The 95,826-nt window shown below is 46.5% G+C and carries 73 protein-coding genes and 1 pseudogene; 33 read left to right on the plus strand and 41 right to left on the minus strand.

The genetic code is table 11. The annotated features are described in order from the left end of the window. The first annotated feature begins 97 nt into the window (after positions 1-97). The 4 genes from QUB16_RS12030 to QUB16_RS12045 all read left to right on the plus strand — a co-directional run bounded on the left by QUB16_RS12030 (position 98) and on the right by QUB16_RS12045 (position 8,569). Positions 98-4,507 carry an adenylate/guanylate cyclase domain-containing protein gene (locus QUB16_RS12030; RefSeq protein WP_333316247.1) on the plus strand — a complete coding sequence of 1,470 codons (4,410 nt, stop codon included), beginning with the start codon at positions 98-100 and terminating at the stop codon, positions 4,505-4,507. A 461-nt stretch (positions 4,508-4,968) separates the two neighbouring features. Continuing rightward, on the plus strand, positions 4,969-5,601 hold the full coding sequence (locus tag QUB16_RS12035) for an alpha-ketoglutarate-dependent dioxygenase AlkB (protein ID WP_333316249.1): 633 nt from the start codon (positions 4,969-4,971) through the stop codon (positions 5,599-5,601). A gap of 603 nt (positions 5,602-6,204) precedes the next feature. After that, positions 6,205-7,098, plus strand: coding sequence for an isoaspartyl peptidase/L-asparaginase family protein (locus tag QUB16_RS12040; RefSeq protein WP_333316250.1), 894 nt, complete (start codon positions 6,205-6,207; stop codon positions 7,096-7,098). A 202-nt stretch (positions 7,099-7,300) separates the two neighbouring features. Next, positions 7,301-8,569, plus strand: a complete 1,269-nt coding sequence (locus tag QUB16_RS12045) for a carbamoylphosphate synthase large subunit (protein ID WP_333316252.1) — start codon at positions 7,301-7,303, stop codon at positions 8,567-8,569. Between the two features lie 180 nt (positions 8,570-8,749). Here QUB16_RS12045 and QUB16_RS12050 read toward each other — a convergent pair whose 3' ends face one another. The 3 genes from QUB16_RS12050 to hisD form a co-directional block, all read right to left on the minus strand. Further along, positions 8,750-10,873: an ATP-binding protein gene (locus QUB16_RS12050; RefSeq protein WP_333316254.1), complete on the minus strand. Its 2,124-nt coding sequence runs from the start codon at positions 10,871-10,873 to the stop codon at positions 8,750-8,752. Between the two features lie 1,103 nt (positions 10,874-11,976). Then, complete coding sequence (locus tag QUB16_RS12055; RefSeq protein WP_333316256.1) at positions 11,977-12,405, minus strand: universal stress protein; 429 nt, start codon at positions 12,403-12,405, stop codon at positions 11,977-11,979. Positions 12,406-12,728: 323 nt separating this feature from the next. Then, positions 12,729-14,042 carry a histidinol dehydrogenase gene (gene hisD, locus QUB16_RS12060; protein WP_333316257.1) on the minus strand — a complete coding sequence of 438 codons (1,314 nt, stop codon included), beginning with the start codon at positions 14,040-14,042 and terminating at the stop codon, positions 12,729-12,731. Positions 14,043-14,934: 892 nt separating this feature from the next. On the opposite strand from hisD, the gene rpsT reads away from it, so the two are divergent. Continuing rightward, positions 14,935-15,237: a 30S ribosomal protein S20 gene (rpsT, locus tag QUB16_RS12065; protein WP_333066838.1), complete on the plus strand. Its 303-nt coding sequence runs from the start codon at positions 14,935-14,937 to the stop codon at positions 15,235-15,237. 225 nt (positions 15,238-15,462) lie between these two features. Continuing rightward, positions 15,463-16,242 (plus strand): TatD family hydrolase, encoded by a 780-nt coding sequence (locus QUB16_RS12070; protein ID WP_333244503.1) that lies wholly within the window; start codon positions 15,463-15,465, stop codon positions 16,240-16,242. A 370-nt stretch (positions 16,243-16,612) separates the two neighbouring features. On the opposite strand, the gene QUB16_RS12075 is transcribed toward QUB16_RS12070, so the two are convergent. Continuing rightward, on the minus strand, positions 16,613-16,756 hold the full coding sequence (locus QUB16_RS12075) for a hypothetical protein (protein WP_333316259.1): 144 nt from the start codon (positions 16,754-16,756) through the stop codon (positions 16,613-16,615). Positions 16,757-16,858: 102 nt separating this feature from the next. On the opposite strand from QUB16_RS12075, the gene rpoB reads away from it, so the two are divergent. From rpoB to QUB16_RS12095, 4 genes are all read left to right on the plus strand, one after another. Beyond that, positions 16,859-20,245, plus strand: coding sequence for a DNA-directed RNA polymerase subunit beta (rpoB, locus tag QUB16_RS12080; RefSeq protein ID WP_333316261.1), 3,387 nt, complete (start codon positions 16,859-16,861; stop codon positions 20,243-20,245). A gap of 149 nt (positions 20,246-20,394) precedes the next feature. Then, the gene (locus QUB16_RS12085; protein ID WP_333316262.1) at positions 20,395-21,489 is read left to right on the plus strand and encodes an HNH endonuclease; all 1,095 of its coding nucleotides are present in this window, start codon (positions 20,395-20,397) and stop codon (positions 21,487-21,489) included. A 77-nt stretch (positions 21,490-21,566) separates the two neighbouring features. Then, a complete protein-coding gene (locus QUB16_RS12090; protein WP_333316264.1) occupies positions 21,567-23,441 on the plus strand; it encodes a DNA-directed RNA polymerase subunit gamma in 1,875 nt (624 codons plus the stop codon). Positions 23,442-23,809: 368 nt separating this feature from the next. Beyond that, positions 23,810-28,024, plus strand: a complete 4,215-nt coding sequence (locus tag QUB16_RS12095) for a DNA-directed RNA polymerase subunit beta'' (RefSeq protein ID WP_333316358.1) — start codon at positions 23,810-23,812, stop codon at positions 28,022-28,024. A gap of 426 nt (positions 28,025-28,450) precedes the next feature. Here QUB16_RS12095 and QUB16_RS12100 read toward each other — a convergent pair whose 3' ends face one another. Then, positions 28,451-28,846, minus strand: a complete 396-nt coding sequence (locus QUB16_RS12100) for a response regulator (protein ID WP_333316266.1) — start codon at positions 28,844-28,846, stop codon at positions 28,451-28,453. A gap of 1,938 nt (positions 28,847-30,784) precedes the next feature. On the opposite strand from QUB16_RS12100, the gene QUB16_RS12105 reads away from it, so the two are divergent. The 3 genes from QUB16_RS12105 (at position 30,785) to QUB16_RS12115 (ending at position 35,215) form a co-directional block, all read left to right on the plus strand. Next, complete coding sequence (locus tag QUB16_RS12105) at positions 30,785-33,337, plus strand: DNA topoisomerase (ATP-hydrolyzing) (protein WP_333316268.1); 2,553 nt, start codon at positions 30,785-30,787, stop codon at positions 33,335-33,337. Positions 33,338-33,524: 187 nt separating this feature from the next. Then, positions 33,525-34,937 (plus strand): ATP-binding cassette domain-containing protein, encoded by a 1,413-nt coding sequence (locus QUB16_RS12110; protein ID WP_333316270.1) that lies wholly within the window; start codon positions 33,525-33,527, stop codon positions 34,935-34,937. A 125-nt stretch (positions 34,938-35,062) separates the two neighbouring features. Then, positions 35,063-35,215 (plus strand): high light inducible protein, encoded by a 153-nt coding sequence (locus QUB16_RS12115; protein WP_015179166.1) that lies wholly within the window; start codon positions 35,063-35,065, stop codon positions 35,213-35,215. 213 nt (positions 35,216-35,428) lie between these two features. Here QUB16_RS12115 and rpoD read toward each other — a convergent pair whose 3' ends face one another. The 8 genes from rpoD to trxB form a co-directional block, all read right to left on the minus strand. Then, positions 35,429-36,595: an RNA polymerase sigma factor RpoD gene (gene rpoD / locus QUB16_RS12120; protein WP_333316272.1), complete on the minus strand. Its 1,167-nt coding sequence runs from the start codon at positions 36,593-36,595 to the stop codon at positions 35,429-35,431. A 684-nt stretch (positions 36,596-37,279) separates the two neighbouring features. Beyond that, entirely contained in the window at positions 37,280-37,444 is a 165-nt protein-coding gene (locus QUB16_RS12125) for a hypothetical protein (RefSeq protein WP_333054806.1), read from the minus strand. 255 nt (positions 37,445-37,699) lie between these two features. Continuing rightward, complete coding sequence (locus QUB16_RS12130) at positions 37,700-37,900, minus strand: hypothetical protein (protein WP_333316274.1); 201 nt, start codon at positions 37,898-37,900, stop codon at positions 37,700-37,702. 342 nt (positions 37,901-38,242) lie between these two features. Next, positions 38,243-38,623 (minus strand): DUF4276 family protein, encoded by a 381-nt coding sequence (locus tag QUB16_RS33565; protein WP_445251116.1) that lies wholly within the window; start codon positions 38,621-38,623, stop codon positions 38,243-38,245. Next, positions 38,624-38,848 (minus strand): hypothetical protein, encoded by a 225-nt coding sequence (locus QUB16_RS12135; RefSeq protein ID WP_333316276.1) that lies wholly within the window; start codon positions 38,846-38,848, stop codon positions 38,624-38,626. 51 nt (positions 38,849-38,899) lie between these two features. Next, a complete protein-coding gene (locus tag QUB16_RS12140) occupies positions 38,900-40,108 on the minus strand; it encodes an AAA family ATPase (protein WP_333316278.1) in 1,209 nt (402 codons plus the stop codon). 169 nt (positions 40,109-40,277) lie between these two features. Beyond that, positions 40,278-41,162 carry an ABC transporter permease gene (locus QUB16_RS12145; protein ID WP_333316280.1) on the minus strand — a complete coding sequence of 295 codons (885 nt, stop codon included), beginning with the start codon at positions 41,160-41,162 and terminating at the stop codon, positions 40,278-40,280. A 397-nt stretch (positions 41,163-41,559) separates the two neighbouring features. After that, positions 41,560-42,930, minus strand: a complete 1,371-nt coding sequence (gene trxB / locus QUB16_RS12150) for a thioredoxin-disulfide reductase (RefSeq protein WP_333316282.1) — start codon at positions 42,928-42,930, stop codon at positions 41,560-41,562. Positions 42,931-43,360: 430 nt separating this feature from the next. Between trxB and QUB16_RS12155 the strand changes: the two genes are divergently transcribed. The 3 genes from QUB16_RS12155 (at position 43,361) to QUB16_RS12165 (ending at position 45,944) form a co-directional block, all read left to right on the plus strand. Further along, positions 43,361-44,191 carry a transposase gene (locus QUB16_RS12155; RefSeq protein WP_333316284.1) on the plus strand — a complete coding sequence of 277 codons (831 nt, stop codon included), beginning with the start codon at positions 43,361-43,363 and terminating at the stop codon, positions 44,189-44,191. Next, positions 44,184-44,543 (plus strand): RNA-guided endonuclease TnpB family protein, encoded by a 360-nt coding sequence (locus tag QUB16_RS12160; RefSeq protein ID WP_333316360.1) that lies wholly within the window; start codon positions 44,184-44,186, stop codon positions 44,541-44,543. The genes QUB16_RS12155 and QUB16_RS12160 overlap by 8 nt, the downstream gene beginning before the upstream one ends. A gap of 384 nt (positions 44,544-44,927) precedes the next feature. Then, positions 44,928-45,944, plus strand: a complete 1,017-nt coding sequence (locus QUB16_RS12165) for a methyltransferase domain-containing protein (protein WP_333316286.1) — start codon at positions 44,928-44,930, stop codon at positions 45,942-45,944. 63 nt (positions 45,945-46,007) lie between these two features. Here the strand turns inward: QUB16_RS12165 and QUB16_RS12170 are convergent, their stop codons facing one another. The 3 genes from QUB16_RS12170 to QUB16_RS12180 all read right to left on the minus strand — a co-directional run bounded on the left by QUB16_RS12170 (position 46,008) and on the right by QUB16_RS12180 (position 48,954). Then, a complete protein-coding gene (locus tag QUB16_RS12170; RefSeq protein ID WP_333316287.1) occupies positions 46,008-46,931 on the minus strand; it encodes a hypothetical protein in 924 nt (307 codons plus the stop codon). A gap of 29 nt (positions 46,932-46,960) precedes the next feature. Continuing rightward, complete coding sequence (locus tag QUB16_RS12175) at positions 46,961-48,079, minus strand: diguanylate cyclase domain-containing protein (protein WP_333316289.1); 1,119 nt, start codon at positions 48,077-48,079, stop codon at positions 46,961-46,963. Between the two features lie 380 nt (positions 48,080-48,459). Then, positions 48,460-48,954, minus strand: coding sequence for a DUF427 domain-containing protein (locus QUB16_RS12180; protein WP_333316291.1), 495 nt, complete (start codon positions 48,952-48,954; stop codon positions 48,460-48,462). A gap of 110 nt (positions 48,955-49,064) precedes the next feature. On the opposite strand from QUB16_RS12180, the gene QUB16_RS12185 reads away from it, so the two are divergent. The 4 genes from QUB16_RS12185 (at position 49,065) to QUB16_RS12200 (ending at position 54,609) form a co-directional block, all read left to right on the plus strand. Beyond that, on the plus strand, positions 49,065-50,357 hold the full coding sequence (locus QUB16_RS12185) for a GH25 family lysozyme (RefSeq protein ID WP_333316293.1): 1,293 nt from the start codon (positions 49,065-49,067) through the stop codon (positions 50,355-50,357). An 806-nt stretch (positions 50,358-51,163) separates the two neighbouring features. Then, a complete protein-coding gene (locus QUB16_RS12190; RefSeq protein ID WP_333316295.1) occupies positions 51,164-53,122 on the plus strand; it encodes a cation:proton antiporter domain-containing protein in 1,959 nt (652 codons plus the stop codon). Positions 53,123-53,135: 13 nt separating this feature from the next. Further along, complete coding sequence (locus tag QUB16_RS12195; RefSeq protein ID WP_333316297.1) at positions 53,136-53,954, plus strand: methyltransferase domain-containing protein; 819 nt, start codon at positions 53,136-53,138, stop codon at positions 53,952-53,954. A 55-nt stretch (positions 53,955-54,009) separates the two neighbouring features. Continuing rightward, positions 54,010-54,609: a hypothetical protein gene (locus QUB16_RS12200; RefSeq protein ID WP_333316299.1), complete on the plus strand. Its 600-nt coding sequence runs from the start codon at positions 54,010-54,012 to the stop codon at positions 54,607-54,609. Between the two features lie 684 nt (positions 54,610-55,293). Here QUB16_RS12200 and QUB16_RS12205 read toward each other — a convergent pair. From QUB16_RS12205 to QUB16_RS12235, 7 genes are all read right to left on the minus strand, one after another. Continuing rightward, positions 55,294-55,893, minus strand: coding sequence for a Uma2 family endonuclease (locus tag QUB16_RS12205; protein ID WP_333316301.1), 600 nt, complete (start codon positions 55,891-55,893; stop codon positions 55,294-55,296). A gap of 79 nt (positions 55,894-55,972) precedes the next feature. Beyond that, entirely contained in the window at positions 55,973-58,213 is a 2,241-nt protein-coding gene (locus tag QUB16_RS12210) for a phosphoketolase (protein ID WP_333316304.1), read from the minus strand. A gap of 331 nt (positions 58,214-58,544) precedes the next feature. Further along, positions 58,545-59,768: a COP23 domain-containing protein gene (locus tag QUB16_RS12215; RefSeq protein WP_333316306.1), complete on the minus strand. Its 1,224-nt coding sequence runs from the start codon at positions 59,766-59,768 to the stop codon at positions 58,545-58,547. Beyond that, positions 59,765-60,007 carry a hypothetical protein gene (locus tag QUB16_RS12220; protein ID WP_333316308.1) on the minus strand — a complete coding sequence of 81 codons (243 nt, stop codon included), beginning with the start codon at positions 60,005-60,007 and terminating at the stop codon, positions 59,765-59,767. Before QUB16_RS12220 ends, QUB16_RS12215 begins: the two co-directional genes overlap by 4 nt. A gap of 69 nt (positions 60,008-60,076) precedes the next feature. Then, on the minus strand, positions 60,077-60,409 hold the full coding sequence (locus QUB16_RS12225) for a hypothetical protein (RefSeq protein WP_333316310.1): 333 nt from the start codon (positions 60,407-60,409) through the stop codon (positions 60,077-60,079). Between the two features lie 6 nt (positions 60,410-60,415). Further along, on the minus strand, positions 60,416-60,559 hold the full coding sequence (locus QUB16_RS12230; protein ID WP_333316312.1) for a hypothetical protein: 144 nt from the start codon (positions 60,557-60,559) through the stop codon (positions 60,416-60,418). 152 nt (positions 60,560-60,711) lie between these two features. Next, the gene (locus tag QUB16_RS12235; protein WP_333316314.1) at positions 60,712-61,278 is read right to left on the minus strand and encodes a COP23 domain-containing protein; all 567 of its coding nucleotides are present in this window, start codon (positions 61,276-61,278) and stop codon (positions 60,712-60,714) included. A 665-nt stretch (positions 61,279-61,943) separates the two neighbouring features. Here QUB16_RS12235 and QUB16_RS12240 point away from each other — a divergent pair. The 4 genes from QUB16_RS12240 to QUB16_RS12255 all read left to right on the plus strand — a co-directional run bounded on the left by QUB16_RS12240 (position 61,944) and on the right by QUB16_RS12255 (position 65,667). After that, on the plus strand, positions 61,944-62,549 hold the full coding sequence (locus QUB16_RS12240; RefSeq protein ID WP_333316316.1) for a hypothetical protein: 606 nt from the start codon (positions 61,944-61,946) through the stop codon (positions 62,547-62,549). 138 nt (positions 62,550-62,687) lie between these two features. Continuing rightward, the gene (locus QUB16_RS12245) at positions 62,688-64,064 is read left to right on the plus strand and encodes a cytochrome P450 (protein ID WP_333316318.1); all 1,377 of its coding nucleotides are present in this window, start codon (positions 62,688-62,690) and stop codon (positions 64,062-64,064) included. 507 nt (positions 64,065-64,571) lie between these two features. Then, the gene (locus QUB16_RS12250; protein WP_333316320.1) at positions 64,572-65,435 is read left to right on the plus strand and encodes an RNA-guided endonuclease TnpB family protein; all 864 of its coding nucleotides are present in this window, start codon (positions 64,572-64,574) and stop codon (positions 65,433-65,435) included. Next, the gene (locus QUB16_RS12255; protein ID WP_333316362.1) at positions 65,428-65,667 is read left to right on the plus strand and encodes a transposase; all 240 of its coding nucleotides are present in this window, start codon (positions 65,428-65,430) and stop codon (positions 65,665-65,667) included. Before QUB16_RS12250 ends, QUB16_RS12255 begins: the two co-directional genes overlap by 8 nt. 209 nt (positions 65,668-65,876) lie before the next feature. Here QUB16_RS12255 and QUB16_RS12260 read toward each other — a convergent pair whose 3' ends face one another. Next, positions 65,877-66,164, minus strand: coding sequence for a hypothetical protein (locus tag QUB16_RS12260; RefSeq protein ID WP_333316322.1), 288 nt, complete (start codon positions 66,162-66,164; stop codon positions 65,877-65,879). A 494-nt stretch (positions 66,165-66,658) separates the two neighbouring features. Here QUB16_RS12260 and QUB16_RS12265 point away from each other — a divergent pair, with 494 nt between their 5' ends. From QUB16_RS12265 to QUB16_RS12275, 3 genes are all read left to right on the plus strand, one after another. Then, positions 66,659-66,919: a MoaD/ThiS family protein gene (locus QUB16_RS12265; protein ID WP_015179186.1), complete on the plus strand. Its 261-nt coding sequence runs from the start codon at positions 66,659-66,661 to the stop codon at positions 66,917-66,919. A gap of 489 nt (positions 66,920-67,408) precedes the next feature. Continuing rightward, positions 67,409-68,707, plus strand: a complete 1,299-nt coding sequence (gene thrC / locus QUB16_RS12270; protein ID WP_333316324.1) for a threonine synthase — start codon at positions 67,409-67,411, stop codon at positions 68,705-68,707. A gap of 264 nt (positions 68,708-68,971) precedes the next feature. After that, positions 68,972-69,247 (plus strand): MoaD/ThiS family protein, encoded by a 276-nt coding sequence (locus tag QUB16_RS12275; protein WP_006632924.1) that lies wholly within the window; start codon positions 68,972-68,974, stop codon positions 69,245-69,247. A 185-nt stretch (positions 69,248-69,432) separates the two neighbouring features. Here QUB16_RS12275 and QUB16_RS12280 read toward each other — a convergent pair whose 3' ends face one another. The 4 genes from QUB16_RS12280 to QUB16_RS12295 all read right to left on the minus strand — a co-directional run bounded on the left by QUB16_RS12280 (position 69,433) and on the right by QUB16_RS12295 (position 73,969). Beyond that, positions 69,433-71,319 (minus strand): ribonuclease J, encoded by a 1,887-nt coding sequence (locus QUB16_RS12280; protein WP_333316326.1) that lies wholly within the window; start codon positions 71,317-71,319, stop codon positions 69,433-69,435. A 296-nt stretch (positions 71,320-71,615) separates the two neighbouring features. Then, positions 71,616-72,509: a 4-hydroxy-tetrahydrodipicolinate synthase gene (gene dapA / locus QUB16_RS12285; RefSeq protein WP_333316327.1), complete on the minus strand. Its 894-nt coding sequence runs from the start codon at positions 72,507-72,509 to the stop codon at positions 71,616-71,618. Positions 72,510-72,616: 107 nt separating this feature from the next. Further along, complete coding sequence (locus tag QUB16_RS12290; RefSeq protein WP_333316329.1) at positions 72,617-73,675, minus strand: aspartate-semialdehyde dehydrogenase; 1,059 nt, start codon at positions 73,673-73,675, stop codon at positions 72,617-72,619. Between the two features lie 81 nt (positions 73,676-73,756). After that, positions 73,757-73,969 carry a hypothetical protein gene (locus QUB16_RS12295; RefSeq protein ID WP_333316331.1) on the minus strand — a complete coding sequence of 71 codons (213 nt, stop codon included), beginning with the start codon at positions 73,967-73,969 and terminating at the stop codon, positions 73,757-73,759. Positions 73,970-74,675: 706 nt separating this feature from the next. Between QUB16_RS12295 and tig the strand changes: the two genes are divergently transcribed. From tig to clpX, 3 genes are all read left to right on the plus strand, one after another. Further along, positions 74,676-76,097 carry a trigger factor gene (gene tig / locus QUB16_RS12300; protein ID WP_333316334.1) on the plus strand — a complete coding sequence of 474 codons (1,422 nt, stop codon included), beginning with the start codon at positions 74,676-74,678 and terminating at the stop codon, positions 76,095-76,097. 520 nt (positions 76,098-76,617) lie between these two features. Beyond that, on the plus strand, positions 76,618-77,307 hold the full coding sequence (gene clpP / locus QUB16_RS12305; protein WP_333045253.1) for an ATP-dependent Clp endopeptidase proteolytic subunit ClpP: 690 nt from the start codon (positions 76,618-76,620) through the stop codon (positions 77,305-77,307). 9 nt (positions 77,308-77,316) lie between these two features. Then, the gene (gene clpX, locus QUB16_RS12310; protein WP_333103398.1) at positions 77,317-78,660 is read left to right on the plus strand and encodes an ATP-dependent protease ATP-binding subunit ClpX; all 1,344 of its coding nucleotides are present in this window, start codon (positions 77,317-77,319) and stop codon (positions 78,658-78,660) included. Positions 78,661-78,960: 300 nt separating this feature from the next. Here clpX and dnaX read toward each other — a convergent pair whose 3' ends face one another. Beyond that, positions 78,961-82,332, minus strand: coding sequence for a DNA polymerase III subunit gamma/tau (dnaX, locus tag QUB16_RS12315; protein WP_333316364.1), 3,372 nt, complete (start codon positions 82,330-82,332; stop codon positions 78,961-78,963). 124 nt (positions 82,333-82,456) lie between these two features. Here dnaX and QUB16_RS12320 point away from each other — a divergent pair. Together QUB16_RS12320 and QUB16_RS12325 are read left to right on the plus strand one after the other, a co-directional pair. After that, a pseudogene (locus tag QUB16_RS12320) lies at positions 82,457-83,726 on the plus strand (RNA-guided endonuclease InsQ/TnpB family protein). A 539-nt stretch (positions 83,727-84,265) separates the two neighbouring features. Further along, positions 84,266-85,177 carry a hypothetical protein gene (locus QUB16_RS12325; RefSeq protein ID WP_333316336.1) on the plus strand — a complete coding sequence of 304 codons (912 nt, stop codon included), beginning with the start codon at positions 84,266-84,268 and terminating at the stop codon, positions 85,175-85,177. Positions 85,178-85,194: 17 nt separating this feature from the next. Here QUB16_RS12325 and QUB16_RS12330 read toward each other — a convergent pair whose 3' ends face one another. The 7 genes from QUB16_RS12330 to QUB16_RS12360 all read right to left on the minus strand — a co-directional run bounded on the left by QUB16_RS12330 (position 85,195) and on the right by QUB16_RS12360 (position 92,183). Further along, on the minus strand, positions 85,195-85,917 hold the full coding sequence (locus tag QUB16_RS12330; protein ID WP_333316339.1) for a DevA family ABC transporter ATP-binding protein: 723 nt from the start codon (positions 85,915-85,917) through the stop codon (positions 85,195-85,197). A 37-nt stretch (positions 85,918-85,954) separates the two neighbouring features. After that, a complete protein-coding gene (locus QUB16_RS12335; RefSeq protein ID WP_333316340.1) occupies positions 85,955-86,794 on the minus strand; it encodes a Uma2 family endonuclease in 840 nt (279 codons plus the stop codon). 255 nt (positions 86,795-87,049) lie between these two features. Beyond that, a complete protein-coding gene (locus QUB16_RS12340) occupies positions 87,050-87,400 on the minus strand; it encodes a multidrug efflux SMR transporter (RefSeq protein WP_333138474.1) in 351 nt (116 codons plus the stop codon). Positions 87,401-87,456: 56 nt separating this feature from the next. Further along, a complete protein-coding gene (locus QUB16_RS12345; RefSeq protein ID WP_333316342.1) occupies positions 87,457-88,044 on the minus strand; it encodes a hypothetical protein in 588 nt (195 codons plus the stop codon). A gap of 336 nt (positions 88,045-88,380) precedes the next feature. Further along, positions 88,381-89,541 carry an ABC transporter permease DevC gene (gene devC / locus QUB16_RS12350; protein ID WP_333316344.1) on the minus strand — a complete coding sequence of 387 codons (1,161 nt, stop codon included), beginning with the start codon at positions 89,539-89,541 and terminating at the stop codon, positions 88,381-88,383. A gap of 189 nt (positions 89,542-89,730) precedes the next feature. Continuing rightward, positions 89,731-91,374, minus strand: coding sequence for an HlyD family efflux transporter periplasmic adaptor subunit (locus QUB16_RS12355; protein ID WP_333316346.1), 1,644 nt, complete (start codon positions 91,372-91,374; stop codon positions 89,731-89,733). Between the two features lie 71 nt (positions 91,375-91,445). Then, positions 91,446-92,183, minus strand: coding sequence for a phycocyanobilin:ferredoxin oxidoreductase (locus tag QUB16_RS12360; protein WP_333316348.1), 738 nt, complete (start codon positions 92,181-92,183; stop codon positions 91,446-91,448). 139 nt (positions 92,184-92,322) lie between these two features. On the opposite strand from QUB16_RS12360, the gene tatA reads away from it, so the two are divergent. Beyond that, entirely contained in the window at positions 92,323-92,514 is a 192-nt protein-coding gene (tatA, locus tag QUB16_RS12365; protein WP_333045245.1) for a twin-arginine translocase TatA/TatE family subunit, read from the plus strand. 165 nt (positions 92,515-92,679) lie between these two features. Here tatA and panB read toward each other — a convergent pair whose 3' ends face one another. The 5 genes from panB to QUB16_RS12390 form a co-directional block, all read right to left on the minus strand. Further along, entirely contained in the window at positions 92,680-93,456 is a 777-nt protein-coding gene (panB, locus tag QUB16_RS12370) for a 3-methyl-2-oxobutanoate hydroxymethyltransferase (RefSeq protein ID WP_333316350.1), read from the minus strand. Positions 93,457-93,476: 20 nt separating this feature from the next. Further along, positions 93,477-93,776, minus strand: a complete 300-nt coding sequence (locus QUB16_RS12375; protein ID WP_333316352.1) for a type II toxin-antitoxin system RelE/ParE family toxin — start codon at positions 93,774-93,776, stop codon at positions 93,477-93,479. Continuing rightward, positions 93,773-94,039 carry a type II toxin-antitoxin system ParD family antitoxin gene (locus QUB16_RS12380; RefSeq protein WP_333054747.1) on the minus strand — a complete coding sequence of 89 codons (267 nt, stop codon included), beginning with the start codon at positions 94,037-94,039 and terminating at the stop codon, positions 93,773-93,775. Before QUB16_RS12380 ends, QUB16_RS12375 begins: the two co-directional genes overlap by 4 nt. Before the next feature lie 148 nt (positions 94,040-94,187). Then, positions 94,188-94,604, minus strand: a complete 417-nt coding sequence (locus QUB16_RS12385; protein ID WP_333316354.1) for an aspartyl protease family protein — start codon at positions 94,602-94,604, stop codon at positions 94,188-94,190. 153 nt (positions 94,605-94,757) lie between these two features. Continuing rightward, positions 94,758-95,165: a hypothetical protein gene (locus tag QUB16_RS12390; RefSeq protein ID WP_333316356.1), complete on the minus strand. Its 408-nt coding sequence runs from the start codon at positions 95,163-95,165 to the stop codon at positions 94,758-94,760. Positions 95,166-95,826: the final 661 nt, after the last annotated feature.

The raw sequence follows: 95,826 nt of genomic DNA on the forward strand, positions 1-95,826 counted from the left end.
AACTAATTATGAAATGGAACCGAAAAATAAACAATAAAGGTAACTTAGTTAATGCAGTTTAGATGTCGAACAGCTTACTACTGCCGAACATCCCTTAGTGATGTTTTTGGACGATTTGCAATGGGCGGATTCGGCATCTTTGAAGTTATTACAACTGTTGATGGAAGATACAGCGCATCTATTGGTGTTGGGAGCTTATCGAGATAATGAGGTGTCCGCTGCTCATCCATTTATGCTGACGGTGGATGAGATTGTTAAGTCTGGCGCAGTGGTGAACACTATTACGCTGCAACCGTTGAGTTTAGCAGATATTAATCAGTTAGTGGCAGATACGCTGATTTGCGATTTATCCTTAGCCGGGCCCTTGACAGAATTGGTTTATCAAAAAATCAAAGGTAATCCCTTTTTCTCTACTCAATTCCTCAAGTTGCTGTATGAAGAGGGTCAAATTATCTTTGACCCCCCTGTGTCCCCCCTTACTAAGGGGGGAAGTAAAGGGGGGTGGCAGTGCGATATTGCTCAAGCTAGACTTACCCACGCCTCGGATGTGGTGGAGTTTATGGCGGTGCAATTGCAGAAGTTGCCGGCCATTACTCAGGAGGTTCTCAAACTTGCCGCCTGCATTGGGGCGCAGTTTGATTTAGAGACATTGGCAATAGTCAGCGAAAAATTACCAGAACCAACAGCATCAGCACTATGGAAAGCCTTGCAAGAAGGACTCATTTTACCCATTACAGAAGGCTATAAATGCTTCATTCCCACAGATGCTCAATCCCATACTGAGTCTATTACCAATCCAACTTATCGCTTCCTGCACGATCGCGTGCAACAAGCCGCTTACTCATTGATTCCTGACAACCAAAAACAAGCCACTCATCTGACAATCGGACAGTTACTCCTCCAAAATTATTCGGAGATAGAAAGAGAAGACAAACTCTTTGATATAGTGGGGCATTTGAATCAAGGAATTGAGTTAATCAATCAATTAAGTGAACGAGAAGCCTTAGCCAAACTCAACTTAGAAGCTGGACGTAAGGCTAGAAATTCTACCGCTTACGCAGCCGCAAATATCTATCTGCAAACAGGGATTGAGCTACTGAGAGCCAACTGCTGGCAAAGTCAGTATGAGTTGACCCTGAATCTCTATATTGCTGCTACCGAAGCTGCCTATTTGAATGGTGACATTGAGGGTATGGAACAGATGGCAGCACAGGTTTTACAAGAAGCTCAGACAATTTTAGAGAAAGTTAAAATTTACGAAATTAAAATCGTCGCCGGGACATCCCAAAACAAGATGTTAGAAGCCATTGCAGTCGGCAGAAATGCACTGTTGCAACTGGGGGTTGAACTCCCTGTCGAACCTGATGAAGCCAAGATTGGCAAAGCGCTACAAGCCCTTGCTGGCCTCCTCGGCGGCAGAAAGATTGAGGAATTAGTTGACCTACCTGTGATGACAAATCCACAGACTCAGGCAGCCATGCAATTGTTAGGAATCTTGCTTACACCCATTTTCCAGGGAATGCCTGGTTTGATACGCCTGATTAGCTCGACGATGGTGAGTTTATCGCTCGAATTTGGGAATGCACCCGCCTCGACTGTGGGGTATGCGATTCACGGCATGGTGTTGTGTGCCTTTTTACAAGAGGTGGAAACCGGCTATGGCTTTGGGCAATTGGCACTCTCATTGTTCGATCGGTTCAATGTGCCCGAATTCAAGTCTATAATTCTGCTTTTGTTTGGTTGTTGGATTCAGAATCGCCAAGAAGCTCTCTTGGGAACGATACCGACGCTGAAAGATGGTTATACGGCTGGCATGGAAACAGGCGACTTTGTATGCGCTGGCTACAGCATAGGTCATTACTTTAATAACAAATTTTTCAGTGGGATCGAACTGGATATTTGGGAACCTGAAATCGTCGGTTACAGGACTGTCTTGGCTCAGGTGAAGCAAGATCCGGCTCAGGATTTTTTGGATATAATCCAGCAGACGGTGTGGAATTTGAGGGAAACCCCTATTCTGTCGGGTTGTTTAATAGGAACTGCTTACGATGAAACGGTGATGATTCCTAAGCACCATCAGGACAATAACCTCACGGCGATCGCTGTTGTCTACATCTACAAACTGTTGCTTGCTTACTCATGCGGTAATTACACCGCTGCTCTTGACTGCGTTGGCCAAGGCAAACAGTATTTAATAGCAGTATCGGGATTAGCTTTTGTTCCCATTTTTCATTTCTATGCCGCCGTCACCCACCTGGCACTTTTTCCCACCCGCCCAGAAATTGAGCAAGCTGAAATTCTCGCTGAGGTGGAAATTCATCAAACTACTCTGCAACAGTGGGCGCAAAATGCTCCCATGAATTATCTGCATAAATGGTATTTAGTTGAGGCAGAACGGCAACGGGTGTTGGGTAACAAAGCTGAGGCTATTGAAATGTACGATCGCGCCATTTCTGGAGCCAAAGAAAATAAATTCCTCAACGAAGAAGCACTAGCTAACGAACTAGCAGCCAAATTCTACTGGGAATGGAGCAAAGAAAAACTTGCTCAAACCTACATGATTGAGGCATATTATTGTTATGTTCAATGGGGAGCCACTGCTAAGGTAACGGATTTAGAAACGCGATATCCGCAGTTATTGGCGCCAATCCAACCGGGAATAAAAACAACTACAACTACGGCCTCAGTGACGACCAAGGGTTCTGGTTCTAACTTAGATATCACCACAGTAATGAAAGCTTCTCAGGCCATTTCTGGCGAAATTCTGCTGGATAAATTACTGTCTAGCTTGATGAAAATTTTGATGGAAAGTGCAGGGGCGCAAAGAGGCTATTTAATTTTATCAAGCCAGGGAAAGCTATTAATTGAAGCTGAAGGCACAATAAATTCCCAACAAGTCACCGTGTTGCAGTCAATCTCAGTTGAAAATTGTCAGGAACTTTCCTCCGCAATTATCAATTATGTGGCTCGCACTCAAGAAAGCGTGGTACTCGATGATGCGGTTCGAGAGGGACAATTTACCAACGACCCCTACATCCAAAAGAATCAGCCAAAATCTATTTTATGTGTGCCGCTGATTAACCAATCTCAAATCGTCAGTATTGTTTACCTAGAAAACAATCTGACAGCGGGAGCTTTTACGCCAGAAAGAGTCGAACTCTTAAAAGTGTTATCGGGACAGGCGGCTATCTCGATCCAAAATTCTAAGCTTTATACAGAAGTCCGCGAAAGTGAGAACAGACTCGCTCAATTTTTAGAAGCAATTCCAGTGGGGGTGTCAGTGCTGGATGCTTCTGGCAAATTTTACTATAGTAATCGCGTTGCTATTCAATTATTAGGTAAAGGAGTTATCCCTGAAGTCGCCAGCGAGCAAATACCAGAGGTTTATCAAGTATATCAAGCGGGAACAGAGCAGGAATATCCCTATGGTGACTTGCCGATTGTGCGAGCGTTGAAGGGGGAAAGTGCCACCGCTGACGATATGGAAATCCACCAAGGCAACAAGATTATTCCGATCGAGGGTTGGGGTACGCCCATCTATGATGAAAAGGACAATATTTCTTATGCAATTGTAGCCTTTCAAGATATCACGGAACGCAAAAAAGCCGAAACAGAGCGAATCAGATTTACCAATGAACTGTTTCTACTCAACCAAGCTTACGAGCGCTTCGTTCCCAATCAGTTCCTCCAGTTTTTAGATAAATCAAGCATTATTGATGTTGAATTGGGCGACCAAGTGCAGTTGGAAATGTCGGTGTTGTTTTCCGATATTCGCGACTTCACCACGCTCTCGGAAAGCATGACGCCGGAGGATAATTTCAGATTTATCAATGCCTATCTTTCTCGCATGGAACCCGTCATTAATGAAAATAACGGGTTTATTGATAAATATATTGGCGATGCGATTATGGCGCTGTTTAGCGGCGAGGCGGATCATGCAGTGAAAGCGGGAATTGCTATGCTGCAGAGCCTCGTTGAATATAATCAACACCGCGCTAATTCTGGCTATGAGCCGATTCAGATTGGGATTGGAATTAATACTGGAACTTTGATGCTGGGAACGGTGGGAGGACAAAATCGTATGGAGGGCACAGTAATTTCCGATGCGGTGAATTTAGCTTCTCGCGTGGAAAGTTTGACGAAAAATTATGGGGTGTCGCTATTAATTACACAGTCAACTTACTCGCGCTTAGAAAATCTCTCCCAGTACGCAATCCGCACTCTCGATACGGTAAAAGTCAAGGGAAAATCTGAAGCGGTGACTGTTTATGAGGTGTTTGATTGCGATCCGCCAGAAATTAAAGAGGGCAAGTTAGCTACGCTGCAATTGTTTGCAGAAGGTAGGGCAAATTACTTGCAAGGGAAGTTAGCTGAGGCGGCAGGGCTTTTTTCCGAGTGTTGGCGTCAGAATCCGGGCGATCGCGTCTCTAAAATTTATTGGGAACGCTGTCAGTCTACTTTAAGAAATCGCACACAAATTAAAGACAGGCCACACAATTTCTATTAATCATAAAAGTCCAAATCTCGATCGCTACATTGTTGGAGGGGGAGATCATTTTCATTTGACGGGGTGACAACCCCCTCAACCTCGGATCGCTAGAATCTATGTTACATTCCTGCGATAGGTGAGAATATTCTTCTCGCAGGTATTCTAGTGCGTCATTAATTACCTAATGGTTTTTAGCTTCATCTCCTGGAATTTGGACATAAGCTTCATCAAGAACAGATTTAATTATTTGAAAGCAATTCATAGTACATAGCTAATTGACACCAGTCTCATCTTTAATGACGATTCAGGATTTGGTTGGTGAACACATAAAAACTTATGTAGGTTACAAAAAGTAATAATCCTTGTCTTGTTAAAATGCTAAAATTAGCTTTACATGATTAATAGTAAAGCTGGGCCGTGCTTGTGTCAACAACTGTATATTTATAAAGTTCAGTAAAAGGTAATCAGCGAGCAGATTTATGTATACTCAACTTTCATTGTGGGAAGAGCCAAAAGCAGAAAGCCAGAAGCATGGTCAGCAATTATCTCTGCCTGATGCCGACATAATCATGTACCGCGACTTCTTCAATAACAATGAGAGCAACCAGATATTTGCCCAATTGTACAGCACTATTAATTGGAAGCAAGAGGTGGCCCTGCTTTTTGGCAAGCAAGTCGCTATACCGCGACTTAGCGCATGGTACGGAGATGCAGGTAAATCATACACTTACTCCCAAATAAAAATGGATCCTAATCTATGGACACCTACACTCATAACAATCAAATCTAAAATAGAAGCAATAGCAGGTACATTGTTTAACAGCGTCTTGCTTAATCTATATCGCGACGGCAAAGATAGTGTAGCTTGGCACAGTGATGATGAATCAGAACTTGGTGAAAACCCAGCGATCGCTTCTGTAAGTTTTGGGGCTACTCGTCGTTTTATGCTCAGGCACAAATACCAAAAAGAAATGAAATTAGAAATTCAATTAACTCCTGGAAGCTTCCTGCTGATGAAAGGAGTAACCCAGCATTTTTGGCAACACCAAATCCCGAAATCAGCCAAAGTTACTGAACCAAGAATTAACCTTACTTTCAGGAAAGTAAGCTAACTGAATTAATGGTAATTTGCCTATGCTTTTATCTGCTTTTACTTGCGGTTTAAAAAAAAGATTGCAACTTTTATTAACAGTAAAAGTAGCGATTTTCGCACAGCAATAACAGTACCGCCGAATTAGCGATCGCACGGGAGTGCCGCTGCTACTGCTGAATTTGGGTCAAGCGGCTAGTTTGTTGCCGCTGCGAGGGTTTTTGGCGAGTAAGCAGAAAGGCTCAGAGTGGTGTGAAGCGCGATCGCACTTATTTTCTCTCAAAGTCTCATTCTTCAGGCTTACCCATTTTGCCTGTTAATGTGTAGTGCATCGTCTTAAATTTTACCCCCTCTTTACTCCCTAAATATTTCAATTTCCTTAACTAACTCGCAGCCAAATTGCCTCACACTATTGACAGAACTTTGGTCAGATGTCTATTAATAATTCGTAAAGAGCTAAGTCTGAAGGAACACAAACCTCGACACAAATAATTATCTCTGAAGATAGAAGAACCCCCAATTAAACACCGCTAATCTATAAAACTATGAGGGAGAAAAAACTACTTAAAACTTGATTAATGTAAGATTTTTTTAAGTAGATTTTAAGATAAAAAAAAGGCAACTTATGGTATTGAGTATTATTGTTCACGGTGGAGCAAAAACCATCACAGAAGAGAAGGTTGCAGCCAACAATGCAGGCTGTACCGCAGCAGCAGAAGCTGGTTGGGCAGTGCTCAAAAGCGGGGGTTCCGCAGCAGAAGCTGTTGAGGCAGCTATCCGGGTTTTGGAAACTGACCAGACATTTAACGCAGGTTTTGGAGCGGTTCTCAACAATCAGGGAGAAGTAGAGCTAGACGCAGCGATGATGGAAGGCGGTTCATTAGCTTGGGGAGCGCTCGCAAATGTTCAAGGCGTGCGCCATCCCATCTCTGTGGCGCGAAAGATTATGGATAAAAAACCCATGTTCTTAGTAGCGGATCATGCAGAAAAGTTTGCTGCAGAAAGTGGAGCCGAGATGTGTACAAAAGAAGACTTAATCGCTGATGAGCAACAGGAAGAGTGGGAGGAGGAAAAAGAAGTTATTGACCGCCCCAATACCGTTGGTTGTGTAGCTTTGGACAGTAGTGGCACCTTAGTTGCCGGTACCTCAACAGGGGGCACTATGAATAAGCCGGCCGGTCGCGTCGGCGACAGCGCCATTATCGGCTCAGGCTTGTTTGCTGACAGTAAACAGGGCGGTTGCTCGACCACAGGCGATGGCGAGTCGATTATACCAGTAGTTCTGGCTAAGACGGCGATCGACTTTCTAGCCTCCGGCAAGCACCCCGATGAAGCAGCGAAGATGGCAATTGAGACTCTAGCATCTAAGGTGGCAGGAGAAGCTGGGTGCATCCTCATAGACCCTCAAGGGCGGGTTGGCTGGGCGCATAATTCAACGGACATGGCTTGTGCTTATAGAACATCAGAAATGGACAAGGTGGCTGCGTTCACTAAGAAAAAACAACTCGTCCATCATTGAAATTATTGAGGCTGCATTCTCTCTAGTTGGAGAGAGTTAAAATTCCGCAACTAATATCTTGTTTCCTAGGTATTAAGTAGCTGGACATCAATAAACAGTTTTTCAATTTGTAGGGCGGGCATTGCCCACCCTACTTTTAATTATGTCGAGTTACTTATTTGCCCGGAAAACAGTTCAATTCAAACTCGACTTGGAGGTTTCTATGAACTCAACATACGACTTTCCTTACTTTCAGGGTAATTCTCTTTCCGATTTGTTTGCTCCCGACATCACAGATGGACGTTATGCGTTCATCCTAAATTATCCTGCAACTGCCAGTTGGGCTGCTTACCCCAACAGGAAAAAATACTTTATTCAAGACGGCAGCAGTGAAGCCACCAAAACTTCTTTCGACAAGATTGGTCAGAAGGAACCTTGGAAAAATCTGGCTGTGTTAGGCGATGCCATTCCAGGGATTGTAATTAATGAGCCGCCGAACTCGCTGATTGACTATTGGCGGGATCATTTGGGCTTCAGTAACAGCAGTATGGAGATGATAGACTGCTCAACTTATCTCGAAGATCTCAGCGTAAGCGATCGCTTTGACAAACTCCTGACTCTATTTCCCTTCGACAATCTCAAACCCGAAAAACACGCCGTCCATCCCGACATCCACTACCACTTGCTCAGCAAAGCAACCCTAGCAGAATTAGGCGTGCAATGTCCGAAATACGAAACCTACCATCTGCACGAAGTCAATCTCGAAAGCATTCAGTTACCAGAGCAATTCCCCTACTTAATTAAAACATCCCACGGACTTTCTGGAGAAGGCACTTATATTATCAAAAGCGCCAGCGATCTGAACTACTGCTTGCAGGAAGTGAGGAAATATCTCGATATTAAGTTGGTGGATACGATTATTGTCTCGGAATTCGTCAAGAATGAAGTGCAGAACTATTGCGTGCAGTTCTATGTAAGCAAAACGGGAAATATCACGCTTATCGGCACTACCGGCCAACTTGTCACTCCAGAGGGCAGCTATTTAGGGGGACTAATTCACTACCGCGAAACCGACATGAGTAGGTTTTTTGAGATGATTGCCGCTATTGGTAAATATGCTCACCAACAGGGTTATTTCGGCGTAATTGGCTTCGACGTGCTGGAAGACTCTGAGGGAGAGTTGTATGCTATTGATGCCAATTTCCGAGTTAATGGCTCGACTCCGCTTTGCTTACAGCGCCATACCTTACTGGGGCTGGGAAAGGAGGTGGCTAAATATTCCAGTGACTGGCGAATGGATGGGACTTTGGAATCGATTCTTGTCACCCTGAAACCCGAACTCGATCGCAAGGACTTGATAATCTTGTCGGCTTTAGAGAAGGTTAAATACGGAAAAATCTACACGGAAATTTACGGGATAGTTGCTGGTGAGGATATGAAGGATATGCAGGACATCGAGCAGAATTTGCACAGTAAGGGATTGCAGCAATAGGGTTAATATCTACTCTACCGATTGCAGCGGTTGTGCGGTTTTCCCCCTCATCTCGCGCCCAGGGTTCGGTGATATCGGCAAACGGGCCATCAAAAATCAAAATTGAAGATTCCACAGCTTTGAAGTGACCCGATTCATGGGGTTCGGCAAGATAATGCCACAGGTCGCGAATATCCTCAACTAAATAACACTTTGATTTAGGGGAATTTCGATCCAAAACTCTGTTGCTTGTCCGGGTTCTGATGTACACCAAAGTTTCCCTTTATGCTTTTTGCTCACAATTTGATAACTAATAGACATCCCCATTCCCGTACCTTTTCCTACGGGCTTGGTTGTAAAAAATGGGTCAAATAGCCGTTTTTGGACTTCCTCTGTGATGCCACACCCATTATCAGCAATACAAATTCTGACCAATTTTGAGTTATACAGACTCGTACTAATCCGAATTGTTTTTTTCTCCACCCGATCTCGCTCATCTAAAGCATCCAGAGCATTTGTCAGAATATTCATAAATACCTGGTTAAGTTGTCCTGCATAACATTCGATCTGCGGCAGAGTACCGTACTCTTTGATCACTTCAATCTCTGGATGTGTGTGTCTGGGCTTGAGACGATTTTGCAGAATCATCAGGGTGCTTTCAATGCCTTCATGGATATCGACAGCTTTGAAATCTGCTTCGTCCAATCGAGAAAAATTCCGTAGAGATTTAACAATATCGCGGATACGTTCAGAACCTACTTTCATAGACTTGAGCAGTTTTGCTAAGTCTTCGCTCAAAAATTCGATTTCAATATCTTCAGACTTGGCTTGAATCTCCGATACCGGCTGGGGATAATACTTTTGATAAAGCTGTAGTAGATCTAGTAAATCTTGGGTATATTGGCTAAGATGAGATAAATTACCGTGAATAAAATTCGCCGGATTATTCACTTCATGGGCAATCCCGGCTACCAGTTGCCCCAGAGATGACATTTTCTCACTTTGGATGAGTTGGGCTTGAGTTTCCCGTAGTTCTTGAGTGCGTTCTTCTACTTTTTGTTCAAGGGTGTGGTAAGAGTTCTTTAATTCGTGACTCATTTGATTAAAAGATACTGATAAAGTTACCAATTCCTCTACGAGAGTGTCGGGAACATTTTGCTCTAAATTTCCACTGGCGATCGCCTGACTGGCTTGACTCAATCGCCGAATAGGTTTAGCTATCCATTGTGAAGTGATAATTGCTAATCCTGTTGCGATTACCAGTGATAACAGACAAAGGATAATCGTCGTATTTCTATTATAATTTATTTGCTCCATAAAATCAGATTCAGGCACGACGACTACAATTAGCCAATCTATACCTCTACCATCATTCAGCGGTAGCAACTGAACAAACTGCCGTTCACTGTTGAGGGTAAATTCTAACTGTTCTGATTTATTAATTTTGTCAAATTTACCAAAATATTTCTGCAAATATTTAGCTGTCTCCCGCACAAATGGTTCGCTACTTTCCACGGCGTCAATCATCTTCTGAGCTTTACCTTGTCCTTTGATTAGTGGCTCTTTTGTGGAACTAGAAATCATTGAACCCGATCGCTCCATCACAAAAGCCCTACCTGTTTTACCAATAGACAAACTTCCCAGAAATTCCCTTAAATTTTCTGAGAGGACAACAAGAGTGGCACAGACACCCAAAAGTTTACCTTCTGAGTCATAGACAGGTTCGCTGGCAGTAATTGCAGGCTTGCCATTGTTGACAATATTCACAAAAATATTGCTCCAAGTAGGCCTCCCTGCTTTCACAGCAGAAAGATACCAGGGGCGTTGCCGAGGATCGTAAGAAGAGTTTACCTGTTCTAGGAATTTTTGCCGATCGCCCCTATTATCCATTTCATAAAAATAAAAATGATAGTTTGTTTCTTTATTACTCGCAGTCATCGCGATTTTTGACTCCCGACGAGTCGCACCTAGATAATATCCTTGAGCATCGCCACAATAGGATGAAAAAACAAAAGGGGAGATTTGCACTTGGGTTAAAAGTTGCTTAGCGTTGCGGCCATTCACCATGTCCATGTGGCCCAGTGCAAAAGCGACTGAATTCACACGATTGATATCATGAGGTTTGTTGATATATTGCTTGAGTTCTCCTTCAATGCGTGCTATTAGTTCCTGACGAAGTTGAGCCGCCACATCGTTAACCGCTTTTTGTCCGTTGCGTAAGGAAAGCCAACCTGTTAAGCTCACTGCTGTAAAGATTTGTAGAACAAATGGAACAACAAGAACACCGCGCAGAGGAATTTTTAGACCATTCGCAGTTGGAGGCATAGATGATAATGCTTAGCCATTGGTTCTTTGTCTATCATAATATCAATTCATCCAAGGAGCGTGAAGCGGAGCTATCCCAAGCGTGACTCGCCCTTTTTGTAGCCCCGTTAATCTGCGGTTAAAAGCGATCGCTTAGGGGAAGTTTTTTATTTTTCCGTTGGTCGGTAAATTGACAAAATAGCATATATTTGATAGGTAGTTAATTTTGGCATTCAACTAATACCAATTTAATGTGAAGTTGCATATATTTCGCTCCCCCTAAATCCCGCTTAATAAGGGGAGTAGGGGTTGACTTTGACGACCAAGCTCTTGTCCACCCCCTACTCCCCCTTAGTAGGGGCGGTGCCAAGAGTGCCCGCCCTCTTGGTTAGGGGGGATCAGATTCTACGGGGCCTCATATAAAATTGGTATAACAAATGATATTAATAAGCTGTTGGGCATCTAAATTGTATTTTGTGGGCGGGCGAGACGCCCACCCCCAAGACTTTTCTTAAATTTGACTATACAATTTAAATGCACTTCAGCTTAGCTATCTTGGTTTATTTGACACTCCCTGACCTGAAGGTGCAGGGATTCTTGGTTCTGCGACAGACCTTAAAATCATCTATCCTTTCGGCAATACTTAAACCAGATATCCGCTCAAAAGAGCCAAGTATGGAGCCTAACTTAGATAACCTCAGAGGGTTTGTCTCCCCAAGCTTTCGAGAATTTTTTCTCTTTTTTCTGTGTGTCCCACAGTAAGTTTTATATCTAATTATCTCGAAAAAGTTTAGTCTCTGATCTTAGCTTACGTTAGTTAGCCTAGCTATGTTTATTCGTGGTTTTCGCCACCCACTAGCCATTATTATTTTCCGACCAGTCGTTTGAGCGTGGTGTCTCATGTGTATCGGCGGTTATTCTACCTGTGACATAAGTCTTATTCTACCAGGTTTTGAATAAAATACAAAGTTTGGAATAAAATACAAAAAAACTTCAAATAAATATATTAATGAGACTAGAAAACTCAAACAAAAACTCAAGTTAATTAAAGCCGTCCTAAAAGGACGGGGCTTTAGACCCAGTTTTTCGGTAAATGCAATAGTCGATCGCATTTACCAGCCTACCTACCTAGCCCGCACCACCAACACCGAACAAGGAGCTTCAGCGACAACCTCCGCACTCACCGAACCCTCTAAAATCCGCTTTAAACCAGTTAAACCCCGACAGCCGATCGCAATTAAATCGGCCTTATAGATATGAGCCAAACGGACAATTTCTTCTGCTGGTTCTCCCGAAACAATCTCCAATTCGCTCTGGCAAGGCAACTTTTCCTGATAAGATTGCAGCAACTTCTCTACCTCTCGGTAAGCAATCTCATTTCCCTGAGCGTGAGGTCGATCGACAACCGCGTCAAAATCCGACCTACCAGAACTGACAACATGAACTAGAATCACCTTTGCCGTCGGTTCTAGCTGAAATTGTCCTACAACTTGCAATACCTGAGTCGCTAACTCTGAATTGTCGATCGCTACCAAAACAGTATTCAATACCATGCACCTTTAAATTTCCGATATTTAGACTTTAACTTTTCGCTGATTGTCGCCTACTTTCGACAATTTCGCGCTTCCCACCAACATCATTATTACCTACCCCGAAACCCGGTTTCTTAACATAATTGCGTCATTTAAGCAAGATTCTGGAAGAAACCGGGTTTCTTAAGCCCGCAGTGCGTAACTCGGTAGGTGCAAATAAACTGGGTCGCTTGTCACAGAATGTAAAGCTACCATAATCGCAAGATAATTGCTTCCTTTCATTGCAATTCACTCGCTTTTGACTACCTATGTATTTTGCCGATCGCCAATCTCAAATCTACCATCTAAAACTCACCCTTTCCCTCATTTTCAGTCCGCAGCCGCACCGAATCAGCGTGAGAAGGAAGCCCCTCGGCTTGGGCCAAAACATTAATCGCCCTACCCACCTTCTTAAGTGCTGCAGGTGAATATTGAATCAAACTCGAATGCTTCATAAAAGTTTCGACACCAAGCGGCGACGCATAGCGCGGAGCCCCAGAAGTCGGCAAAGTGTGATTCGGGCCAGCCAAATAATCCCCCACAGCTTCCGGCGTCGAGCAGCCCAAGAAAATCGCCCCAGCGTGGCGAATTTGATCGAGCAAAGCCCAGGGATCTGCAACTTGCAATTCCAAGTGTTCGGGCGCAAACTCATTAGAGAGTTCCGCCGCCGCTTTGATCGAGTCAACTACTACGACTAAACCATAGTTGGCGATCGCCTTTTCTGTTAAAGTTCGGCGCGGGTGATTTGCCAACTGTCTGTCTACCTCAGCTACCACCTTCCTAGCCAGCACCGAATCCGCCGTCAGCAAAATTGCCGACGCCATCGAATCGTGCTCAGCTTGAGCCAACATATCCGCAGCCACGTGCACAGGATTCGCCGAACCATCCGCAATAATCAGCACCTCCGACGGGCCAGCCAGAGAATCGATCCCCACAGTCCCGTAAACCAGTTTTTTAGCCAGGGTGACGTAAATATTCCCCGGCCCAGTAATTAAATCCACCTTCGGAATAGTTTCCGTACCGTAGGCCAAAGCCGCGATCGCCTGCGCCCCGCCTACTCGATAAATCTCATCAACTCCCGCTTCCTGAGCCGCTACCAGCACCGCAGGATTCATTTTCTTCTCCTGTCCGGGGGGAGTACACATCACCAGTCTCGGCACCTTGGCGACCTTCGCAGGAACCGCATTCATGATCACCGAGCTTGGATAGGACGCCTGACCGCCAGGAATGTAGATTCCTGCTCGATCGACCGGGGTGTAGCGCTTGCCCAAAACAATCTCGTCATCACCAAACTGCACCCAAGACTTGGGTACGCGCTGTCGGTGAAACGCCTCTACCTGTTTGCAAGCCAGCCGGATGGCATTTAATAATTCTTTCGACACCTGCTGGTAAGCAGCATCCAATTCGGCGCCTGTCACCCGTAAATCTTCCACATTTAGGGTCATGCGGTCAAATTCAGCAGTGTAGTGCAGCACAGCCTGATCGCCTCTGCGCCTTACAGCTTGCAGCACCTCCCGCACGGTGGCTTCTTTGTGAACGACAAGTTCGTCATGGGTGCGATCGCAGATCCGTCGCAGTTCAGCTTGTGCCTCAACCCACTGAGTAATGATTCGCAGCATGGAGATTAGGAATGCCGTCTATAACTTCACTAACATTTGCTTGACAATTGGGGATTTTTGTGGCTATCTCCTAGAGAAGTAGGCCACCACCAGTCCACAAGCTTAAACCGCGATAGTCGCGGCATTTTCCAAGGCTTCAGTGCAGCGTTTAAATCTCTGTCGAGGATTTTGCAACACTGAGGACAAGTCACCACATTCTCTAGGAATTGCCCGCCAGAGAACCGGTTGCGGAGGGAGAGGGTTGGAACGCAGAGGGGGAGAGTGTCCGACGCCGATAATATCCGAGAGGGAGAGTGTTCGATCGGGAGAATTTTGATTCTGCCTTCTACCTTCTACCTTCTGATCCGGCTGTCTTCTACCTTCTACCTTCTACCTTCAGCTTTTTACCTTCTACCTTCGGTAAGTGCTTCTTGCCGAAGCCCAAATAACCCGTATTCTTTGTTATAGCTTAACTTGGATTTTTCAGAGAATTGGATTTTAAGCAAAATAGGTGCTATATTAGTTTTTCCAACACCTGATAATTTTTTTATAAAAAAACGCCAAATTATTGTATACTTGAAAATTGCGCGCAAGAAACCGTGACTTTAACTCGTGACGGTGGAAACACCGCAAAACGCATCTGTAAAACCCGTGTCATACCTTTGGGTATTGTCAGGGGTAAACAACAGGCAGTTAAATGAGTCAATAAAAAATTATTGCGCGGGCGTCGCCAAAAAGTAGCCACAGACTCAGCTCAATCTGAGCGAATGGAAAGTGGCTGTCTCACTCCGCCATTAAAAATCAAGCTTTTTGCGGATCGATCCCGAAAAGGTTGTCCTTCAAAATCCCCGTGTCTTGGGACTGTCTTGAGACTAGGGTGTATCAATGAATACCTACTTCCAGCAACTGAACTATGGCAAATATTAAGTCCGCCGTCAAACGAGTCAAAATCGCCGAACGTAACCGCTTGTACAACAAATCTTACAAGTCAGCGGTCAAAACTTTGATGAAGAAGTATTTCGCTGCCGTAGACAAGTACGCCGCAGCTCCGAGCCCGGAATTAATGCAAGAAGTCCAGCAGCGAATGTCTGAGGCCTACAGCAAAATTGACAAAGCTGTCAAAAAAGGTGTACTCCACCGCAACAACGGCGCTCGCAAAAAGTCCCGCTTGGCAAGAACCCTCAAGCCACACGAAACATCCTCGGTAGCGTCTTAAGGAAGCAGAAAGTTCGGCAACGAAGCAGTGTACAAGATTGAAGGGATGGATGTTGAGGGAAGAAGTCAAGCGTGAAGAAGTCAAGCGTGAAGCAGGAAGAAGGAAGAAAGAAGACGGAAGATTTTTCCCGCACACTCTCTCCCACTCCAACTCCCAGACTCTCTCACTCCCCCCTCGCCCTATCCCACCAGGACTCTCCCGTATCACCTCTAATCTGCTTCCCCCATGCAGCTCATCGACACTCACGTTCATATCAACTTTGAAATCTACAAATCTGAGTTAGAAGCCATTCGAGAACGCTGGCGCGAAGCTGGTGTAGTTCGGCTGGTTCATTCTTGTGTAGAGCCAGAAGAGTTTGCCGGCATTCAAGCAATCGCCAACCAGTTTGCAGAAGTCTCGTTTGCGGTTGGACTCCACCCCCTAGATGCCGACAAGTGGAAAGACGAGACTGCAAGCCAGATTAGGGAATTAGCAAGTTCGGACTCTAGGGTAGTGGCGATCGGCGAAACCGGACTGGACTTTTATAAAGCTGACGATCGAGAACACCAGTTTAAAGTGTTTGAGGCACAGCTTGAAATCGCCCAGGAACTTGACAAACCAGTCATTATCCACTGTCGCGACGCCGCCGCCCCAATGGCCGAAATGCTGAGGAACTTTTGGCAAACACGCGGACCAGTGCGCGGGGTCATGCACTGCTGGGGAGGCACGCCCGAAGAAACCCAGTGGTTTTTAGACCTAGGTTTCTACATTAGTTTTAGCGGAACAGTCACCTTTAAAAAAGCCTTGCAAATACAAGAATCAGCTTGTATGGTAAATAGCGATCGCATCCTAGTCGAGACAGATTGCCCTTTTCTCGCCCCCGTACCCCAGCGGGGAAAACGCAACGAACCAGCCTACGTCTACTACGTAGCCGAGCAAGTTGCTAAATTGAGAGGAGTTTCTCTCTTAACTTTGTCCCAGCAGACAACCGAAAATGCCTGTCAGCTATTCGGCTTTTCTGTTTAGTTATAGCAGAACAGAGAAACGAGGAAAACAAGTTGATTTAAGAGCCAGCGATCGGGACAATCCCATTTCTATCCTGCCAGAAAAACCGGATTCATCCTTTATTGGAGATTCTTTTGGCGTTGCCTGTTGCGATCGGATTTGCGTCCTATAATAAAAAGAACCGACCGATCGGGCATTGGCTTAGTCTCCGCGACTGCGATGTCGCCCGGAAACTACCAACACAACGCGAGTACGCTAACCTTCGGGAGCGGTCAAAACTTCACGCAATACCTCAAACTTACACACTCAAACTTACACACTCAAACTTACACATCAGAAGAAACTTGGAACCTCAGCAATTTGGCAATAGCTGTCAAGTCAATTTTAGGAGTCAAAAGTGTAGGGAATTCACCCAGGGATACCACGAGATCAGAGCTAAAAGCATCTCGATCGAAACTAAAATCCGCACAAAAATACTGCGAGCCACCAGCAATAATAACCGTTGCAGCAGTTGGCAGGCGATCGAAAACATCATATAAATTCTCTCACACAATCCATCAAAAAAACGCAACAAGGTAAAAAAGCCCAGCCTTGGCGCCATGTAAAAAGCTAGAGCCACTGCGGAAAAAGGACACCCATGATCACTAAAGATTACACAGAATTCGCCTTCACCTTGCCCGATTTGATCGAAATCCAGCGGGCAAGTTTTCGCTGGTTCCTAGAAGCCGGACTGATCGAAGAACTCGACAGCTTCTCCCCGATTACAGACTACACGGGCAAGCTGGAACTCCACTTCATGGGCAAAGACTTCAAACTCAAGCGCCCCAAATATGATGTGGACGAAGCCAAGCGCCGGGACAGCACCTACTCGGTGCAAATGTACGTCCCCACCCGCCTGATTAACAAAGAAACAGGGGAAATCAAAGAACAAGAAGTCTTCATCGGCGATTTGCCATTGATGACCGAGCGCGGCACTTTCATTATCAACGGCGCAGAACGGGTCATCGTCAACCAAATCGTGCGTTCCCCCGGCGTGTACTACAAATCGGAAACCGACAAAAACGGTCGCCGTTCGTATAACGCCTCGCTCATTCCTAACCGCGGCGCTTGGCTGAAATTTGAAACAGACAAAAACGATTTAGTCTGGGTCAGAATCGACAAAACCCGCAAACTATCGGCTCAGGTGCTGCTCAAAGCCCTCGGACTCACAGACGGCGAAATCTACGACTCCCTGCGGCACCCGGAATACTTCCAAAAAACGATCGAGAAAGAAGGACAATTCGGCGAAGAAGAAGCTTTGATGGAGCTCTACCGCAAACTGCGTCCGGGTGAACCCCCCACCGTGGCGGGCGGCGAACAGCTCCTCCACTCGCGCTTTTTCGACCCCAAACGCTACGATTTGGGCAGAGTCGGCCGGTACAAACTCAACAAAAAATTGCGCTTGACAGTCCCCGATACAACGCGGGTGCTGACATCGCAAGATATCTTGACCGCGATCGACTACCTAATTAACCTCGAATTCGACATCGGCTCCACCGACGACATCGACCACTTAGGCAACCGTCGCGTCCGCAGTGTCGGAGAACTGCTGCAAAACCAAGTGCGCGTCGGACTCAACCGCTTAGAACGGATCATCCGCGAAAGAATGACCGTCTCGGATGCCGACTCCCTCAGCCCCGCTTCTCTGGTCAACCCCAAACCGCTGGTAGCAGCAATCAAGGAATTCTTCGGTTCCTCCCAGCTATCGCAGTTCATGGATCAAACCAACCCCCTGGCAGAACTGACTCACAAACGTCGGCTTTCCGCCTTGGGCCCTGGAGGTCTGACTCGCGAGCGCGCCGGGTTTGCAGTACGGGACATTCACCCGTCCCACTACGGCCGGATTTGCCCGATCGAAACACCAGAAGGCCCCAACGCCGGTCTGATCGGTTCCTTGGCAACCCACGCCCGCGTCAACCCCTACGGCTTCATTGAAACTCCTTTTTATCCAGTAGAAAAAGGACGGGTGCTGCGCGACAAAGCCCCCGTTTACATGACAGCCGATGAAGAAGACGATTTGCGCGTGGCGCCCGGAGACATCAGCCTCGACGAAAACAACAACCTCTTGGGCGAAACAGTAGCCGTCCGCTACCGCCAAGAGTTTACTACCACCACTCCGATGCAGGTGGACTACATGGCGATTTCGCCGGTGCAAATCGTCTCCGTAGCGACATCGCTGATTCCGTTCTTGGAACACGACGACGCCAACCGAGCTCTGATGGGCTCGAATATGCAGCGGCAAGCTGTGCCGCTACTGAAACCAGAACGGCCCCTCGTCGGTACGGGCTTGGAAGCTCAGGCCGCCCGAGATTCCGGGATGGTTGTGGTTTCCCGGATCGACGGCGAGGTGATTTACATCGACGCTACCCGGATTATTGTCAAACCCCTGGCTGTAGATGCCGAATCGAATTCCAGCGAAGAACATTTCCTGATTAAGGAATACGACGATCTCAAAGTCAAACAGCCCTCGGTTTGGAAGCAAAAATATGCTGGCTGCATCGAACACGAACTGCAAAAATATCAGCGCTCTAACCAGGATACTTGTTTAAACCAGCGTCCGCTGATTTATGAGGGCGATCGAGTCGTAGCAGGTCAAGTGCTCGCCGACGGTTCATCCACCGAAGGGGCAGAGCTCGCTCTGGGTCATAACATTCTCGTAGCTTATATGCCTTGGGAAGGCTACAACTACGAAGACGCCATGCTAATTAGCGAGCGTTTGGTGTACGAAGATGTCTACACTTCGATCCACATTGAAAAATACGAAATCGAAGCCCGCCAAACCAAACTCGGCCCCGAAGAAATCACCCGCGAAATTCCTAACGTCGGCGAAGACGCGCTGCGCCAGCTAGACGAACAAGGAATTATCCGCAAAGGTGCTTGGGTAGAAGCCAGCGACATCCTAGTCGGCAAAGTCACCCCCAAGGGCGAATCCGACCAACCGCCGGAAGAAAAACTGCTGAGGGCAATCTTCGGCGAAAAAGCCCGCGACGTGCGCGACAATTCCCTCCGCGTCCCTAACGGCGAAAAAGGCCGCGTGGTGGACGTGCGGGTGTTTACCCGCGAACAGGGCGACGAACTGCCCCCCGGCGCCAACATGGTCGTCCGCGTCTACGTGGCTCAAAAGCGGAAGATTCAAGTCGGCGACAAAATGGCCGGCCGCCACGGAAATAAGGGTATTGTGTCCCGGATTCTGCCGATGGAGGATATGCCTTATTTGCCCGACGGGACTCCCGTTGACATAGTGCTCAATCCCTTGGGCGTACCGTCGCGGATGAACGTGGGTCAGATTTTTGAGTGCTTGCTGGGATGGGCGGGCGAAAATCTGTCGATGCGGTTCAAGATGGTGCCTTTTGATGAAATGCACGGGGCTGAAAAGTCGCGCGAAACCGTACACGGCAAGTTACAGGAGGCGCGCGAAAAAACCGGCAAGCCTTGGGTGTTTAATGAAAAGCACCCCGGCAAGACTATTGTCTACGATGGCCGAACTGGGGAACCGTTCGATCGCCCGATCACAGTCGGCATCGCCTATATGCTGAAGCTGGTTCACTTGGTAGACGATAAGATCCACGCCCGCAGCACGGGCCCTTACTCGCTGGTAACGCAGCAGCCTTTGGGCGGCAAAGCACAGCAGGGGGGTCAGCGGTTCGGAGAAATGGAAGTCTGGGCTCTGGAAGCGTTCGGCGCAGCTTATACTTTGCAAGAGTTGCTGACTGTGAAGTCGGACGATATGCAGGGGCGGAATGAAGCGCTGAATGCGATCGTCAAAGGCAAAGCCATTCCGCGCCCCGGTACGCCTGAATCTTTCAAGGTGCTGATGCGGGAGTTGCAATCTTTGTGCTTGGATATTGCTGTGCACAAGGTGAATACGTCCGACGAGGGCAGCGAGCACGTTGAGGTGGATTTGATGGCGGATGCTGGGGGCAAGCGATCGCCCTCCCGGCCTACTTACGAATCCCTTTCTCGTGACGAACTTGACGATGATTAGGCATTAAAGATTGTCGATTAAAGATTAAAGATTTTTTGACAGCATTCAATTCTTTAATCTTTAATCGGCAATCTCAAATTAAAATGCCTCAGCAGTGTTCGTACCACTGCTGAGGCGAATCAACGCTCTAAACAGGAGAGACGCTGAACATGAATATTGTAACAGTTGTCCCAGGAATTCAAGGAGAAGTTGACCGGGCGACGGGCTGTATTAATTGGCAAGGGAGCAAGTTTGGCAACGGTTACGGGCGCAAGTGGATCGATGGCAAAACAGTATTAGTCCACCGTTTAGTCCTCGAATCAAAAATAGCAGGATTCCTCGGTTCCGGTTATTTTGGTTGCCATACCTGCGACAATCGAAGCTGCATCAACCCGGCACATCTGGTAGCTGGAACTGCTGCTGAGAATACCGGGCAGATGATTGGGCGCGATCGCAAAACTCCCAGACGCAAAAGTATTCCCGGTATTGGCATATTGTCGATCGCACAACTACGGGAAATTCAGACTAAATATTTATCTGGAACCATCAAGAACCACCTAGCAAAAGAGTATGGAGTACAACATGAAACTATTACTAAGATACTTCAGACAAATATTCCCGATAACTTCACTACAGTTTCACCCAATTTTTTAGGAGAAATTCAAGACAGCGGCTGCATCATTTTCTCAGGTGGAAAGGATGGTCAAGGTTATGGCAGATACTGGAAAAATGGGAAATTAAAATCAGTTACCCGTGCTGTTTTAGCCGAGAAATTAGGATATGAACTTCCGACTTCGATGGATGCTTGTCATACCTGCGACAACCCCAGTTGCATCAATCCAGAACACCTTTGGGCAGGTACTCGCACTCAAAATTTGTTAGATGCTTCTAAGAAAGGACGCACTCAAGGAAAAAGTCATCCTCTTTCCAATGCCAAATTAGATTGGGAAAAGGTGCGAGAAATTCGACAAAAGCTAGCAGCAGGAGAGAGGATGAAGGATGTAGCACAGGAATACAGTGTCGGCCGCAAAACCATACACGATATTAAATATCACGTCACTTGGAAGGAAGCAGGCGAAGAGGTTCCAGTTCCTCGCATGGGTGGATATCTTGAACGAAAATTGACTTTCGAGCAAGCTCTTGAGGTACGAAAAAGGATTAGAGATAGAGAATCAATCTCTAAAATAGCTGATGACTTAAAAGTATCCTCAAGTGTTATCTATGATATTAAAAATAATATCACATATAAAGGAGTAAAAGAGTGATTTAAACCTAAAAAAAGGACAGAAAAAAGATAAACCACCCCAAATAATCTACTGTAAATTATCAATTGGAGTCAAGAATGGCTAAAATAGAACAACGCTTTGATTACGTCAAGATCGGGTTAGCTTCACCCGAAAGAATTCGACAGTGGGGAGAGAGGACTTTACCCAACGGTCAGATAACTGGAGAGGTGACAAAACCAGAAACAATTAATTATCGCACGTTAAAACCTGAAATGGATGGCTTGTTTTGCGAGCGCATTTTTGGGCCTGCAAAAGATTGGGAATGTCATTGTGGGAAGTACAAACGAGTTCGCCATAGAGGCATTGTTTGCGAAAGATGCGGTGTAGAAGTCACTGAATCTCGCGTCCGCCGTCACCGGATGGGATTTATCAAATTAGCGGCTCCCGTAGCTCACGTTTGGTATCTCAAAGGCATCCCAAGTTACATGGCAATTCTGTTAGATATGCCGCTCCGAGATGTCGAACAAATCGTGTATTTCAATGCCTACGTTGTCCTAAATGCAGGTAATGCAGAAAAGCTGCAATACAAGCAATTGCTCACCGAAGATGCTTGGCTGGAAATAGAAGACGAACTTTACAGCGAAGATTCCACACTCACAGGCGTAGAAGTAGGCATAGGTGCCGAAGCTTTGCAAGTTTTGCTGCAAAATATTCCGCTAGAAAGTGAAGCGGAAAAGTTGCGGGAAGATATTGCTAATGCTAAGGGTCAAAAACGGGCAAAGTTAATTAAACGCTTGCGGGTTATTGACAACTTCATCGCTACGGGTTCTCAACCCGATTGGATGGTGCTCAACGTAATTCCGGTGATTCCCCCCGACTTGCGGCCAATGGTGCAGTTAGACGGCGGCCGTTTTGCAACCAGCGACCTCAACGACCTCTATCGGAGAGTCATCAACCGCAATAACCGCTTAGCTAGACTGCAAGAAATTCTGGCGCCGGAGATTATCATCCGCAACGAAAAGCGGATGCTGCAAGAAGCAGTGGATGCGCTGATTGACAACGGTCGCCGGGGCCGGACAGTGGTGGGGGCAAACAATCGGCCGCTGAAGTCGCTGTCGGACATCATTGAAGGGAAACAAGGCCGCTTCCGGCAAAACTTGCTGGGGAAACGGGTTGACTACTCCGGACGTTCCGTGATTGTAGTAGGCCCGAAGCTGAAGATTCATCAGTGCGGTTTGCCGAGAGAAATGGCGATCGAACTTTTCCAGCCCTTCGTCATCCACCGCCTGATCCGCCAAGGATTGGTCAACAACATCAAAGCAGCCAAAAAACTGATCCAGCGCAACGATCCTAGTGTTTGGGACGTGCTTCAGGAAGTGATTGAAGGACACCCAGTAATGCTGAACCGGGCCCCCACCCTGCACCGTTTGGGGATTCAAGCCTTTGAGCCGATTTTGGTAGACGGGAGGGCAATTCAGCTTCACCCGCTAGTCTGTCCGGCCTTTAACGCCGACTTTGACGGCGACCAAATGGCCGTGCACGTGCCATTGTCTCTGGAATCTCAGGCCGAAGCACGCTTGCTGATGCTGGCTTCTAACAACATTATGTCGCCGGCTACTGGGAGACCGATCGTTACTCCTTCTCAAGATATGGTGCTCGGTTGCTATTACTTGACAGCCGAAAATCCTGACGCTCAAAAAGGAGCCGGTCACTACTTCTCCAACCTCACCGACGCCGTTGTGGCTTACGAACAAGGAGTTGTTGATTTGCATTCTTATGTGTGGGTGAGGTTTCAAGGCGCCATAGAAAACGCAGAACCGGAGGGAGAACCGCTGAAAGTCGAACGATCGACCGACGGTATAGTGACCAAAGAATACAAGTTCCGCCGGGAACGCGTTGACCCAGAAGGCAAGGTGATAAATCAATTCATTCGCACTACTCCGGGCAGGATTATCTATCACCAAACCATCGAATCGGTAATTAACAATTAGAAATCGGTAAGAGGTAAGAAGTAAGAGGTAACAGGTAATGGGTAATAACTGGCTAATAATTGCTAACAAATAATGGCGATCTAAGACAGAAAAATTACCCATTATTACTTAACAATACTGCGGCTCCGGTGTTACCGCTCGAAGTCGAAGGGCAGAAAAAGTTACCAATTACCAATTAAGTAGGTAGGTGAAAATAAACTTTCTTATGGGAAAGGCAATCTTGGTGCATTCATCTCCTAGCGAATGCTCTCTTTCTTGCTCAAGCTAAACCAACCCCACAAAATGCTTGTTGTTTTTTCCTTCTCGCTCCACTTGCTCGCTTACCCACTTACCAACAACCAACTACCAACACCTCGGCTGCCCGGTTCCTGAACCCTTGGGGTTTCGATCGGGAAAACCCAAATCGAACAGCAGAAAAAGTTACCAATTACCAATTACCACCACTCAGAAAAATGACAGAAAATAAAGAAATTGTTTTTCGCAATCGAGTTGTTGACAAAGGTCAGCTCAAAAAGTTAATTTCTTGGTCTTTCATGCACTACGGAACGGCCCGTACAGCGCAAATGGCCGATAAACTCAAAGACTTGGGTTTCCGGTTTGCAACACGAGCGGGAGTTTCGATTAGCGTAGACGATTTGCAAGTGCCGCCATCAAAACGATCGCTCCTAGATGCAGCCGAAGAAGAAATCCGCATCACCGAACAAAAATACACCAGAGGCGAAATCACCGAAGTCGAACGCTTCCAAAAAGTAATCGACACCTGGAACAGCACCTCAGAAGACCTCAAAGACGAAGTAGTCAAAAACTTCCGAGCCACAGACCCCCTGAACTCCGTCTACATGATGGCCTTCTCCGGGGCGCGGGGGAACATTTCTCAGGTGCGGCAGTTGGTGGGAATGCGGGGATTGATGGCAGACCCGCAAGGGGAAATTATCGACCTACCAATCAAAACCAACTTCCGTGAAGGACTCACCGTCACCGAATACATCATCTCCTCCTACGGTGCTCGCAAAGGCCTAGTAGATACAGCATTGCGGACGGCAGACTCTGGCTATCTTACACGTCGCTTAGTGGATGTGTCGCAGGATGTAATTGTCCGGGAAGTAGACTGCGGCACCCAGCGGGGAATTCGGGTGCGGCCGATGACAGACGGAGCAACAGTGCTGATTCCCCTCAAGGACAGGCTGCTGGGGCGGGTGTTTGCCAAAGATGTGGTGCACCCCAAAACCGGGGAAATTGTGGCCTACGGCGACGAAAAAGCCGTCCGAAATCAGCCAATTACTGAGGAGTTGGCGGGGGAAATTGGTAATTCTGGGGTGGGGGAGGTGTTTTTACGATCGCCCCTGACCTGCGAGTCTACCCGATCCGTATGTCAGCACTGCTACGGCTGGAGTCTGGCGCATTTGAAAATGGTAGACATGGGAGAAGCCATCGGGATTATTGCCGCCCAGTCGATCGGGGAACCGGGAACCCAACTCACCATGCGTACCTTCCACACCGGCGGCGTATTCACCGGAGAAGTCGCCAAACAAGAACGCGCCCCTACAAGCGGCGTAGTCAAATTCAAGAACTTGCGTACTCGATCGTTCCGCACCAGACACGGCGAAGAAGCACTGGTCGCCGAGAACAACGGCAAACTGGTATTTGAGGGCGACGGATTTGAAGAAGGGAAATCCGGGGCCAAAAATCAAAAACTGAAAATCGAACTAGCGATCGTCCAGGGTTCTACCCTGATGGTCAAAGACGGACAGCGCGCCATACCCGGCCAAGTATTAGCAGAAGTGCCGATCGTCGGACGCGCCGCCCGCAAAACCACCGAAAAAGTCACCACAGACGTAGCCTCCGACCTAGCCGGAGAAGCCAAATTTGCCGACTTAGTACCAGAAGAAAAAACCGATCGCCAAGGCAACACCACCCGCACCGCCAGCAAAGGCGGACTCATTTGGATACTCTCAGGAGAAGTCTACAACCTGCCCCCCGGCGCCGAACCAGCAGTGAAAAATGGCGATCGCATTCCCGCCGAAAGCGTCATAGCCGAAACCAAACTCGTCTCCGAACATGGCGGCGTAGTCCGCATCGCCGACCCCAGAGAAATAGAAATAATCACCGCCCAAGTCCTCCTCGACCAAGCAGTAGTCCGCGCCGAAAGCACAGGCGGCCGCGACCACTACACGATCGAAACATCCTCCAAACAGCGGTTTTCCCTCAAAACAGCCCCAGGGAGCAAAGTCATCAACGGGGAAGTAGTGGCCGAACTGCTCGACGACAGCTACCGCACAGCCACAGGAGGCATCGTCAAATACGGCGGAGTCGAAGTCCACAAGCGCGGCAAAGCCAAACTTGGCTACGAAGTCGTCAAAGGCGGCACCCTGCTGTGGATACCGGAAGAGTGCCACGAAGTCAACAAAGATATTTCTCTGCTGCTGGTGGAAGACGGCCAGTACGTAGAGGCCGGTACAGAAGTCGTCAAAGACATCTTCTGCCAAACCAGCGGAGCAGTAGAAATCACCCAGAAAAACGACATCCTCCGGGAAATTGTCATCAAACCGGGCACCCTCCATGTAGTAGACCGCCCCCCCCTAACATTAGGCGAAGGTCAAATTGTCAACGCCGGCCAAGAAATTTTCCCAGGCTTGGTTGCGGAGGAGTTGGGCTATGCCGAGTATATCGAAACCCCCGAAGGCCCGGCTTTGTTGCTGCGGCCCGTCGTGGAATTTCCCGTACCCGACAAGCCTCCCGTCCCTTCTCAGACGGCCCTCAACGAGTCGATTTCTTTGAAAGCAGTGCAGCGGCTTCCTTACAAAGATGGGGAACGGGTGAAGTCTGTGGAGGGATTGGAACTGCTGCGGACTCAGCTTATTTTGGAAATTGGTTCGGGGGCTCCGCAACTGGCGGCGGATATTGAGCTGTTGCCGGATGAGGAAGATGCTGCGGCTTTTGGGGCCGACGGTTCTGGGCCGGCTTGGGGTTCGGCTGAAGATATTGTTGCGTCGCAGGAGTTGGCGGTGGCTGGGGATGATGGGGGCCCCCCTGCTTCCAAGACTTTCCGCTTGCAGCTAGTCATTTTGGAATCGCTGGTGATTCGGCGGGATGTCTCTGCTGACCCGACTCAGGGAAGCACTCACACGCGGCTGTTGGTCGAGGATGGACAGTCGATCGCACCGGGAGCAGTAGTCGCCCGCACCGAGATTCTCTGCAAAGAAGCAGGTATCGTTCGGGGCATCCGTGAGGGGCTAGGCGAACCAGTGCGCCGGCTGTTGGTGATGCGAGATGCCGATTCTATTTCGATCTCTGTGGCGGGTACCCCGGATGTGAGTCCCGGTCAACTGCTGGTAGCCGGTACCGAAATAGCTCCGGGGGTTGTTCTGGAAGAATCCGGCCAAGTTGTGAAAGTTGTCCCTGCCTCGGAGACAGAACCGACCAAACTCTTGCTCAGGGTAGCCCGTCCTTACCGGGTTTCGGCGGGTGCAGTCCTGCACGTGGACGACGGCGACTTGGTGCAGCGGGGCGACAATTTGGTGATTCTGGTATTTGAGCGAGCAAAGACTGGGGATATCATTCAGGGTTTGCCGCGGATTGAGGAACTTCTGGAAGGACGGAAGCCCAAGGAAGCTTGTATTTTAGCCAAGCGCCCCGGCACAGCTCGTGTAGTTACCGATGACGATGTTGTGGAACTGGCGGTGATTGAGGATGACGGCCGGATTGAGGAGTATCCTTTGTTGCCTGGTCAAAATCCGATCGTTTCCGACGGACAGCGCGTAGGCGTCGCCGAAGCCTTGACCGACGGGCCTGCCAACCCTCACGAAATACTCGAAGTATTCTTCCACGTACTCAAAGAGCGGCAATCTACCTTTGAAGCAGCCTTAGAGAGTTTCCAACAAGTGCAGACATTTCTAGTAAACGAAGTGCAGTCGGTTTATCAGTCTCAGGGCGTCGATATTTCCGACAAACACATCGAGGTAATCGTCCGCCAGATGACCAACAAAGTCAGGATGGAAGATGGCGGCGATACCACCATGCTCCCCGGTGAGTTGGTGGAATTGCGGCAGGTGGAGCAGGTGAACGAAGCCATGTCTATTACTGGCGGGGCGCCGGCAGATTATACTCCCGTGTTGCTGGGGATTACTAAGGCCTCGCTGAATACTGATAGCTTTATTTCCGCTGCTTCGTTCCAGGAGACTACGCGGGTGTTGACTGAGGCTGCGATCGAGGGTAAGTCTGACTGGCTGCGAGGCCTGAAGGAAAATGTGATTATCGGCCGCCTGATTCCTGCGGGTACTGGCTTCAATGCCTATGAGGATGCTGGAGTCCAGGATGCGGGCTTTGATGGTGCCGTGTTTGATGACGACATCCACGATTTGCAGGAGGATGTGGTACTTGACGATCGCACTGCCCGTCGTGCTTATACGATCGAAAGCGGCTATGAAATTGGCCGCGGAGCCGATATTGAGCCTGATGAGGATTTTGAGGAAGTTGAGGTTGATGAAGATGAGTTTGTCCCTGAGTCTGAAGACGACGCTTTGGGGTCTGATGTTGACGATGATGATGATATTGGTTTTGATTTTGATGAGGATGAAGACTAATCTCGTGTTTTGAGATTGCATGAAACGAGTGAATGGTGTTGCGCTCGCTGAGGATAAGTTTGTTCCACGGGCGCCGCACACTCCTATTTCATGAGTTGAAAAATCTCAAATTTTTCCTCAGAAATTACAAGTCCGAACTCATAGCATTGTGCTGCAAGGACATCGAAAGGAAGAAGGAAGAAGAAAGATTCAGAGTTTAAGCAAACTTTGTAAATAAGAGAGTTTTAATTGTTTGTTGGTTTAAACAAACAATTCTTTCTTCCTTCTTCCTTTTTCCTTCTTCCTTCTTATTCCAATACCGTTCAGTTAGTGCTAAAAAAACCGCTCGTGTGTAGGTTGGGTTGAGGAACTAAACCCAACATTTTCGCTACAATTTCCCTTAACCCAACCGTATTGCTTCTTATTCCTTATTCATGTATGGTTCACTCAATCAGGCAGCAAAGCCTTGATTTGATTCACAAACTCTTGATGGTCTACCACAGGTTTAGAGATGTAACCGTCGGCACCGCTTTGATCCAGAAATGTTTCTTTATCACCAGCCATCGCGTGAGCCGTTACCAAAATAATCGGCAGCGAGGCCGTTTGGGGGTCAGCTTTGAGCAGTTGAGTAATCTTAATCCCGTCAACAGATTTGCCCTGGTACACGCTGCGCGAAAGAGACACATCCATTAAAATCAAATCAGCTTCGCCGTTGGCAGCAATCTTCATCACCTCTTCAACATTTTCCGTGTGCTTCACGGCTAAGCCCCCCCGCTTAGTCAGAATTTTGGAAAAAACCCGAGCATTAACCAAATCGTCCTCTACAATCAGAACGGTTTTCATAAATAAATATGGGAAGTATAGAAACTTTGTGACTTTAGTCCAAAGAGGAACACGGCACGGGGACTACATCCCCGTCAAAAATGCAGAGTTTTTAGCGCCATCAGCCGGGAACCCTGCAAAACCCGTATGTATATCCTTGAGCCACTAGCTGTGAGAGGGTTTACAGATGCCTAGAAGCATCCAGTACCATCATTTAGACTACTACACACAGACAGTTTAGTTCTTTTTTATCAAAAATTTGGGTTTAAAACCCTGTCCTTCTAGGACAGCTTTAATTTCTTAAAACTTTTTTCAAAAAGTCCGATAAGTTCCGATATCTGGGGTATAGTATAAAAGTCAAGGTCAAATTCGCAATGCCCTCGTGAAACAGGACATGAGACACACTTTTAGGCATAAACCGGGGGACGCAGAGCAGCGAAAACTCTTTAAACAGCTAGAGGCTGAATTCAGTAAGTCTTAAACCAGTCAAAACAAACTATTTTTAGGATTGTTAAGTAGGGTAGGGCATACCCAAACTCTAGATAAGTATTCTAGTACGCTTTTGGAGACAGACCCGCTGGGGTGGCTGCGAATCAGGCTCGTTAATTGGTAGGATTCTACGGTTGAAAAGTCGGAGTATTGCCGAAAGGACGCAACACTTAAAGGTTAGTCGCTGAATTAAGAATCCCCGCACCTTGATAGTCGGGGAGTGTCAAAACTAGACCTGGCACTGGTGAGAGTCTCAAGATTCTCAGGTAGCAGGTTTCTAGTACAATCCAGGACGGATGGACGACGCCTCGAAACCGGGTTTTTGATCGTTTCGGCGGGCTATAACGAACTCTTGCTATGAAAAAACCCGGTTTCTGACTACCCGTGCGTCCTGGACTATAGTATCCTCTGTTTCGGTCAAGCCTTCGGCTTCTACCATTTTAGATTTTAGATTTTAGATTTTAGATGGGAACTGATTGACTGGATATCCGTTTGGAACACGGGCCTACAGTTGCATTATTTTTTGAACTGGTATTAGATTCGGGAATGTGTGATAATTATTTTCCTTCCTTCTCATTAGAATCAAGCCATGTTTATTCACATACTCCCGTCGCCACAGCCTTTGAAGTAGCGAATCTAGCGGGGATTGTTGGAGATTCCTAATACTCAGTTTTAACCCCTCAAAACGGCTGAAAATATCCACGCTTGCGTTCATCAAGGGGATGTCAGACTAGGAGATATCGCCAGGAGAGCTTTTGACTGATGAATTCATCAATATCGGCATTTTTGACACTCTCAGCGAGTCAGGGCCACGCTGTATGGTTGAATAAGCCCAAAACTTGGACTTCACTCATAGTCCAGTCGCCTCTACACGCTCAGACCAAGTACCAGTACCAGAGATATTCCAATTCCGCTTACTTTTCTTTTTTAATAGTTTCGGAGTCCATCAGGCTTGCCAAAATACGGTAAGCTCGATCGTCTACCATTACTGCTTGATCCACGCTACGGCTGTACCGAGACGAACTCAATGCGGGGTTTCTCCTGAATAGAATATTTCTTCGTGTAGATGGTTATTCCTAATTGCAATTAAATTCTATCATGGATTGACGGGGACTCAAGTCCCTCGTGACGCTTTCCTAGGAAGAGCTAAAGCCTCACTACGTTCTGAGTTTCTGGCATTCCGTGCTCTCCTGTCTATTTACCTTCTCACGGCAGAAGGTAAATAGACAGGTAGGCGCAAAGGTCGGCAACATAGAGGTTAGGGTAAGAGTGGAGAGTAAGAGGCAAGTGTTGCCCGTCTTCGGGACTCTGATTCTGCTTTCACAAGTTAAGTTTATTTTTATTCTTCAACTGGGCGGTTGGGTCGAACTTTCGGTTCGCCTGCGGCAAAGGCTTTTCAATCGAGACAGGGAACCTCGGCATTATTGACAGAGGCTGTTTTCACTCAGGAATTAACGGACACAAGGACTCATGGCTAAACAACTCAACCTACTTTCCGGGCAAGTAATTTCTACGCCTCTGCACGCCGAGATGCAGCAATCGTACCTCGAATATGCCATGAGTGTGATCGTCGGGCGAGCTTTGCCTGATGTCCGCGACGGTTTAAAACCTGTTCACCGTCGAATTTTATATGCGATGCACGAACTCGGTCTGACGCCAGACCGACCTTACCGTAAGTGCGCCCGGGTAGTTGGAGATGTTTTGGGAAAATATCACCCCCACGGCGACCAATCGGTTTACGACGCTCTGGTACGCATGGTTCAGGAGTTTTCGAGCCGCTATCCTTTACTGGCGGGTCACGGCAATTTCGGTTCGGTGGACAACGATCCGGCGGCTGCTATGCGCTATACGGAAACTAGGCTGGCACCGATCGCCCACGAAGCTATGCTAACCCAAGTCGGCGATGCAACTGTTGATTTTACTGGAAACTTTGACAATTCGCAGCAGGAACCGACGGCGCTGCCTGCTCAGTTGCCGTTTCTGTTACTCAACGGCTGTACGGGCATTGCTGTCGGGATGGCAACTAATATCCCGCCACACAATTTGGGGGAGGTGGTAGACGGTTTAATTGCTTTGATTGAAAACCCGGAACTATCCGACGAGAAGTTGATAGAACTGATTCCAGGCCCAGATTTTCCAACCGGAGGGGAAATCGTCGCTACAGAGGGCATTGTTGACGCCTACACTAAGGGTCGAGGCAGCATTGCGGTCAGGGGTGTGGCCGGGGTGGAAGAGGTGCCAGGTAATCGCAAGGTGCGTACTAAAACGGCGATCGTGGTGACGGAATTTCCGTTTCAGGTAAATAAGGCGGCTTGGATTGAAAAGGTGGCGGAGTTGGTCAATGCTGGCCGCCTTGACGGTATTTCTGATTTGCGTGACGAGAGCGATCGCGAAGGCATTCGAGTGGTGATTGAACTCAAGCGGGAATTTACCCCAGAAGCGGTTCTGGCTCGTCTTTATCAACAAACTGACCTACAAACAAATTTTGGCGCGATTTTGCTGGCAATTGTCAACGGTCAACCCCGACAGTTGACGCTGAGACAATTGTTGCAAGAATTTCTGGATTTCCGGGAAGTGACTCTTACGCGCCGCTACAATTACGAGTTGCAAGCTGCAGAACGCCGCTGTCATATTGTCCAAGGCTTAATGTTGGCTTTGACAAATCTCGATACAGCGATCGACATTCTCAGAAATTCTCCTGACGGCACTACTGCTAAGCAAACTTTGCAAGTTCGCCTCAATTTGAGCGAAAGTCAAGCTGATGCGATTTTGGCGATGCCTATGCGTAGGCTGACTGGTTTGGAAAGGCAAAATTTGCAGTCTGAGTTTGATGAGTTGATGGCTAATATTCAAGAATTGCAGCGCTTGTTGAGCGACAGGCGCGAACTTTTGAAGGCTTTAAAGAAGGAATTTCGATCGCTCAAACGCAAGTACGCTGACCCCCGCCGCACTAAATTCGCCAATGGAACCGCACGCGCAGCAAACGCTGAATCACAATTTGCTGGTAAGAAAAATTCTGGGGTGAAGCAGTTGTCGCCGGCAACGATTCAGCCTAACTTATTGCCCGTTCTAGAGGCAGAGGAAACTATTGTTGAATTTTCGCACAAGCAGTACGTGCGGCGCTTGCCGGCTGGGGAAAAGCCACGCTCGAAAAGTCGCGAAAAATCGGTTTCAGCTTTAGAAAAAAATGAAGATTTTATTGTGACGGCAAATCTGACGAAAACCGATCGCACTTTGGTTGTCTTAACTCCTAACGGCAAAGCTTACCCGCTGAAAGTGGCCGACATTCCTAGTAGTAGCGCCAAAGACCGGGGAACGCCGATCGTTAGTTTGTTGTCGCCGAGTGCTACTAAAGAAAGTGCCGGTCGCGCTTTGTCGGAAATCACAGTTGCACACTTTATTTTGCCGGAAAATTCGGAAGCGGCAGATTTAGTAACCCTGACTCAGCAAGGGAAAATTAAGCGCTTGCCGATGCAGGAATTTGCTGATTTGACTAATCGCGGCGTTACATTGGTTAAACTCAAGGAGGACGATCGCCTGCGCTGTGCGAGTCTGGCTAAAGTCGGCGAGCAAGTGGCGATCGCAACTTCAGGAGGCCGAGTCCTCCGATTTGAGATTGATGATGAACAACTGCCGCCAATGGGCCGCGCGGCCCAGGGATCTCAAGTAACCAGGTTGCGGAAGCAGGAAGAGTTGGTGGGTTGCATCACTCTCGACGCGAACGACAGTCTGGTGCTATTTTCCGAGTTGGGTTGGGCAAAACGAATGCCTGCAGGTTCTGTCAGACTTACTAACCGGGGCGAAATTGGCACTCAAGCTTTTCGTTTCTCAGAGCCTAAAGATGCTTTAGTTGGCTTGCTGCAGGCTGTTCCGGGTACGGATGTCAAACTTTTTACTAATTCTGGCCGCCTGCTGCGATCGACTATTGATGCTATAGCTTTTTGGGGGAAAGATGCTGCGGGCGATCGGGTTTTTGACCTCAATCCAGGTGAAAAAATTATCAAAGTTATCAGCAGTCAATAGTCATTAGTCATTGGTCATTATTCGCTGTGCCTCGATTGAGACTTGGCCTTGTTGCCTTCGAGCGTCTACGTCCAATTCTATTCCCCATTAAGCCTTGTTCCCAGGCTCTGCCTGGGAATACATACCCGGAGGCTCTGCCTCCAATTCCCCAATCTAATATCTAAAATCTAAAATCTAAAATTGTTTAATGGCGCAAGTTGTATTAGAAAATATCTACAAAAGTTTTCCGCTCCGCCAAGGAGAACAGGAAAAAGAAGCAAACACCGTCGCAGAAAGTGTCTCGCCTATAGCCGATCGCCCTGCGTCTAACAGCGTTTTGCGGCGCATTAACCTAACGGTCGAAGACGGCGAATTCATGGTGCTGGTGGGGCCTTCTGGCTGCGGAAAAAGCACTTTGCTGCGCTCGATCGCCGGTTTGGAAGTTTTGACTGCCGGCAATATTTGGGTGGGCGATCGGCTGGTGAACGATTTGCCTCCTAAAGACCGAGATATCGCTATGGTATTTCAAAATTATGCTCTCTATCCTCACTTAACAGTTTACGATAATCTCGCCTTTGGATTGCGCCGCTCGGAAAGAGAGAAAGAAGAAGAAAGAAGGAAGAAGGAAGAGGGAAGAAGGAAGAAGGAAGAAGGGATAAGGGGAAAGATACAAGGAGAAGAAGAAAGCATCCAGAAGATAGAAACAATTAGGAAGAAGGTAGAAAAGGTTATTAATGATTTAGCTTCTAATTCTTTAAAAAATCCTCTAAGTTATCCTTGGTTTGAGGACTTTTTAGGAGGAGCGACTCGCAAGTTGCCTCCGGGTTTGCGCTATTTGTCGGAACGGGAAAAGGCTGTAGGAAAACGAGTGCGGGAGGTGGCTGAATTATTGCAAATAGAATCTCTTTTAAATCGCTTGCCGAAACAACTTTCGGGAGGGCAAAAGCAGCGGGTAGCTTTGGGTAGGGCGATGGCTAGAAATCCTGAAGTTTTTTTGATGGACGAACCGTTATCGAATCTTGATGCAAAATTGAGGGCCCAAACGAGATCGCAAATTGTGCAGTTGCAGCGACAGTTGGGAACTACAACTATTTATGTCACTCACGACCAAACTGAGGCGATGACTATGGGCGATCGGATTGCTATTATGAAGGTCGGCCAGATTCAGCAAGTAGCTCAACCTCTAGAGCTTTACAACAAGCCGGCTAATCTGTTTGTTGCTGAGTTTATCGGTTCTCCGCCGATGAATTTTTTGTCGGTGCAATTTACTGCTCCGTTGTTGATTTCTCACCCGCAATTTCGCTTTACTTTACCCGATATTTGGGCAAAAAGTCTACAACAATATGACGGGCGAGGGCTAATTTTGGGCATTCGGCCCGAACATCTGAGCATTAACCCTCCGGCTACCAAAAATCTTTCGGTACAAGTGGAAATTGTAGAGGCTTTGGGACACGAAACTTATTTGGGAGTTTGTTTGACGGATGCTCCGGCGGTGCGGATGCAAGTGCGGGTTCCTCCTGAGCGATCGATCCGAGTTGGCGAGGAGCTTTGGCTGGCCATCGCCCATGACAAAATTCACTTGTTCGACCCTGATACCGAGTTGGCTATTTTTCCTCGTTAGGCAAAATCATCAAGGTTGATCGACCGTTGTGACCGATATCACTAATCACAAGCTTGCATTTTTATCAAGGAATGTTATATTTATTTACATAAGCCTTACAAAAGTTAACGAAAGGAGTTCGCACTATGCAAGAACAAAAACGCAACGCTTGGAACTGGGGCTTCAGCGAAGGAGCCGAAAATTGGAACGGTCGTTTGGCGATGATTGGTTTCTCTGCCGCTGTCATCATCGAATTGGTTTCCGGTCAAGGTCTGCTTCACTTTTGGGGCGTGATGTAATTTTCAAGTTAAGACTTTTGTGACACTGCAAAGCTTGGGAGTTCCGTTACGGACTCCCAAAATTTTGACAGCGCGATGTGGGCCACAAATAGCCAATTGCTCCCTGCAGTTAGCAGCACAAAATTTAACAGCTATAGCTCAAACCGGGGCGGGGGGTCTCCCCCCCAAAAAAAGAGTGCGAATCACTCTTTTGGGTGATGCTAGCAAATTACTCTAGCGGATATATTCTTTCAAGATGCTGTTCCGGTTGGGATGGCGCAACTTCCGCAGAGCTTTAGCCTCGATTTGGCGAATCCGCTCGCGGGTGACGTTAAAGATTTGACCAATTTCCTCCAAGGTCTTCATCCGTCCGTCATCTAAGCCGTAACGCAGCCGCAGTACATCCCGTTCTCGAGGGCTGAGAGTATCCAAAACGCTTTCCAAGTCTTCCCTGAGCAAGTTTTTCGAGACTTGATCTTCTGGCGTTTCCCCGTCAGATTCAATAAAGTCTCCCAGACGCGAGTCTTCCTCTTTGCCGATCGGAGTTTCTAGAGAGATGGGCAACTGTGCGGACTTAGCAATGAACCGCAACTTCTCGATCGTCATCTCCATGCGGGTAGCAATTTCTTCTTCCGTAGGCTTGCGACCCATTTCCTGAGACAGGAGTTTGGTGGTTTTCTTGATCCGCGAAATGGTTTCGTAAAGGTGAACCGGCAGGCGGATAGTGCGCGATTGGTCGGCGATTGCCCGGGTGATGGCTTGACGTATCCACCAAGTTGCGTAGGTAGAAAACTTGTAGCCTTTTTCGTGATCGAATTTTTCAGCAGCCCGGATCAGACCCAAAGAGCCTTCCTGAATCAAATCTTGGAAAGACAAACCGCGATTCATGTATTTTTTGGCGATCGACACCACCAAACGCAGGTTTGATTGCACCATTTTCTCCTTTGCCCGACGGCCGACGTGAAGTCGGTGACGGAATGCAGGAAGTGCCATATCTACAGCATTCGCCCATTCGCTGTCTTTGGGTTCGCGGTTATACTCTTCGAGCAGTTGTTCTCGAACTCGCTCTAATTCCAGCAAATCTGCTATCTTGCGCGCTAGTTCAATCTCTTCGTCAGCTCGCAGCAGTCGAATCCGACCGATTTCTTGCAGGTAAAGACGAATAGAGTCTTCAGTATAATGCTTTTTCTTTGCCTGTGCCCGACGGCGGGCTTTGGCGCCTTTGCCAGATTTAGTGTCGTCCTCAGATTGAGAGTCCAAGAATTCTTCTCGATCGTCTTCTTCGTCGATAAAGAGTTCCAACTCGCTCTCAGGTAGAACGCTTTCGGCGCCCCGAAGCAACTCGAGTGTTTCCATTTCCGGTGTAATTGTGGTTGCGAGTACGGTGTTAGCCTGGATCATGCCGTCTTCCTCATGCTCCTGAATTAAAGAATAAATAACAGTGGAATAGTGTCTGTTTGTAGTTTAGACAAGTTAGCCAGTATTGACATTCCCGCAGGAAAAAATAGTGGGATTTTCGGTCTGCTAGCTGAATCTGTTACTGAAACTGCACCTGTTTTATGAGTCAAAGTTCGAGTTCCGGTTGGAAGCAGCCAGCGCATTCAATCGATCGCAGATTTTAACATCGCGACCTTGAATTGAGCTTGAGGCTTTTTCTTGCGGAGCGAGTTACCACATCATCTGCGATACCTTGCCCCCAGAAGCAAACCATGAAGTGCGATCGATCGCACTTCCAAAAATACTGGCTTTTTTACTCGGTACTTCGAGCTTTTACCCGTACAAGTTTTCCCGCACGGAACCCTCTAACTTTTGTATTGGAGGTGTCGAACTTTTGATGCCTTGCTTTCACTCTGGTTGTCAGACATGACAGTTGCACGGCAAATTTTCGCCACCTTGGATGCCGATCTGCTGCCTCAAATGCAACAGCAGAGGGTTGAAGCACCAAACGGGGAGAATCCGATCTTGCCAAGACCTTTCCGATTGTAGCCTTTCTCACAAAAAATGGAAGTTGTTTTCCATTGTTTGTCAAGAACTAGGAAAACTCTGTCAGCTTAGCTTGACAATACTAACTCATGTCCGGCTCTGCTAAATCCTGAGAACGGCCCGCAAAAACTTTGGCACGATCGAACGGCGCTGTTTTCTGCGTATATCTGGGTGAACGGCTGCGGCGTAGTTGGCCAGACAGTTAGCAGACAATTTTTGAGTTGCCCAAATTGGGACCAATACCATCCGTGTAGATACACCCATCATTACCCTGTTTCCCTGAATTGAATCATACGCAATCTGCGATTGAATAAAGCTCGTAGCTTTAGTTTTAAGCCGGCCACTCTAGATTAGAGACCGACTCTGACCCCAAATGAAGCGTTGCGGGTTGAGTAGTGCAACAGGGGCTTTCATTGTTAAGTTAGCTCAAATCTCAGAAATTGGCTTTAATTTTGACGTTAAATCACATTAAGTTCTTAACGTCACATTCTTATTTAAGCAGTTCGACACGAGTTTGTCGCGTCAGTGGCAAAAACCACCAGGATAAATTCTACTGAGAGTTAACCCGCCGCACAACTCTCGGCTGCGAACTTCTCTAAAATTTTTGGCTTTGGGTTCGCACTTGCGCGATCGCACGCTCTCACAAACAATACAATTCGACATCTCCCGCAAGTATAACTTCACGATTCCTTTAAATATATCGTGACAGTGTGAAGATTCCATAAACCCCTTTAATTAAATTTAGATAGCCTTCCCGAATTGTCTTGATAATTTCAAGCAGACGCAAAAAAATCCCCAGCGGACGTTGATGCAACTACCTGCAGATAATAACTCCGCCAGGGAAGAAAAATTTACCCAGTTAGCGATGTGCTTGCTATTGTTGGAGAAGGCATAAGCTGCAGGATGCGCTTAAAGATGTGGAGGGGTAGGACGCTGGTGCGATGCTCAAAATTTTGTTATTATTTACAGCGTGTCATCAGAAAGCGCCGATCTAGGTTTGCTCTCTAAATCATTCCTGGCTCCTAGCTCAGCAATGACGAGAGCGAAAATTGTCTATAAAGTTGATTATACTTGCTTACTATTGATGATTTCTAATAAAGCTTTATAAAAGACTTTGAAGCTTTTAGAACGATTCAATTCAGGATTCATATATTGAGAAATTTCGCTAGAGGCTTTATATTTTTCTAGTCCTCCCGGATGATATCCAGCTTTTTTCAGGACTCTTTCCAAAGCCTCCCATGTACCCCCTTTAATAGCATCGGGGTCGCGATACGGTTGTTGAGTAGCTAAATTGGGAGAGACTTTAGGGTAAGCTTGGCGAATTGCTTCAACCTCGCCGAAAAACCACGCTTCTAATTCTTCAACTACAATTCGATTTAAGACTTGGAATGATTTATCTTTTTGACAGGAAGATTTAGTGATTAATCCCGATGATCTTGCTATTATTTATAGTGGTTGTTTTAATTTAATACAATCTTCTCGAGCTTCATCTATTAAAATAACAATTTTCCAATCAGGGGGAAGCCATGCTTGATAACCTTTCAAACGGTTAGGCAATTTAGCCAGTAAATCGGTTTTCCCTCGAAAAGCATGAATTTTATAGGTAACAGTCGATGGCAATATTTTGGGTAAAATCTGGGTTAAAGCTGATTCTAGTGATGCTTCTTCCACTAAAAACTCAAGATGCAAAATCCTCACCTTCTCTTTATTTTAAGTGTAAAATCATTGCGGTGCACCCGCATTTTTAAGCGGATTTCCCACCTCAAAGAAATCTTCCATCCACAGCGAACCCAGTAAGGCACCGTGTTCCATAAATTGTTTTACTCCCTGCATATCTGCGGTTCTTTTTGCTTGAGTAAAACCTTTCTCATCTCGATATAATACCCATAATTCCTCTGGTTTCAAACTATCCACAAAAAAGGGAGAATGCGTTGTCACCATTAATTGAGTATTCGCAGAAGCAGAACGACATTCTTCTGCAAGCTGAGGTAATAATCTCGGATGTAAATGATTTTCTGGTTCTTCTATCCCCACTAACTGCGGGGGATTTGGGTCAAATAATACTATCAAATAAGCTAAGAGCTTTAACGTACCATCGGAGGCAATTTTTGCCAGAATTGGATGAGAAAAAGGAGCATCTTTAATTTCCAACAAAAGTCTGCCATCCTGCATGATTGATGCTTCGACTTTTTCGAGGCGTGGAATACGACCGGAAAGGGTTTTTAGTATTTCTTCTAACCGTTGGGGATGTTGTTCCTTGAGGTATTGGATAACATTTGGTAAATTATCCCCCGTGGCGGACAATCTTTCCTGTGCACCTGCTTCGGTAAGGCTGCGGGTATGATCTGCGGTTAAATATGATAAATACCAGCCTGTAATAAAACGTCTTAATGCACTAACACGGGGATGTTTGGCAAATTGTCCTAATGTATTTACTGCTAAAAATTCCGATGATTCTAATTTTTCGGTTATCCTTTCACCTTTTTCATCAGGACTTTCGCCACTAATGACTTGTCCTTCCCCTTTTTTGAAGTCTAAAAAACGAAAGGGTTTTCCTTTTCCAGATTGTCCGCGTCGCCAATGCAACCATTCTTCAGCAATGAAGGGACGATTATTTTCTTCATTTATAGCGAGATGATAGGTAATTAAAGGCGATGCGGATGTCTCTCGATATTTTAATTCAATGATAATGCAGCCTTCGCTGTCTCTGGTGCGTAATTCTCGAAATCTGCCCCGTCTATCCCAGGCTTTTCTTAGACTTTCGGTGAAACATTCGGATAGGAAAGCGAAAACATCGAAAATAGTTGACTTTCCGCTACCGTTGGGGCCTAAGAAGACAGTTAAGGGGGTGAGATTTTTGAGTTCGAGATTGTGCAAAGCACGGTAATTTTGGACTTTGAGATATTCTATACGGGGAATATTTTTCATCATTTCACCTCCTCAATTATAATCTCGGTTTTTTCAATCGTAATTTCTCCTTTAACGAACCGCGAAGACGCGAAGTGCGCGTTCGGCGAAGCCGTTCCCGAAGGGTAGGAAGAAAAGAGAAGAAGAAAAAACTAAAGTCCTGACTGCGAACTTAATTTAACCGCGAGACACATTACTGCTGATTCCGCAGGCGAGGGTTAACAAACTCGTTTAATCCTTCCCCCACCAAAGACAGTCCCACTACCATTAAAGTCATTGCCAAACCGGGAAACAAAGCTGTCCACCAAATGCCAGTAGGTAGCGCATCTAAAGCTAAACGCAAGTCGTGTCCCCATTCGGGAGTTGCTTCGGGAAGTCCTAATCCGAGAAATCCCAAACCTCCTAATGTTAAAATTGCATCGGCAGCGTTGAGTGCAAACAGCACCGGTACGCTCTGAATCACATTCAGAAACAGGTAGCGCGAAAGCACTGTCCAAGTGTCGGCACCCATTGCTCGCGCAGCTTCGACAAACAATTCGGTTTTGACGCTGACGGTATGATTCCTGACGACGCGGTAGTATTGAGGGATGTAGGAAATGCTCAGGGCGATCGCAGCATTCAAAACTCCTTTTCCCACTACAAACGCTAGCGTCAAAGAAAGCAGCAGCCCCGGCAAAGTATAAATTGTATCCATTAAAAATAACAGCACTCGATCGAGCTTACCGCCCAAATAACCGCTAACCAAACCCAGCGGCACACCGATAAACAAACTCAAAGCAGTGGCTAAAATTACCACGTGCCAAGCCGCCCGAGAAGCAAAAAGCGTGCGGGAAAACACATCGTAGCCGCTGCGGCTAGTACCAAACCAATAATTCGCCGACGGCGGTTCGTGGATGGGGTTACTCAAAGCCTCGGTAGGATTTTGCAGCCATCCCCAAGCTTGCATAGCTGGAGACAAGGTTGCTACCAATATAAACACGGCAGTTATTGTCAAACCTGCCCACATCATTTTCATTGACAGGCTTGACGGTGAGGCACTGTTGAGAAATCGCGGGAGTCGGAGGCGGCTTTGAGCCATAATGACGATCGACCTATATAAGACTTTTCGATTTTAGTAGCACTCAGGCGAAAAAACCCGGAACAGTCAATCGATTTTAGATTTTAGATTTTAGATTTTCGATTGACCCCACGGATAAATGCTCTTTCTTGAGGATTTTCGATTTGGGATTGATTCCACGGATAAATCACGTGGCGGATACCCTCAAAAAATTCCTGGTCAAAAATCCTCTTTCTCATTCGCCAAACACTCGTGACAAACCGGGTTTTTTCGCGCGATGGGGCTACAAAAAAATCGGTTTCTCCCCTGCACGAGACTGGCGCGCAGGGGAGAAACCGGGTTTTTGGCAGGTGGGACACAAGTTGAGTTTAGGAAAAATCTCTCTTGGCACACCTCCAATCTAAAATCGATCGAATTCCTACAAATTACTGGCAATTAACTCTCGGTACTGGCTTTTCGGCTTAACTCCTTTGAGCTCAGCTACCAAATCTTTGTCTTTGAAATACTGAATCGTCGGCGTACCAATCACGCCAGCATTTTCAGCAATTTCTGGATCTTCTTCGATGTCAATTTCCACGTAGTGGATTTTGCCCTCGAACTCATCTACTACTTTGCTCAAAATCGGCTTGAGGCTGTGGCAAGGCCCACAACTCGGAGAGGCATATTTGACTACAATCAGTCGATCGCTATCGTGGAACAACTTCCGCAAAGCATAACCTCCTTCATGGCGCGTGTCTTGGATATCAAAGTTCTCGCTGGTTTTGCGTACTTTTGGAGATTCCGGCGCTGCTGTGGGTTGCTCGGATGCCTCGGTTTGATGGAATTCCTGCGTTAAACCGTTGACTGACAGCCAACGTTCTGCCAGCATCGCCCCCATACAACCGCTGCCTGCTGCAGTGATTGCTTGGCGAAACTCGTGGTCTTGCACGTCGCCGACGGCGTAAACTCCCTCGACGCTGGTTTCTACCGAACCGTGTTTGGTAACGATATAACCTATTTCGTCGAGTTCTAGCTGACCTTGGAACAGTTGGGTGTTGGGAGTGTGACCGATCGCGTAAAACAATCCTTTCACCAACAAATCGCTCTGGGCGCCCGTCACGATATTTCTAAGTCTCACCCCGTCCATTTTGCCGCCCGCTTCGCCCAAAATATCCAGTGCTTCGGTGTTCCAGTGCACGGTAATTTTGGGATTGCTCAGCACTCGGTCTTGCATGGCTTTGCTCGCGCGCATTTGATCGCGCCGCACCAGCATATGTACGTGAGAGCCGTATTTTGTCAAATAAATAGATTCTTCCGCTGCGGTGTCGCCCGCGCCGATTACAGCTAAGTCTACTCCTTTAAAAATTGGGGTAGCGCCGTCGCAAATCGCACAGGCCGAAATGCCGTGACTCCAAAATACGTGTTCGCTAGGCAGCCCCAGCCTTTTCGCCGTCGCGCCTGTAGCGATTACTATGGTGTGGGTTTTGATTTCTCTGTCTTCCGATCGCACTGTAAACGGACGCTTGGTCAAATCCACCGAAATTACATCTTCTGTGTATAATTCGGCACCCCAGCGCGCTGCTTGAGCTTTCATCCGATCCATCAGTTGCGGCCCGGTGATGCCTTCGGGGAAGCCGGGAAAGTTTTCGACTTCTGTGGTGGTCATCAGTTGACCGCCGGGGACGCCTCCCATTTGGTAGCCTTCAAAGACTACGGGTTTCAGGTTTGCCCTCCCGGCGTAGATTGCTGCTGTGTAGCCTGCTGGGCCTGAGCCGATAATTACTAGGTTTTCTACGGTTTCGTTGGTCATAGCTATTTAATTAAACTCATAACGACTTCGTTTTACTAATTCTAGCAGAGTTCGAGCGAGTTTGGTTGGATGCCATTGGGCGATCGAGCATCTGTATCTATTGTTGAGGGTCGATCGGTCTTCGGGGCAATTCCAGCTACTTTAATAAGCAAAAACAATCTAAAAGTCGATTTAGTTTTAAATGTTCGATCTATTTTAAGGGCTGAAATCTTAAGCAAATCTAAAGACGACCGAAATTATTGACTTCATCAAAAAAATGGGCGGAGCGAAGCGGAGGGCCCAAACCCCGTCACTTCGGCTACCCTTCGGCTACGCTCAGTGCAAGGCGAGCGTGCATCGCCTTTTAGGACGGCTTTACATGAATTTTTGTTAAGGTATACCATTTCACACAAGACGTGCTAGTCTGTGAAATAGCGTAGTTAAGGTCAGCATGACACTAAAAGCCTTCAGCTATCGATTCTACCCAACGCCGGAACAAGAAAGTTTGTTGCGACGTACTTTGGGTTGTGTTCGTTTGGTCTACAACCGTGCTTTAGCCACAAGAACGGAAGCTTGGTACGCAGAACAGAAACGGGTAGGCTATGCTGAGACTTCTTCAATGTTAACCGAATGGAAGAAAACTGAAGAACTAGATTTTCTGAACAAAGTTAGCTGTGTGCCATTACAGCAATGCTTGAGACATTTACAAACGGCTTATACCAACTTTTTTGATGGGCGGGCACAATATCCTAACTTCAAAAAGAAACGCAATGGTGGTAGTGCAGAATTTACCAAGTCAGCATTCAAATTCAGAGATGGACAAGTCTACCTAGCAAAAAGCACACAAGCGTTACCAATTCGCTGGAGCCGGACACTACCTGATGGTTGCCGACCATCAACTATTACAGTAAAGCTTGCACCATCAGGTAGGTGGTCAGTTTCTCTGCTGGTGGATGTTGAAATTGAAGCATTACCCAAAACAAATAATCAAGTCGGTATCGACCTGGGAGTTACAAGCTTGCTCGCTCTTAGCACTGGTGAAAAGATTGCCAATCCCAAAGGATTCAAGGCAAAATATCGCAAACTTAGAAGAGCGCAAAAATCTTTAAGTCGCAAGCAAAAAGGGTCAAACAACCGTCACAACGCACGGCTTAAAGTAGCCAAAGTGCATCAAGAAATCACTGATGCAAGGAAAGATAATCTTCACAAGTTAACAACACGGTTGGTGCGTGAAAACTTGCGCCATCGCCGTAGAAGACTTAGCTGTGAAGAATATGATTAAAAATCCCCAACTTGCGCTTGCCATAAGTGACGCAAGTTGGGGCGAATTGGTCAGACAACTTGACTACAAGTGCGATTGGTACGGTCGTACTTTAATTAAGATTGACCGATGGTTTCCGAGTTCAAAACGGTGTGGCAATTGCGGACACATCGTTGAAAAGTTGTCGTTGAATATCCGGGAATGGGAGTGTCCTAATTGCGGGACGCACCATGACCGAGACATCAACGCAGCAAAGAACATTTTGGCGGCAGGGCTTGCCGTGGCAGTCTGTGGAGCGACTGTAAGACCCGAACAGAGTAAATCTGTTAAGGCTGGTGCGAAATCCCCGTCAGGGACGGAAGCAGAAACCTAAGTCGTGAGTCTTAGGAATCCCCGTGCGTTTACGCCGGGGTGGATGTCAATCTCAATAATTTTACCTATTTACTTGCTTTGAGGCTTGTGGTACGATTTTCACAATCCAGGGGCATTATGACTAATTTAAGTTTTTGAGGCTGAAAGCTTTTAAAATCGTAAAATTAACGAATTCGCAAATGTAAGAAGTACAATTTTTTATGCAAAATCCGCATTTTATGGTTTAAGAATTGTAACGGAGATTTTGCCAAGTTTGACAAAATACAGTATTTGTGGTATGCAAGGTGCAAGCGGGGGGAAATTAGAAGGAAATTTTTAACCGCTTTGGAAGCACAGGCGGGACGCCCGTGCCACGATAAACATAGAATTTTGTAATTGTGTCTAGATGGATAAAATCAAGATATTGTTTGTGTGCAGTCAGAATAAGTGGAGAAGTTTGACTGCCGAGAAGATATGCCAGAAGGTTAGCGGCTACAGTGTGCGATCGGCTGGAACGGAAAAAGGTGCAAGAATTAGAGTAACTGAGGGTTTGCTGGGCTGGGCAGATTGGATATTTGTGATGGAGAAGAAGCATGGCGATCGACTTCGCAGCAAATTTCCCGAAAGTCTCGAAGGCAAGAAAGTTATTTGCCTGCAAATCCCGGACAATTACGAATATATGGAACCCGAGTTAGTCGAGCTTTTGCAGGCGAAACTCCATCCCTATATGGAAATGCCAGATAACGAGATAAATTTTATGCAGCGAGTTTTGGAACCGGAAGTGATGGATTCCTTGGAAGAGGCGATCGAATACGATTCGATGGACTTTACTGAGGTTAATGCTGCTTTTGCTCAGAGTGCGGCGGCGTTGGGGCCGGTTTTTGGAAACGTTTTGGATGCGGGGACGGGTACGGCGAGAATTCCGATCGCACTTTCTCAACTCCGGCCAGCATGGAAATTGACTTGCATTGATTTGTCGGCAAATATGCTGAAAGTCGGGGCCCAAAATGTGGAAAAGGCGGGCGTGCGATCGCAAATTAGTCTCGAATTAATCGATGCTAAGGCCATGCCGTATCCAGACAGTTATTTTGACATGGTGATTTCCAACAGCATTATCCACCATTTGCCCGATCCGCTGCCGTTTTTGCAGGAAGTCAAGCGGGTGTTGAAGCCGCACGGAGCAATTTTTTTGCGGGATTTGCTGCGGCCAGAAAAAGCGGAAATCAGGGATAATTTAGTCAATCTGTATGCGGGAGATTGCAACGCGCATCAGAAACAGTTATTCAGCGATTCGTTGCAAGCAGCATTTACGCTGGATGAAGTTGAGGAGATGATCCAAAATGCCGGGTTGGATGGGTTGAGAATTTATGAATCTTCAGACAGACACTGGACGGCGGAGCGTGCTTGGTGCGAGTCTTTGTAGAAAGAAGTTGCTGGGAAAATTTTAGGTAAAGCGCGATCGACTGCGAAGAGCGAGTTGGTTTTTTCAGTATGGTAATGGAATTACGCGACGCATGATATTGCCGCTAATGTCTTCATCGCAATACTCAAGTAATTCGGGTTCCCAGTAAGCAGTTGCTAAAGTTAACCAACCGAGAAAAAAGCCAACTCCACCACAAATGAAGCATCCACCATCTCCACCTCTGAATCGATATTTTTCGCTAATTATCTCACAATCGTAAGGATTTTGGGCAATGTGAAGTCCGAAAAGGTTGGGCTGCAAATGGAGTGTCCAGTCGGCTCGATTGTCAGTTGGGTAGAAATCGCTTGGGCAGAAGTCTCCCCAGCGAAATAGAGTTGTGTTTCCTGCAGCGCAGGCATACTCCCATTCATCGAAAGTTAGCAAACGCAGCCCTTGGGCTGCCAATTCAGTCGTGATTTCTTCCTGCGTCTTGCTAATAATTTGCCAAGCCGCAACCGCACCATCCTTACCGCCCTCGAATCCGTATCTATTGCCACGATTAACGCTCGAACTTTGTGGAAACTCTTTTAATAAATTCTGAATTTTAAGTTCATCGGAACCGATCGGCTCAAAACCAATCTTTGTTGGTTGAATTTCTACAAGCATCGGGGAAATTGTCACCTTTCGAGGAGGTGTAGTGACGCTTTGTACGTAAGAGTAGATGTCTCGATCGATCTCATACTCCTCAGAACTATTTTGAAATGATTCAATTTGCTCGTCTGTCGGGCGAAAGTTGCTGGCTTCGTATCCGACTTGAACTTCGCCTCCTGGCATCAGAGAAAATAAAGCTCCTCCATACTCAAAAATGGCAATAGAGAGTTCGGGGCCGCCATCAGGGTAAAATCGCAAACCTTTAAAAATTACTGACTGTGGCAGATGTGCTGCTAATTCCTGTGAGTAGCGATTTTTTTGTTCTTCGCTCAAATTTTGCCATTCCTGCAATTCCATAAGCCAAAAGTTCCTCAACTAAACCTCTTCTACTTATCTAATTTTATAGCATCTAAAATTACTCGATCGCGCCCTTGGTGTTTAGCTTGATAAAGCGAACGGTCTGCCGCTGCAATCAGGTTTTCCTGGGAAGTTTCGGGCTGAGGAAACGTGCTCGCTACCCCCAAACTCAGCGTCACGAAAGAACACACCGCTGAATTAAGGTGTTCGATTTCTAGTTCTTTGACGCCCACTCGAATTCGCTCTGCAATCCAAACAGCTATTTCAGACGAAGTGCGGGGTAAAATTACCGCAAATTCTTCACCTCCGTAACGAGCTACCAGAGTCTCCTCCGAAACTTCGCCTGCTGAGTAATGTACAGCCTCAACAATAGTTTTGGCTACCTGCTGCAAACAAGCATCTCCCGCCTGATGTCCGTAAGTATCGTTGTATGTCTTAAAAAAGTCAACATCGCATAAAATTAAAGAGAGTTCTGCTGCTGCTTCTCCCAATTCTTGCCATTTTTTCTCTAAGTATTCGTTAAAACAGTGGCGGTTGGCAACCTGAGTTAAGCCATCTAAGTTGGCAAGGCGATACAATTCGGAATTAGCTGCTTTTAATTGAGAATTAGCTGCTTCTAACTCGGATTGCGTGAGCGATAAATTGTAATAAAGTTCGCTCATAGACCAAGTAGCTTGCTGGTGAATTTGGGATAAAGCTACCCAGAGTTGATGCACGTCTAAAAGTCGGTAAACTTGAGGTTCTAACTGCACAACAATCGGCTCGTAAAGCAGTTCCGGCGGTCGCTGCACGGATCGCTGCGCTGCCATGACAATTAAGGCTACTCCTGGTAAAATCAAAATATCGGTTTGAGCTATTTGATACAAGGCTATAATCGGTCTGCAAGCAAATATATCTACTCCGTAAGGGCGGCTCATGCGTTCCATAAATCGCCGACGCGATATCATCCCTAAAAATTCCCCATTTACGGTCAAGATAACTCCCGGAAGCAGCGGGTGAGATTGAAACAACCGAGCTACTTCTTTGGCTAGATATGAGGAGTCAACCTGAAAATTGAATAGAGCCAGATCCTTAAGAGTAGACTCTAAAGATAAATTTTGGGGTGAGTTTTCTGGCGAGTTAGAGGGCTCAATAAATTCAACAGACACAGCGCAGATCCGAATAAACAATAAACCAGCAACACAGCTAGTGTCAGCTATTAAATTATATAATTATTTATTTATTACCAGTGACCGTATTCTTTACTACACTATTTATTTAATCTGCGTTAGTTTCTGCCGTGCCTGCATTACATTGATTCATCCTCACTCAATTATAGATTTATATTTATTGAATTATTACTCCATTTTTGACTCTGGGTTTTTTGCGCCGTAAAAAAAACCAGTTTCTGCACGAGTGCTCAGCTCATTCGCGGGGCACAAAAACTCAAGAAACCTGGTTTTTAAACCCTTGTCGAGGCTGTAACGAGGTTTTGCGTAAAAAAAACGTGGTTTCTGCCCCTGTCCTCAACTCAAAACTCACAACTCCCTCACCACCCCCAAGTTCCTTCCCCTCCCTTAAACGGGCCGACAATATCTTTGGTAATCCAGCCACCGTAAAAATCCCCTGGTTGAGATTGCACTAATTCCCCGTCCACATAACAGGCATCCATCTTGCTCGGATAAAAAGCCACATAATCTTTAATAGCTGCAAAAACCTGATTAGGATTGGGATAAAACCAAGCAGCATTTACTACTTCTTTCGACTCTACCGTCACAGTGTAATAACCGGCTTGTCCCTTCCACTCGCACCAAGAGCCTCGTAAAGTTTTGTGCAAATATTCCATTTTGATGTCATCGGGGCAGATATAGTAGGCAGGAGGGTGACTCGTCTCCAATACCCGCTGAGGACGGCGCGTGTCGGCGATCGTCACTCCATTAAAAATTATCTGTACGTGTTTGGTCGATTCCTCAAGCCGAGGGGGACGCGGGTAATCCCAAACAGACTCTTGACCAGGGCCGGGCTCGATTCGATCGAAGTTCATGTGCACCATCTCCCCTCCAAAAAACACTTAGCGACTTAGCATTACAATTTAATGTACCCTTAATCGAGTCGCTGCTTCAGACCAACCAGCTTTTTTCAACTCTTCACAATATGAGTATTCGCGGTATAGATGTTTCCGACTACCAGCCCAATGTCAATTGGCCAGCAGTTGCGCGGGATGGTATTACCTTCAGTTTTGTCAAATCGACCGAGGGTGCAACGTTCGTTGCCCAAACTTTCGCTCGCAATTGGGCGGCGATGAAAGCGGCGGGGATTCAACGCGGTGCTTACCACTTTTTTCAACCTGCAAGCAGCATTCAAGGGCAAATAGATTTGTTCTTGAAAACTGTAAAACTCGAAGCGGGGGATTTGCCCGCAGTCTTGGATATCGAAACTACAGGCGGTTTGACTGTGGATCAATTGTGCGATCGAGCCGCAATTTGGCTAGAAGCCGTCGAAAAAGCCACCTTGATGCGACCGATTATCTACACCTACCCCGGTTTCTGGGACAACCTGGGGACAAAACGGTTTGCCGATTACCCGCTGTGGATTGCTCACTATACCACTGCTGAGGAGCCTTGGGTTCCCGGCGGCTGGAAAACTTGGACTTTTTGGCAGTACAGCGACAGCGGCAGCGTCTCTGGCGTATCGGGCAATGTAGACACCAATATTTTTGAAAGTGTCCGAGAAGGCGCCGTAAGTTATAAAGTTGCAGACATCCAGAGGGAATTAAGAATTAAAGGTTTCTATCAAGGCGCGATGGACGGTAAATTTGGAGCCAACACCACAGCGGCGCTCATCTCGTTTCAGAAATCTCAAGGTTTGAATGCAGACGGCATTGCCAGCCTCAAAACCTGGGCCGCTTTGATGCGAAAATCTCCCAAAGTAGTTGTCCCCCCTCCAGCGCCGACACCCGCTCCGCGGCCGACACCCGCTCCGACACCCGCTCCGACACCCGCTCCCATATCAGGCGTGCGGCTGACTCAGGTATTCTCGTCTTATCAAGCTAAGGCTAGCCAAGATACTGCCTTAATTTGGCTGCAAAGTCAAGTTTCTACCTCTGTTTTAGGGGAATTTGCTCAAAAATGGCGGGCAACCACCTTACCTCAAGACACTAATTTGCGATTGATAGATGTCGGCAAATTTTATCGCGGTTTAGCAGAACAAGACCAAGCTTTAGATTGGCTGCAAAAACAACTTTCTCCGGCTGTTATTGCCGAGTTTGCACAAAAATGGCGCTCTCAATCTATTGTCACTAATTCTCCGATTCGGCTGATAGATGCGTGCAAATTTTATCGGGCCGCACCCCAGCAAAACCAGGCTTTAGATTGGCTGGAAGGGCGAATTTCCCCGGCAATTCTATCGGAGTTTCTTCGCAGGTGGCAGAATGCCACTCGGTTATAGATTATAGATTTGAGATTGACTCTACAGATGAATCTTGCGATTTTAGATTTTATATCATGTCCGATCGAGTGACCGCGATTAAAAGGGCGGGTTTTTGAGATGGTCAATTATTGGCCGGTATTGTTGGTGAACCCGCCCCTACCGTATTAGGGGTAATCGACCGGACATAATATTAGATGGGAACTCTACTCTAAAGATGAGTCTGAGGGCGATCGATTAGATTTTAGATTTGAGATTGACTCTACAGATGAATCTTGGGATTTTAGAGTTTTTTAGATGGAAACTACTCTAAAGATGAGTCTGGCGGCGATCGATTGGAGATGTGAGCTTTTTGATTGGAGATTGACCGAAAGCATCGAGGATACAAGCCCCCGGATTCATTCCGAAAGCAGACTCAGGACCCAGAAATAAAAAACCTGTATCCGAGAAACTTGCCCCCCGAATTTATCCGTGGGGTCAATGCTTCAATTCTAAAATCTAAAATCTAAAATCTAAAATCGCGCAATCGATTGACTCCCCATCAAAATTCGTCAAATCCTCTCCCTCTGTGCCCGCATCCCATCGGACTCTCGAACATACTCTCGAACATAACAGACAATCTCTCGCTTAGCTACAGCTTACTCGCATCTTTGACGGCAAGAGAATTATCTGATAAAGTTATAGCGACTATCAAGGTTTTTTAATCTTATTGGGAAAAATGCAGGGCCGTGCCGAGTTTGTAAGCTGCGCCGAAAATAGCGCCTGCACTCCAATTACCCGCGATCGAACATTTAAAACTAAGCGGGCAGCCTGTAACAATTATATCTATGGAAATCCCCTTTAACATCACCCAGTTGATGGTCATGACCGTCATCTGTGGCATCAGCGCTCAAGTTCTCGCCGCTTATCTGAAAGTTCCGGCGATCGTCTTTTTGCTGTTGTTTGGCATTTTAGCCGGTCCAGACTGCTTCGGAGTGCTGCACCCCAATCTGCTGGGCAGCGGTTTGGAAGTTATGGTATCCCTTTGCGTAGCCTTAATTCTGTTTGAAGGCGGCTTGAATTTGGAATTGCGAGACTTGGGCAAAGTTTCCGGCAGCATCCGCAATTTAGTTACGGTAGGCACTTTAATTACACTAATTGGCGGCGGAATGGCCGCACACTGGTTGGGGGAATTTCCCTGGCCGATCGCATTTCTGTATGCTTCTCTAGTAGTCGTCACAGGCCCGACAGTAATCGGCCCTTTGCTCAAACAAGTATCCGTTGACAAAAAAGTTGCCGCCTTGCTAGAAGCAGAAGGCGTTTTAATCGATCCTGTCGGGGCAATTCTGGCAGTATTGGTGCTGAATATTATTTTGAACGGCAATGCTGATTTGCTGGTTGTGTTCCGAGATTTAATCGTCCGACTCTTAGTTGGCGCAGTCATCGGAGTTGCGGGAGGTTGGCTGCTGGGATTCATTCTCAAGCGATCGCAATTTCTCTCCGAAGACCTCAAAAACTTAGTAGTGTTAGCCGGTTTGTGGGGATTTTTCGGCTTAGCAGAAGAAATCCGCAGCGAATCGGGACTGATGGCAACAGTCCTCTCCGGCATCGTCCTCAGAGCCGCTGCTGTGCCGGAAGAAAGGCTGCTGAGGAGGTTTAAAGGTCAACTCACAGTCCTGGCTATTTCCATGCTGTTCGTGCTGCTGGCGGCCGATTTATCCCTCGCTAGTGTGGTCGCCCTCGGTTGGGGAAGTTTGTTTACAGTTTTAGCTTTAATGTGGGTAGTGCGGCCGATCAACGTTTGGCTGTGTACTTGGAACAGCGGACTGAATTGGCGGCAGAAATTATTTGTTTGTTGGGTAGCGCCGAGGGGAATTGTCTCAGCGTCGATCGCATCTTTATTTGCAATTTTGCTCACTCAGCGGGGCATCAACGGCGGCGACTCGATTAAAGCCTTAGTTTTCCTAACAATTATTATGACAGTTTTCGTCCAGGGACTAACCGCCGGACGGATCGCTCAACTGTTGGGCATCACCTCAAAATCCGCAACCGGTGCTGCAATTGTGGGTTCAAATCCTTTGAGCAGATTAATTGCTCGCTTGTTTCAAGAACGCGGAGAATCGGTGGCAATTATCGACACGAACCCGGAAGCTTGCGAACAAGCAGAACGAGAGGGTTTGCGGGTGTTTTTGAGCAGTGCTCTCGACCACAGCGTGTTAGAAGAAGCGGGACTGGAATCGATGGGAACTTTTTTGGCAATGACTAACAACGGCGAGGTAAACTTAGTGTTAGCTCAGCGAGCAGCCGAAGAGTTTGCACCGCCGAGGGTTTTGGCAATATTCCCCAAAGATCCGCAAGCAAATACGCCTGCAAATCCGACTAAAATCAATCAAGCTTTTGTCTCGGATTTGTCGCTGAAGGATTGGAACGAATATTTAAGCGACGGCGAAGTGAAATTGGGGGAAACTGAGTTAAAAAGTGAGGGATTGGAGTTTCAGATTGCTCACTTGCAGGCTTTGGTTCAGGCTGGGGAGTTAGCGCCATTGCTGCTGGAAAGGCAAGGATACTTGCAAGTAGTGTCGGCGACCCAGATTTGGCAAGCGGGCGATCGAATTATTTATTTGCTGTACGATCCGACACCGAAATTGTTGAAAAGATTGTCTGGTTCGTCTCAGTCTCGTTTAACTTTGGAAAAGCATCAGGTAGTGGAAGAAGTTCCGATTCCTCCTCCGGTTTTAGAGCAGGTTTTGGAGTCAGCGGAAATAGCAAAGGATGCTAAAGTTTTGCAACCGCCAGTTTCGCGGTAAGAGGAATGATTTTATGACCGCAGAAGGTTCGTATCAAGCAAACACGTACAATCTGGAATTTGAGGGAGAAATCCAACGGTTAAAAGCTCAAGTTCTCCTCAGTTGGGAAAAGGAAGCGCGCACTTTAAAGTGGTTTGGTTTAGCCGACGGGATGAATGTTTTGGAAGCTGGTAGCGGGCCGGGATTTTTCACCGAAAAACTGTTAGAATTGCTGCCAAACAGTTCGGTAACAGCGGTAGAAATTGACCATGTACTGCACGAAAAAGCAGTAGCATATTTGCAGGACAAAGGGGGCGATCGAGTAAATCGCATCCAAGCATCTATTGCGGATACTGGTTTGGCGGCTAACACTTTCGATTTTGCGATCGCCCGTTTGCTGTTCGTTCATCTCCCAGAGCCCGTCGCAGCAGCTAGAGAAATATTCCGCATCTTGAAGCCTGGGGGAAAACTGGTGATTATTGATAGCGATGCGGATCTGTTTTGGCTGACAAATCCGCCTTGGTCAGTCGAGATTGTCCGCGAGAAATTCAAGCAGGCGATAGCATCGCGGGGCGGCAATTTATGCGTCGGGCGAAATCTGTGCCGCATTCTCAAAGAAGCTGGGTTTGTTAGCGTTGATTTAGAAGCGGTTGTCAGCCACAGCGATATCATGGGAATTGAGGCGTTTCAACCTTTGCTTGACTCCGGGCCCATTTTGCAAATGGTCAAACAAGGGTTGATTTCAGAGTCGGAAATAGAAAGCTATCTGATTTCGCGGGATGAGTTTGTAGCTGCGGGCGATCGATCGATGATGAGTTTTTGGTTGATGGCTTGTGGGGAAAAAAATCAATAATAGGGCTTACCCAAAATGGTTCGAGCCGCTATTGCTAGAAGCTTTAATAAGGATCATGATAGTCAACAATATAGATTTTTTTGAAAAAGATGTCGAGTTGTTTCCAAACGGCTCCGTTCATGATGCCATACTTGCCCAGGATACCATCATTCAGGACATTCCCTGTACTGGCAGTCGCAGTGTTGTTTTCTACTCTTCTGGACAGCTTAAACTCTGCTGGCTGTCCTCGAAAACTATCTTAGATGACATTCCATGCGCTAGTAATTCGGTACTCTACCTGCATGAAAATGGTCGGTTGTGGAATGTGTCGCTTGCTTCAGATTACCAGATAAACAAAGTTTTGTACAGGTCAGGTAGCCGTATCACTTTTGATGAAACAGGAGAATTGCTGGAGTATTCTGAGTCACTAGATATGGATCAATGGGTTGAGGGATTACCTGGCAGTTCACAGTTTGATCTGTGGCGATATGCCGACGGTAGACCCAGTTTAATTGTGCTATCATCGAGTCATGTGATTCGTGGAAAAGAATATCCACGCGGTGCAGAAATATTTTTGAATCAGGATGGAGAAGTTATCGATTGGCAGTTAGTCGATTTAGATTCAGGACAGCGTAAGCAGCGAGTGTCTGGATTCTTCCAGGTTGATTGGCTGTAACTGCTATTAGAAACAATCGCGTGTTCTTAGGCAAAAAATCGATAGATGATGAGTTTTTGGTTGATGGCTTGCGGGGAAAAAAGCAATAAAATTAAGACACATATTTCACACAACATTAATGTTCCGTCGCAGCACAATCTCTAGCACTCTAGCTAAATTCCCAGCTAACAAAGCCAACTTATTTAATACTAAACCAGGAAAAATTTAACAATAAATTATCCCCTCAGCATGAGGTTAAAGCTGCACGTATAACTCTAGAATCCTATCATATCAAATCCCGTAGCCTCGTCCTGCTAAAATCGAGTCAACAGTCAGCAATCACGGACGGTGCAACCGGACTCGATCTAATTCATCTGCGTTAATCTGTGTCGATCTGCCCTCATCTGCGGTTAAAAAAAGACAATGTATTAACTGCAGATGACAATGGATTGACGCAGATTCACGCCGATGAAGAGAAGAGAGATAGGAATAATTCCGATTCTCAAAGATTTAATATAAAAGCTATAAATTTTCATATTTCTGAGCTTAGTAACTTTACACATACAAGTCTAACCAATCGTTGGAGCCGATCGCGCAAAGGTTATTTGTGAGACCCAATGGTTATCTGTCGCATTTTAGCTTAACCAATCAAGTCCTTAGCGAAGCCCTCGTAGACGATCGCACTTTTTACCAACTCCTCAGCATTCAACCCACTTGCCGAACCCCATTAAGAAACTCCGTCCTTGCCTCAATCCTGGAAGGCATTAAAACGCAGCGCACCAACAATGCTAAATCCAACTCCGGCAAAAACTCACTTCTTGAAACTTGCTCGTAATCATCCTCGCGCAGCCGATAGACAGCAAGCCGATTATTTTCCCAAAACCAAACTTCAGCAATACGAAGTCGCAAATATTTAGCTAGTTTATTTGTGCTACTGCTAGTAATCGTTACTTCCACGGCTAAATCGGGATGCTCTTTTCTTGAACCTATATAATAAGACTCGTCTGGTTCAAATGATACATCTCTTGCCCGGTCTCTGCGAGTTGCACTCCCTACAGGAAAAAATTCAATTCCGAGTTCAAAAAAGTATGCTTCCAGTAATATAGCGAGCGCTTTTTTAAAGCTTTCATGTTCTTCGCCCAGTGTCATAAACTCGATCCACCCATCACAATAAGTTATCCGCAAACCCGGAGAGTCTGCCATCAAAGATTCAATCGCCTCAAATTGCTCCCAACTATAATAACCGGGGAGAATCAATCGCTGTTCTGCAAGCGTACCTATTTCTTCTAAAATTTTTGCTGTCACAAGTATCACAATCCTATTTTAAATATTACTAGCCCCTACCCAGCAAAAACCAGGCAGGGGCATTCACTCACATTCTAACTTAATGAACTAGCTCGATCGCCCTTTTAGTCAACGCCTCAGCAGTCAACCCATTAAACGCCATCAACTGACCAGCACTAGCAGTAGTTTCCCCCCGCTTCCAAGCGAAAGTATCCCGCTTGCAATTGCTGCGGAGCATCACAGGTTCCAACATCCCAGAAGCACCGCCTGTCACGCCAATCAAGGCATCTCCGCCAAAGATTTCGGCAAATTTCTCATCGCTCAAAAAGCCGCCGTCAGCTTCCGAACAAGTATCCCAGGCAACATCGCTAGCACGATACAAACGCCGGGGATTCACAACAGAAACAATTCGCACTCCAATCCCTTCTGTTTCCAAAAATGCCGCCGCTTCAAACACTGGCATTAACGTCATGTCGCCGACAACTGCAAACACAACTTTCTTACTCCCCCCTTGATTGTGGGCAGCTTGCGGGGAATCGACTTCGTGCAGCACTATTGCACCGTCTTGCAAACCTTGGCGAGTCTGTTCAAGAGTAGTGCGAATTGGCAGTGGCGACTTGCTTGCAGTAATCACAACTCCCTTATTTTTAGCAGTCAAAGCCCACTCATAACAAGCTTGAATGCTGTTAGCATCCGGTGGAAACAAAGGAAACACATTTCCGTTCCGCATCATCGCCGCAAAATAAGCCTCAATTTCCGGCCGCTGGTGCGTCCAACCGTTGCGACCTTGTTCCAATGCACCCGCTGTAAATAAGGTGACAGTTGCCGGAGTTGGACGACGCAATTCTGCCATTGCTTGGGTTACAGTTTGCCAAATTGGTAAACCGTTGATGGCAAAAGATTCGTAGGAGCACCACAAACTCCGCGCTCCGAATAGCGATAAACCTACGGCTAAACCAGCGCAAGCATCTTCGCTCAAAGGTTCGTAAACTTGACCGTTGGGCGATTGATTGTACAGGTCATCTGTCGTCGGGTGAATAATTTTGAGAGCTTGGTTGATATTGGCAATTGCCGATGCTTCATTGCCGTCAGCATTAGTGACAAGAAAAGTACGATCGCACTCGCCGACTTTTCCTACCAAACGTCCCATTGCTGTTGTCGAAATCTTCGGTTCTCCCCCAACTGCAAATTCTTCTAAAGGCAATTCGCCTAAATCTGCCAGCGGCAATGTAAACTCAGTAACAACTGTTTTCGCCGCCGGCCCGCCGCCCGCACGCTCGCAATTTGTCCGCACCAACTCCCAAGCAGCGGCAGTCAAAGCGCGCTCTTTTAGAGCACTGATAATGTGCGGAGCATCCAGCGTATCTTTCGGATAAAGGTTGTGAGATTTTGCTCCGCGCGCGTGGACGCCGGCACCTTTCAACTGTTTGATAATAAACGCAGTTAATTTGCCGCCGAGAGCAGATTTTGCCGCTTTGTCAACTCCTTGTAAAACAGCTTTGGTAAATGCCATGCGCTGTTCGAGCGAAAAAGCAGTGCTGTCAACATAATCTTCCGGTTGATTTTTATCGTCAAATTCCTTAGCATCAACTAAGATAACTTCTTCAAAACCGTTGCCTTGCCAATAAGCAATCATTTCAGCATTAGTTTTAGTCGAAACCATGCTGTGATGTTCCTGAGAATATCCGTTCCAAACCAACACAGGCAAAAAGTTAGTAACGCTGGGATAAGCAGTGTGGAAATGCGCCATGCTGCTCATCGGATAGGGTTCGCCCATGCCGCCGTCGCCCATTGTGAAAGCAAACAGTTTTTCGCGGTGCAAAAGCGCTCCAGCCATTGCGAAATGCTGCCCTTGTCCGAGGGGGCCGGCCGGTGCTAAAAGGCCGGGAATGAAACCGGAAAGATGTCCTAATAAACCGTCTTTTTCTCGGAATTTATCGCGCACTTGCTGCACGTTGAAAATTCCCATATCCTCTAAAGATCGATCGAGAAACATGGCGCTGTAAAAGCCGGGGGCGTGATGGCCGACTTCGGTGACAATGTTCTTGTGTCCGAGCATCACCAAAGCGGCATAGGCCTCAGCTTGGCTAGCAAAACCCCCCGGATGTCCCGATGCCTTGCTGGCGGTGACTTGCAGTGTCAGGTACCGCAGGGCGTCTGCTCCCAGCATCGTTTGAAAGACGGCGACGGGATCGGCAGGATCGGCGATCGACTTGCTCCCCTCGGCGATCGCAGGTGTTTTCCCATAAGTCTCAAAACCAGGGACTGTTTCAGAAAAATATTGAATGCCTTCGCAAAAAGCGGGCGTTGTTGACTTTGCCTGCGGGGTAGTTGCTGTCATGCTTGATACCTGAAAAATTTGAGTTAGATTAATGTAAGAGTAATTTTATAGCTTCCGTGTTCCAAAAAATCAAGAGTTCTATTATGTCAGTGATAAATAAGTAAAATATCTCACTTTTTCAGCTAATAAGTAGCGAAAATGTTGGGTTGAGGAACGAAACCCAAGATTTTCGCTACAATTTTCCTTAACCCAAGCGTATTGAGTGATAAATAAGTAAAATATCTCACTTTTTCAGCTAATAAGTAGTTGTTTGAGAACCCCGACGTATAAAAAAAAGTCGGGGTTCTGTGTTTACCCATTACTCATCCCTCTAAAATCTTAAATCGCCAATCTAAAATTGTTCCAGCCGTTCCCGGACATCGATATACAGCACAGTACCGCTTTCAGAAAGAGAAGGCACAGCCTTTTGATTCCGCAGCCAAACAAAAAAACTGCTAAGTGCAGGAGTCGGATCTTGATCGCGGCGCAGCGTGTAGATCAAACCTTCGCAAGGCCCATTAACGCGGCTAGTCGTGCAAATCGCTTTCTGGTTATTTACCATACCCACAGTCACATAATTTAGCTGTTTATTTCGGTTATAATTCTCAAGGCGCTGAGTCACTTGTTGGCAGCGAGTTAGAGGATCGTAGCCAGAACTAGAAAAGAAATTAGAATTCCAGCGAATCCAAGGCTCCCTGAACCCTTGTGGATTTTGATACACAGTCACCGGCTCGCCCGTTGAGGTATCGCACACAAATCCTCCATAGCCCAGATTCGGTGGGTTTTGACCCGAGGCGCTGCTGATAGAAAGATTGCTGAGAATATCCAAGCCGTTACGGTTGTTTTGTGAAAGCAATGCCATAAAAGCCTCGATCGGGATTGCCGCGTTCAAGCCCGTTTTTATCTCCTCAATCTGACCGTTCCACTGACTCCTAATTGTGCCAACAGTATCCCCCTGGCCGTGAATTCCTATTACCCTGCCATCAGCATTAAATACAGGCCCGCCGCTCATCCCGCGCCTGGTTACAGCTTGGTAGCGCAGACGATACCCTGATGAGGCGCTGCCCAAGCGAGAAGAGATGATACCAGTCGTAAACTCAAGTTTTCGTTCAACTCCCGAAATTGGCAGCGGATAACCAGAAACGTAAATAGCAGAACCAACAACAGCACGTTCTGACTCGCCCATTGGTGCTACTGGATACTGTTCTCGGCTCTGAAACTGTATCAAAGCCAAGTCTATATCCCTGTCATTTTTCGGTAGGCGCTGTATTCTAATCGCAGCATAATCCTTCTCTAAATGAGTGCGAATACTGTATTTTTGAGCGAGGCTTGCCACCACATGATTAGCTGTCAGAACAGTGTAAATATTACCCTGTTTTGCAATAATTACTCCCGATCCACTAGCAAAAAAACCCAGCGTATTGTTGACTTCCACAGTTGTCAACGTCGCTAGCTGGGCAATTTCTTCGGCTGTTTTGGCACAGGCAGCATATTGTTGGCTAACAACCGCCGTCACTGTTAATGCACCTGTCAAGATGATTGTCAGCGCGTCAAACCGCAAACTCCACACATTCATCGATAACTCCCTAGATGAAACGAGGCGAACTGCAAATATATACTAATCGGAATTCCCCAACTGGATTTAACCATTTTCTCCAATAATTCCGCTGTTGGTTCACTTCCATCTTCAAAAGCATAGACGCCCAAATTTGGATCTCGATACTTGCCCCTACCGTTAATCCCAATCAAGAAACCTTTGGCATTAAAAATCGGGTCGCGACTCCTACCGATTTTAACCTCATTTGTATAACCCAAGCTATAACCTGGAGGCAAAGATTTGGGTAGCAGCGCCGAAACGAAGCCCGCGTCAATCGATTTTAGATTTTAGATTTTAGATTTTAGAGGCGACCCCACGGATAAATGCGGGGGCTCTTCTGATTTTAGATTTTCGATTTTCGATTGACTCGACGGATAAATCACGTGGCGGATACCATCAAGCAATTCGTGGTCAGCGAAACTCCCAACCTCAGCACCCGCAGGAAAGCCGACTACCAGCATTGCCTCAGACACCGCTCCTGCCTCAAGGCTTAATCGTGCTATTTTATACTCGATCGCGCTGCGAAACAGAACGATCGCCCGATCGGTATTGCCCAGCCGCCTCAGAGATCCTAGCAGTAGGTAGAGGAGGCCGTCGTCGGTGACAAGTCCGATCGCCACAACGTGCTAGTTAGTCAGCACCGTATAGGTTTGGCCCGGCAGGCGGACGATCGTCCCAGAACCCGAAGATTTCCCTGTCGGGATGCGTACCGCTGTTTGACCAAGAATTTCAAAGGTGGTACAAGCCCCCGGCTCGATCCGTGGAATCAATCCAAAATCTAAAATCTAAAATCCTCAAGCCCCCGAATTTATCCCTGGGCTCGCCTCCAAAATCCAAAATCTAAAATCTAAAATCGAATGACGCGCCAAATTTTCCACCTCAATCCTTGGAATTGGCGATCGGATGGAAAATTTGCCCATCTTTAAGGCTGTCCCGACGGCGGGGAAAAAGAAGGCTGTTGCGCCTCCTCATCCGTGTTTTCCCCTAGCTTTTCCCTGACATCAATGTAAGGAATTTTACTGGTTTCATCAAAAGACGGCATCCCAACATATCCTTGGCGCCAAGCCAACAAATTATACAAAGAGCCGATCGGGTCTTGGCCGGGTCTGAGGGTATAAATCAAATTTTGACACCGCCCATTGACTTGATTCGCCGTGCAGATGACGTTCTGGCCGTTCATTTGGCCTGCAGTAATGTACTTAAGCATTCGTTGGCGGCGATAGGTTTCGAGGCGTTGGCTGACTAATTGACACCGAGTTGCCGGATCGTAGCCAGAACCGGAGAAATAATCGGAAGTCCACTCAATCCAAGGCTCTACGGCACCTTGAGCGTTTTGGTACACCGTCACCGGCGCACCAGTCGAGGTACTGCACCAAAATCCACTTTCCCCCGGTACTCGCCTACCGTAACTCGGTCCAGAAGCAAGCGTCAGGCCGCTGAGGGCGAGGGCTGTTGCCACCAAAACTTTTGTCAATAATTGCTGTTTCATGATTTTTTCTCTGTGTTTTATGAGATTCGGCACAAAAATCACCGAATGCTGCGATAACACCCTTGACACGCTTGTTCGTTACAACTCCGCTGACTTGGAAATTATGTTCTTCGCGACTTGACCAGAAACCAGTTTTTTTTACCAAAATACTTCGTTGCAGCCCTTATGCCTGGTTAAAAAACCCGGTTTTTTTGCTCTTGATGCGTAAGTTTAGATATTGTTCGCGACTTGCACGTTCCCTCTACCGCGATTTCGGCGCTGTTAAAAAAAGCGCTCCGAAGCCGACATTAAAATGCGCGCGCCAGTCGGAATTCTGTCCTCATTACTACTAATCCAGCTCGGGCTGTCGCAAACCGGAAAGAGGCTCTTTACCTCAGATATTGGAATGGCTCGAATTGCAAGGGTACATCACACCTAGTGACACGGTATTTGATATCACTTACGAGCTCGGTCGCGAGCTTGCTCTGCTGAGACAGGGATAGTGCAGGGTTACACCCCTCTTACCCGATCTAACACTAAAATCCCGGTATTAACAAGAACTCTTAACTTGTTTTCATCTCCGTACTGCGGGAAATACTTCTAAGTGAGTGTAATCAGGGTCTAAGTGCTTTCTACCACCAAAATTTACCCTCCATACACTGACGTTTAGTAGAGTATTAAAAACTATGAACCGTATCTGCAAACAGTTAGGATATTTAGGCCTTTGGTTAATTTTGATGGGCGGTAGCAGTTGTTCTAGCTCAGATGCAGCTACCTCAACCGAAAACCAGAGGCAACTCTCAGCAAGCGCCCCTCAGTTCCAACACCTACAGCTAACGGGAAATCAAATTGAGGCTCGATCGAGTCAATTAAGGCAGCCTTCTAACTCTGTTGCCTCAGTTTTAGGCAGTGCTGGCCTCTCAGAAAATACTGCCACCGTTACGGTTTATAAGGTAGATAATTTGTGTCAAACTCTGAAGCAGGAAACAGTTACAGGCCCAGAGAACCAGTTAATGTCATCTGCGGTTAATGAAGTCTTAAAGCAGCCAATTTTCGATAGTCTTGGTTTGGCTGGTTATCGCCTCAAGATCGATCGCGACCTCGGAATAGCTACCGTGGATCTGCGAGCATCGGGAAATTATCGGCAGAAATTGCAAAATCTGTCGAGTTGTCAGATGTTAGGTTTGTTCGGCGGCCTGCGCCAAACTTTAACCAATTATGCTCCTTGGCAAGTCAAAACTGTGCGTTTTACAGAGCTTGGAGAGGACATTTTGAACACGGTTAAAGAATAAGCTATTAAAATTATTGGAGATGGGACTTACGCAATTCTCCCCTTAAAAACAAGGGTTGGGAGGGATTAAATAAACCTTCAAACCCTTTGAGGTTTTTTGATGCGGCTAAGTTCTGCGACCAAAACCCCGGTAATTCCTATGACACTACCTGACGGCCCCAAAACCCCCCGCTTTGTGCAGCTAATTCAATGGATCGGCGATCCCCTGACATTCATGGATAAATGTGCCAAACAATACGGCGACATTTTCACAGTTCAAGTGAACAACGGGAAACCATTGGTGATGATCCACCACCCCCAAGCTGTCCAAGAGATGCTCAATAGCAGCGCGTTTCACGCTCCAGGCCACCTGAACAGCCTCCTCAAACCCCTGCTGGGAGAACAATCCATGTTTCTCCTCTCAGGAGAAAGGCACAAACGCCAGCGCCAATTATTGATGCCGCCCTTTCACGGGGAACGGATGCGGAATTACGGTCAACTAATTTGCGATATAGCTCAAGATGTTGCCAGCAAGTGGTCGGTCGATCGACCTTTTGTGGCCCGCAGCGCCATGCAGGAAGTCACCATGCGGGTAATCTTGCAAGCTGTCTTCGGCATGGATGACGGGCCGCGGTTACAAGCACTCAGACCACTACTTGCCTCAGTCGTCGATATGACCAACTCTCCCCTGCGATCGAGCATACTGTTTTTCGGCTGGATGCAGCAAGATTGGGGGCCCTGGAGTCCTTGGGGACGGATGAAACAGCAGCAGCGGAAAGTTGACGCACTCATCGACGCGGAAATTGAAGAACGCAGACAGCAACCAGACGCCAGCCGCACCGACATTCTCAGCTTAATGATGGCCGCGCGCGACGAAAACGGGCAACCAATGACGAAGGAAGAATTGCGCGACGAGTTGATGACGCTGCTGCTGGCAGGCCACGAAACCACAGCAACGGCCCTAGCTTGGGCGTTTTACTGGATTCACAGTTTGCCCTCGGTGCGCCAGAAGTTGCTGCAAGAATTGGACAGTTTGGGGGAAAATCCCGATCCGATGGAGATTTTCCGCTTACCTTACCTGAGTGCTGTTTGTCAGGAGACGCTGCGAATTTACCCCGTGGCAATGCTCACGTTTTCGCGAGAAGTTCTCACGCCCGTGGAACTGATGGGATATCAACTCGAACCTGGCACGGTTGTCATCGCCTCGATTTATTTGACCCACAGACGGGAGGATTTGTATCCAGAACCGCTGCAATTTAAACCGGAACGGTTTTTGGAGAGACAATTCTCGCCTTACGAGTATTTGCCCTTTGGAGGCGGCAGCCGCCGCTGTATCGGCTTGGCGCTGGCGCAGTTGGAGATGAAACTGGTGCTGGCAACCATTTTGCGGGATTTCGACCTAGTATTGGCCGAGAAAAAGCCCGTACAGGCCAAACGCCGAGGGGTGACTTTAGGGCCTGCCGGCGGCGTGCGGATGGCCCTGCTGGGGCGGCGGATGTCGCAGCAGAAGCGTGAACCTGTTGTTAGTGGGGTTTAAAGTCGCAGCAGTTGCAGCGGGCGATCGAACTTTCAGCTTTGAGTGCAAACAATTTAGCGAGAATGTGCGATCGTCCGCCAATGCCACCATTTTTTGTAGCCCCCGCTACAGATAAATAGCTAGAATCCTTGACCTGTAAGCCTCCCCCCTCTCAATTTTCAAATTCTCAGTCTAAAATAGTATGAACCTCGCAAACACAGCCTGAAAGCAAAAGTGGGTGATTGCAATAGTCCTCTTGATATCTCAAAAGCCTCCCTGCCATACTGTAAAAACATATGCATACCCTGTTATTCAGCAAGGTCGGAAGCGCGTTGGCATTGCCTGCAATCTTCCGGCCTCTTTATTTTTTGGGCTACTTCAGGCATTGGGTACAAGATGCAGAAGGCAAGGCAAAAATATAAATTCTCCCCCTTTCCCCATCTGCCCCTCTCCCCAATCTAGAGTAAGACTTAAGTGTCAAATAGTTTGTTAAACTTGTCCATAGTTAATCGCCCTTGAGGAAGTTTTATGTTTGCCATCAAGCGGGCGCTCAAATTAAATAACAAAGAAGCGACATTGATGGCGAAACACGCAGGATTCCGGCGCGTGGTTTTTAACTTTGGATTGAGCTTGCGGAATCAAATGTACAGTGAGGGGAAATTTACCGACTCGAAGGTAATCAACGAAGTCAAGAAAGTTCTCACCAACTACGTCAAGAAAAAACCTGAATTTGCTTGGATGAACCAATTGTCTAGCCGAGTCTACCAAAATGCTTTGATCGATCTCAAAGATGCGTTTAGTCGCTACCGATCTGGAAAAGCAGGTCATCCAAAATTCGCCAGTCGCAGAGACGGTCAATCTTTTACAGTTGATTCGTCTAACGGCAAAGTTTTACTAACTGCTGGCAGAACGATTAAGATTCCTACGTTGGGAACGTTTCGGCTTTACGAACCCTTAAACTGTGGTTTTATCTCCCAAAATTTCACTATTTCAAAAAAAGGAAATCGGTGGTTTGTTTCCTTTTGCGTTGATGCAGAGCGTCTACCTGTTCAGCAGTCTGAAAGTTCTGTGGGAATAGATATTGGGATTAAGTATGCGGCCACACTGTCAACCCAGCAAACTTTTGATGCACCGAAGCCGTTAAGAGCCAGTGCGAAAACCAAGCTTGCCACTTTACAACGCAAAGCATCAAAGCAGGTGCGAGGCTCTCAAAACCAGCGTAAAACCTACAGTAAAATCAGCCGACTCCATGCACAGATAGCGCGCATTCGCTTGGATTTTCTTCACAAGTTGACAACTTACTTAGCTAAAACTTTTAAGTTAATTAAGATCGAAAACTTGAATGTTCAAGGAATGATGGCGAATCATAAGGAACGCTGGAGCAATATCTGATCTCGGTTTTTACGAGTTCAAACGTCAACTTGATTACAAGTGCAAAATGTATGGAGCTAATTTAGTCCTGGTAGACCAGTGGTTTCCTAGTACCAAAACTTGTTCCAATTGTGGCACAAAAAAAGATATGCCACTAAGCGTTCGGACTTTTGACTGTCCTGCTTGTGGCATATCTTTAGATCGAGATTTTAACGCGAGCGTTAATATCTTAAAATGGGAACCCTCGGCTTGAGGGGGATAGCCTACTTATCTTGGGATTAGCCGTCTACCCAACAGCGTAGGAAGTAAGCGCAAACTGTGTCTGCAAATTAGTTTGGGCAAGTTTAGGTAAGTTTTGCAAAGCAGCTTCTGCCTCTAATTCCCATAGAATCCGACAGCAAGTTTAAGGAATCACTAAGGAATAATTAATAACTTGTTAAATTATCTCCTTTTGCCCTTCTCTCAATCTTCTGTTTTCAGAAATTCCGATACCGAGACAGACTTCGGGAGACTATCCAGATCCTGAATTTCGCTTTCGTGGGCAAAAAACTCGACTTCTTTGTCGTCAATCTGGATCTGATAGCTAGCGGTAGCTGTCACAACCCGTCGCTTTTTTTTATCTTCTATTAAAACCCAACACACGACAGGTCTTACCCATCTCTCAACGTGCTGGTTTTGCTTCGTACTCCCAAAGGCATACCAGCCTTTAGCTTCAATAATTTGAAGCACTTTAAAATCGTTATTTGCCATATATTTCTATCGCGTTAACTTCAGTATTCTTCTTAGATAGAACGGCTAGCTTGCTAAGAATGGCAAAGGTTTGACCATCCCAAGCCTCACTTGATAACCTGATTTTTTGTCAGGGAAAGCGGGTTGACAAGGCCTTGTCTGCGTTGTTGCCTGCTAAATGTATTGCGAGCTTTTTGTACTCTCTCACAATTACCGTAAAGTATCTATACCGCATCCTCAAAAAATATTCTCGCATTAGCCTCAACAGCAGCTAACTAGACCTTAGCTAGCTGCATCTAAGTGGATGCCAACTGCTTCTAACGCCAGGTTGGTGAGAGCGATCGGCATACAATCCTGTTAAGAGTTTTTGCTGCAATCAACTATCATCTTTACCCGATCGGGTAAAACTTAACTAGAGGTTGCCGCTTTCAATTCTAAGCCTCGGCGCGCCTAATTCCTAATTAATTGTATGGTGTAGTTGATAATTGCCAAACCGTCGATCGCACTCAACAGCCGTGTCTAACTCTTCGATTACCATCACCGTTAAACTGTTCGCCGCCTTCGGTGAAGCCTACGGCGTTTCGGAACTTACATTAGAACTTCCTCCCGAAACTCCAGTGTCTCAAGTGCTCGAAAGCTCGATCGCCCAATATCCTCAATTAGAACAATGGCGCGATCGCACCCGCTTCGGCCTCAACCTGGAATTCGTCTCCCCCGACACCATCCTCCAAGACGGCGACGAAGTTGTCCTCATCCCTCCCGTCAGTGGCGGGTAGGCTAAGTTGGTTAATCTGAAATGTTGCACCATTCTCAATAAGCTTTTTATGAACAGGCTTTTCGGCCTGTTCCACAAGAAAATTCATCTCTTGTGGAACAGGCCGAAAAGCCTGTTCTTGAGAAGGGTGCAATATCTCAGTTAATCAAAAATTCGAGGTTTGGTAGTTGTGTTCGATCGCACTACTGCCCAATTCTTAGCCCAAAAAAGATTTATTAAGTTTTGTAACAATTTCGTCGGCAAATCATCCTTGAGCTCGATCGGGCTGGCGTGCGGGCCTGACAATCTGGATTAAGATCCCGATCGTGAAAACAACTCAAATCCTTGTGGTGTGGGCGTCCCGCCCGCCCAAATATCAAAGTTAAATACACCACTCTTTAATTGAAAAATCAATCCCGACTAAAAAAATCGGGTATGGTTGACGCACTAATTTGAGCGTGGTATTCTGCGAAAAGAATTAACAAACATCGCAAAACTAGAGAGTTGAGCTATGACCCAGGCGACCAGAACCCAATCCACAGCAGCAACCTTCACAGCCCTCAAATGTAAAGAATGCGGCGAAGAGTACGAACTCCAAGCCAAGCACGTCTGCGATTGCTGTTTTGGCCCGCTTGAAGTCAAGTACGACTACGACGCCATCCGCCGCACCGTCACTCGCCAAACCATCCAAGCCGGCCCCAACTCGATCTGGCGCTACCGCGCATTTTTACCAGTCGCTACAGATAACGTCATCGATGTCGGCACTGGGATGACTCCTCTATTAAAATCCCACCGCTTGGCGCGCCGCCTCGGTCTAAAAAATCTTTATATTAAAAACGATGCCGTCAATATGCCCACTCTCAGCTTTAAAGACAGAGTGGTGTCAGTCGCCCTCAGTAGAGCGAGAGAATTGGGTTTCACAACGGTATCCTGTGCCAGCACCGGCAATTTAGCTAACTCCACCGCTGCGATCGCCGCCCACGCCGGACTCGACTGCGTAGTCTTCATCCCCTCCGACTTAGAAGCAGGCAAAGTCCTCGGCACTTTGATTTACAATCCAACTGTCATGGCAGTTCACGGCAACTACGACCAAGTTAACCGTCTCTGTTGCGAAGTCGCCAATACACATGGCTGGGGATTTGTCAATATCAACTTGCGTCCCTACTATTCCGAAGGCTCAAAAACCCTCGGCTACGAAGTTGCCGAACAGCTAGGCTGGCAATTGCCCGATCACATCGTCGCTCCCCTCGCCTCCGGCTCTTTGTTCACAAAAATTTACAAAGGTTTTCAAGAATTCATCGAAGTCGGTTTAGTTGATGAAAAGAAAGTCCGATTCAGCGGTGCCCAAGCTGACGGCTGTTCCCCCATCGCCCAAGCCTTCCGCGAAGGCCGTGATTTCGTGAAACCGGTGAAACCGAATACAATTGCTAAGTCGATCGCGATCGGTAATCCAGCCGACGGTATGTACGCCTTGGAAATCGCTCGCAAAACCAACGGCAACATTGAATCCGTCAGCGACACCGAAATCATCGAAGGCATGAAACTGCTAGCAGAAACTGAAGGCATCTTCACAGAAACTGCAGGCGGCACGACCATCGCAGTCTTGAAGAAACTTGTAGAAGCAGGTAAAATCAATCCCGATGAAACCACCGTCGCTTACATCACCGGCAACGGTTTGAAAACGCAAGAAGCAGTTCAAGGCTACATCGGCGAACCCATCACCCTCGAACCGAAACTAGAAGCGTTCGAGCGCGCCCTAGAACGCGCCCGCACGCTCGAACGCTTAGAATGGCAACAAGTTTCGGTTTAATAAATAGTCATTAGTCATCAGTCATTAGTCATTAGTTGTTAGTTATTAAGCTGCTGACTAATGATTACTGACTGGTGACTAATGATATCATGTCCGATCGATTAACCATAATATCCCGGTCGGGGCGGGTTTTTGAGATTGTCAATTATTGGCAGGTATTGTTGGTGAACCCGCCCCTACACAAATCGCGGTCGCTCGACCGGACATGATATGACTACTGACTACTGACTACTGACTACTGACTACTGACTAAGGACTAAAAAAATGACCGTCAAAGTTTTAATTCCCACTCCCCTGCAAAAATTTACCAACAATCAAGCCACCATCGAATGCGCCGGCGATAACATTTCCGAACTGATTGAATCGCTGGAAACCAATTGTCCCGGCATCAAAAAAAGCCTGTGCGACGAAAAGGGAGAACCCCGCAGATTTCTCAACTTCTACGTCAACAGCGAAGACATCCGCTTTTTGGATGGCTCAAAAACAGCCCTCCAAGATGGCGATGAAGTCAGCATTGTTCCTGCTGTTGCTGGTGGCTGATTAATTTTTAACCGCAGATTGAGGCAGACGAACGCAACTGAACGCAGATAGTTATTTAAATCTATCTGCGTTCATTTGCGTTTTATGAAATCAAATCTAGGTTTGTAGTTGCGCTTGGGCGTCCAAGCGCAACTACAAACCTAAAACTCCTTTCTTTGTTCGCAGTGCGTCCGAGAATTATCCTACTAGGAAGCTGCCCTTGCAGCAGTCCGGGGACGGCGCCGACCCGTCACCTGATTGGCAGGAGATGGCAAGGATGGGGATGATGGGGATGATTGCGATGATGGCGATGATTGCGATGATAATAGCTTAGGTGCTTCCAGGGAACCGGGAGATACTGCTGCTTTTTCCGATCGCACTGCTTCTTCAGGAATCTGCATCAGGAATACCAGCAGCGGATTGCTTTGAAGTTCCCGGCGCATTACCCGCTGAATTGCTTTTTCTATTTGGGTTTGCACTCCTACCCAGTCAATGTCAACTTGGGAGTCAGCAGTGGCTGGTTTGACAAATTCTGACCAGCGATCGCTCAAAACTGTTTCAATGGTTTGAGTGATTAATTTGATCACCTCCGCGCGATCGGCTGATGTCACTACACCTTTCAAGTGGACTTCCGGCTTAGCAACTAATTTGCCATCCCAATTCAAAGCCGCCGCTACAGTTACAACGCCATCTCCGGCCAACTGCTGACGTTCCTTGAGGACGCTGGCTTTGACGACGCCCGATCGAGAAGCATCTACCAATTCAATTCCTGAAGGCACTTGGCCAGCAACTCGTATTGAATTTTCGGTCAATTCTACGACATCGCCGTTATCAATAACCACCATATTGCTAGCGGGAATGCCCATGCTTTGAGCCGTCTTGGAGTGCTGGATCAGCATCCGGTGTTCCCCGTGAACCGGCAAGAAGAACTTGGGACGAGTCATGTTAATCATTAACTTTTGGTCTTCTTGACAGCCGTGACCCGAAACGTGAATGCCTTTGTCGCGGCCGTAAACCACGTGTGCTCCCAGCATCATCAGTTTATCGATCGTGTTTACCACTGCGATCGTATTTCCGGGAATCGGATTAGCTGAGAAAATGACTGTATCGCCCTTTCTGATTTTCAGTTCGTGATGTTCGCCGTTAGCAATGCGAGTCATCGCCGCCATTGGTTCGCCTTGGGAACCTGTAGTTAAAATCAGCACCTTGTCTTCAGCCAAATTGCGGATTTCTTTCAGCGGTTTGAAAATACTATCTTCGCATTTGATGTAGCCGAGATTGCGGCAGTGAGCGATGACGTTAAGCATCGACCGGCCAACCACTCCGACATACCGATTGTTTTTCTTAGCCAAGTCCAAAACAATTTGCAATCGGTGTACCGACGAAGCAAAAGTTGTCAGCATCACTCGTCCCGGTGCTTGAGCGATAATTCTGTCTAAATTCGGAGCAACCGAACTTTCCGAAGCGGTAAAACCGGGAACTTCCGAGTTAGTAGAATCGCTGATCAAGCACAGCACGCCTTTCTCGCCGTACTCCGCCAGCTTTTGCAAATCAAAATGCTCGCCGTCTACGGGAGTGTGGTCAATTTTAAAGTCTCCGGTGTGGATCACAATTCCGACGGGAGTGTGAATGGCCACAGTAAAACTGTCCGCCATCGAGTGAGTGTTGCGAATGTATTCTACTAAGAAATTCTTGCCAATTCTGACAGTATCCCTGGGTCGAACCGTTCTCAATTCAGTGCGGTGAGACACTCCGGCTTCTTCGAGTTTTCCGGCTAGCAAAGCCATCGCCAAACGCGGGCCGTAGATGACCGGAATTTCAAATTGTTTGAGGTGATAAGGAATCCCGCCTATGTGGTCTTCGTGACCGTGAGTCACGATCATACCTTTAATTTTGTGGCTGTTTTCCCGCAGGTAAGTCATGTCTGGGAGGACAATATTTACCCCGTGCATTCCATCTGTCGGGAACGCTAAACCGGCATCTAAAAGAATGATTTCGTCGCCGTACTCGAACACACAAGTGTTTTTACCGATTTCGTGCAGCCCGCCGAGGGGAATAACTTTTAGAGCAGATGCAGTTGTATTTTTGATCATGCGTATCCTTTGTTAGTTATTTTTGTTATTGGTCTGTGGTCTATGGTCTGTCGTCTTTCGTCTTTCGTCTACGGTTCGTTGGTAGGGCGATATTTTTCCAAATATTTATGGAAAACTCCCCAGGGGGTTTTACTATCCCCTACACTCAGTTGTCTTTGCCTTCAGTCTTTAATCGTCAGTCTTTATTTCTTGACTGTTAGCTAATTACTAACAGTTAATTACTAATGACTAATGACTAACAACTAATGACTTATCACAACCAATATTCAGTTGTCTGAAAACTCGTTCTCGCTCGTCTAGCTAGCTGATACTGCTGCTAGCTGACTCAGTACGTCCTTTAACTTTTGAGTTACCTCAACGGGCGGATCGCACAGGGGCGGACGGGTGGAGCCTACATCCCAGCCTTGAAGTTTGAGAGCTGTCTTGACGGGAATGGGATTTGTGGTGAGAAAAAGAGCTTTAAACAGGTCAAAAAGTTGCAAGTGAATCTGGGTAGCGACTTGAACTTGACCGGCCTCGAAAGCTTTTATCATCTGTTGCAGTTGTTCTCCTACCAGATGGCTGGCTACGCTAACTACACCAGATCCTCCTACCGCCAACATTGGCAAAGTTAGGGAATCATCTCCAGAATATATGGCAAATTCAGGGGATGTCAAGCACCGAATTTGACTTGTTTGATCCAAGTTGCCACTTGCTTCTTTTACGGCGACAATGTTGGGGATTTGGGCCAATCGAGCCACCGTCTCCGGCAACATATTCTGACCAGTGCGACCGGGGATGTTATATAACATTATAGGCAATTCTGGAGCAGATTCCGCGATCGCCCGAAAATGATTATATAAACCTTCTTGCGGCGGCTTGTTGTAATAAGGAACCACCTGCAAACAACCATCTAACCCTAGTTTAGCTGCTTTTTCGGTAGCTGCTACTGCTTCTGAAGTAGAATTCGATCCGGCTCCTGCGATTACCAACGCCTTACCGGCCACCGCCTTTTGTACCACCTGAAATAATTCGTACTCTTCATCCCAGGTCATAGTGGGAGACTCGCCAGTAGTGCCGCACACTACCAAGCTATCCGTACCGCGATCGGCTAAATGAACTGCCAATTGTTCTGCTACCGCATAGTTAACGCTGCCGTCTTCCTTAAACGGCGTAATCATTGCAGTCAGAACCCGTCCAAACTTTACCACACTTTCTCCGATTTTAGACTGTTGATGTTTGATTTTAAATTTTTGATTTCAGATGAAAGGTTGATCTAAAATCCCCAATTTCAATTTCCCAATTGCCAGGGTTCCCCCTAAGTAGAAGCCGCCGCCACTGGGGTTCGCAACAAATCTTTTTGGGCCAGCAACTCAGCTATCTGCACCGCATTTAAAGCCGCCCCTTTGCGAATTTGATCGCCCGACAGCCACATTTCCAGCCCGCAGGGGTGAGAAATATCTTGGCGAATCCTGCCGACTAACACGTCATCCTTACCGCTGGCCTCGACAGGCATCGGGAAATAATTAGCTTGCCAGTCTTCTACCAGCTTAACCCCGCTTGCCTGCTTTAAGATTTCCCTGGCCTCGATCGCGCTAAAAGGCTCTGCAAACTCTAGATTAATCGCTTCCGAATGAGCCCGCAGTACGGGAACCCGCACGCAAGTTGCCGTAATTTTAATCTCGTCCGTACCAAATATCTTCCGAGTTTCGTTTACCATTTTCATCTCTTCTTCACAATACCCCAAATCGTTAATCGGGGTGTTGTGCGGAAACAAATTAAATGCTAAGGGGTAGGGAAATATATCTGTTTGGGGAGTTTCCCCCTGCAAAATTGCTCTTGCTTGAGCTTTCATTTCCTCCATTGCCCTCGCCCCCGCCCCGCTGGCAGACTGGTAAGTTGCTACAACGATGCGCTGTATCGGCCTAACTTTGTGAAGCGGCCAAACGGCAACTGCCATCAAAATAGTCGTGCAGTTGGGATTAGCAATTATACCTCGGTGAGATGCCGCCGCTTGGGGATTGACTTCTGGAACCACTAGCGGTACGTTCGCATCCATGCGGAAAGCGCTAGAATTGTCAATTACCACTGCTCCGGCTGCCACCGCTTGCGGAGCCCATAATTTAGAAGTAGAGCCGCCGGCAGAGGCGAGCACCAGATCTACATTATCAAACGATCGCGCCGAAACTGCTTCGACCGGCAGCATCTCGCCGCCAAAAGGCAAGGTAGTGCCTGCTGAACGTTCCGAAGCCAGCAGCTTCAAGTTAGAAATCGGAAAACTCCGGCTGTGCAAGAGTTCTAGCAACTCGGCACCGACTGCGCCCGTAGCCCCTAAAATGGCAACTCGATAGGATTGAGACAAATTAGTTTCCTCCACAAATTAAACTCTAAACGATCGAAATCAAAAATTTAAATAACTGCAATTCTCAATATCAAACTTAATTACTGTTATGCGACATCAGGAGCATGAGAGGATAGCAATGGTGCAGTTAAGCGAAAAGGGCGATCGAACTTCCTGAATGCGACGTGCGATCGTACCCAATGCCAGTTTAGCATCTTTTGCCAATCGCCCACGCCCAATCCGCATCCGGTTAAGTTTTGCGATATATCTGCATTTTCGCAGGCGCATCCATTGACTTTGACTGGCCGCAGAGGCAGGCAAGATTGACATCACAGGGCGATATGTGCTATGGTGCATCGGCAATTAGTGGACTTAACCTCCACATTCCTAGCAGCAAAAGCTAGTATCCTCAAACCAAAACTATTTGGCAAGAGCCAAAAAAGTAGCCGGCAATGACTTACAGTCTCATCCGGTAAAGGTGTTGTAGTTGTGCCGTTACGAGTCAAAGCGTACCAAATTAAAATGCAGGCAAAGTCAGATTTGTATGTATTTTATCAAGGAAATTGGGTCTAAAACCCTGTCCTTCTAGGACGGCTTTAATTTCTTAAATCCCTTCCTAAAAGTCAGGAAATTTCTAGTATTCTAGAGTAGTCAAGGTTAAACTCCTGGGCCATAGTGCATAAAAACAGTTAACGACACACTTTGGCGCGTAAACCGGGGGACTCAGAGCGGCGAAAACTCTATAAACAGCTAGGGGCTTAACACAGTTCCTTTAACCAGAGAAACAAACTATTTAGTCTTGTTAAGTAGGGTAGGGCATACCCGAACTCTAGGTAAATATCCTAGTACGCTTTTGGAGATAGACCAAGAAGGGATGACTGCGAATCAGGCTCGTTAATTGGTAGGATTTCTACGGTTAAAAAGTTTGAGGATTGCCGAAAGGACGCAACATTTTAAGGTCAGTCGCTGAATTAAGAATCCCTGACCTAAAGGACAGGGAGTGTCAATACACTATTGTTAAATATCAAAAAAGCCGATGAAAGTAACCCAGGAAAAACTTCCAGCTAGCCAAATTGGTCTGGAAATCGAAGTACCGTCAGAAAAGTCAAAACAAGCTTACGAGCAAGTAATTAAACAATTTGCTCGCGAGGTTAATATTCCTGGGTTCCGCAAAGGCAAAGTTCCCCGTCAAGTTTTGCTACAGCGCCTAGGCCAGACTCGTTTGAAGGCGACGGCTTTGGAAAATGTGATTAATGATTCCCTGCAAAAAGCCCTCGAACAAGAAAAAATTGCCGCAATTGGCAGTTTTGAACTTCGCACCGAGTTTGAAGAATTACTAGCTAAGTTCGATCCAGAACAGCCTCTGATTTTTTCGGCGAAGGTTGACGTACAACCCGAAGTGAAACTGGGTCAGTACACAGGTTTGCAGCTTCAAGCAGAAGAAGCTAAGTATGATGAGGGTCAGGTAGATGAGGTACTGGCAAAATATCGATCGGACAAAGCTACTTTAATCCCTGTAGAAGGCCGGCCGGCTCAGTTGGGAGACACGGCTTTGGTTGATTTCTCCGGTAGATATGCCGAAGCACCCGAAGGCGAAACTCCCGCAGAAATTCCCGGCGGTCAAGCAGAAGACTTTCAAGTAGAATTATCGGAAAATCAGTTTGTACCGGGCTTTATCCAAGGCATGATCGGGATGAATCCGGGAGAAACGAGAGAAGTTTCTGTGCAGTTCCCCGAAGAGTATAGCAGTGAAGAATTAGCAGGAAAACCGGCAGTCTTTACGATTACTCTCAAAGAACTTAAGGAAAAAGAATTGCCGGAGTTGGACGACGACTTCGCCCAAGAAGTCAGCGAGTTTGAAACTTTAGCAGAACTGCGCGAATCGCTGGAAACTCGGTTTAAAGCAGACCAAGAAAACAAGACATCAGCTAATAAGGAAAAAGCTATATCAGAAGCCCTCGTGCAGCTAATAGAAGTGGAAATTCCCGAAACAATGCTCGATCGCGAAATCGATTATTTGTTGAATCAACAAGCCGTCCAATTGAAAAATTACGGCATAGATATCAACCAACTGTTTACCGAAGAAAATATGGGCCCGATGCGGGAACGCTCGCGCCCGGAAGCAATCGAGCGGCTCAAGCAGACTCTAGCTCTGGCAGAAGTAGCCAAGCTGGAATCCTTATCTGTTGAACCAGCAGAAGTAAAAGCAGAAGTAGCAAAAATCAGAAAGCAGTTTCCCAAAGGAGATTTTGACCCCCAAAGGTTGCAGGAATTTGTAGCAGAAGACTTGCTCAAACAAAAAACCCTGAAATGGTTGGAAGAAAAAGGAACAATCGAACTCGTACCTGAAGGCTCTCTGACTCCTGCCGCAGAATCGGAAGAATTAGAAGAATCAGACGCTGAAGTTTTGGATGTTTCAGCCACAAGTGTCGAAGTTGAAGTCGTAGGCGAAGAGTAGGGCCCAGAATGAAAGTAGTAGGGACACCGCACGCCAGCCCTTCTTTGTGTCAACAAACACGTTAAACCCGCAGTCCGGCAGGGGTTGAAACCCCTGCCTCAAAGCTAAAGTCCTCGCTATGAGGACTGAATAATTCATTAGTCCTCATAGCGAGGACTTTAGCTATTAGACAGGGAATTCATTCCCTGGCGGACTAGCGGGTCCACTGGTGGACTTGGCGGGCTGAAAGCTTAAGTGGACACTAATGGGGTCTTGGAGTGTCCCTACGGCGGGGATCGATCGGGGGTATGTGAAGTGCGATCGCATTTTACGTTAAATGTCGAGCTACTGTTGAATTTGGGTTAAATAGTCACAAGATTTTTGCTCGACTATACCCAATGCCCAATGCCCCATTCCTCATTCCCCATTCCCCATTCCCCCGATATCTGTTCAGAAGAGGCATAATAGTTAAAAGCTGGCGGCTTAATTTAAAGCTTTCATCAGCAGCAGCAAATTGTCTAGAATCCTTGACTGGTGTCTTATGGTTGTATCTCAATCTTCCAATTACCTAATTACAAGCTATAACGATTTTGATGTCAGTTCCAGCCCCAGCAATGTAGTGCCGATGGTGCTAGAACAGTCGGGGATGGGCGAGCGGGCCTTTGACATTTACTCGCGCTTGCTGCGGGAGCGAATTGTGTTTTTAGGAACTCCCGTAACCGACGAAGTTGCTGACTCAATAGTGGCTCAGCTATTGTATCTAGATGCCGAAGACCCAGAAAAAGATGTCCAAATGTACATTAATTCCCCCGGCGGCTCGGTGACGGCAGGCATGGCAATTTATGACACAATGCAGCAAATCCGCCCGGATGTGGTGACGATTTGTTACGGTTTGGCAGCGAGTATGGGCGCATTTCTACTGACAGCAGGAGCCCACGGTAAGCGGATGTCTCTTCCGAGTTCCCGGATTATGATTCACCAGCCGCTTGGAGGCGCTCAAGGTCAAGCAGTTGATATTGAGATTCAAGCCAAAGAAATCCTTTATCATAAACGTAAGCTGAATCAACTGCTAGCGCACCACACAGGTCAACCGATCGACAAATTAGAGGCGGATACAGAGCGCGACTTTTTTATGTCAGCCGAGGAAGCCAAAAATTACGGTTTGGTCGATCGAGTTATCGAAAAGGAAAACCTTCCGACGGCGGGAGAGAATGTCACTGCACTGAATTAAGAGGCTGTTATGTCTAAGTACGACTCCCATCTAAAATGTTCGTTTTGTGGCAAGTCTCAAGAGCAAGTACGCAAGTTGATCGCAGGCCCAGGGGTGTATATCTGCGACGAATGCGTTGACTTGTGCAATGAAATTTTAGATGAGGAGTTGTTTGACTCCAGTGCAGTGCCCGCAGCGGCGGTGGCCCCGAAGCAGGAAACGACGCAAAAGCGCCGCGCTACATCGGGCAAAAGTATGTCGCTGAGCCAAATTCCCAAGCCGAGGGAAATTAAAAATTATCTCGACGAAAATGCGATCGGGCAAGATGAGGCGAAAAAGGTGCTCTCGGTGGCAGTTTACAACCACTACAAGCGCCTGAGCTTTATCCATGCCAAAAATAGCGGCAAGCACCCGCCGGAAGAAGTAGAACTGCAAAAATCGAATATTTTGTTAATCGGGCCGACGGGCTGCGGGAAAACTCTGCTGGCTCAGACTTTGGCGGATATGCTGGATGTGCCGTTTGCGGTGGCTGACGCGACGACGCTGACGGAAGCGGGCTATGTCGGGGAAGATGTAGAAAATATTTTGCTGCGGCTGCTGCAAGTGGCAGATATGGACGTGGAAGAGGCGCAGCGCGGAATTATTTATATTGATGAAATTGACAAAATTGCCCGCAAGAGCGAAAATCCTTCGATTACGCGGGATGTGTCTGGGGAAGGCGTACAGCAGGCGCTGCTGAAAATGCTTGAGGGGACGATCGCCAATGTACCTCCCCAAGGTGGCCGTAAGCATCCCTACCAAGACTGCATCCAAATTGACACTAGCAATATCATGTTTATCTGCGGCGGTGCTTTTGTCGGTCTTGAGAAAGTGATAGAGCAGAGAACGGGTAAAAAGTCAATGGGTTTTATTCAGCCGGGAGAAGCTCAGCCGAAGGAAAAGCGGGCTGCTGATGTACTCAAGCAACTGGAACCGGATGATTTGGTGAAGTTTGGGATGATTCCTGAGTTTATTGGGCGGGTGCCGGTGGCGGCGGTGTTAGAGCCGCTGGATGAGGAAACGTTGATGGCGATTTTGACTGAGCCGCGCAATGCTTTGGTTAAGCAGTATCAAAAGCTGCTGAAGATGGATAATGTGCAGTTGGACTTTAAGCCAGAGGCGATTCGGGCGATCGCCCAGGAAGCATACCGCCGCAAAACTGGAGCACGGGCGCTGCGGGGAATTGTCGAAGAATTGATGTTGGATGTGATGTACGAGTTGCCGTCGCGCAAGGATGTTGCCCGGTGTACGATTACTAAGGAAATGGTTGAGAAGCGATCGACGGCTGAGTTATTGGTACTTCCGTCTTCGCTACCAAAACCGGAATCGGCTTAAAAGTTTTCACATTGTCAATAAGTCTTTTAGGGCGGGATCTCCTGCCCAACCCATACTCCCCACAAGAAAATTCACTCTTTGTGGAACAGGCATCTTGCCTGTTCTTGAGCATGGTACAACATATCATATCGTTTCCGGTTGCATCGAAATTATTAGTAGCCGAAATTAGGAGACGGCAGTGCCGTCTCCCTACCCAAAATAACATTGTAGGGAGATGGCACTGCCGTCTCCTCTATCATTTCCAAGAGTGCAACCGAAATTGATATCATATCAAGCCAATGCCCAATGCCCAATTCTCATTTACCAATCAATAAAATCATCCTCACCTAACTCAGAAGATAACTCGGAAAAATCCGGTTCAGATTCCAATCTAAAAGTTTCCGACTCCCAAATCTCCAAGTCATCCGACAAATCGACTACTTCCCCGTCAAACATATCAGCCAACTTCCTAGTCGAATTCGCGACATCTCGCGCGTCATCACGCACCGCTATAGCCTGAGCGTTAAAGTCATTTTGAGAGTCTGTAGAACCGTTTGTGGGCGATCGCGATTCGGAAATTGCCGGCACATTAACAGCGGTATTTTCAGTCGCTGGCGGGTGTTTTTGTTCTTCTCCACCATTCCCCAAAAAATCATCTGTAATCTCAGAAGCCGGCGAGTTCTGCACCTGTTGGCCCGCATCACTCACAGGATGAGAATTCCTGGGATTTTCGCCAACACGTCCGTTAGAAGTAGGCAAATCCTTGGCGCGGGAACTTTTAGTTTCAGCGGGATTTGTCAAGCCCACTTTTACTGTTACTCGACGGTTAAAAATTTGCAAAAAAGCTTCTTCAATATTAGCTACTTTGTCTTTAACCATATTGAGCAACGGCTGCGAACTAATCTTAACATAAGCAGTATCATTGCTAAAAATTACTAGCTGTCCATGTTGGCGAAGCAGCGATTGAGTGCCATGCGGCCGCACGCGGTCAAGTACCTGTTCCCACACTCGATTTAAATCGATTTCATCGGCCCAATTAGTCGGTGAATAATGTGTTTGATTCGTTTCAGCAGTTGGTACAGGTGCGGGAATTGCAGCCGGAGGTGTGCTTTCTATCCGATTAGCCACAGGCGGCGAAGTCGGTGGAGGATTTTGCGAATTGGGAACTGAAGATTGTTCAATATTAGATGTCTGGCTCCCCGCCGATTGTAGGGGCGGTGCCCCCGTGCCCGCCCTTGGTTGGGGGGGGTGATTTTGTGGTGGTTGAGCAACATTTTTCGCTGGTTCGCTTGTTGGTTGTAGCTGAGTTCTAATTGCTGAGGGCAACAATCCCAACAGCGTTACTTCCAGCCACAAACGCGGCTGAGTGGTGTTTTTAATTTGCACTTCGTGGGTTTGCAAATGTTTCTGACCGGCCAAAATCAACTCGGCATCCCAATTGCGGGCAAAAGTAGCCAGTTTTTCCCACGTTGCAGATGTTAAAGCTACTAAATCTGAGCGTTTCGGTGCAGCTTTAGCTATTAGCAAATCTCGGTAAAAGCTCGCGAGACTTTGCAGCACGATTAGCGGTTCCCGACCGCGATCCATGAGGTGGCGGGTCATGTCTATTAATGCTGTAGCGTTATCTGTATCAATAGCTTGCAGCAAATCCATTAAATCATTTTCAGGGACTGCGCCGACTAAATCCCAAACTTTTTCGACTGTTACTTGACCGGGAAATAAGCTCAGTTGGTCGAGCAAACTTTCGGCATCTCGCAGACCTCCTTGGGCGATTTGAGCAACCATTTGTACTGCATCGCTGGCAATATTGATGTTTTCTAATTGGGCAATTTTGTGCAAGTGAGCAATCATTGCTTCGAGGGGGATGCGGCGAAAATCAAATTTTTGGCAACGAGAAATAATAGTGGGTAATACTCTTTGTGGGTCGGTTGTTGCGAGGACGAATACAACGCGATCGGGCGGTTCTTCTAGGGTTTTGAGTAGAGAGTTGAATGCCTGGGTGCTTAGCATATGGCAATTATGAACCAGAAGACCGTTAGCGACAAAATTGTGGTTGTCTTCTACTTCAATATCATAAACTCTCTCGACCCCAGCGACTTTTACAGATTCGACTGTCTCCAAACTTGTAATCCATTGAAGGGATTGAATATTTTTTAAAGTCTGATACCCATTTTCTACTGGTTTCAGCACCCATGTGTATGTAGTCGTAGGTTTTACAGGTGTTAGACCTTGTGTAAAATTTAGTTGTTGTTGGGTATCCCAAACCTGTAAGCCAATTGGCAAGAAGTTGATTTTCTGCCCTAGAATATCCTTCTGTATGAATTTGGATGCTTGGACTTCCTTCTGGGGAAATGCTGAGCGAGCCATCATCCATGTACCACCAAGCAAGTCCTTCTGGAGTGACGCGATCGAGCCAATCCATTGTGACGTATTTTCCGTTTCCGTTGGGTTTAACAGCGTCAAAGACATCTCTAAGTTGGGGATGGCAGACGGTGTTGCAACAGACTGATATATTTCCGTATCCTCGGTTAGGTGTAACTCGTAACTTTGGTCGCAGTGTCGAAAGGCAAGAAGCTTTGTATTCCAACCATTCCCGCTGCTTTTCTCCGTGTGTCCAGCCCAATCTTGGAAATCGGCTATATTTATTTGGGTAGGTGATAAAACCGTCTCCAAGTAATGTTCCGTAGATGAGTCCGAGTGTTTCTGGTTGCAAAACTTCGGCATTTGCCAAGAACTTTTCCGTTCTTGCATCCCAAAGTCCATGTCCTTTTTTATACGGATGTCGCTGCCAATGAGACTGAATACTCTTAATCCCTTTGCCTTTTTTTTGTAAAAAGTCTGGTATTTCGAGTTGTTCTCCACAGCCACACGCACAGAGAGGTTGGATGGCTTGAGCCTGTTCGAGAATAGAGGCCAAGTCGTAGGATTTTTGTCCGTAGGTATTCCCGTAAAATTGATGTCCTCTGGCAAATCTCCGCAAGCGTCCATCTGTTCCAATTTTGTGAATGACGGTGCCGCACCCACATTCACAGGGGATAGTATCTTCACTCCTTCTTTTACGTCTTTTGCTCGTATCCATCCCTGTTCTGTCCTGATTGGATGATTGCCGGTACATCTGATTTCTCGGTTGGCGGTTTTAATCACCAGTGTTTGTTTTTCCCCTCGGTCTAACCACCTCAAAACTTTTTTAAATTCCCAAACTTCTGAAGTTTCGTTATAGCTGAGAACTTGTTTTCCTTTGATGTTGGGATTGTCGATCCGCATCAGACCTTCGCTAGTTTTTACCTGAGAATCACCGGTCAAACACTCGTCGATTACATATACTTTATAGCGGCACTGTACGGGGGAAAATTGAGCCCGTTCGATCAAATCCCGAATGTTATCTACTCCGGTGTTGCTGGCGGCGTCAATTTCGATGACATCTAGTGTCGAACCTCGGGCAATTTCTTGGCAAACGTTGCATTTGCCACAGGGTGTGGGGGTGGGGGCTACCGTAGAAATACAGTTGAGGGATTTGGCGAAAATTCGGGCACTGGAGGTTTTACCGGTGCCTCTGGGGCCGGTGAATAGATATGCTGGTGCTATGCGCTCTTGTAGGATGGCGCTGGTGAGGGTTTGGGCGATCGCCTCTTGACCGACTAATTCGGCAAATGTCTGAGGGCGATATTTGTGATGCAGGGGTTCGTAGGTCACGATCGAATATTGGTGGTATTGTAAATCTTCGTTGAGTTTATAAGCAATTATAAACAATAATGGTATCATATCGCTATGATTGTTGAACAAGAAATACGCACAGATCAAAGAACGGAAGTCTCAAATGCAGCTAACAGAGAGGCACATCATTAAATCGACGGAACACCGTTTCGCCCAAATTGACGAACTAGCTTTCAAGTCCAAAAACCTCTACAATGCCGCCAATTACGTCATTCGTCAGAGTTTTATTTATGGATGGGGTTATGTCAGTTATAACGAAATGAACCGATTGATGAAGTCTCATGAAGCATACAAGGCTTTGCCTGCTAAAGTAAGCCAGCAAATCTTGATAGTGTTAGACAAGAATTGGAAATCGTTTTTTGAAGCAGTTAAAGCTTACAAGGCTGATTATTCAAAATTCACTGGTCGCCCAAAGCTGCCAAAGTACAAAGATAAAGTCAAAGGGCGAAACCTTCTCGTTTACACGAGTCAAGCAATTAGTAGTAAACAGTTGAAGAAAGGAATCATTAAACTTTCCGGCACTGAACTTTCAATTAAAACCCAACTCAATCCCAACCAGATTTGTCAAGTGAGACTGGTTCCGAAATGTGATTCCTATGTAATTGAGGTGATTTATGATGAACCGGAGTCTACCCTTGGCAATGCCAACTCTGTAGCTAGTATTGATTTGGGACTGGATAATTTAGTGGCGTTAACTTCAAATCAGCCGGGATTTATCCCTTTGTTGATTAATGGACGCCCATTAAAATCGATTAACCAGTTCTACAACAAACGCAAATCTCGATTACAATCCCAATTGAAAGGGAATCGCAAAACTTCACCACGGATTCAGCGCTTAACTCGCTGTCGCAACCAGAAAGTTGATAACTATTTGCATCAGGCTAGTCGTGTGATTGTTGACCATTTGGTAGTGAACCAAATTGGAACGCTGGTAATCGGCAAAAATGCACAGTGGAAAACCGATATCAATCTAGGTAAACAAACCAACCCAAACTTTGTCAGTATTCCTCACTCTCGATTAATTGAGATATTAGAATACAAAGCTCGGCTGGTAGGAATCACAGTAATTGTACAGGAAGAATCCTACACATCCCGCTCCAGTTTTTTAGGTTTAGACCCAATTCCTGTTTATGGAAAAACAGAAAAAGAGCCTGTGTTCACTGGTAAACGGATCAAGCGAGGTTTGTACAAAACATCGACGGGTCAGTTAATTAATTCCGATGTGAATGCTTCGTACAACATTCTCAGAAAAGCAATCCCAAATGCGTTTAGCTTTCTTGATAGAGAGCTGCGTAGTTGGGCCAATGCGGGTTAATCCGCTCAAAGTAAAAGTGAAGGGGGAGGGACTTGAAGCCTCCCATGTCTATAAATGACTATACTTTTGCCAGCTATTAGCTGTAATCTTAGCTAAGGAGACGTTGTTCGATCGCAAAGAGAGCTCGACTCTCACAGCAAGCCGCCCGGTGGGCTTGCAAGGCGGGAGTGAGGGTACAGTAGGAATTATCACTCTCCCAACGTCCGCCCCTCGATCGTCCGGGCGATCGGCTGTTCTCCTGGATGTTTTCTGCTGCTGGCTCCCAGAGTTACTATTAATTTATGTGTATTTCTTTTTATTTTTCTAGAAACGGAGACCGCCGAACCAACATTTTTTTTAGCTGTATTGGTATAATATATTACAGACAATTCACCATTTCTATTGGCCAGTGCCAGCGCGCGATTTCCCCATATTTCGGAAACCGGCTTGCAGTTAAAGATAAAGTATTAATTAGAGGGTGCGTGTTCCAGTTGCAGAAATCCAGTTGTACCAAGATGATGGTGGAATGATGTCAATGTTGGTTGATCCAGTTGCACTACCAGCTCTACTCTGGAGTCCTGTATAAATATAGCGTCAAATTTTACCCTTTAAAAGCCCATGTCAACCCAAATAATCCTTGTAGAACCAAGGTTGGCAGTAGCCTCTCCCAAACCTAAACAGGCTAAACCCGGAGATCCGTCCTCAGACCAACTCTTCATGGGAGCCTCGGGATTACTGTTGTTATTGCTTATCGGTTTAGCTGTGTTTACCAAGCTAAAACTCGACGATTTGAGCAAAAAGCTCAAGTTTGAGGAGTTTAGAAATCGAGAACTCCAGAAAAAATACAAAATGGCTCTGGAAACCATGTCAAAGATGGAAAAGAATCCCGACCTTATCCACTCGCGAGACTTTAATTTAGACTACCTGAGAATGCGAATGGCGGAAGAAGTCTTTCACTTTGCCATTGTGAACCAGATCAAGGTAAAAGTTAAAGAAAAAATTAGTATTGCTCTGCGTCCGACTCAGGGGGCAGTGGGAGAAAAAAATGGGAATGCGGGCAGCGGCAGGCAAGTGGATTCGATGTTTGATATCGAATACGAAACTGGCGATCCGGCAGTAAAAATAGAAAAACGTGTGCTGTTTCGGATTCAAATTAAGCTGATGAAACTGCCGACTCAGGCAACATCGGCGACAATTAATCAAATTATTGACTGTTTGGAAACTTATCTGAGTCCTTCAGACGACCACGACAGTTGGCAGCCGACAATTCAAGGTCGCATCGTTCATATTGAGTGGGATCAAAAAGCCAAGCCGACGCCGATGTTGGTGCTGGAACAGTCGAATGAAGGGGTGAATGTTACCTTTAGAACTACGAGAACGCCTGCGGGCCGACCTGCAAATGACCTTGAGAGCCAGTTGACAGGAGCTAAAGGTCAAAAAAGTGGCAAAAGTAGTTCTAAAACTCCAGCCAAAGGTGCAACAAAAAGTCCTGCCAAGGTAGGAGGAAAGCGTCCCGGTTCTCGGAAATAAGTTGAGGTGGATTAATATTATTTTCCCGAAAGAACGCCTGTGGCAGCCGCTGTTGATGTATCTTGTGCGAGGTAGCCGTCTTCCATGTGAATAATGCGATCGGCTATATCTAAAATGCGGTTGTCGTGGGTGACAAGCAAAATAGTGCAGTGCTGTTCTTTTGCCAAACCTCGCATAATTTCTACCACATCTCGACCTGATTTACTGTCTAGGGCTGCTGTGGGTTCGTCTGCTAATACTAATTTCGGCTGGCTGACTAATGCGCGGGCGATCGCCACTCTTTGTTTTTGGCCGCCCGAAAGACTGCTGGGGTAATAATCTATTCTGTCTCCCAACCCCACAGCTTCCAGAATTCCTTCTATTTTATCATTAGTTTCTTTGTGAGAAAGATGGTTGTGCAGGTCGAGGGACATTTGCACATTTTGCCTAGCACTCAAGCATTTGAGCAAATTATGAGCTTGGAAAATATAGCCGATGTCGCGACGGACTTTAACTAACTTATTTTTCGCGGTTCCCCGCAATTCTTGGTCCAGAATTTTCAGACTACCTTCTTGGATAGATCGCAAAGCTCCAATCAAGGTTAACAATGTTGTTTTACCAGACCCCGAAGGCCCTGTCATCAGCACAATTTCGCCAGGATAAATTTCGAGGTTGATGTCAAATAATGTCTGTTTGCGAAGTTGACCTTCGCCGAAAGAATGGTTGAGATTTTTAATCGAGACAACGGGTAGAGTGTTCATAGTAATAGCTAGATTTAAAAAAAGCAACGACCCAGGTTCATATACGATCGGGATCGATTCCCTGCGATCGCAAATAAGCCGCCAATCGCTCTTTTTGTGCTCGTTCAGCGTCGGCCCGTTGGCGTTCAGCGTCGGCCCGTTGGCGTTCCTGTTCGGCCCGTTCTCGTTCCTGTTCGGCGTGCAGGCTTTCAAGCCTAGCTCGTTCGCTTCCTGTCAGCAATAAATTGCCTTGGTTATCCCACCAGCGCAACCACTGCTGCGTCTGATTTTGATAGCTACCCGACCATACACCCAACTCTACTCCCATCAGGTCGATCGGGTAATGTCCGCGATCGTTTGGTTCCAAGCGGCGATACCGAGTATTCACACAGTTGTAGACTTCTAATTCACTGGTTTGGATTTTATAGATAGCGTAGTAGGGAATCCTGATAATCCGCTCGTATACCCAAAATTTTCCTGGTTTCTGGTTTCCGCCAGAGGGTAAAGCAGATAAGGGAGTGCTGTCGAGTTCTTCAGAACCATCACCCGAAGCAAATTCGATCGCAATCAGCGGCACAATATACTCGCGCCACAGCACGTAGGAACGGCGGTATTGCCCGTCTAATCTCGGCGGAACGTTGGGGACGTAGAACCAGTCAGGGGCTTCTGCACCCTTTTCTGGAGGGTCAGTTTCGCGCCAGTAGATACCGCAATCTTGCCCGATCGCATATTGTCCGTCAGGATGAAGATTTTGCAGCGTAATTTCCAGGGAGTCTGTGAGCAGGATACTCTGGGGATGTTCTTGAAAGTTTTTCACAAACGTGCCGTCAGATTCTGGGAGTTGCGTGTGATCGGGAAAGGCGGGAGGCAACGCTGTGGGGTTGAGGTTTTGGGTCATAGCGTAGAACCGAGGGAGAGCGCGATCGAGACGGATGCTTTCTTACAGCATAGCGTTCGATCGGCACAGCTATCCAATTCCCGATCTGGCAAAAAATTAAGGGGATAGTAAACCCAGAGTTGGTATTACTTTATTTTTTCGAGGCAGAAACCTGGTTTTTTGTGAAAATATGAGATTCCGAGCCTTTAATGTCGATTAAAAACCCGGTTTTTTTTGTACGGCTGCGTCCAGGACTGTACTTATTCTTAGCATTCTTCAATGAGATAAACCTGTAAAATTCAAAATAATCACACCTAGGATGATGAAGGAAATGGCAGAAATTCTAAAAACCGTAATGGGATCTTTAAAAAAGAAAATGCCTCCAATAGTGACAAGAGCAATCCCCAACCCGGAGAAAATTGCATAAGCTACGCTCACATCTAACTTTTTAATAGCTAAATTTAAAAATATAAAACTAATTCCATAAAAAATTAGCATCAAAATCGAGGGAACGACTTTTGTGAAACCCTCTGATAATTTCATATAAATAGTGCCTGCGGCCTCTAAAACGACAGCAAGAAGTAGATAAATCCAGCTTACAGAATAGTGTGGCTTTGGTATTGACATTTTTGTTCCTCAATAATTTTGCGTGTTTTGCTCGTTTCCTGGATAATTTAAGGGTTTTAAATTTTCACTTCAGGATATAAGGCGTTTTGTTTTGCTCTGAGAATCTTCTGTTTGACTCGATCTCCCAAATTATCTATAAGTGAATACGCTGCATCAAATCCCAAAAATGCCATAAAATATAAATTAGCCTTATACCCAAAAATGCAAAATAATAAAACTGTTATTTTGGTAATAATCCGATTGTAAAAAATTACTTTTAATACCAAATGTAACGAATTTTTATGATTATCGCTAAAATCATTTAACCATTCATCTGCAAAAGATGAAAACGCTATGGCAAGAAATATCAACAACCCAGTAGATAGCGATGAGAAGTCGATTGCAACTGGAAAAATTAATAGTCTCCATACAGCAGAAATAAGGATCGATACTGTTAAAAGTCTAAAAATTAAGTTGTCTATTTTACCCGATCCCAATAATCCTACAGCTACACCTATGAAAATTATCCCAGAGATGTAGTCTATAAAAACTAAAGAAACAAGTAAAAACATGGAGATAGCAGCTAGGAATAGTGCAATTTTTTTATTAAAAATGGATTCGTCATAGGCTTCATCAATGTATTTAGTGGAACCTCCTAAAACCATATAACCACATAACCACATAAAATGTAAAAGTTTAGCGCTAGATTATCAGCATTTTTTATGATAAAAAAAACTTATATTAGTATAACTAATGACAGGATGACAGCAGGGGTGACGATTTTCATAGTAAAGATCAACCAAAGGAAACTTTGGGCGCAAAGGAAAGTTAGACTAAAACAAATCATAATACGCATGGGGGCGATAAACCCGGTTTCTCCGAATTTTGCATTGAGTAACGAGAAATCTACGAAGAAACTGGGTTTCTGAGACTTATCCCCTGAAAATCTATCCGTTAAATCAGTTACATCCCGTACATTGCTCGTTGCCGAACTTCTTGCGTTAAAAAATATCTGCCGGATCTGCCGCCTGCAACTTCCTAACTGCGATCGCCCCTGATACAGTACACATAATAACTGTCATTGTAAACACAGTTACAACTTTTCCCAAAGTCATGTACATCGGCAAACTCGTAGCAGTTCTCGCTAAATTGTACAGCACCATAGAAATCCCAAGCCCTGGCAAATAACCAAGGATTGCCAAAATTAAAGCCTCTTGAAAAACCACACTCAAAAAGTAACTGTCTTTATATCCCATCGCCTTCAAAGTAGCGTATTCTGGCAAATGGTCGGTAACATCAGTATAGAGAATTTGATAGACAATCACGATGCCGACAATAAACCCCATTGTCGCGCCGAGAGTGAAAATAAATCCGATCGCCGTGCTTTCCTCCCAATATTTTCTCTCAAAAGCTATAAACTCTTCTTTAGAAGCAATTGTCACGTCTTGCGGTAAAGTTGCCCTCATTTTTTCAATAACTGCCTTGACATCAGTTCCCGGCTGCAAGTGAACAATTCCGACATCAATTAAGCCTCTAGTTCTTCTACTGTGAAAAATCCGCAGAAAGTTCAAATCGCTGGTAATAATATTGCCATCAGCACCGAAAGATGCTCCTAAAGTAAATAACCCCTCTACAGTAACGCGGCGGTTATCTATTTCAGTTTCCACAGGCTTTCCCTGGTTGAAATATTCTGCTACTGGCCCAAACTCCGGGCGGGAAGCTCGATCGAATAAAACGACATCTGAAATTTGGATTTTGTCCAAATTATCCTTAACTTCCGGCAGATCAAAGATGGGACGAGCGGGGTCAAAACCGATTACCATCAGTTGGCGGGTATTGTTTTTGTCTGGGGCGGGATTTTTCCACAAACCAAAGCCTAGATATACCGGGCTGATTCCGGTAACGCCATTAAAACTCAAAGCTTGATACAAACGCCGTTGGGGAAAACTTTTCATGGCTATTAAAGCCGTAGATTGCGTGCTGGTGATAAAAATATCCCCTTTTAATTGCGAGTGAAAGCTGATGGAACTTTCAAACAGAGCATCTCTAAATCCAAACTGGATAAACATCAGCAAGTCGGCAAATCCAATGCCGGCTAGCGCGATTACTAAACGCATTTTTTCGCGGGTTAACTGTGCCCAAGCTAGCGGTATTTTTGCCATAAGAGTCAATCAATTTTAGATTTTAGATTTTAGATTTAGGATTTGGGATTTTGGATTGAATAATTTTAGGATTTAAGCACGGGTGTTGAGAAATCGGGTTTTTTACGCTTATATTTGATTCACACCCTTAATCTCGGTAAAAAACCCGGTTTCTTGAGTCCCCCTGCGTAAGTTTGGTCAAGGTAAAATTTAGATGTCTATTTTAACTTCAACCTGCAAGTTTGTTAGGGTTGCAACTTTCTTGCTCGATGCCGGATCGAGGCGAATTCTTACTTCGACAACTCTAGCATCGGTGTCGGCTGCGGGGTCTGTATTGAGGACATCTTTTTTACCGATTTGTTTGCCGATGCGATCGACTCTTCCTTCCAAAGCGCCTGCAAAAACCGGGCTGGTGACTGTTGCGCGCTGGCCGTTTCGCACTTTGGCGATGTCGGTTTCGTAAACTTCTGCTATGGCGTACATTTGGTCGGTGCGGCCTAGTTCTACGATGCCGTCTTGGGTGTTGACACGTTCTCCTTGTCGGCTGTGAACTTTGAGGATGTAGCCGGATACGGGTGCTTTGACGTAACTTAAGTTTAAGTCTACTTGAGCTTTTTGTTTGGTGGCGATCGCACTTTCGACGGCTGCTTGGGCCGCTTGCACGTCTTCGGGGCGTACTTCGGCAATTTGGTCGAGATTTGCTTTGGCTTGATTGATTTGTTCTTCGCCGGTTTCGGCTTTTTGTTTGAGTATTGCTTCGGCTTGATTGATTTGTTCTCGTCCTGTTTCTATCTTTTGATTTAAGGTGGCTCTAGCTTGGTTAATTTCCTGCCTACCTGTTTCTAACTTGCGTTTGAGATTGGCTCGCGATTGATTGATTTCCTGCTGGCCTGTTTCTAATTTTTGTTTGATTGTTGCTTTAGTTTCGACTATTTCCTCACGCAAAGTTTGCACGGTTTTTTCTAATATAGCTTGCGCTTCTTTGACTCTCTGGCGAGCTGTCTCTGCTGCTAAACGTTTGGTGTCGTAGGCGGAAGCAGAAATTGCGCCTGTTTCTGAGAGTTCTTTATTGCGTTGTTCCTCGGCTTCGGCGTTGGTTAATTCGGCTTTTAGCCGATCGACTGTAGCGTTTTGAGAGGCAATTTCGCCGCGCAATTGAGCTTCTAACCTAGCCAATTTGGATTGCTGCACCTCTGTTTCTCTGTCTAGTTGTGCCTCAAATTTAGCAAGATTAGCTTGTTCGGCTTCGGTTTCTCTTTGCAGTTGTGCCTCAAATTTGGCGACGTTAGCTTGTTCGGCTTCGGTTTCTCTTCGCAGTTGAGCTTCTAAGCGGGCGACATTGGCTGCTTCGCCTTCGGTTTCTCTTTGCACTTGTGCTTCAAACTTGGCAACTTCTGCTTGTTGAGCGCCGACAACGCCTGTTTTTGCGCCTGCTTGAATTTTCGCTAATTCTGCTTGTTTGACTTTGACTTCTTTGTCGGCTTGTTGGAGGATTGCTTGGAGCCGATCGCGCGTATCGAGAACTGCTATGATTTGTCCTTGACTGACTCGATCGCCCTCTTCCACCTGCAACAGTTCAATTCTTGCTCCCTCCGACGCCGAAGGGGCCGACAATTTGATAACTTCCCCCTGCGGAGTCAACCTACCCAAAGCGGTAACGCTGTTGCGGGTGGAGGCGGAAGTTGCAGCAGCCGTTGCAGCCTCCGCCTTTAACTCTTCGGCTTTTCTCAGTTGAGATACTTGCCAAAAACCAACTCCTGTGGTAATGACAGTGGCGGCGATCGCTAAACCGATGATTCCTCGCCCTGGGGGTTTTAAAAATGATTTATCCTTGAGCCGTGATTCCTTTACCATTACTTATAAAGTAGGTGATTTCCTGATTAAGTTTTTTCCCCCTACTGTAAAGTATTGTAAACAATTTTCAGCTATTTAGGGATATCAAAAAGCACCTCGGTCATGTAATGTTCTGCCCAATCTTGACCGAAAGCTTTTTCTAGTACGCGGCGGGTTTTGTCGTTTTGCTGCTGCTGGGTGCAGTAGTAAATTTGAGCGTCTAGAATTTCCGAGGCTTCGGCGGCAGAGACTGGTTCGGAAGCGACTGCGTGTTTGCAGTGAATTTCAACGTAGGATTCAACAATATCCAAAAACCGACTGTTTTCTTCGATCGACTCTGGCCGCACAAACAGACAAAATTCTGAGAAAATATCCCCCCATTCGGGAATTGGGCGGGGACAAGAAAATTGCTTGATTGGCAAAATTTCCAGTTGGGTTCGGTAGGTTTCCGACAAAGTTCGATCTCGATTGAGGGGAGAAAGGTCTGCGATCGCGGCGCTAACTTGGCCTTTGCCTGCTACGATATCCGTACCGAACATCGGCAAAGCATAATTCGGTCTGGGAAACATCACGCAGTGCAGAATGTCAAGTACCGGCCCGACTTTAGCGAGTTCGAGGTGGATTTTGCGGAACTGAGGCGTTTGATAGCAGCGGTTTTCCACGATCAGTTTTTCTCCTTCCAAGCGCCCTTCTATATATCCCAACTCAGCGGGCAGGTGGTAGGGTTCGAGGTCGAGATAGCGGTGCCAGACTGCTTCCATTCGGTCTGCTAAATCGCGGATGAGATGGTGCTGTTGTTCGCGCAGAGAAGGCTGGGATGTTTCTAACATTCTTATTTATCGGGGGATAGCTTAATAAAACTTGATTCTACTGTTGCAGGATGCAGGAAAAAAGGTAGATACTTTAACAATATCAGTAGATTGACTTAAGATTGACTTACGATCGAGCAAGTTTTACAGGAGATTTTGTATGTTTGGTCTGGGATTGCCCGAAATGGGCATTATTGCGGTGGTTGCCATACTAATTTTCGGCCCCAAGAAGATTCCTGAGTTGGGAAATGCTTTGGGGAAAACGCTGCGGAGTTTTAAGGATGGCATCGGTCAATCTGAGGATGAAGCTGTTGAGAAGGATAAAGAGGAAGAGGGCCAGCCGAAAGTTTAAATTAGGTTTGTAGTGAGGATTTTATAGCAATCCTAAATGAGTAGTCGTAAATTTTTTACCCCACCCCAACCCTCCCCGATGCCTTGGGGAGGGAGTAAGAAATTCACAAATGATTGAGGATTGCTATAGTCCTCATTGTTCAGGACTGAAGCCATCACTACGAACCTATTCGGGAAATTTGCCTTCTCTAACTTCAAGGGAATAATCTTTCACAGCTTGGGTAATTGTTTCTCGCAAATTGGCGTAAGCTTTGGCAAAAGGCGGCTGTTTTTCGGAAAGTCCCAACAAATCAGAAGTAACTAAAACTTGACCGTCGCAGTGCGGCCCGGCGCCGATACCGATGGTGGGAATAGTTAATTTTTGGGTAATTTGAGCGGCTAAGTCTGCGGGAATGTGTTCTAGCACGATCGCAAAGGCACCGGCTTCTTGAAGGGCGATCGACTCTGCTAGGATGCGATCGGCTGCTTCGGCCGTTTTTCCTTGTTTTTTGTAGCCGAGTTGGTGTACCGACTGCGGAGTTAAACCGACGTGTCCCATCACCGGAATTCCGGCGGATGTTAGCTGGGAAACTGTGGCGGCCATTGCTGGATATCCACCTTCCAATTTTACAGCTTGAGCGCCGGTTTCTTTCAAAGCTCTCCCTGCCGAGTGCATGGCTTGCTGGGGACTTTCTTGGTAAGTCAAAAACGGCAAATCGACCACAATTAATGCTTGTTTAACTCCACGACGCACTGCTTTAGCGTGGTGCAGCATTTCATCGAGGGTTATGGGTAGGGTTGTGTCGTAGCCTAAGACTGTCATGGCGAGGGAATCGCCGACTAGGATGATATCTACGCCTGCTCGATCGATGAGTTGGGCGATCGCATAATCATAAGCTGTCAGGGCAACAATTGACCGCCCTTGTTGTTTCCACTGAATTAATTGATGAGTAGTGACTGACATTTTAGTGCAAAAATATAATATTATCTGTCTTCTACAAAAACATCCTCAAAGTCTCTATAACCACTCAACACCCTTTCAATTTGGATACCATTTTTAATAACGCGGTAAAAAATTACATATTTATCTACAGGTAAACTGCGTAGAGACGGTGCTAATTCCTCACGACTGCGCCCCATTTCTGGAAAATCTGCTAATAAACGAAATTTTTCCTGAAAAACATTAAGGAAATGGTTGGCTGCATTGGCGCTAAACTGCAACAGATAGTTCGTGAGTTCCCTTAAATCTTGCTTGGCGGGGGCACTCAAAATGTATCGACTCATTTTTCACCCTCATCGGCTTGCTGAATCTCCTCACGCAGTTCTCTTAAAACTTCTTCACCATCAAAAACCTCTCCGCGATCGGAAGCTTCAATTCCAATCATTATTTCCTTGCGGAGTTCCTCTAAACGCACCAAGCGTTCCATTTCTCGTTGTTCTAGCAATCGTAACGCAGCCCATACCACTTCAGAAGCTGATGAGTATCTACCGTTGTTGACTGTTGACTGAACAAACTGCTCTAGTTCGGGAGTTAAGGATATGTTCATTACGTTGAGTCACCTATTTGAGTCAACTACTATTTCCCATAATAACAAAAAACTATCAAATTTTGCGATCGGGATTTTAAACAATGAATCAGAGACAAGTAAGCTCTAATGTAGGTATAGCCAGCATTTCACGTTAATAATTTAGATTTTACACGCGAATATAGCTTTGCATTCCCTCTGCTGGCAAAACAATCAACCGCTGATTTTTCAAGTCCGGTTCTAAACCCAAATCTTCGAGGGGAATTAAGCCCAGTAAAGGTTCTTCTCCTGCGGGAATTTCTACACAATCATACCTGCCTTCTCGTCCAGCTACGGCCAGACCAACATTTTTGAACAGACGAAATTGTCTAGATCCTATTGCTGTCTTTCCTTGGATTTCCCCAACTAGAGTTAAACCTAACTGAGCGATAATATCTGCTGGTAAGCAGAGTCGTGTGGCGCCTGTATCGACTAAGACGTTATCGATGGTGATACAGCGTATTTGCTCTGCGGGGATGAACCCTCTTTCTGCTAGCATCTTGTCTACTTCGTTGGTGACGGTTATTGTGGCGGTGACTCGGCCCATTTTTTTATCCTTTTGTTTGGCTAGAGAATGTTTTCGTTGCTTTTTGACTAAATTATCTACAATCTAGGCGGCCTATTTTACATTTTAACAATATTTGTAACTAAAAGCGCTGTTGTTCTTTATTGTTGAAATTGGGTTGACAAATATGGCAACTTAATAGCAAAAATGCTCTCTAATTATTGAATTACGAAGCTTCTGCCATTCTTGTTTAGAAACATCTGCACGAGTTTTGTCACCCGATGGATCGCGGATATCCCAAATTGTATCTGCAATCCGATCTAGCGATCGCCCATGATAACGATAATCGAAGTCCCAGAAAGCATCACCGACGCAATCTCCTTGTGTAGTAATCATTTCTCGATCGACTGTATTACGAATAGCATTCCATTCGCGGATGTAGGCAGAAGAATCGTCAGATCGCAATTTTCGACCTCCCAATTGAGGATTCACTCTATAAAAAAACCAATCCGTCAGCCTATCCACAGCTTGAGTTCGTGATTCATAATCGCTGACTCCCGCACGGGCTAGATTAGTGCCGACAATAGCGATAGCCAAACCCATAACACACACCGCTGAGAACTTCGAGGCTGAGTTAATTGACAGTGATTTAATTAGCATAGCGAGCTATAAAGTAAATGAATTTCAAGTTTAATTTAAATTAAATTTATAGCCTTTCTCAGTAACATGAGGTACTCTCGCGGGCATAGGGCATAGGGCTCCGTGGGCATAGGGCTCCGTGGGCATCGGGCATCGGCATAGGACTCGCCCCCATACCTCACTTTCTTGAGAACCGCTATAACTTTTATATCCCACAATTGGAAATATACATTTCGCGTCGAATTGCTAACCATTCATTGCTGTGGGCTTTATCACCTCTACTAATTTGCTGCCCTGTCGTTTGAGGATGACGGCTATAAAAAATTATATCTGCGAGGCGATCGTAGGTTTGCTCGTATGTCTCGCCGTTAATTACTGTGAATTCCCATCCTATATCTCTTGGGCCGGGACTATTGCAAACTTCTTGTGCGGGCTTAACTCGTGGATCTATTGCTGTGCGTAATCTCTGTCATTCATTTATATAGTTGCGATCGCCCGCTTGCAGTTTGCGATTGTTGAGTTCAGGATTAACCTTGTAGAACAAGAAAGGGAGCATCTCAGTTATGCAATAAGTAGAAATACTCAGAGAAAAAGTATGAGAGAATAGGACAAAAGATAAAAGGAA

Source organism: Microcoleus sp. D3_18a_C4, from assembly GCF_036702415.1.
In the GTDB taxonomy this organism is placed as follows: Bacteria; Cyanobacteriota; Cyanobacteriia; order Cyanobacteriales; family Microcoleaceae; genus Microcoleus.

Coding starts and splice junctions, on each gene's coding strand:
- QUB16_RS12125 (WP_333054806.1), bottom strand. CDS start 37,444: ATGATGGGTGTATCTACACGGATGGTATTGGTCCCAATTTGGGCAACT.
- QUB16_RS12145 (WP_333316280.1), bottom strand. CDS start 41,162: ATGGCTCAAAGCCGCCTCCGACTCCCGCGATTTCTCAACAGTGCCTCA.
- QUB16_RS12325 (WP_333316336.1), top strand. CDS start 84,266: ATGTCAACCCAAATAATCCTTGTAGAACCAAGGTTGGCAGTAGCCTCT.
- QUB16_RS12330 (WP_333316339.1), bottom strand. CDS start 85,917: ATGAACACTCTACCCGTTGTCTCGATTAAAAATCTCAACCATTCTTTC.
- tatA (WP_333045245.1), top strand. CDS start 92,323: ATGTTTGGTCTGGGATTGCCCGAAATGGGCATTATTGCGGTGGTTGCC.
- QUB16_RS12260 (WP_333316322.1), bottom strand. CDS start 66,164: ATGGCAAATAACGATTTTAAAGTGCTTCAAATTATTGAAGCTAAAGGC.
- QUB16_RS12035 (WP_333316249.1), top strand. CDS start 4,969: ATGTATACTCAACTTTCATTGTGGGAAGAGCCAAAAGCAGAAAGCCAG.
- panB (WP_333316350.1), bottom strand. CDS start 93,456: ATGTCAGTCACTACTCATCAATTAATTCAGTGGAAACAACAAGGGCGG.
- QUB16_RS12355 (WP_333316346.1), bottom strand. CDS start 91,374: ATGGTAAAGGAATCACGGCTCAAGGATAAATCATTTTTAAAACCCCCA.
- QUB16_RS12250 (WP_333316320.1), top strand. CDS start 64,572: ATGTTTGCCATCAAGCGGGCGCTCAAATTAAATAACAAAGAAGCGACA.
- QUB16_RS12170 (WP_333316287.1), bottom strand. CDS start 46,931: ATGGAATTGCAGGAATGGCAAAATTTGAGCGAAGAACAAAAAAATCGC.
- thrC (WP_333316324.1), top strand. CDS start 67,409: ATGACCCAGGCGACCAGAACCCAATCCACAGCAGCAACCTTCACAGCC.
- QUB16_RS12240 (WP_333316316.1), top strand. CDS start 61,944: ATGAACCGTATCTGCAAACAGTTAGGATATTTAGGCCTTTGGTTAATT.
- QUB16_RS12105 (WP_333316268.1), top strand. CDS start 30,785: ATGGCTAAACAACTCAACCTACTTTCCGGGCAAGTAATTTCTACGCCT.
- QUB16_RS12390 (WP_333316356.1), bottom strand. CDS start 95,165: ATGGGTTTGGCTATCGCTATTGTCGGCACTAATCTAGCCCGTGCGGGA.
- QUB16_RS12180 (WP_333316291.1), bottom strand. CDS start 48,954: ATGAACTTCGATCGAATCGAGCCCGGCCCTGGTCAAGAGTCTGTTTGG.
- trxB (WP_333316282.1), bottom strand. CDS start 42,930: ATGACCAACGAAACCGTAGAAAACCTAGTAATTATCGGCTCAGGCCCA.
- QUB16_RS12110 (WP_333316270.1), top strand. CDS start 33,525: ATGGCGCAAGTTGTATTAGAAAATATCTACAAAAGTTTTCCGCTCCGC.
- QUB16_RS12295 (WP_333316331.1), bottom strand. CDS start 73,969: ATGTCAATCTTGCCTGCCTCTGCGGCCAGTCAAAGTCAATGGATGCGC.
- QUB16_RS12380 (WP_333054747.1), bottom strand. CDS start 94,039: ATGAACATATCCTTAACTCCCGAACTAGAGCAGTTTGTTCAGTCAACA.
- QUB16_RS12140 (WP_333316278.1), bottom strand. CDS start 40,108: ATGATGAAAAATATTCCCCGTATAGAATATCTCAAAGTCCAAAATTAC.
- QUB16_RS12275 (WP_006632924.1), top strand. CDS start 68,972: ATGACCGTCAAAGTTTTAATTCCCACTCCCCTGCAAAAATTTACCAAC.
- QUB16_RS12375 (WP_333316352.1), bottom strand. CDS start 93,776: ATGAGTCGATACATTTTGAGTGCCCCCGCCAAGCAAGATTTAAGGGAA.
- QUB16_RS12040 (WP_333316250.1), top strand. CDS start 6,205: ATGGTATTGAGTATTATTGTTCACGGTGGAGCAAAAACCATCACAGAA.
- QUB16_RS12200 (WP_333316299.1), top strand. CDS start 54,010: ATGATAGTCAACAATATAGATTTTTTTGAAAAAGATGTCGAGTTGTTT.
- QUB16_RS12280 (WP_333316326.1), bottom strand. CDS start 71,319: ATGATCAAAAATACAACTGCATCTGCTCTAAAAGTTATTCCCCTCGGC.
- hisD (WP_333316257.1), bottom strand. CDS start 14,042: ATGCTGCGAATCATTACTCAGTGGGTTGAGGCACAAGCTGAACTGCGA.
- rpsT (WP_333066838.1), top strand. CDS start 14,935: ATGGCAAATATTAAGTCCGCCGTCAAACGAGTCAAAATCGCCGAACGT.
- QUB16_RS12235 (WP_333316314.1), bottom strand. CDS start 61,278: ATGAAACAGCAATTATTGACAAAAGTTTTGGTGGCAACAGCCCTCGCC.
- devC (WP_333316344.1), bottom strand. CDS start 89,541: ATGGCAAAAATACCGCTAGCTTGGGCACAGTTAACCCGCGAAAAAATG.
- tig (WP_333316334.1), top strand. CDS start 74,676: ATGAAAGTAACCCAGGAAAAACTTCCAGCTAGCCAAATTGGTCTGGAA.
- clpP (WP_333045253.1), top strand. CDS start 76,618: ATGGTTGTATCTCAATCTTCCAATTACCTAATTACAAGCTATAACGAT.
- QUB16_RS12340 (WP_333138474.1), bottom strand. CDS start 87,400: ATGTCAATACCAAAGCCACACTATTCTGTAAGCTGGATTTATCTACTT.
- QUB16_RS12345 (WP_333316342.1), bottom strand. CDS start 88,044: ATGGTTTTAGGAGGTTCCACTAAATACATTGATGAAGCCTATGACGAA.
- QUB16_RS12245 (WP_333316318.1), top strand. CDS start 62,688: ATGACACTACCTGACGGCCCCAAAACCCCCCGCTTTGTGCAGCTAATT.
- QUB16_RS12075 (WP_333316259.1), bottom strand. CDS start 16,756: ATGATGTTTTCGATCGCCTGCCAACTGCTGCAACGGTTATTATTGCTG.
- QUB16_RS12385 (WP_333316354.1), bottom strand. CDS start 94,604: ATGGGCCGAGTCACCGCCACAATAACCGTCACCAACGAAGTAGACAAG.
- QUB16_RS12115 (WP_015179166.1), top strand. CDS start 35,063: ATGCAAGAACAAAAACGCAACGCTTGGAACTGGGGCTTCAGCGAAGGA.
- rpoB (WP_333316261.1), top strand. CDS start 16,859: ATGATCACTAAAGATTACACAGAATTCGCCTTCACCTTGCCCGATTTG.
- QUB16_RS12210 (WP_333316304.1), bottom strand. CDS start 58,213: ATGACAGCAACTACCCCGCAGGCAAAGTCAACAACGCCCGCTTTTTGC.
- QUB16_RS12050 (WP_333316254.1), bottom strand. CDS start 10,873: ATGCCTCCAACTGCGAATGGTCTAAAAATTCCTCTGCGCGGTGTTCTT.
- QUB16_RS12165 (WP_333316286.1), top strand. CDS start 44,928: ATGGATAAAATCAAGATATTGTTTGTGTGCAGTCAGAATAAGTGGAGA.
- QUB16_RS12160 (WP_333316360.1), top strand. CDS start 44,184: ATGATTAAAAATCCCCAACTTGCGCTTGCCATAAGTGACGCAAGTTGG.
- QUB16_RS12085 (WP_333316262.1), top strand. CDS start 20,395: ATGAATATTGTAACAGTTGTCCCAGGAATTCAAGGAGAAGTTGACCGG.
- rpoD (WP_333316272.1), bottom strand. CDS start 36,595: ATGATCCAGGCTAACACCGTACTCGCAACCACAATTACACCGGAAATG.
- QUB16_RS12055 (WP_333316256.1), bottom strand. CDS start 12,405: ATGGTATTGAATACTGTTTTGGTAGCGATCGACAATTCAGAGTTAGCG.
- clpX (WP_333103398.1), top strand. CDS start 77,317: ATGTCTAAGTACGACTCCCATCTAAAATGTTCGTTTTGTGGCAAGTCT.
- QUB16_RS12360 (WP_333316348.1), bottom strand. CDS start 92,183: ATGTTAGAAACATCCCAGCCTTCTCTGCGCGAACAACAGCACCATCTC.
- QUB16_RS12045 (WP_333316252.1), top strand. CDS start 7,301: ATGAACTCAACATACGACTTTCCTTACTTTCAGGGTAATTCTCTTTCC.
- QUB16_RS12155 (WP_333316284.1), top strand. CDS start 43,361: ATGACACTAAAAGCCTTCAGCTATCGATTCTACCCAACGCCGGAACAA.
- QUB16_RS12100 (WP_333316266.1), bottom strand. CDS start 28,846: ATGAAAACCGTTCTGATTGTAGAGGACGATTTGGTTAATGCTCGGGTT.
- QUB16_RS12190 (WP_333316295.1), top strand. CDS start 51,164: ATGGAAATCCCCTTTAACATCACCCAGTTGATGGTCATGACCGTCATC.
- QUB16_RS12130 (WP_333316274.1), bottom strand. CDS start 37,900: ATGGAATCTTCACACTGTCACGATATATTTAAAGGAATCGTGAAGTTA.
- QUB16_RS12090 (WP_333316264.1), top strand. CDS start 21,567: ATGGCTAAAATAGAACAACGCTTTGATTACGTCAAGATCGGGTTAGCT.
- QUB16_RS12215 (WP_333316306.1), bottom strand. CDS start 59,768: ATGAATGTGTGGAGTTTGCGGTTTGACGCGCTGACAATCATCTTGACA.
- QUB16_RS12335 (WP_333316340.1), bottom strand. CDS start 86,794: ATGACCCAAAACCTCAACCCCACAGCGTTGCCTCCCGCCTTTCCCGAT.
- QUB16_RS12185 (WP_333316293.1), top strand. CDS start 49,065: ATGAGTATTCGCGGTATAGATGTTTCCGACTACCAGCCCAATGTCAAT.
- QUB16_RS12070 (WP_333244503.1), top strand. CDS start 15,463: ATGCAGCTCATCGACACTCACGTTCATATCAACTTTGAAATCTACAAA.
- QUB16_RS12195 (WP_333316297.1), top strand. CDS start 53,136: ATGACCGCAGAAGGTTCGTATCAAGCAAACACGTACAATCTGGAATTT.